82 protein-coding genes, 2 tRNA genes and 4 pseudogenes are annotated in these 105,213 nt (G+C 61.0%); 43 read left to right on the top strand and 45 right to left on the bottom strand.

Going from position 1 to position 105,213, the window contains the following annotated elements:
* Positions 1–213: pseudogene (locus P3T43_RS30320) on the top strand (hypothetical protein); the annotation flags it as partial.
* Here the strand turns inward: P3T43_RS30320 and iolB are convergent.
* The 7 genes from iolB to P3T43_RS30285 all read right to left on the bottom strand — a co-directional run bounded on the left by iolB (position 200) and on the right by P3T43_RS30285 (position 9,267).
* On the bottom strand, positions 200–997 hold the full coding sequence (iolB, locus tag P3T43_RS30315; RefSeq protein ID WP_429284680.1) for a 5-deoxy-glucuronate isomerase: 798 nt from the start codon (positions 995–997) through the stop codon (positions 200–202). The pseudogene P3T43_RS30320 and the gene iolB overlap by 14 nt on opposite strands.
* Positions 994–1,920, bottom strand: coding sequence for a myo-inosose-2 dehydratase (iolE, locus tag P3T43_RS30310; RefSeq protein ID WP_429284679.1), 927 nt, complete (start codon positions 1,918–1,920; stop codon positions 994–996). Before iolE ends, iolB begins: the two co-directional genes overlap by 4 nt.
* Before the next feature lie 10 nt (positions 1,921–1,930).
* Entirely contained in the window at positions 1,931–3,892 is a 1,962-nt protein-coding gene (gene iolD, locus P3T43_RS30305) for a 3D-(3,5/4)-trihydroxycyclohexane-1,2-dione acylhydrolase (decyclizing) (protein ID WP_429284678.1), read from the bottom strand.
* Positions 3,889–5,922, bottom strand: coding sequence for a bifunctional 5-dehydro-2-deoxygluconokinase/5-dehydro-2-deoxyphosphogluconate aldolase (locus tag P3T43_RS30300; protein WP_429284677.1), 2,034 nt, complete (start codon positions 5,920–5,922; stop codon positions 3,889–3,891). Before P3T43_RS30300 ends, iolD begins: the two co-directional genes overlap by 4 nt.
* Positions 5,923–6,017: 95 nt before the next feature.
* A complete protein-coding gene (locus tag P3T43_RS30295) occupies positions 6,018–6,836 on the bottom strand; it encodes an ATP-binding cassette domain-containing protein (RefSeq protein ID WP_429284676.1) in 819 nt (272 codons plus the stop codon).
* A gap of 14 nt (positions 6,837–6,850) precedes the next feature.
* Positions 6,851–8,023 carry an ABC transporter permease gene (locus P3T43_RS30290; RefSeq protein ID WP_429284675.1) on the bottom strand — a complete coding sequence of 391 codons (1,173 nt, stop codon included), beginning with the start codon at positions 8,021–8,023 and terminating at the stop codon, positions 6,851–6,853.
* A 197-nt stretch (positions 8,024–8,220) separates the two neighbouring features.
* Complete coding sequence (locus P3T43_RS30285; protein WP_429284674.1) at positions 8,221–9,267, bottom strand: sugar ABC transporter substrate-binding protein; 1,047 nt, start codon at positions 9,265–9,267, stop codon at positions 8,221–8,223.
* Positions 9,268–9,544: 277 nt separating this feature from the next.
* On the opposite strand from P3T43_RS30285, the gene P3T43_RS30280 reads away from it, so the two are divergent.
* From P3T43_RS30280 to P3T43_RS30265, 4 genes are all read left to right on the top strand, one after another.
* A complete protein-coding gene (locus tag P3T43_RS30280) occupies positions 9,545–10,426 on the top strand; it encodes a MurR/RpiR family transcriptional regulator (RefSeq protein ID WP_429284673.1) in 882 nt (293 codons plus the stop codon).
* Positions 10,419–11,441: an inositol 2-dehydrogenase gene (gene iolG, locus P3T43_RS30275; RefSeq protein ID WP_429284672.1), complete on the top strand. Its 1,023-nt coding sequence runs from the start codon at positions 10,419–10,421 to the stop codon at positions 11,439–11,441. The genes P3T43_RS30280 and iolG overlap by 8 nt, the downstream gene beginning before the upstream one ends.
* Positions 11,441–12,475, top strand: coding sequence for a Gfo/Idh/MocA family oxidoreductase (locus tag P3T43_RS30270; RefSeq protein WP_429284671.1), 1,035 nt, complete (start codon positions 11,441–11,443; stop codon positions 12,473–12,475). Before iolG ends, P3T43_RS30270 begins: the two co-directional genes overlap by 1 nt.
* A gap of 135 nt (positions 12,476–12,610) precedes the next feature.
* Entirely contained in the window at positions 12,611–12,838 is a 228-nt protein-coding gene (locus P3T43_RS30265) for a sulfurtransferase TusA family protein (protein WP_074265982.1), read from the top strand.
* Between the two features lie 19 nt (positions 12,839–12,857).
* Here the strand turns inward: P3T43_RS30265 and P3T43_RS30260 are convergent, their stop codons facing one another.
* From P3T43_RS30260 to P3T43_RS30250, 3 genes are all read right to left on the bottom strand, one after another.
* Entirely contained in the window at positions 12,858–15,206 is a 2,349-nt protein-coding gene (locus P3T43_RS30260; protein WP_429284670.1) for a PAS domain S-box protein, read from the bottom strand.
* 209 nt (positions 15,207–15,415) lie between these two features.
* Positions 15,416–16,297 (bottom strand): UTP--glucose-1-phosphate uridylyltransferase GalU, encoded by an 882-nt coding sequence (gene galU, locus P3T43_RS30255; protein WP_429284669.1) that lies wholly within the window; start codon positions 16,295–16,297, stop codon positions 15,416–15,418.
* A gap of 63 nt (positions 16,298–16,360) precedes the next feature.
* Positions 16,361–19,252 carry a valine--tRNA ligase gene (locus tag P3T43_RS30250; RefSeq protein ID WP_429284668.1) on the bottom strand — a complete coding sequence of 964 codons (2,892 nt, stop codon included), beginning with the start codon at positions 19,250–19,252 and terminating at the stop codon, positions 16,361–16,363.
* 620 nt (positions 19,253–19,872) lie between these two features.
* Here P3T43_RS30250 and P3T43_RS30245 point away from each other — a divergent pair.
* Positions 19,873–22,224, top strand: a complete 2,352-nt coding sequence (locus P3T43_RS30245) for a UvrD-helicase domain-containing protein (RefSeq protein ID WP_429284667.1) — start codon at positions 19,873–19,875, stop codon at positions 22,222–22,224.
* Complete coding sequence (locus P3T43_RS30240) at positions 22,221–23,006, top strand: 5'-methylthioadenosine/adenosylhomocysteine nucleosidase (protein ID WP_429284666.1); 786 nt, start codon at positions 22,221–22,223, stop codon at positions 23,004–23,006. The genes P3T43_RS30245 and P3T43_RS30240 overlap by 4 nt, the downstream gene beginning before the upstream one ends.
* A gap of 37 nt (positions 23,007–23,043) precedes the next feature.
* Here P3T43_RS30240 and P3T43_RS30235 read toward each other — a convergent pair whose 3' ends face one another.
* Positions 23,044–24,972: a propionate--CoA ligase gene (locus P3T43_RS30235; RefSeq protein ID WP_429284665.1), complete on the bottom strand. Its 1,929-nt coding sequence runs from the start codon at positions 24,970–24,972 to the stop codon at positions 23,044–23,046.
* Positions 24,973–25,173: 201 nt separating this feature from the next.
* On the bottom strand, positions 25,174–26,424 hold the full coding sequence (locus tag P3T43_RS30230) for an MFS transporter (protein WP_429284664.1): 1,251 nt from the start codon (positions 26,422–26,424) through the stop codon (positions 25,174–25,176).
* Positions 26,425–26,855: 431 nt separating this feature from the next.
* On the opposite strand from P3T43_RS30230, the gene P3T43_RS30225 reads away from it, so the two are divergent.
* A complete protein-coding gene (locus P3T43_RS30225) occupies positions 26,856–28,520 on the top strand; it encodes a methyl-accepting chemotaxis protein (protein WP_429284663.1) in 1,665 nt (554 codons plus the stop codon).
* An 831-nt stretch (positions 28,521–29,351) separates the two neighbouring features.
* Here P3T43_RS30225 and P3T43_RS30220 read toward each other — a convergent pair.
* Genes P3T43_RS30220 through P3T43_RS30205 form a run of 4 tightly spaced genes read right to left on the bottom strand, consistent with a single transcriptional unit; the run spans position 29,352 to position 34,188 of the window.
* Positions 29,352–30,212, bottom strand: a complete 861-nt coding sequence (locus tag P3T43_RS30220; RefSeq protein WP_429284662.1) for an efflux RND transporter periplasmic adaptor subunit — start codon at positions 30,210–30,212, stop codon at positions 29,352–29,354.
* 13 nt (positions 30,213–30,225) lie between these two features.
* Complete coding sequence (locus P3T43_RS30215) at positions 30,226–30,426, bottom strand: DUF1656 domain-containing protein (RefSeq protein ID WP_429284661.1); 201 nt, start codon at positions 30,424–30,426, stop codon at positions 30,226–30,228.
* The gene (locus P3T43_RS30210; RefSeq protein ID WP_429284660.1) at positions 30,416–32,638 is read right to left on the bottom strand and encodes an FUSC family protein; all 2,223 of its coding nucleotides are present in this window, start codon (positions 32,636–32,638) and stop codon (positions 30,416–30,418) included. Before P3T43_RS30210 ends, P3T43_RS30215 begins: the two co-directional genes overlap by 11 nt.
* A 14-nt stretch (positions 32,639–32,652) precedes the next feature.
* Positions 32,653–34,188: an efflux transporter outer membrane subunit gene (locus P3T43_RS30205; RefSeq protein WP_429284659.1), complete on the bottom strand. Its 1,536-nt coding sequence runs from the start codon at positions 34,186–34,188 to the stop codon at positions 32,653–32,655.
* A gap of 155 nt (positions 34,189–34,343) precedes the next feature.
* Between P3T43_RS30205 and P3T43_RS30200 the strand changes: the two genes are divergently transcribed.
* Together P3T43_RS30200 and P3T43_RS30195 are read left to right on the top strand one after the other, a co-directional pair.
* The gene (locus P3T43_RS30200) at positions 34,344–35,282 is read left to right on the top strand and encodes a LysR family transcriptional regulator (RefSeq protein WP_429284658.1); all 939 of its coding nucleotides are present in this window, start codon (positions 34,344–34,346) and stop codon (positions 35,280–35,282) included.
* A 162-nt stretch (positions 35,283–35,444) separates the two neighbouring features.
* Positions 35,445–35,600 (top strand): hypothetical protein, encoded by a 156-nt coding sequence (locus tag P3T43_RS30195; RefSeq protein WP_429284657.1) that lies wholly within the window; start codon positions 35,445–35,447, stop codon positions 35,598–35,600.
* Between the two features lie 67 nt (positions 35,601–35,667).
* On the opposite strand, the gene P3T43_RS30190 is transcribed toward P3T43_RS30195, so the two are convergent.
* From P3T43_RS30190 to wrbA, 4 genes are all read right to left on the bottom strand, one after another.
* Positions 35,668–36,507, bottom strand: coding sequence for a metallophosphoesterase (locus P3T43_RS30190; RefSeq protein WP_429284656.1), 840 nt, complete (start codon positions 36,505–36,507; stop codon positions 35,668–35,670).
* Between the two features lie 72 nt (positions 36,508–36,579).
* Positions 36,580–38,037 carry an FAD-binding oxidoreductase gene (locus P3T43_RS30185; protein WP_429284655.1) on the bottom strand — a complete coding sequence of 486 codons (1,458 nt, stop codon included), beginning with the start codon at positions 38,035–38,037 and terminating at the stop codon, positions 36,580–36,582.
* Between the two features lie 42 nt (positions 38,038–38,079).
* Positions 38,080–38,499 carry a DUF2069 domain-containing protein gene (locus P3T43_RS30180; protein WP_429284654.1) on the bottom strand — a complete coding sequence of 140 codons (420 nt, stop codon included), beginning with the start codon at positions 38,497–38,499 and terminating at the stop codon, positions 38,080–38,082.
* On the bottom strand, positions 38,496–39,098 hold the full coding sequence (wrbA, locus tag P3T43_RS30175; protein WP_429284653.1) for an NAD(P)H:quinone oxidoreductase: 603 nt from the start codon (positions 39,096–39,098) through the stop codon (positions 38,496–38,498). Before wrbA ends, P3T43_RS30180 begins: the two co-directional genes overlap by 4 nt.
* 108 nt (positions 39,099–39,206) lie before the next feature.
* On the opposite strand from wrbA, the gene P3T43_RS30170 reads away from it, so the two are divergent.
* Positions 39,207–40,520 carry a YihY family inner membrane protein gene (locus tag P3T43_RS30170; protein WP_429284652.1) on the top strand — a complete coding sequence of 438 codons (1,314 nt, stop codon included), beginning with the start codon at positions 39,207–39,209 and terminating at the stop codon, positions 40,518–40,520.
* 90 nt (positions 40,521–40,610) lie between these two features.
* Here the strand turns inward: P3T43_RS30170 and P3T43_RS30165 are convergent, their stop codons facing one another.
* The 3 genes from P3T43_RS30165 to P3T43_RS30155 form a co-directional block, all read right to left on the bottom strand.
* Positions 40,611–40,931, bottom strand: coding sequence for an Mpo1-like protein (locus P3T43_RS30165; protein ID WP_429284651.1), 321 nt, complete (start codon positions 40,929–40,931; stop codon positions 40,611–40,613).
* A gap of 206 nt (positions 40,932–41,137) precedes the next feature.
* Positions 41,138–41,959, bottom strand: a complete 822-nt coding sequence (locus P3T43_RS30160) for an alpha/beta fold hydrolase (RefSeq protein ID WP_429284650.1) — start codon at positions 41,957–41,959, stop codon at positions 41,138–41,140.
* The gene (locus tag P3T43_RS30155) at positions 41,956–43,329 is read right to left on the bottom strand and encodes an O-acetylhomoserine aminocarboxypropyltransferase (RefSeq protein ID WP_429284685.1); all 1,374 of its coding nucleotides are present in this window, start codon (positions 43,327–43,329) and stop codon (positions 41,956–41,958) included. The genes P3T43_RS30160 and P3T43_RS30155 overlap by 4 nt, the downstream gene beginning before the upstream one ends.
* Positions 43,330–43,572: 243 nt before the next feature.
* Between P3T43_RS30155 and P3T43_RS30150 the strand changes: the two genes are divergently transcribed.
* The 4 genes from P3T43_RS30150 to P3T43_RS30135 all read left to right on the top strand — a co-directional run bounded on the left by P3T43_RS30150 (position 43,573) and on the right by P3T43_RS30135 (position 48,979).
* Complete coding sequence (locus P3T43_RS30150) at positions 43,573–44,031, top strand: CBS domain-containing protein (RefSeq protein WP_074300161.1); 459 nt, start codon at positions 43,573–43,575, stop codon at positions 44,029–44,031.
* Positions 44,032–44,332: 301 nt separating this feature from the next.
* Positions 44,333–46,270: an MFS transporter gene (locus tag P3T43_RS30145; protein ID WP_429284684.1), complete on the top strand. Its 1,938-nt coding sequence runs from the start codon at positions 44,333–44,335 to the stop codon at positions 46,268–46,270.
* A gap of 86 nt (positions 46,271–46,356) precedes the next feature.
* Entirely contained in the window at positions 46,357–47,457 is a 1,101-nt protein-coding gene (gene aroC, locus P3T43_RS30140; protein ID WP_429284649.1) for a chorismate synthase, read from the top strand.
* A 52-nt stretch (positions 47,458–47,509) separates the two neighbouring features.
* Positions 47,510–48,979 carry a tetratricopeptide repeat protein gene (locus P3T43_RS30135; RefSeq protein ID WP_429284648.1) on the top strand — a complete coding sequence of 490 codons (1,470 nt, stop codon included), beginning with the start codon at positions 47,510–47,512 and terminating at the stop codon, positions 48,977–48,979.
* Between the two features lie 137 nt (positions 48,980–49,116).
* Here the strand turns inward: P3T43_RS30135 and P3T43_RS30130 are convergent, their stop codons facing one another.
* The gene (locus P3T43_RS30130) at positions 49,117–50,790 is read right to left on the bottom strand and encodes an electron transfer flavoprotein-ubiquinone oxidoreductase (protein ID WP_429284647.1); all 1,674 of its coding nucleotides are present in this window, start codon (positions 50,788–50,790) and stop codon (positions 49,117–49,119) included.
* A gap of 196 nt (positions 50,791–50,986) precedes the next feature.
* Here P3T43_RS30130 and P3T43_RS30125 point away from each other — a divergent pair, with 196 nt between their 5' ends.
* The gene (locus P3T43_RS30125; RefSeq protein WP_429284646.1) at positions 50,987–51,763 is read left to right on the top strand and encodes an SDR family oxidoreductase; all 777 of its coding nucleotides are present in this window, start codon (positions 50,987–50,989) and stop codon (positions 51,761–51,763) included.
* 65 nt (positions 51,764–51,828) lie between these two features.
* The gene (locus P3T43_RS30120) at positions 51,829–52,260 is read left to right on the top strand and encodes an acyl-CoA thioesterase (RefSeq protein ID WP_429284645.1); all 432 of its coding nucleotides are present in this window, start codon (positions 51,829–51,831) and stop codon (positions 52,258–52,260) included.
* A gap of 96 nt (positions 52,261–52,356) precedes the next feature.
* Here the strand turns inward: P3T43_RS30120 and P3T43_RS30115 are convergent, their stop codons facing one another.
* A complete protein-coding gene (locus tag P3T43_RS30115; protein ID WP_429284644.1) occupies positions 52,357–52,902 on the bottom strand; it encodes a LuxR C-terminal-related transcriptional regulator in 546 nt (181 codons plus the stop codon).
* A gap of 292 nt (positions 52,903–53,194) precedes the next feature.
* On the opposite strand from P3T43_RS30115, the gene P3T43_RS30110 reads away from it, so the two are divergent.
* Entirely contained in the window at positions 53,195–53,899 is a 705-nt protein-coding gene (locus P3T43_RS30110; protein WP_429284643.1) for a CoA transferase subunit A, read from the top strand.
* Between the two features lie 2 nt (positions 53,900–53,901).
* Positions 53,902–54,543: a CoA transferase subunit B gene (locus tag P3T43_RS30105; protein ID WP_429284642.1), complete on the top strand. Its 642-nt coding sequence runs from the start codon at positions 53,902–53,904 to the stop codon at positions 54,541–54,543.
* A 199-nt stretch (positions 54,544–54,742) separates the two neighbouring features.
* On the opposite strand, the gene P3T43_RS30100 is transcribed toward P3T43_RS30105, so the two are convergent.
* Positions 54,743–54,901 carry a hypothetical protein gene (locus tag P3T43_RS30100; protein WP_429284641.1) on the bottom strand — a complete coding sequence of 53 codons (159 nt, stop codon included), beginning with the start codon at positions 54,899–54,901 and terminating at the stop codon, positions 54,743–54,745.
* Between the two features lie 168 nt (positions 54,902–55,069).
* Here P3T43_RS30100 and P3T43_RS30095 point away from each other — a divergent pair, with 168 nt between their 5' ends.
* The 13 genes from P3T43_RS30095 to P3T43_RS30035 all read left to right on the top strand — a co-directional run bounded on the left by P3T43_RS30095 (position 55,070) and on the right by P3T43_RS30035 (position 67,354).
* Positions 55,070–56,005: an alpha/beta fold hydrolase gene (locus P3T43_RS30095; protein ID WP_429284640.1), complete on the top strand. Its 936-nt coding sequence runs from the start codon at positions 55,070–55,072 to the stop codon at positions 56,003–56,005.
* Positions 56,006–56,082: 77 nt separating this feature from the next.
* Positions 56,083–56,436 (top strand): RidA family protein, encoded by a 354-nt coding sequence (locus P3T43_RS30090; protein WP_429284639.1) that lies wholly within the window; start codon positions 56,083–56,085, stop codon positions 56,434–56,436.
* Between the two features lie 61 nt (positions 56,437–56,497).
* Positions 56,498–58,741, top strand: a complete 2,244-nt coding sequence (locus tag P3T43_RS30085; protein WP_429284638.1) for a RelA/SpoT family protein — start codon at positions 56,498–56,500, stop codon at positions 58,739–58,741.
* Between the two features lie 107 nt (positions 58,742–58,848).
* Positions 58,849–58,925: transfer RNA gene (locus P3T43_RS30080), tRNA-Val, on the top strand.
* A 249-nt stretch (positions 58,926–59,174) separates the two neighbouring features.
* Positions 59,175–61,082 carry a threonine--tRNA ligase gene (gene thrS, locus P3T43_RS30075; RefSeq protein ID WP_429284637.1) on the top strand — a complete coding sequence of 636 codons (1,908 nt, stop codon included), beginning with the start codon at positions 59,175–59,177 and terminating at the stop codon, positions 61,080–61,082.
* Between the two features lie 49 nt (positions 61,083–61,131).
* The gene (infC, locus tag P3T43_RS30070; protein WP_074263967.1) at positions 61,132–61,656 is read left to right on the top strand and encodes a translation initiation factor IF-3; all 525 of its coding nucleotides are present in this window, start codon (positions 61,132–61,134) and stop codon (positions 61,654–61,656) included.
* Between the two features lie 271 nt (positions 61,657–61,927).
* The gene (gene rpmI, locus P3T43_RS30065) at positions 61,928–62,125 is read left to right on the top strand and encodes a 50S ribosomal protein L35 (RefSeq protein ID WP_424067044.1); all 198 of its coding nucleotides are present in this window, start codon (positions 61,928–61,930) and stop codon (positions 62,123–62,125) included.
* A gap of 29 nt (positions 62,126–62,154) precedes the next feature.
* On the top strand, positions 62,155–62,514 hold the full coding sequence (gene rplT, locus P3T43_RS30060; RefSeq protein ID WP_006052502.1) for a 50S ribosomal protein L20: 360 nt from the start codon (positions 62,155–62,157) through the stop codon (positions 62,512–62,514).
* Between the two features lie 157 nt (positions 62,515–62,671).
* On the top strand, positions 62,672–63,685 hold the full coding sequence (gene pheS, locus P3T43_RS30055; protein WP_429284636.1) for a phenylalanine--tRNA ligase subunit alpha: 1,014 nt from the start codon (positions 62,672–62,674) through the stop codon (positions 63,683–63,685).
* A gap of 155 nt (positions 63,686–63,840) precedes the next feature.
* Positions 63,841–66,276 (top strand): phenylalanine--tRNA ligase subunit beta, encoded by a 2,436-nt coding sequence (gene pheT, locus P3T43_RS30050; RefSeq protein WP_429284635.1) that lies wholly within the window; start codon positions 63,841–63,843, stop codon positions 66,274–66,276.
* Positions 66,277–66,344: 68 nt separating this feature from the next.
* Positions 66,345–66,755: an integration host factor subunit alpha gene (locus tag P3T43_RS30045; RefSeq protein WP_074300147.1), complete on the top strand. Its 411-nt coding sequence runs from the start codon at positions 66,345–66,347 to the stop codon at positions 66,753–66,755.
* 46 nt (positions 66,756–66,801) lie between these two features.
* Entirely contained in the window at positions 66,802–67,206 is a 405-nt protein-coding gene (locus tag P3T43_RS30040) for a MerR family transcriptional regulator (RefSeq protein ID WP_429284634.1), read from the top strand.
* A gap of 71 nt (positions 67,207–67,277) precedes the next feature.
* Positions 67,278–67,354, top strand: a tRNA-Pro gene (locus tag P3T43_RS30035).
* 589 nt (positions 67,355–67,943) lie between these two features.
* Here P3T43_RS30035 and P3T43_RS30030 read toward each other — a convergent pair.
* From P3T43_RS30030 to P3T43_RS30020, 3 genes are all read right to left on the bottom strand, one after another.
* Positions 67,944–68,918 carry a PmeII family type II restriction endonuclease gene (locus P3T43_RS30030; protein ID WP_429284633.1) on the bottom strand — a complete coding sequence of 325 codons (975 nt, stop codon included), beginning with the start codon at positions 68,916–68,918 and terminating at the stop codon, positions 67,944–67,946.
* An 18-nt stretch (positions 68,919–68,936) separates the two neighbouring features.
* Entirely contained in the window at positions 68,937–70,289 is a 1,353-nt protein-coding gene (locus P3T43_RS30025) for a DNA cytosine methyltransferase (protein WP_429284632.1), read from the bottom strand.
* Positions 70,290–71,202: 913 nt separating this feature from the next.
* The gene (locus P3T43_RS30020; RefSeq protein WP_429284631.1) at positions 71,203–71,961 is read right to left on the bottom strand and encodes a hypothetical protein; all 759 of its coding nucleotides are present in this window, start codon (positions 71,959–71,961) and stop codon (positions 71,203–71,205) included.
* Positions 71,962–72,361: 400 nt separating this feature from the next.
* Here P3T43_RS30020 and P3T43_RS30015 point away from each other — a divergent pair, with 400 nt between their 5' ends.
* A complete protein-coding gene (locus P3T43_RS30015; RefSeq protein WP_429284630.1) occupies positions 72,362–74,185 on the top strand; it encodes an AAA family ATPase in 1,824 nt (607 codons plus the stop codon).
* 768 nt (positions 74,186–74,953) lie between these two features.
* On the opposite strand, the gene P3T43_RS30010 is transcribed toward P3T43_RS30015, so the two are convergent.
* From P3T43_RS30010 to P3T43_RS29985, 6 genes are all read right to left on the bottom strand, one after another.
* Entirely contained in the window at positions 74,954–75,823 is an 870-nt protein-coding gene (locus tag P3T43_RS30010; protein WP_429284629.1) for a S49 family peptidase, read from the bottom strand.
* Positions 75,824–75,915: 92 nt separating this feature from the next.
* On the bottom strand, positions 75,916–76,581 hold the full coding sequence (locus P3T43_RS30005; protein ID WP_429284628.1) for a hypothetical protein: 666 nt from the start codon (positions 76,579–76,581) through the stop codon (positions 75,916–75,918).
* 154 nt (positions 76,582–76,735) lie between these two features.
* Positions 76,736–77,827, bottom strand: a complete 1,092-nt coding sequence (locus tag P3T43_RS30000) for an AAA family ATPase (RefSeq protein WP_429284627.1) — start codon at positions 77,825–77,827, stop codon at positions 76,736–76,738.
* Positions 77,824–78,447, bottom strand: a complete 624-nt coding sequence (locus P3T43_RS29995) for a DUF7146 domain-containing protein (protein WP_429284626.1) — start codon at positions 78,445–78,447, stop codon at positions 77,824–77,826. The genes P3T43_RS30000 and P3T43_RS29995 overlap by 4 nt, the downstream gene beginning before the upstream one ends.
* A gap of 206 nt (positions 78,448–78,653) precedes the next feature.
* Entirely contained in the window at positions 78,654–78,983 is a 330-nt protein-coding gene (locus tag P3T43_RS29990; protein ID WP_429284625.1) for a hypothetical protein, read from the bottom strand.
* 2 nt (positions 78,984–78,985) lie between these two features.
* Entirely contained in the window at positions 78,986–79,207 is a 222-nt protein-coding gene (locus tag P3T43_RS29985) for a DNA-binding protein (protein ID WP_429284624.1), read from the bottom strand.
* A gap of 1,878 nt (positions 79,208–81,085) precedes the next feature.
* Here P3T43_RS29985 and P3T43_RS29980 point away from each other — a divergent pair.
* Positions 81,086–81,295: a helix-turn-helix transcriptional regulator gene (locus P3T43_RS29980; protein WP_429284623.1), complete on the top strand. Its 210-nt coding sequence runs from the start codon at positions 81,086–81,088 to the stop codon at positions 81,293–81,295.
* Between the two features lie 48 nt (positions 81,296–81,343).
* Here P3T43_RS29980 and P3T43_RS29975 read toward each other — a convergent pair whose 3' ends face one another.
* From P3T43_RS29975 to P3T43_RS29965, 3 genes and pseudogenes are all read right to left on the bottom strand, one after another.
* Positions 81,344–82,756 carry a tyrosine-type recombinase/integrase gene (locus P3T43_RS29975; protein WP_429284622.1) on the bottom strand — a complete coding sequence of 471 codons (1,413 nt, stop codon included), beginning with the start codon at positions 82,754–82,756 and terminating at the stop codon, positions 81,344–81,346.
* A 332-nt stretch (positions 82,757–83,088) separates the two neighbouring features.
* A complete protein-coding gene (locus P3T43_RS29970) occupies positions 83,089–83,424 on the bottom strand; it encodes a tyrosine-type recombinase/integrase (protein WP_429284683.1) in 336 nt (111 codons plus the stop codon).
* 12 nt (positions 83,425–83,436) lie between these two features.
* A pseudogene (locus tag P3T43_RS29965) lies at positions 83,437–83,778 on the bottom strand (aldehyde dehydrogenase family protein); the annotation flags it as partial.
* Between the two features lie 1,516 nt (positions 83,779–85,294).
* Between P3T43_RS29965 and P3T43_RS29960 the strand changes: the two are divergent.
* From P3T43_RS29960 to panB, 3 genes and pseudogenes are all read left to right on the top strand, one after another.
* Positions 85,295–85,738, top strand: coding sequence for a hypothetical protein (locus tag P3T43_RS29960; RefSeq protein ID WP_429284621.1), 444 nt, complete (start codon positions 85,295–85,297; stop codon positions 85,736–85,738).
* A gap of 154 nt (positions 85,739–85,892) precedes the next feature.
* Positions 85,893–89,660: pseudogene (putA, locus tag P3T43_RS29955) on the top strand (trifunctional transcriptional regulator/proline dehydrogenase/L-glutamate gamma-semialdehyde dehydrogenase); the annotation flags it as partial.
* An 84-nt stretch (positions 89,661–89,744) separates the two neighbouring features.
* On the top strand, positions 89,745–90,560 hold the full coding sequence (gene panB / locus P3T43_RS29950) for a 3-methyl-2-oxobutanoate hydroxymethyltransferase (protein ID WP_429284620.1): 816 nt from the start codon (positions 89,745–89,747) through the stop codon (positions 90,558–90,560).
* 27 nt (positions 90,561–90,587) lie between these two features.
* Here panB and P3T43_RS29945 read toward each other — a convergent pair whose 3' ends face one another.
* Positions 90,588–91,499, bottom strand: a complete 912-nt coding sequence (locus P3T43_RS29945) for a LysR family transcriptional regulator (RefSeq protein ID WP_429284682.1) — start codon at positions 91,497–91,499, stop codon at positions 90,588–90,590.
* A 172-nt stretch (positions 91,500–91,671) separates the two neighbouring features.
* On the opposite strand from P3T43_RS29945, the gene P3T43_RS29940 reads away from it, so the two are divergent.
* The 3 genes from P3T43_RS29940 to P3T43_RS29930 are packed head-to-tail and all read left to right on the top strand — an operon-like array spanning position 91,672 to position 97,555.
* Positions 91,672–95,118 carry a molybdopterin-dependent oxidoreductase gene (locus P3T43_RS29940; RefSeq protein ID WP_429284619.1) on the top strand — a complete coding sequence of 1,149 codons (3,447 nt, stop codon included), beginning with the start codon at positions 91,672–91,674 and terminating at the stop codon, positions 95,116–95,118.
* Between the two features lie 24 nt (positions 95,119–95,142).
* Positions 95,143–96,072, top strand: coding sequence for an ornithine cyclodeaminase family protein (locus P3T43_RS29935; RefSeq protein ID WP_429284618.1), 930 nt, complete (start codon positions 95,143–95,145; stop codon positions 96,070–96,072).
* Positions 96,073–96,112: 40 nt separating this feature from the next.
* Positions 96,113–97,555, top strand: a complete 1,443-nt coding sequence (locus P3T43_RS29930; protein ID WP_429284681.1) for a short-chain fatty acid transporter — start codon at positions 96,113–96,115, stop codon at positions 97,553–97,555.
* A gap of 60 nt (positions 97,556–97,615) precedes the next feature.
* On the opposite strand, the pseudogene P3T43_RS29925 reads toward P3T43_RS29930, so the two are convergent.
* Positions 97,616–97,840, bottom strand: a pseudogene (locus tag P3T43_RS29925) (DDE-type integrase/transposase/recombinase); the annotation flags it as partial.
* A 1,109-nt stretch (positions 97,841–98,949) separates the two neighbouring features.
* On the opposite strand from P3T43_RS29925, the gene P3T43_RS29920 reads away from it, so the two are divergent.
* Positions 98,950–99,306 carry a hypothetical protein gene (locus P3T43_RS29920; protein WP_429284617.1) on the top strand — a complete coding sequence of 119 codons (357 nt, stop codon included), beginning with the start codon at positions 98,950–98,952 and terminating at the stop codon, positions 99,304–99,306.
* 50 nt (positions 99,307–99,356) lie between these two features.
* Positions 99,357–100,241: a cytosine permease gene (locus P3T43_RS29915; protein ID WP_429284616.1), complete on the top strand. Its 885-nt coding sequence runs from the start codon at positions 99,357–99,359 to the stop codon at positions 100,239–100,241.
* Positions 100,242–100,600: 359 nt separating this feature from the next.
* Here the strand turns inward: P3T43_RS29915 and P3T43_RS29910 are convergent, their stop codons facing one another.
* The 5 genes from P3T43_RS29910 to P3T43_RS29890 form a co-directional block, all read right to left on the bottom strand.
* Positions 100,601–101,152, bottom strand: coding sequence for a hypothetical protein (locus P3T43_RS29910; RefSeq protein ID WP_429284615.1), 552 nt, complete (start codon positions 101,150–101,152; stop codon positions 100,601–100,603).
* 23 nt (positions 101,153–101,175) lie between these two features.
* A complete protein-coding gene (locus P3T43_RS29905) occupies positions 101,176–102,114 on the bottom strand; it encodes a DUF7379 domain-containing protein (protein WP_429284614.1) in 939 nt (312 codons plus the stop codon).
* A complete protein-coding gene (locus P3T43_RS29900) occupies positions 102,078–102,422 on the bottom strand; it encodes a hypothetical protein (RefSeq protein WP_429284613.1) in 345 nt (114 codons plus the stop codon). Before P3T43_RS29900 ends, P3T43_RS29905 begins: the two co-directional genes overlap by 37 nt.
* 203 nt (positions 102,423–102,625) lie before the next feature.
* Positions 102,626–103,477: an oxidoreductase gene (locus P3T43_RS29895; RefSeq protein WP_429284612.1), complete on the bottom strand. Its 852-nt coding sequence runs from the start codon at positions 103,475–103,477 to the stop codon at positions 102,626–102,628.
* Positions 103,478–103,720: 243 nt separating this feature from the next.
* Positions 103,721–103,975: a hypothetical protein gene (locus P3T43_RS29890; RefSeq protein ID WP_429284611.1), complete on the bottom strand. Its 255-nt coding sequence runs from the start codon at positions 103,973–103,975 to the stop codon at positions 103,721–103,723.
* 1,014 nt (positions 103,976–104,989) lie between these two features.
* On the opposite strand from P3T43_RS29890, the gene P3T43_RS29885 reads away from it, so the two are divergent.
* A partial coding sequence (locus P3T43_RS29885) for a transposase (RefSeq protein WP_429284610.1) occupies positions 104,990–105,213 on the top strand: 224 nt, incomplete at its 3' end.

Here is a 105,213-nt window from a genome sequence, read left to right as displayed (position 1 = left end):
ACTCTACACCCTGGACTCCGCCGAAATCATGATCCACTGAGCCTCTGGCACTTGACCTTCAATACAGTTGCTTTCTTTGCGGCGGCAAAGAAAGTGAGTGCTGCCCCGCACAGGGGCGAAGTAAATAGACCACTAAGAATACAAGGAAAGGCCAACGCCATAAAAACCCAACCAAAGCGCCCGCAAGGCAAAAAAAACCTCACTCCTTATTAATAATCCACTCATGCGCCGGATCATTCTTGAAATGCCAGGTCCGTTGCTTCCCAGCCATGACATTCAGATAATACGAATCATACCCATAGGGAACGACAACCGGATGATACCCACGCGGCACCATCACCACATCATGATCCTCGACAGCCATCGACTCGTCGATATCCCTCGAATCGGTATACACGCGCTGAAAAGCAAACCCCTGCGGCGGATTGAGCCGGTGATAATAAGTCTCCTCCAGCGAACTCTCGTGAGGCACATTGTCCGTGTCATGCTTATGCGGCGGATAACTCGAAGCATTCCCGCCCGGCGTGCGCACCTCGACAACCAGTAAGGACTCCGCAACCTCGGTCTGCGGCAAGATATCGCATACGTATCGCGTATTCTGCCCCTTGCCCCGCGTCGAGCGGGTCATCTGCGAAGGCTCAATCAGCCTCGCCGGCAGCCCGCCTTTACCCGGCGCGCTAGCCACACCCACCTCCGCATCACGCAGCGCCCGCACCGTCGATCGCACCCCCGGCGGCAAATACACCGCATACGGCGCGGCATCTTCGAACACGCTGTCGCGCGAGCCGAGGCTGCTCCACTTCTGATCCGGCGTCTCCACGTCCACCGCGCCCGACAGCACCACGATGCAAACCTCGCGCGCCGGTTCGAACACATGCACCACCTCGTCCGTGCCGAGGCGATAAGCCGCGAAACCCACATAACGCCACGCGGCTGTCTCCGGCGTGACTCGCGCGATCGTCTGGCCCTCGCGCTGCGCCTTCACCAGCAAACTCATGCTGCCTCCTTCGTCGCAGAGGTGCCGGCATCGAGCGGTGCATCCACCAGCGCCCGCAACGTCTGATACCCCTTCTCCGCATAAACATACGATTGCGCGATCACCGGATCCTGCTCGGCTTCGACCACGAGCCAGCCGCGATAGCCGTGCCGTTTCAGGCGGTCGATAATCGATGGGAAATCCACCGTGCCATCGCCGGGAACCGTGAACGCGCCGGCAATCACCGAGTCCAGAAAACTCCAGTTGCGGTTGCGCGCGAGTTTCATCACCGCAGGCCGCACGTCCTTGCAATGGACGTGGCAGACGCGGCCGATATGTTTGTCCAGCACCGCGAGCGGATCGCCGCCGGCAAACGTGATGTGTCCGGCGTCGAACAGCAGCCCCACGGCGTCGCTCGTGCGCGCCATCAGGTTGTCGACGTCCGCCGGTGTTTCCACGTAGGCACCCATGTGATGGTGGTACGCGAGTCGCACGCCACGGCTCAGCGTATAACGGGCGAACTCATCCACGCGTGCCGCATAGGCGTCCCACTGCGCTTCGCTAAAGAAGCGCGGGCGCTGGTAGAGCGGCTGCGGCGCACCCTGGATCGAATCGGCGACCTCGCCGTACACCATTACCGTCGAGCCGTTGCGCGACAGCAGCTCCAGATGCGCGTCCACCGAAGCCATCTCTTCCTCCACCGTGCCGCGCGCGAGCCGCCCCGAATACCAGCCGGACACGAGCGCGAGGTCGTATTGCGCGAGCAGCGTTTTCAAGGCCTGCGGTTCGCGCGGAAACTTGTTGCCGAGTTCGAACCCGTCATAGCCGATCTGGCGTCCTTCGGTCAGCGCGACTTCGAGCGGTGTTTCGCCACCCAGCGATGGCAGGTCGTCGTTCATCCACGACAGCGGGTTGATGCCGATTCGTACTTCGAACTGAGTCATGCGAGCGTCCTCAATCGTGTTGGGTGTCGCCGGCGGCTTTGGCGCGCTCGGCAATCTGGGTTTCGTATTGCGCGCGTGCAGTACGCACGCCTTCGCGTTCGGAGACCTCCGGCACGGCGACTTCCCACCACCAGCCGCCGTCGTCGGTGGTACGCGCCGCGTCGGTGTCGATACTGATCAGATAGGTACGGTCGGCCGCGCGCGCGCGTTGCAGCGCGCCTTCGAGTTCGGCCACGTTCGCGACGTGCTCGGCTTGCGCACCGAGCGCGCGCGCATGCGCCGCGAAATCGATCGGCGGGGCGCCCAGCGGGCCTTGCTCACAATCGTCGAACATGTTGTTGAACGGCGCGCCGCCGCAAGCCTGTTGCAGACGATTGATACACCCGTAGCCGCGATTGTCGAGCACGACGATGATGAGCTTTGCGCCGAGCATCACCGAGGTGGCAATCTCGCTGTTCATCATCAGGTAGCTGCCGTCGCCGACCATCACGATCACTTCGCGTTCAGGGCGTGCCAGCTTCGCACCGAGCCCCCCGGCAATCTCGTAGCCCATGCACGAATAGCCGTATTCGACGTGGTACGCACCGGGTCGGCCCGCGCGCCACAACTTGTGCAATTCAGCGGGCAGGGTGCCCGCCGCACACACGACGATATCGTCGGCAGCGGACGTCGCGCTCGAGCGTTGCACCGTGCCGATCACATCCGCGTCGTACGGCAGCACCGTTTCGTGTTGCGGCGCGTGCGTGAGCATGCCCACGGCGTCGCGCCATCCCGCGGCAAGCTGGTGTGCCCGTGCGGTCCACGCGCGGTCGGCATGCCAGCTGCCTAGTTCCGCGGTGAGCGCTTCGAGCGCGAGGTGGGCATCCGCCTCGACCAGGCGGCCGCGATGTTTGAGGCCGTCGAAAGCATTCGCATTGATGCCGATGACATCGGCCTGCGTGAAGAGCGTGTTCGAGCCGGTCGTGAAATCCTGCAGACGGGTGCCGATTGCCAGCACGCAATCGGCATCGTGCGCGAGTGCGTTCGCTGCGGGCGAACCGGTCACACCCAGCGCACCCGTATTGAGCGGGTCGTTCCAGGCGAGCGCACCTTTGCCGGCCTGGGTTTCGGCCACGGGGATGCCGTGGGCACTGGCGAACGCATGCAGTGCGTCGGTTGCGTGGCCATACAGCACGCCGCCGCCGGCGACGATCATCGGGCGTTTGGCCTGTCGCAAGCGTTCGACGGCGGCGCTGATCTCTTCGGCCACGGGGGCGGGCGCATGAAAGCCGACCACGCGCGGTTCGAAGAAGTCGGCCGGGAAGTCCCACGCCATGGCCTGCACGTCCTGCGGCAAGGCGAGCGTCACCGGTCCGCACAACGCCGCGTCGGTCAGCACACGCAGCGCACGCGGCAGCGCGTTCAGCAATTGCGCGGGATGCACGATGCGGTCGAAGTAACGCGATACGGGCTTGAATGCGTCGTTGGCGGAAATGCCGCCGTCGTGAAAGTCCTCGACCTGTTGCAAAACCGGGTCCGGTGCGCGCGAGATGAAGATGTCGCCGGGCAGCAGGAGGACCGGTAAGCGGTTCACATGCGCGAGCGCCGCAGCGGTCAGCAGATTGGTTGCGCCGGGTCCGATGGAGGTCGTGACCGCCATCATCCGGCGCCGGAAATGGGCCTTCGCATAGGCTATCGCACTATGTGCCATGGCCTGTTCGTTATGCGCGCGCAGCGTCGGCAGTTCATGACGATGCTGATACAACGCTTCGCCGATGCCCGCGACGTTGCCGTGTCCGAAGATCGCGAACACGCCGCCGAACAGCGGCTCGGTGCCGGTGCCGTCCTCGGTCCTGACGCGCTGCGCCGCGAGGTAGCGGACCAGCGCCTGCGCCGTGGTAAGCCGCAGCGTGCCGGTGGCCGGTGCGTTCGCTGGCGCCGCGGCAGCAGCGGGAGCGGAAGAGGTATCGTGATGCAAGTTGCGCTGGTTCATGCAGCCTGCTCCTGGTGAACGTGCTGCGACGGGGCGCTTTGCGGCGTGATGTTGCCGCGCGCAGTGCGCCACGAATCGATCAGCGTTTCGAAGGTCTGTCGCACGCGGGCGATCAGTTCGTCGTCGCCAATCGTGCCGGCCAGCCACGCATGGCTCGGCTCGTGGAAAATCGTCCGGCCCACGGTGAAGCCACGGCAGGTTGCCGATTGAGCTGCGGCGCGAAAGCCATCGTTCAACTGCTCGACGGCGGCGGACAGGCCGAGCAGCACCACCCCGCGGCAATACGGATCGCGTTCGGCGATCAGCGCGTCGACAGCCTGCCATTGGGCCGCTTCCATCGGCTCCAGTTTCCACCACTCCGGATAGATGCCAATGTTGTACAGACGCTTCAACGCGCGATACACGATATCGGAGCCGCCCGGCAGATGAGCATGCTTCGGCGGAATCACTTCGAGCAGCAGTTCGTGGCCGCTCGCCTGGGTGGCGTCGTAGAGCGCGCGAATTTGCGCTTCCTGTTCGAGGCGTTGTTCGATGGGCTCGTCAGGATGGAATTGCACGAGGCACTTCACGACGTGCTCTTGCGGCCAGGGGATCAGCGTGGTGCCGATCGAACGGCCGTGATCGAACACGAGCGGCACGGAGCCCGGCAGTTCCACCGGGCGGCCGATCCACCAGCCACGGCCGGTGGCGGCGTTCAGTGCATCCTGGCCGTAACGGTCATCGATCAGTACCCCGATACGTCCCTGCAAGCCAAGCTTGCTTTCGGTCTGGGCGACGGCATCGACAAACAGGCTCTTGAGCCGCGCGATACGCGCTTCGTCCGCGCCGGTCTGCTGAGCCAGATCGAAGAACTGATTGCGGTGATCGAAGGCGAAGCCAAGCACCTCATCCCATTGCTTGCGGGCAGGGGAAACACGGTGCAGGCGCGCGAGCTTCGCATCGCGGTCGGGCCGGCGCATCCGTTGCGGGTCGGCTTTTGCTTCGCTCAGGAAATAGTCGAGTTCGGCGGGGGTCGGCATGGCCGGGGCGCAGCCATGGCGCGACACCACCAGCGCGCCGCTCGCATTCGCCGCGCGCGCACACGCTTCGAGCGGTGCATCGCGCAACCAGCCGGACAGGAACCCCGAGGCGAATGCATCGCCTGCGCCGAGCACGTTCAAGACCTCCACTTCGACGCCGCCATGGATCGGCGCGTCGTCAAGCGTCGCCGGCACATCGTCGTCGATGATCTGGCAGCCGAGCGGGCCGCGTTTGACCACCAGCGTCGCGGGCGTGACGGCGCGCACCATCGCGAGGGCGCCGATCAGATCGTCCTTGCCGCCGGCAATGCGGAATTCCTCTTCGGTGCCGATCACCAGATCCATCAGCGGCAGGATGCGCTGCAAATGCGCGGTGACGTCTTCATTGGCGACGAAGCGGGTCTCGCCGTCGGCCTTGCCGGTAAGGCCCCACAGCACGGGACGGTAGTCGATATCGAGCACGGTGCGCACGCCGTTGCGACGCGCGTAGTCGAGCGCGCGGCGGCTCGCACGGTTGACCTGCCCGGTGGAGAAGTGCGTGCCCGTAATCAGCAGCGCTTTCGATGAGGCGATGTACGCTTCATCGAAGTCGGCCTCGTCCACCGCCATATCGGCGCAGTTTTCGCGGTAGAAAACCAGCGGGAACGTATCGCGATCTTTCAGGCCGAGCAGCACGAGTGCGGTGAGGCGCTCCTGATCGACGCGCACATGGCTGACGTCGCACCCTTCCCGGGTGAGCGTTTCGGTGAGAAAACGGCCCATATGGTCATTGCCGACGCGCGCCAGCATCGACGCGGCGAGCCCGAGGCGCGCGCAGCCGAAGGCGATATTGGCGGACGATCCGCCCAGATACTTGGCAAAGCTCGACACGTCTTCGAGACGCGCGCCGACCTGCTGCGCGTAGAGATCCACCGCGAGCCGGCCGAGGCAGATGATGTCGCGGCTGCGGCCCGGCTCGAAGCGGCTGGCGGTGCTGGCAACGGACGGCGTGGATGTACTGGTAAGAGCCATGGAATGTCCTGTATGTCTTGGCGCTTGACCTGACGGCCAAGCGTGGCACGCGGCGCACGCACGGCGAAGCCGTGCGATCCGCCGCATGGCGCAATTCAGATCGTCGCGCCTTCGAGCTCGCCGATCATCTTCTGCATTTCGGCGCCGCCGGCCATCATGTCTAGCACTTCGTCCTTGCTGATGGTGTCCTTCGTGAAGGTGCCGAGCGACTTGCCGCGATTGAGCAGCGTGAACGAATCGCCGATCGGATACGCGTGATGCACGTTGTGCGTGATGAAGATCACCGAAATGCCTTTGGCGCGCGCGGTGTGGATCAGCTTCAGCACGTTGAAGCTCTGCTTCACGCCAAGCGCCGCGGTCGGCTCGTCGAGAATCAGCACGCGCGCACCGAAGTGAATGGCGCGTGCAATGGCGAGGCACTGCTTTTCGCCGCCCGACATCGTGCCGATCGGCTGATGTGCGTCACGCACGTTGATGCCCATTTCCGCGAGCTTGTCGCGCGAGGCGGTCGCGCAATGGTCGAGATCCATCACGTTGATGAAGCCAAACAGCTTTTTCTGCGGCTCGCGGCCCATGAAGAAGTTGCGCGCGACTGAAAGCAGCGGCACCAGCGCGAGATCCTGATAAACGGTGGCGATACCTAGATCGAGCGCGTCTTTGGGTGAGGTGAAATGCACCGGCTTGCCGTCGACGAGGTAGGTGCCTTCGCTCGGCCGGTGTACGCCGGCGAGCGTCTTGATTAACGTGGATTTACCCGCGCCGTTGTCGCCCAGCAGGCAATGCACTTCACCGCGTTTCAGGCGCAGCGTGATGTCCTTCAGCGCGATCACGTTGCCGAAATAACGGCTGACGTTCTCGAGCGCGAGGATATAGTCCGCGTCCGCCGGTTGGGTGGTGTTCGTGGGAGTGTTCATGGTGGTCTCCTCGTTTAGCGGGCTGCCGCAACACGGCTGCGCACGTAGTGGTTAAACAGCACCGCGAACAGCAACATCGCGCCGAGGAACACCCGGAACCAGTCCGAGTCGATATTCGTATAGGTAATGCCGATCTGCACGACACCGAAGATCAGGGCACCGAACGATGCGCCTACCACCGAACCGTAACCGCCGGTCAGCAAGGTACCGCCGATCACTGCCGCAATGATGGATTCGAATTCCGCCTGCAGGCCGCGGTCGGCCGCTGCCGAACCGATGTCGCACACCTGCAGCACCGAATAGAGGCACGAGCAGAAGGCGGTCAGCACGAACAGCGAGATCTTGATGCGGCGCACCGGCACACCGACGTTCTTCGCCGCATTGGCGTCGCCGCCCACTGCGAAGATCCAGTTGCCTGAACGCGTTTTGGCGAGGACGAACGCGCAGACCGCGGCAAGTGCGAACCACCACAGGATAACTTTCGGAATCCCAGGCACGAGCGGCAAGCCGCTGTCCAGCAGCTTGACCACGCCGATGTGCCCGAGCCAGGTGAACAGGCCCTTGAACGCGACGCCCTGGAACAGGGTATGGGCGAGCCAGTCATGCGCCGCAACGTCGCCGACACCGGAGATGATGGTGCGGTCGGCAAACATCACGGAGAGCGCAAGGGTCAGGCCGCGCAGGATGAACAGGAAGGCCAGCGTGACGATGAAAGAGGGCAGGCGGGTGCGCATCACGAGATAGCCGTTCAGCGCGCCGAGCAGCATGGAGCCGGCGAATGCGAACAGGATCGATAGTGCGATCGGCCAGTGGAAGTACATCGTGGGCAGCGCGACCATCATGCCGGAAAAGCCGATCATCGAGCCGATCGAAAGATCGAACTCACCGGCGATCATCAGGAGACACGCGCCGACCGAAATGATGCCGAGATAGGCCGCGACCTGTGACCAGTTCATCACGCCATCGAGGGCGAACATGCCGGAGTTGCCGGCGGAGAGTCCGAACACCAGGAACACCATCACCGTGCCGGCGAGCGCGGCGAATTCCGGTCGGCTCAATAGATGTTTGAACCAGGATTCGCGACGCACGCGCTCGTCTGCTGCCGCAGCGGTGCCGGAGGCCGCGGCTGCGGCGGCGTCCTGTTCGGATGGGGGATGCTTGGCGTGAAAGGGGTTGGCGACGCCCATTGAAACTCTCCTTGATGCGCCAGCGGATGGCGTCGGCGTGACGCTTCGCTTAACGGCGCTTGATGCAAGTGAAGTGCAGATGAAACTCTGCGAAGGGAAGCGGGTGCGGCCGGGGCCAGGGGTGGCTGGCGGCACGCGCTCCCTTCATGCCTGCTGGGACGGTGGTTATTCCGTACCCGAACTCAACGCAAGATTGCTTAGCGGTACTGACCTGCGTACTTGATTACCTTGTCGATATTCTCCTTCGTAATGAAGCCTGGGCCCGAACCGATATTGCGCGGCCCGTAGGAGGGAGCGAGACCGTAGGTGGACAGACGTGCCTGGAACTTCGGGTTGGCCTGAAGGATCTGGCGGATCTTTACGGGGTCGGTGGTGTGGTCATGCTTGACGATGGCCAGCACCGCCACTGCGATGTAGCCCTGCAGGTACGGCTGCTGGTCGATGGCGAACTTGATCGTGCCGTCCTTGATGGCCTTGGCGATGTCGTCGTCGAAGTCGAAGGTGGCGAACCAGATCTTGCCGGCCAGACCCATCTGCTGCAGGGCCTTGATGGTCGGCGCGGCCGAGAGCGGGCCGAGGGCGAGCACGGCGCCGGTGTCCGGATGATTGCGCAGATATGCGCTCACTTTGGACTGGATGCCGGTGGGGTCCGTGCCGGCGTCGAGCGTCGACGACTTGAAGTCGACGCCGAGCGCTTCCGCAAAACCGCGGCAACGTTCGAACGAAGCCGGATTGGTGGCGTAGTGGTTCACGCACAGGAACGATTTGACGCCGGCGGCTTTGGCCTTTTCCCCCGCGGCCTTGCCCGCGGTGTATTCAGGCTGGCCGATATGCATGATCGCGCCGAGATCCGCACTCTGCTGCTCGGTGCCCGAGTTGATCGTGACGAGAGGAATGTGCTTCTCGGTGACCTTGCCGATCGAACCCTTCAGCACGTCGTAGTCGGCGATGGTGACGATCACGCCGTCGTAGTTGCGCGCCGCGGCCTGTTCGATCAGGCGGGCCATGTCGGCGATGTCGCCGTTAGGCGGGTTGCGGTAGTCGGTCTCGACGTTGAAGTCCTCGTCGGCCTGTTTGATGGCGTTCTTGATGGTGTTCCACCAGGAATCGGAATCCGGTGCGTGGCTGATCAACACGAAGTGCGCATCCGCCGCGCGCGCTGCGGTCGTGGCGGCCAATCCCGCCGTCATTGCCAATGCCGCTACCAGAATCCTCAGCGTTGCCTTGCCATTGCAAAGTCTCATTGTCTCCACCTTTCTCGGTCTTCGTTATTGAAGGGAACGTCTGGTGTTTTTACCTACTCGCAAGCCCTCTTGGCGTTTACACGCATGCTCGCTCACCATCGCTCAGAACCAAGATTAGGCCAACTTTCGCGCTCTTGCAATGAAAATTTCATGACAAAGAAAAATGGAAAATATGTTCCATTTCAATGGGCTGCTGCCTATAATCCCAGCGTCAGTGCGGTGCATGGATAGTCTTGGAGGCCGTTTTGCAACGCAATAAAGCAGCAAAGGAAGAGCCATGGCGGAAGACAGCACAGAAGAACTACCGAGCGTCGAAGATTTGATGCAGCGCATTGCTGAGAACTACGAATCGTTGCCGCGCCAGTTGAAGAGCGTCGCGACGTATCTCGAGCAGCATCGTGCAAGCGTGATGATGGATCGCACCAGCGACATCGCGGCGAGTTGCGGCGTGCATCCGTCGGCGGTGGTGCGTTTTGCGCAGCGCTTCGGCTTCTCGGGATTCTCGGATCTGCAGGCGGTGTTTCGCCAGGCCTATACGGGCCAGGGCGCTTCGTCACCGAGCTATCAGCAGCGCATCCGCAAGCTGATCGACGAGAAACCGGGTGCGCTTTCGGGTGGGTCGGTCGCGCGTGAATTCATCGCCGCTTCGCGCGGCGGGCTCGAAGAACTCGAAGCGGGCCTCGACGACAAGGAGTTCGACGCGGCCGTGAAGATGCTGCAGCACGCCGACAACATTTACGTGGTCGGCGTGCGCCGTTCGTTTCCGGTCGCAAGCTATATCGTCTACGCGCTGCAGCACACGCCCAAACGTGTGCATCTGATTTCGGGTTTCGGCGGCATGTATCGCGAGCAGATTCGCAGCGTCAGAAAGGGCGACGTGGTGATTGCGATCAGCTTCGCCCCGTATGGGAAGGAAACTCAGTACTGCCTGCGAGTGGCGCATCACCATCAGGCGAAGACGCTCGTGATCAGCGACAGTCAGTTGTCGCCGCTCGCGCGCTACGCCACGACGCAACTTTATGTGAAGGAGGGGAGCGCGTTCGCGTTCCGCTCGCTGACCAGCACGATCTGTTTGTGCCAGGCGCTGTTCATCGCGCTTGCATACAAGCTGGAATTAAACGTGGAAGAATCGAAAGACACTGGAGGATACGATGACTGACGTGGCAGGCGGCAAGACAATCGACGTAGCGGTGTTCGGCGCGGGGCGCATCGGGCGCATTCATGCGGCCAATCTGGCGCGGCAACCGGGCGTGCGGCTCAAGTACGTGGTGGATGTGAACCGGGAAGCGGCGGCGTCGCTGGCCGCCTTGCACGGCGCGCAGGTCGCGGATATCGACGGCGCGATGGGCGACGCGTCGGTCGGTGCAACCGTGATCTGTTCGAGCACTGATACCCACTCCGATCTGATTTTGAAATCCGCGGCGCAGCAGAAGCACGTCTTCTGCGAAAAGCCGGTCGACCTGACGCTCGAACGCGCGCGCGCCTGTGCGGATGCCGTGGCGAAAGCGGGCGTGGTGTGCATGATCGGTTTCCAGCGCCGCTTCGATCCGACCTTTGCGGCCCTGAAAGCGCGCATCGACGCGGGCGAAATCGGCACGCCGGAAATGCTGATCGTCACGAGCCGCGATCCGGGCGCGCCGCCGGTCGAATACATCAAGCATTCGGGCGGCATCTTCAAGGACATGCTGATTCACGACTTCGATATCTTCCGCTGGATTCTCGACGACGAAGCCGAGACCTTGCACGCCACCGGCAGTTGTCTGAGCGATCCGGCCATCGCCGAGGCAGGCGATATCGACGCGACGGCCGTGACGATCCGCACGAAGCGCGGACGCCTGTGCCAGATCAACACGGCGCGGCGCGCGGCGTATGGCTACGATCAACGTTTCGAAGTCCTTGGCAGTACAGGGATGCTGCAAGCCGGCAACGTGCGGCCAACGGAAGTGGTGGCGTATTCGAAAACGAACGTCTCCAGCGACGTGCCGGAAGCGTTTTTCCTTGAGCGTTACCGCGCTGCTTATGCCGCGGAAATCGCCCATTTCTTCGACGCGGTCACGCAAGGCAAAGCGGTTCGCACCACCGTGGCGGACGGCCTGAAGGCGCTCGAACTGGCCGACGCCGCGACCCGTTCATGGCGCGAAGGCCGGCCGGTGAACCTCGCCGGGGAGGCATGATGACGACGACTTCTAACCGCCAGCCGGTACGCGTAGGGGTGGTCGGGCTCGGGCGGCTCGGCAAGCGGCACGCGGAGAATCTGGCTTACCATGTGCCCGGCGCGGCGCTCGTCGCCGCCTGCAGTCCCGTGGAAGAAGAGCTGGCGTGGGCGGCCGGGGCATTGCCGGCGCCTCGTTTGTACCGGGACTACGCCGCGTTGCTGGACGACCGCGAGGTTGACGCAGTGTGGCTCGTCACGCCTTCGGCATTGCACGCGCAACAGATCGTCGACGCGTTGCGTGCCGGCAAGCATGTGTTCTGCGAGAAGCCGCTATCGCTCGATCTGGCGGAGTGCGAGCGCGTGTTGGCGGAAGCGGAGCGGCAGCCGCATCTGCAAGCCACCATCGGCTTCATGCGCCGCTTCGATCCGAGCTATCGCGACGCCTTCGACAAAATCGCTGCGGGCGTGATCGGGCGGCCGTTCATGGTGCGCTCGCAGACCACCGACAAGAACGATCCCGACGGTTTCTTCGTGCGCTTCGCGCCCACTTCGGGCGGGATTTTTCTCGACTGCACCGTGCACGACATCGACGTCGCCCGCTGGCTGCTCGGCAAGCCGCGCGCCAAGCGGGTGTTTGCCAGCGGCACGATTGCGCTGCATGAAGGACTGCGCGAGTTCGGCGACGTCGACAACGGCGTGGCAATCTGCGAGTTCGAAGACGGGCGCCTCGCGATGTTCTACGCGTCGCGCACCATGGCGCACGGCAACGACACCGGCAGCGAGGTGATCGGCACGGCGGGTTCGCTGGCGATCGGTCACAATCCGCGCTCGAACCGCGTGGAGATTACCGACGCGAGCGGGATTCGCAACGAATGCACGCCGACCTTCTTCGACCGTTTCGAAGACGCGTTTCTGTACGAGGCGCGGGCATTCGTCGCGGCGGTGCAGGGCGGCGAGTCCGCGGGGGCGACGCTCGCCGATGCACTGGAAGCGACGCGGATTGGCAGCGCACTGCGGCAGTCGCTGCAGACTGGCCAGGCCGTCACGCTGTAAAGGGCCGCAGCGCGCGTCCATGATGGCCGCCCTGTCTGCGCCGCGTCAGGCGGGGAGAGGGCGGCTGCGGTAGAATTTGACCCTCTGTCCGGCGTCGCATGCGGCGCCTCATCCCGAAGGTCATCGTCGATGCAAATTCAGGTTCACAAGGAAGTCGATGCGCGCGGGCTGAACTGTCCGCTCCCTATTTTGCGCGCCAAAAAGGCGCTCGCCGACATGGAAAGCGGCCAGATTCTCAAGGTGCTCGCCACCGATCCCGGGTCGCAACGCGATTTCGCCGCGTTCGCCAAACAGACCGGAAACGAAATCGTCGAGGTTTCGACTCAGGACAAGGTGTTCGTGTTTCTGATGCGGCGCCGCTGAGCACGTGAGTGTCGCTGTATCACGGGCGGGCGCTGTCCAGCACCACGCTCAGTTCGTCCAGCGTATAAGGCTTGCGTAACGCCTTCCAGCGGAACGTCAGCGGCGGCGCGTCAGGCATCTCGCTGCCCGAGGCGAAAATCACCCGCAACGCCGGCTGCAACGCCACCGCTTTTTCCGCCAGCTCGATGCCCGACTTGCCGGGAATCGCGAGATCGGCCACCAGCACGTCGAATGGCCGCTCGCCAAACCAGCGCAGCGCTTCGTCCGGCGAGCCGGTCATCACCGGAACGTGACCGAGCATCTTGATCAATTCGCTCGCGGCTTCCAGCAACGCAAGATCGTCGTCGACCAAAAGCACGCGCAGACCGTTCGGTTCCGCGGTGGTTGCGCGGGGCGTGAGGTCCGCGTCGACATCGGTCGTGCCGGCCGTTTGCAGGATGTGGCGGATCTTGGAAGCGAGTTGCTCCCGGCTGTACGGCTTGCTCAACAACTCGACACCTGGGTCCAGCCGTCCGCCGTGCACGATCGCGTTCTGCGTGTAGCCAGAGGTGAACAGCACCTTCAGGCCCGGCAGAAGCTGCACTGCCTGGGCCGCCATCTCGGTACTGCGCGGCAATCCCGGCATGACCACATCGGTAAACAGCAGGTCGAGGTGAACGCCGCTGCGGATGACCGTCAGCGCCTGCTGGGTGCTGTCGGCTTTCAGCACGCGGTAGCCGAGGCCGGATAACGTGTCGACCACCGTGGATTGCACCTTCGGGTCGTCCTCCACCACGAGGATCGTTTCGGTGCCGCCCTGCAGCTTGACGGCGGGTCGCGCCGGCGGCTCGACCGCGATTCCGGTCGAACGCGGCAGGTAGATCCTGATCGTCGTGCCGTGTCCGGGCTCGCTGTAGATACGGGCATGTCCGCCGCTTTGCCGCACGAAGCCATAGGCCGTGCTCAAGCCGAGCCCGGTGCCCTGGCCTTCCGGTTTCGTGGTGAAAAACGGATCGAACGCGCGCTCGACCACGTCAGGTGGCATGCCCGTGCCGGTGTCGGTCACGGCCAGCATGACGTACTGACCGGCAGTCACGTCCGGCACGCCGGCAACGTAGCCGTCGTCGAGCATGGCATTGGCCAGTTCCATGGTCAGCCTGCCGCCTTCGGGCATGGCATCGCGCGCGTTGATCGCAAGGTTCAGGATAACGTTCTCGAGCTGATGGATGTCCACCAGCGTATTCCACAGGCCGCCGGCCACCACCGTTTCCACGTCGATCGTCTCACCCAGGGCACGCCGCAGCAGGTCGTCCATGCCGCGGATGGCGGCTGCGAGGTTGATGACCACCGGTTGCAAGGGCTGCTGGCGACCGAAGGCGAGCAGTTGCGAGGCGAGCTTCGCGCCGCGCTCGACGGCATCGATGGCCTTGTCCAGCCGCTCGCGTGTCCAGACGTCGCCGGAATGACGCCGGTCCAGCAATTCGAGGTTGCCGCGCAAGACCTGCAGGACGTTATTGAAGTCGTGCGCCACGCCGCCCGTCAGCTTGCCGATGGCCTCCATCTTTTGCGACTGGAACAACGCCTTTTTGGCATCTTCGAGAAGGCGGTTCGATTCCATCCGCTCGGTAATGTCGCGGGTGATCTTGGCAAAGCCGGCCAGTGTGCCGTCGTCTTCGCGGATGGCGTCGATCACGACGTGGGCCCAGAAGCGCGTGCCGTCTTTGCGCACGCGCCATCCTTCCGCTTCGAAGCGTCCGTCTCGCGCGGCAATCGAGAGGCCCCGCTGCGGCAATCCGCTTGCCGCGTCCTCGGGCAGGTAAAAGCGCGAAAAATGCGAACCGATGATTTCTTCCGCGGTGTAGCCCTTGATGCGGCGCGCGCCGGCGTTCCAGTTGGTGACGAGACCTTCCGGCGAGAGCATGAAGATGGCGTAATCGGTGACGCCGTGAACCAGCATGCGGAAGCGCCGCTCGCTTTCCAGCACGGCGTCGTGCGCGGCCTTTTTATCGGTCATGTCGCGCACGATTTTCACGAAACCGGCCATGTGTCCATCTTCAGCGTGCAACGCGTTGATCACGACGCTGGCCCAGAACGCCCCGCCGTCCTTGCGCAGGCGCCAGCCTTCGGTGTCGTGACGGCCTGTGCGGCGAGCGATCTCCAGGCCGTGAGCGGTCACGCCTTTTTGGCGATCTTCGTGGGTATAGAGGATATCGAGGCGCTGGCCGATTATCTCTGCCGGCTCATAGCCGTGGATGACCGTGCCGCCAGCATTCCACGTCAGAATCTGGCCGTCCAGCGAAACCGCAAAGATTGAATAGTCGGAGACAGAGGACACCCACTTGTCGGTCCAATGCTGGATCGTGTTGCTTGAGCGCCGTTCATTCGGCATATCCGACTCCCGTTTCGACCGTCTTTTGAGCTTCTTCGCTTTGCAGGAATGCGCTGCAGCCGGCACGCTGGACTTGCACGATGGTGTGCCATCCGCTCACAAAACAAAAGGCGCTGCCGCCCGGCATAGAGGGCAGCAGCGCCTTTCTCAGTTCTATTGCGCGCTTTCCCTTACGTTCGCCGCGCTTCTACTTTAAACCTTCCGACTGCCTAGCCTTCCAGCACCGGCGAGCGTGTGCGCAGGTACTCTTCGAAGTCCGCGGCCACTTCCGGGTGACGCAGCGCGAACTCGACCGTCGCCTTCAGGTAACCGAGCTTGCTGCCGCAGTCGAAACGCGTGCCGTGATACTTGTAGGCGAGGACCTGTTCATCGGCCAGCAGCGACTGGATGGCGTCCGTCAACTGCAGCTCGCCGCCGGCACCCGGCTTGAGCGCGCGCAGATGTTCGAAAATGCGCGGCTTGAGCACGTAGCGGCCCACCACGCCGAGATTGGACGGCGCGACGTCCGGCGCCGGCTTTTCGACGATGCCCGACATCTTGATGATCGAATCTTCCCATTCCTTGCCGTCGACGATGCCGTACGACTTCGTCTCGGAGTGCGGGATCTCTTCGACACCGATCACCGAGCTGTGATAGTGGTCAAATACCTCGATCATTTGCGCCATCACGGGCGGTTTGCCGTACAGCAAGTCGTCCGCGAGGATCACGGCGAACGGGTTGTCGCCCACCAGCTTTTCAGCGCACATCACCGCGTGGCCGAGGCCGAGCGCTTCGGGCTGACGCACGTAGAAGCAGTCCACGTGGCTCGGCTTGATGCTGCGTACCAGTTCCAGCAGCTTGTCCTTGCCGCGCGCTTCGAGTTCGGCTTCGATCTCGTAGGATTTGTCGAAGTGATCTTCAATGGCACGCTTGCTGCGGCCCGTGACGAAGATCATTTCGGTGATGCCCGCGGCCATGGCCTCTTCTACCGCATACTGGATCAGCGGCTTGTCGACGATGGGCAGCATCTCCTTGGGGCTTGCCTTGGTGGCGGGGAGGAACCGGGTGCCAAGACCTGCTACCGGGAATACGGCTTTTGTAACTTTTAGCATGTTATTTACCCCTGAATCCTCTAGTGACTACGCCTGTGCGTCGGCACAGGCGTGGAGCATCAATCAGGCCGGCAGTCGCGCAAGTTGCGCATTCAGCTTGCCGATAGTCATCTCGTATTCTGCCAGCCTTTTCTGCTCCTGCTCAACGACTGCGGGAGGCGCCTTCGCAACAAAGCTTTCGTTCTGCAGCTTGGCGTTGCATTTCGTCACTTCGGCGCCCAGTCTCGCAATCTCTTTCGACAGGCGTTCGCGTTCGGCTGCGACGTCGATCTCCACCTTCAGCACCAGCTTGTCATTGCCTACGATAGCAATTGGCGCGCCATGCGCCTGGGCGTCGAGGGTCGCCTCGTCGGCGATGATCTGCACTTCCGAGAGGCGCGCCAACGCCTGGGCATACGGCGCGAAGGTGCGCAGACGCTCGGCGTTGCCGGTAGCGAGCAGCGGTACCTTGACGGCCGGCGACAGGTTCATTTCCCCGCGCAGATTGCGGCAGGCGTCGATGACGGCTTTCAGGTCGGCCACCCACTGCTCGGCGGCGTCGTCCACCTTGCTGGCATCCGCCACCGGATAAGCCTGCACCATGATCGAGGCCTGACCCTCCGCTTCGCCTTGCGGGTAACGGTCGGCAAGCGGGGCAACCTTCTGCCACAGCGCTTCGGTGATGAACGGAATCACCGGATGCGCGAGACGCAGGACGGTTTCGAGCACGCGCAACAGGGTGCGGCGAGTGGCGCGCTGCTGTTCCGGTGCGCCATTCTGGATCTGCACTTTGGCGAGTTCGAGATACCAGTCACAGTATTCGTCCCATACGAACTTGTATAGGGCGTTGGCCACATTGTCGAAACGGTAGTCGGCAAAGCCCTTGGCGACTTCGGCTTCGACGCGCTGCAGATGCGAGACGATCCAGCGGTCGGCCTGCGAGAAGTCGAGATAAGCACCCGGGCCGCAGTTGCCCTCGCCATTCGGGCCGCATGCATCGGCGGGTTTGCCGAAGCCGCAGTCATGGCCTTCGCAGTTCATCAACACGAAGCGGGTGGCGTTCCACAGCTTGTTGCAGAAGTTGCGATAGCCCTCGCAGCGGGCGAGGTCGAAGTTGACGTTACGGCCCAGTGTGGCCATCGAGGCCATGGTGAAACGTAACGCGTCCGTGCCGAAGGCGGGAATGCCGTCGGGGAATTCCTTGCGGGTCTTCTTCTCGATCGACGCCGCCTGCTTCGGGTTCATCAAACCGGTGGTGCGCTTGGCGACCAGCGAGTCGAGGTCGATACCGTCGACGATGTCGATCGGGTCGAGCGTGTTGCCCTTGCTCTTCGACATCTTCTGGCCTTCGGCATCGCGTACGAGACCGTGTACGTAGACGGTGTCGAAGGGCACTTTGCCGGTGAAATGGGTGGTCATCATGACCATCCGCGCGACCCAGAAGAAGATGATGTCGAAGCCGGTGACGAGCACCGACGACGGCAGGAAGGCTTCCAGTTCCTTCGTTTCGTTCGGCCAGCCGAGCGACGAAAACGGTACCAGCGCGGACGAGAACCACGTGTCGAGCACGTCTTCGTCGCGCTTCAGGGCGCCGGTGTAGCCTTGGGCGGCAGCCTGCGCGCGGGCCTCGTCTTCGGTCTTGGCGACGAAGATTTCGCCGCTTTCGCCGTACCACGCGGGAATCTGATGACCCCACCAGAGCTGGCGGGAAATACACCAGTCCTGGATGTTTTCGAGCCATTGGTAGTACGTGGTGGTCCAGTTTTCCGGCACGAACCTGATCTGGCCGTTGCGGACCACGTCGAGCGCGGCTTCGGCGATCGACTTGCCGGGATTGTAGGTGCCTTGCGGCGCCGGCTTGCTCATGGCGACGAACCATTGATCCGTCAGCATCGGTTCGAGCACGACGCCGGTGCGGTCGCCGCGCGGCACCATCAGCTTGTGCGGCTTGACGGACTCGAGCAGACCGATGGCTTCCAGATCCGCGACGACCTGCTTGCGTGCCTCGAAGCGATCGAGACCGCGGTATTTTTCCGGTGCGTTGTCGTTGATCTTCGCTTCGAGCGTGAGGATTTCGATCTGCGGCAGCTTGTGGCGCTGGCCGACCTGATAGTCGTTGAAATCGTGCGCGGGGGTGACCTTGACGACACCGGTACCGAACTCGCGGTCGACGTAGTCGTCGGCGATGATGGGGATCTCGCGGTCGGCGAGCGGCAGCCTGACCGTTTTGCCGATCAGCGCGGCGTAGCGTTCGTCTTCGGGATGAACCATGACGGCGACGTCGCCGAGCATGGTTTCCGGGCGGGTGGTGGCGACCGTCAGATGCCCCGAGCCATCAGTGAGGGGATACTGGATGTGCCACAGATGGCCGTTTTCTTCTTCGCTGGCGACTTCGAGGTCGGAGACGGCGGTCATGAGGACCGGATCCCAGTTGACGAGGCGCTTGCCGCGATAGATCAGGCCCTGTTCATACAGACGGACGAAGACGTCGCGCACGGCGGCGGACATCTTGTCGTCCATGGTGAAGTATTCGCGCGACCAGTCGATGGACGCGCCAAGCCGCCGGACCTGACCGGTGATGGTGGAGCCGGACTGCTGTTTCCAGTCCCAGACGCGTTCGACGAACTTTTCGCGGCCGAGGTCATGGCGCGAGACGCCCTGGGCGTCGAGTTGGCGTTCGACGACGATTTGCGTGGCGATACCGGCGTGATCGGTGCCGGGGACCCACAGGGTGTTTTCGCCGAGCATGCGATGGTAGCGGGTGAGGCCATCCATGATCGTCTGGTTGAAGGCGTGCCCCATGTGAAGGGTGCCTGTGACGTTCGGCGGCGGAAGCTGGATGGAGAAGTTCGTGCCGTTCCCGGTGAACGCTGGCGCGGCGTAGGCGCGTTTTTCCCACTCCGGGCCCCACTGGGCTTCGATGTTGTGGGGCTCGAAACTCTTGGCTAGCGTGGTGTCGGGCGTGGTGTCGCTCATTGTTCGTGATCTGCTGGGGTGCAATGGAATCTTTGATTATAAGGGGTGGCTGGGGTTTGCCTGCGGCGGCTTGTTGTTGGTGGGTTTTGGGTGGTTTGTTTGCCTGCGGCGCTGTGGTTGTTCTCTTACGGTGTTGGCCTTTCCTTGCTTTCTTATTGGTTTGCTAGCTCGCCCCTGTGCGGGGCAGCACCTACTTTTCTTCGCCGCAAAGAAAAGTAGGCAAAAGAAAGCGGGCTCACACCGCCAGCCGGTAGTGAGCCGTCTAGGCTTGCCACCGGAAACGGCCCAACACGAGACGCGCCCTCGCGCCACCCACGCTAGTGACACAGCACTCATCCGTTCCAGCGTCGCGCTGCGCGCCCCGCCGATGGGCAGAGCGTTCCTCCTGCAGGCGCCCGGGGGCGGGGACCGGCGGTGGAATCTCCGGCTCACTGAGACGCCAGGCGCTTTCCGGTGCAAACCCAACCGCGACGCACGCAGTGCGGAGTGGGATGGATGAGCGCCTTGTCACGAGCGGGAAAAGCACAACACCCCACCAACAACCCCAAGCCGCCGCAGGCAAAAACCAAACCCACCCTGAACCTTATAATGACGAACGAACCACCGCCGACCACTGGAAAATGCCCGAACTCCTCCTCAACCTGAATCCCGAACAACACGCCGCGGTAACGCTCCCCAACGAACCGGCACTGATTCTGGCCGGCGCAGGCAGCGGCAAAACCCGTGTCCTGATCACCCGCATCGCCTGGCTCATCCAGCAGGGCCTGGCCTCGCCCGCCACCATCCTCGCGGTGACGTTCACCAACAAAGCCGCCCGCGAAATGATGGCGCGCCTGCAAGCCCTCCTGCCCATCGACACCCGAGGCATGTGGATCGGCACCTTCCACGGCCTGTGCAACCGCATGCTGCGCGCCCACCATCGCGACGCCGGCCTGCCCGCTACCTTCCAGATCCTCGATACCGCCGACCAGCTCTCCGCGATCAAGCGTCTGATGAAGGGCCTGAACATCGACGACGAGAAGTACCCGGCGAAAAATCTCCAGTACTTCATCAACAACGCCAAAGAGCAGGGCCTGCGCCCCAAAGACGTCGACGCCACCGACAACTTCAATCGCAAGTTCGTCGAACTCTACGAAGCCTACGACCAGCAATGTCAGCGTGAAGGCGTGGTCGATTTTCCCGAGCTGCTGTTGCGCTGCTTCGAACTGCTCGCCCACAATCCGCCGCTGCGCGCCCACTACCAGGCGCGTTTCCGCCACATCCTCGTCGACGAGTTCCAGGACACCAACAAGCTGCAGTACGCGTGGCTCAAGCTGCTGGCCGGACAAACCAACTCGATCTTCGCCGTGGGTGACGACGACCAGTCGATCTACGCGTTCCGCGGCGCGAACGTCGGCAACATGCGCGACTTTGAACAGGAGTTCAACGTCCGGCACATGATCAAGCTCGAGCAGAACTATCGCTCGCACGGCCACATCCTCGATGCGGCCAATCGGCTGATCGCCAACAACTCGCGGCGTCTGGGCAAGAACCTGCGTACCGATGCGGGTCACGGCGAACCGGTGCGGGTCTATGAAGCCGCTACGGATACCCAGGAAGCCGGCTGGATCGTCGAGGAAATCAAGGCGCTCATCAGCACCGGCACCTCGCGCAGCGAAGTCGCCATCCTGTACCGCAGCAACGCGCAGTCGCGCACCATCGAACACTCGCTCGTCAATGCGGGCATCGCCTACCGCGTGTATGGCGGTCTGCGCTTTTTCGAACGCCAGGAAATCAAGCACGCGCTCGCCTATCTGCGCCTGATCGACAATCCGAATGACGACACCGCGTTTTCGCGGGTCGTCAATTTCCCGACGCGTGGCATCGGTGCGCGTTCGATCGAGCAGGTCGCGGACGCCGCGCGTCTCTACAATTGTTCGATGGCCGCGGCGATTCCGTACGTCGCCGGCAAGGCCGGATCGAGTCTCGCCAGCTTCGCGAACCTGATCGGCAAGATGCGCGCGGAAACGCAGCAGATGAGCTTGCCCGAGACGGTCGAATACGTCGTGCGCGCAAGCGGTCTCGCCGAGTTTTATCAAACCGAGCGCGAAGGTCAGGACCGCCTCGAAAACTTGCAGGAACTGGTCAACGCCGCGGCGGCTTTCGTCAGCGAAGAGGGCTATGGACTCGACACGCCCGCGCGTTCGATTCCGCTGCGCCCGGGTGCGACCGCCGCGCCGGAACTCGTCACGGCGACCGACGACCCCAACCTCGTCGTGCTCGACGCGCCGAACCTCACCGACCCGGCGCAGAACCCCGACACCATGACGCCGCTCGCCGGCTTCCTCTCGCACGCTTCGCTCGAAGCGGGCGACAACCAGGCGCAGGCCGGTCAGGAAGCCGTGCAATTGATGACCGTCCACGCGGCGAAGGGGCTCGAGTTCACCGCCGTATTCATCACCGGTCTCGAAGAGGGACTGTTCCCGCACGAAAACAGCGCGATGGAAACCGACGGTCTCGAAGAAGAGCGTCGTCTGATGTACGTCGCGATCACGCGCGCCAAGGAGCGGCTGTATCTGTCGTTTGCGCAGAGCCGGATGTTGCACGGCCAGACGCGCTACAACATCCGCTCGCGCTTCTTCGACGAGCTGCCGCAAGAGACGCTCAAGTGGCTCACGCCCAAGGTCGAAGCGGGCGCCCGCAGTGGCGGCCGTTCCGACAACGCAGGCTATGGCCGTGACTGGTTCGCACGGCCGGGTTACACGGGGCCGTCGTCATCGACGCCTGCGCCGCTGCCGGCTTTCGCCAACGAACAGCGCGCCGCTGAAAGCGGCTTCCGGGTCGGCCAGCAGGTGTTCCACACCAAGTTCGGCGAAGGCACCATTACCGCGCTCGAAGGCGGCGGCGCGGACGCCAAGGCGCAGGTCAAGTTCAAGCGGCACGGCGAAAAATGGCTCGCGCTTGCTGTCGCCAAACTGCAGGCGGTCGAATGAGCAACGTGCAGAGCGGGGCTACGGGCACGCGTCGTCCGCTGGGGATCATGGCGGCGTTGCCGCAGGAACTCGGTGATCTGATTGACGCGATGCGCGCCGAAGCGAGTGTGCGCACCGTCACGCATGGGCGCCGCGACTATCACCTCGGCACGGTGCAGGGCGCGCCGTGCGTCGTGACGCTCGCGCGCATCGGCAAGGTGGCCGCGGCGGCGACGGTCAGTGCGCTGATTCATGCGTTCGACGTCGAGGCGGTGGTATTCACCGGAGTTGCGGGCGGAGTCGGACGTGAGGTGCGGATCGGCGACATCGTCGTGGCCGACACGCTGACGCAACACGATCTCGACGCCTCGCCGCTGTTTCCGTGCTTCGAAGTGCCGCTGCTCGGCATCGCCCGCTTTGCGGCCGATCAGGCGCTCGCCGATGAACTGGCCACCGCAACCGAGCGCTTCGTCGCGGAAGAAGGGCACGCGCTCGCGGCGCGCTTCGGCACGCAATTGCCGCAGGTGCATCGGGGGCTCATCATCAGCGGCGATCAGTTCGTTGCCAGCGCAACGGCTGTCGCGGCATTGCGCGAGGCGTTGCCCGACGCGCTTGCGGTCGAAATGGAAGGCGCGGCGATTGCCCAGGTGTGTCACGAATATGGCGTGCCGTGCGCAATCGTCCGCACGATCTCGGACACCGCCGATGCGCATGCGCCCGCGTCGTTCACGTCGTTTTTGGCCGAGATCGCCGGGGCGTATTCGAACGGGATCCTCAAGCGGTTTTTGCAGGCGCGCGTTTAGGCGGCCTGCGAAGGGTTCAGCCGCTCAGCCTCGTCCGCTAACTTTTTACAGCCGCTGCCAGCGCATCGCGCACCTGCTGCAACGCGCTCGCATCTTCGATAGTCGGCAGGTCGCCCGGATCGCGGCCTTCCGCCAGCGCTGCAATCGCGCGGCGCAGCAGCTTGCCGGAGCGCGTCTTCGGCAGCATCGACACCACATGGACCCGCGCCGGCCGCGCAATCGAGCCGAGCTGACGGTCCACCGTCGCGATGAGATCCGCCTCCAGTTCGACGCGCGCCGCGTCCGGCGCGTAACGGTCCGCGTCGCGCAGCACGACGAAGGCCAACGCCACCTGGCCTTTCAGTGGATCGGCCACGCCCACCACGGCGACTTCAGCCACCGCCTTATGGCTCGACAACGCTTCCTCGATCTCTCGCGTGCCGAGACGGTGGCCCGCAATGTTGATGACATCGTCGGTACGACCGAGGATCGTCACGTAGCCGTCGGCATCCTGAACGCCCCAGTCGAAGGTCGAATAGAGCTGCTGGTCCGGCACGCTCGACCAGTAGGTACTGAGAAAACGCCGGTCGTCGCCCCACACAGTCGACATGCAACCCGGCGGCAGCGGATAGCCGAGCGTGAGCACACCTTTCTCGCCGGGCGCACATGGTTCGCCGGTCTGCTCGTTGCGCAGCGTGAGGTTGTAGCCGTAGACGGGCACGCCCGGCGAGCCGAGCTTCGGCACCAAAGCTTCGACGCCGCGCTGGATCGCCAGCATCGGCCAGCCGGTTTCGGTCTGCCAGTAGTTGTCGACCACGGGTTTGCCGAGCGCATCGGTGATCCACGAGGCCGTGGGTTCGTCGAGCGGCTCGCCGGCAAGAAACAGGGTGCGCAAGCTCGACAGATCCGATTTCTTCAACAGCGCCGGGTCCTGTTTCTTGAGGACGCGCAAGGCGGTCGGCGCGGTGAACATCAGGTTGATGCGATGTTGCTCGACGAGGCGCCACCAGACGCCGCCATCCGGACGGATCGGCGTGCCTTCGTACATGATGGTCGTCAGGCCGGCTAGCAGCGGCGCGTAGATGATGTAGCTATGGCCGACCACCCAGCCGATATCCGAGGCGGTGAACATCGTGTCGCCCGCGCGGCCCTCGAAGATGTATTCCATGGACGCCGCCAGCGCCACCGCGTAGCCGCCCACGTCGCGCACCACGCCCTTGGGCCGCCCGGTCGTGCCGGAGGTGTAGAGCACATACGAGGGCTCGTTGGATTCGAGCCATTCGCACGGTACGTGGGCGTTGAAAAACTGTTCGCGCAGCGGCTCGTAGTCGACGAGGTAACTGGCGTTCAGGCGTTCGGGCGCAAGCTGCCGGTCGATCCGCAGCACATGCGGCGGCTGGTGCTGCGCGCGGGCGAGCGCTTCGTCGACGAGCGGCGTGTAGTCGATCACCTTGCCGCCGCGCGCACCGGCGTCGGCGGTGACGATCAGCGCCGGCTTCGCATCGTCGATGCGCGCAGCGAGGCTCGGCGCCGCAAAGCCGCCGAACACCACCGAGTGAATCGCGCCGAGCCGCGCGCAGGCGAGCATGGCGAACACCGCTTCGGGGATCATCGGCAGGTAGATCAGCACGCGGTCGCCGCGCTTGACGCCAAGCGAGCGCATCACCGCGGCCATCCGGTTGATCTCCGCGTACAGCTCGGCATAGGTGTAGCGCCGCTCGATGCCGGTTTCCGTCGACACATACACCAGCGCGTTCTGCTGGGCCCGCTCCGCCAGATGCCGGTCGACGGCGTTATGGCACAGATTGGTCCGTCCACCGACGAACCAGCGCGCGAACGGCGGATTCGAACGGTCGAGCACGGTCTCGAACGGCGTCTCCCAATGAATGCGGCGCGCTTCGTCGCGCCAGAAATCTTCGGGCGCTTCGACGGAACGGCGGTGGAACTCGCGGTAACGGGTCATCGACGGCGATCCTTTCGGCTGCATGGGGTGAGCGGGCGTTCGAAGCACGCCGCGCGTGCTGGGCCCAGCACGGCGTGCGGCTTCGTGCCGCCCCGTGTGGGTGTGCATCTGCGCACAGCATAGAGCAGGCCCCGTAGCGCGGACAACGCGGGTTCACCATAGGCCGGTCACCTAATGAAAAAAGGCGCCGCAGCGCCTTTTTTCTTCATACCGCAACCAGGCCGTTCAGGCCTTCGCGCGCTTGCCTTCGATGTTCGGCAGGAGCACCGTCAGTATGCCGATCAGCGGCAGGAACGAGCAGACCTTGTAGACGTAGGTGATGCTGGTTGCATCCGCCAGTTGACCGAGCACGGCCGCGCCGATCCCGCCCAGCCCGAAGGCGAAGCCGAAGAACAGTCCGGCGACCATCCCGACCTTGCCCGGAATCAGTTCCTGCGCATACACGAGGATGGCCGAGAAGGCCGACGCCAGCACCACGCCGATGATCACCGTCAGCACGCCGGTCCAGAACAGGTTGGCGTACGGCAGCAGCAGCGTGAACGGCGCGACGCCGAGAATCGACACCCAGATCACGTACTTGCGGCCAATCCGGTCACCAATCGGACCGCCGATGATCGTGCCCGCCGCCACCGCGGCGAGGAACACGAACAGATGGACCTGCGCGGCTTGAACCGGCAGATGAAACTTGTCGATCAGATAGAACGTGAAGTAGCTATTGATGCTGGCGAGGTAGAAGTACTTCGAGAACACCAGCAGCACCAGCACGCCCATGGCGAACAGCACCTGACTGCGCGACAACGTCGCATGCCCAGCCTGCGCGCCGCGCGCCTTTTTGGTGGCCGGATGACGCTTGTACCAGCGGCCGATTTGCGTCAGCACGAAGATCGCCACCAGCGCCGCCACCGAGACCCACGCAATGCTGCGCTGGCCGTGCGGGATGATGAGCAGCGCAGCGAGCAGCGGCCCGAGCGACGAACCGGCGTTGCCGCCCACCTGGAACAGCGACTGGGCGAGGCCGTGCTGGCCGCCCGAGGCCATCCGCGCAACCCGCGACGACTCCGGATGGAACACCGACGAACCGCAGCCGACCAGCGCCGCCGCGACCAGCAGAACGCCAAAGCTCGGCGCCACCGACATCAGCAGCAGACCGGCGAGCGTAAAGCCCATACCGACGGGCAGCGAATACGGCTTCGGATGCTTGTCGGTATAGATGCCGATCAACGGCTGCAACAGCGAGGCGGTGATCTGGTACGTCAGCGTGATCAGGCCGATCTGCCCGAACGAGAGCGCAAAATTGTCCTTCAGCATCGGATAGATCGCGAGGATCAGCGACTGGATCATGTCGTTGATCAGATGCGAGAAGCTGATCGCGCCGAGCACCGAGTAGACCGTGCGCTGGGCCTTGGTGGCGAGAGGGGACGCACCTGGTCCGGTGGAGGCGCCGGTCAGGCTGTTTTTGTCGAGGCTCGTTTCCATACGCGTGAGAAAAGGAGAAAAGGAGAGAAGGTGAGCGAGGGCCGGACCGCATTTTCGCGACGTTTCGACGCTGCAATCGGCGCTTGGGGAACTTTTAGAAAGTGTAATGTGGCTCGCGTGAAATGTTCAGACAACTTTTGTCGCGAATGAGACATTGATTGTGCCAGAGACGGCAGTGAGAGGTGCCCGGCGCAGTCGCGGCTAGCGTGAGCGCATGACATACGGAAGTTGCCGGGGAGGCTGCCGGGATGAATTTTGGCCATGTATAAACCGGTCGCAGGGGCGCATTTCTCACATAGTGGATGCGTCCACGGGGGAGTGCTACGGACCGGCGGCATTAAAGATTGCTGCCGCGGATGCCGTAGACCTGATGAGATAAAGAGCATTGCCGGAATGGACTTTTCCGGCAGGTCATACGTGGGGACCAAAATATGAAAGCAGTTGCGCTGGGTAGCCAGCCGGAGATTGGGTTCGTGGCGAGTGGCGAGCCGGCTGGCGGATCGTCGCCTTCACGTCAACCGGTGGGACGGCTCAAGGGCCTGTCCGTCAAGGCGATGCTGCGACTTGCTTTTGCCGTGCTGCTGATCGGCACGCTGGCGATCGGGGTGTTTTCGCTCACGCAGATCAGCCGGCTCAACGGCTCGGCGCAATCCATTTATGACCAGGGCCACGTGGCCAGCCGGGCGGCTGAGGAAGCGCGCGGCTACGTGCTGCGGGCGAGCCGGGCGCAAAAGATGTTGCTGACCGCGACGACGGGCAAGGAGCGCGACGAACTGGGCGCGGAGATCGAGAAAGGTCTCTCGGGCATCGCCACGCAGATGACCACGCTGCAGCAGTACGTGGACACGTCGGACGCGGCGCAGGTCGCGCAGCAGAAGACATTCGCCGCCGCGGTGACGGCGTGGAGCGGCCACCTGCGCGACTTCGTGACTCTCGTGAAGGCACAGCCGCTGGATCTGTCGCAGATGAACTGGCAAGTCGGCATGCAGGACGTGTCGCTGCTGGTCGAGACGGACAAACTCGAGAAGCGTGTCGACGCGCTGGTCGAACAGCGCAGCGTGGCCGCGAAGGCGACCATCGAGGCGTCGGCCTTCATCTACCACTCGTCGTTTGTGATGATGGCGACGATGACGATTGGCCTCATCGTACTGGCGTTTGGCATCAGCGAATGGGTGGTGCGGCGGCTCGCGCGGCAACTGGGTGGCGAACCGGTGTATGCCAAGGAGATTGCGAGCCGGATCGCGGCGGGCGATCTGTCGAACCGGATTGCTCTCGCGCGCAACGATCACTCGAGCATGTTGTCGGCGCTGCATGACATGCAGAGCGGACTGTCGACGACGGTCTCGGACATTGCCGCGAGTGCGGACGCGATTGCGACGGCCTCGGGTGAAATTTCGATGGGCAACCTCGACCTGTCGCAGCGGACCGAGCAGCAGGCGATGGCGCTGGAGCGTACGGCGAGCAGCATGGAGCAGTTGACGTCGACGGTGCGGCAGAACGCCGAAAACGCGAAGCAGGCGAGCACGCTGGCCAACAACGCCTCGGAGATCGCGGAGAAGGGTGGCGAGGTGGTGGGGCGTGTGGTGGCGACGATGAACGAGATCCATGTCAGCGCGAGGAGCATTGGCGACATCATCGGCGTGATCGAGGGGATTGCGTTTCAGACCAACATTCTGGCGCTGAATGCGGCGGTCGAGGCGGCGCGGGCGGGCGAGGAGGGACGCGGCTTTTCGGTGGTGGCCGGGGAAGTGCGGAATCTGGCGCAGCGCAGTGCCGGGGCGGCGAAGGAGATCAAGGGGTTGATCAGCGCGTCGGTCGAGCGGGTGGGAAATGGCTCGGCGCTGGCGCAGGATGCCGGGAACACGATGGACGAGGTCGTCAAGGCGGTGAAGCGCGTGACGGACATCATGGGGGAGATTTCGGCGGCGTCCGCCGAGCAGAGTGCCGGGATCGAGGAGATCAACCTGGCGGTGACGCAGATGGATGCTGGGACCCAGCAGAACGCGGCTTTGGTGGAGGAGGCGACGGCGGCGGCTCGGTCACTGGATGATCAGGCTCGGGCCTTGAAGGTTATGGTGGGGATGTTTCGGTTGTAGGGGGTTTTTTGCCTGCGGCGGTTTGGGTTTTGGGGTGTTGGGTTTGTATTGGGTTTGGGTTGGTTTGCCTGCGGCGCTTTTTTGGTGATTTTCTTACGGTGTTGGCCTTTCCTTGTTTTGTTATTGGTCTATTAGCTTCGCCCCTGTGCGGGGCAGCACCTACTTTCTTTGCCGCCGCAAAGAAAGTAGGCAAAGAAAGCGGGCTGCAACCGCTAGCCAGTAGTGAGCCGTCTAGGTCTGCCAGCGGAAACGGCCCAAGACGAGACGTGCCCTCGCACCACCCACATTCGTGACAAAGGGCTCATCCATCCCACTCCGCACTGCGTGCGTCGCGGTCGGGTTTGCCTGGGAAGGCGCGCGCTGAGGTACGTGGAGTTCCACACAAATACTGCGCACCAGAACGGGGGGCGTCATGCCTTGCCGGGGCAGCCCTCAATATAGTTTGGATGCCTACATATCCCGCAGGCGGGTTATGCCTGACGGCGGGGCGCGCAGTGCAACGCTGGAACGAATGAGTGCTGTGTCACTGAGGATTGTGGTGCGAGAGACGGTCTCGTGTTGGGCCGTTTCCCGTTCAACACAGAGATGGCTCGCTAAGAGTTAGCGGTGTGAGCCCGCTTTCTTTGCCTACTTTCTTTGCGGCGGCAAAGAAAGTAGGTGCCGCCCCGCACAGGGGCGAAGCTAATAGACCGATAACAATACAAGGATAGGCCAACGCCGTAAGTAAACCACCAAAGCGCCGCAGGCAAAACCAGCAAGAGCCAGAACCCAAAAGCCGCCAGCAAGGCAAAAAACCCAAACCCAACCACCAACCTGCCGGAGGCAAAAAAATCAGCTTGGCTTAACAACAACAGTACAAGTAGTCCCAGCCGACAAAACAACCCCATCAGGCACCTGATCAATATGAATCCGCACAGGCACCCGCTGTGCCAATCTCACCCAGTTGAAGGTCGGATTCACATCAGCCAGCAACTCCCGGCTCTGCGGATTATCGCGATCGTAAATCCCCCGCGAAATACCCTCCACGTGCCCCTGTAGCACTCCGCCGCTCATCAACCGCATCTCCGCCTTGTCGCCAACCCTGACGTGCGGCAACTTCGTCTCTTCAAAATAGCCATACACCCAGAACGAATCGCTATCGACGATAGCCAGTTTCGCGTTAGCCACCACCGCATAGTCGCCGCGAAACGTCTGCAGGTTCGTCACATAGCCATCCACCGGCGACAACACCCGCGTGCGTTCCAGATTGAGTTTGGCTGCGTCCAGCGCGGCAAGCGCCTGCTGATAGGCGGCATCGGCCGCCGACGCCGTATGAGCCGCGTCTTCACGACCCTCCTTCGAAACCACCAGGCTGTCCATATCCGCACGCCGCTGCGCATCGTCGCGCCGCATCTGCAATTCGGCCTTGCGCGCGGCAACCGCCGCCTCCGCCTGTTCGACCGCAATCTGGTAATGCGACGGGTCGATCTGCATCAGCAGGTCGCCCTTCTTCACGAACTGGTTGTCATGCACGGGCAGGCCGACGATCTCGCCTGATACGTCGGGCGCGATGTTGACAATATCGGCGTTCAGCCGTCCGTCGCGGGTCCACGGTTCATCCATGTAGTGAACCCACAAGGCACGTCCAACCAGGATCGCGACAATGAACACGACGGCCGTCGCGACAAAACCCAGAATATTTCGGATGGTCATGATTCGACTCTGATCAACGATAAACGGCGAGACCCAGCACGCCGCACACACATACGAGCAGGCTGGCCCGGAACAGGTTGGGGTGCCAGACAACGTGATACAGGCCCGTATAGGCAATCACACGGTCCAGCACCCAGGTCAGCGCAGCACCGGCCATGAACAGCAGCACAATGGCCGGCACGTACGCATCGAGCACAGCAACTTCACGTGGCATGGCTAACTCCTTCTTGCTCTGCGGCCCGCTCGCCCACCAGCGTTTGCAGCGGCGATTGCGGATCCAGTAAAGCAGTACGAATGAAATGCAGATGACTCAGGATACGTTGCAGCTGATGACGCTCCTCACGCAGTGGGGCGAAGGTCGTCAGGCACTGCTGGAGGGCCGCGCTCGCGGCGGCGGTGGCGCCGAGTGCCGCTTCCATCCGCTGTGCGTCCGGCCGGTTGAATAGCGCAGCCAGCGCGTCGCGCGTCTTGCGTTCGGCGACCCGCCACGGCGCTCTGGCGCCGTAGTGCGCGTCGGACGGCAGCGTCGCAATTTCGCCTCGCAGATCGAGCACGGCGTTGCCGACCTCCAGCACCGCAAACAGCCAGCGGAAGGTGTCGCGCCTGAATTCGGGTTCGTCTTCGGCCAGCGCGTTGATCTGCAACACCAGATCGCGCGCGCCGCTCTCGAAGCGTGACCGCAACCGCGTCAGGCGAGCATGGCAGGTCGTCACCACCGCGCGGCGCAGGTCGATCAGCAGGCGGTTACGCATCCAGGGCGTAGTCGGCGGCAAAAAGGTTGCGCATACAACGGATGTCAGCAGCATCGACAGCACGATCGCCATGGCGTCGTTCATGAAGGCGGTCGGATCGTAGTGGAGCAGGTTGTCGGGGGCCGCGAGCGTGCAGAAAAACACGCAGTAGCCGAAGCCATAGCCAAGCAGCTTCGGACGTGTCGTCATGAACACGCCGAGTGCAAGGCACGGCGTCAGCACGGCACACAGCAGCGGGAAACCGTCGATGTGCGAATACACGCCGAAAGTCAGCACCAGCCCGACGACCGAGGCGAGCGCCGTGCCCATCGCCATCTGGAACGCCATGCGTGCCGGATACGGTGACGACGACGCCAGCGCGCACACGGCCGCGCCCGTCAGTACGAGGGTCGCGCCGCTGGGCCAGGCGGTCGCGATCCACACGGTACCCAGCAAGGCCACCACGAACGCCGCGCGCAAGCCGCCGATACCGGCTGCGAGCGCGTTGGTCTTGGGCGTGTAGCGTTCCACCCAGCGTTCGCGTTCGTGCATGTCCACGCCGAGCGACGCGTACGTGGCTGCGTAGGCGTGCAGATCGTCGACGAAGCGGTAGAGCAGCTCCGCGGCGGTGTCGAAGTCGAGCATCGGCAAATCGGCGTCGGCGTTGGCGTCGGCTCGCTCTTCCAGTTCAGCGCGGGTTGCACGCACGCGCTGCGGCAAGGCGGCCTTGTAGGTGTCGAGTTGCGCGGCGGCGTGTACGGCGTCCGCGGCGCTCAGGACCGGTTGGCCCGACTTGTCGAGCAGCGGCGCAATTTCCTTGAAATACGGCTCGAACGCGTCGATGACCGTCGTGGCCTGCGCGTCGCGCAAACGGTTCATCAACTGATGCAGCGCGTGCAGGCGCGTCGACGCACTCATGAACTCGCTATTGAGCCGCGAGAGCCGGCCGCTGCGCATCCGCGAGCCGGGGCTTTCGAACACCGCGACACTGCGGGTGGTCTCGAAGCCGACGATGTCCGCGACGAAACGCGCATTGGTGGTTTCGATCTGCGCGCGGTCGATGCGTCCCGCGAGCGTCGCCGACACGTATTCCACGAATGCGCTAAAGCGTGCCCGCACGGTGGTGCGCAACTGCTCGCCGACATGCTGCGGGAACAGCAGCGCACTGACTGCCCCCGAACAGACGATACCCAATGTGATCTCCGCCACCCGCGTGAGCGCGGACATATAGGCGCCGTCCGGATTCTGCGAAGCCGGAATGCCGATCAGCGCCGCGGTGTAGCCTGCCAGCACGAAACCGTATGAACGGAAGTTGCGGTTGCGCGCGGCGCCCGCAGTGCAGATGCCGACCCAGATCGCCGTGGCGGCGATAAACAGTTCGGGCTGCTGGGAAAACAGGCTGATGAACACCAGCATCACCACGAGGCCCACCACCGTGCCGCAGAGCCGGTAGAAGCTCTTGGCGAGCACCCGGCCGCTTTGCTGCGTCATCAGGATGAACACCGTGGTCATCGCGGTGCGCGGTTGCGGCAACTCGAGCTTCATGGCGATGCCGAGCGCGAGAAACGCTGCGGTTAGCGCCTTGAAGACATAGATCCACGCGAGTCCGTCGGTGCGGGCCCAGTCGGCGGCGCTCGTGTAGAGCGCCGCGAACGGCAGCGGCTGGCGTGCGGCGGAGGAAGAGGAGGTGGACATGGTCGGCGCGGCCCTTACTGCACGACTGCGGGGTGAGGCGCTGCGGCGGCCACCGCGGCCTTGCCCTTGCCATGTGCGGGCAGCGTCTCATTTTGTTTCGGACTGTCGGCCGGATCGGCGAGGCCGCCGCCCAGCGCGGTCATCAGCGAGGCATGGGCGGAGAGGCGCTGCGCCTGTACGCGTGCCACCCCGTCCTGAGCGCGCAGCAACTGGTTCTGCGCGACCAGCACGTTCAGATAGTCGGTCAGACCGCGCCGGTAGCCTTCCTGCGCCAGATCGTAGTTCTTGCGGGCGGCTGCGACCGAGCGGTCCGCGTCGTTGGCCTGCGTCTCCAGCGAACGGATGCGCACCACCTGGTCGGCCACGTCCTTCAACGCGCTGATGATCGCCTGGTTGTACTGCTCGACGGCCGTGTCGTAGCCCGCATCCGCGGCGCCCAGTTCCGCGCGCAAACGGCCGCCCTCGAAGATCGGCAATGACAGCGCCGGGCCGCCCGTCCAGCTGCCGTTCGCCGAGCGTAGGAACTGGAACAGCGGCCCCGCCGCCGCATAACCGCCAATCGATGCGAGCAGATTGACGTCCGGATAGAAGTTGGCCTTGGCGACGTCGATGCCGCGCGCCTGCGCCGCGACGGTCCAGCGTGCCGCGACGATGTCGGGCCGGTGGCCGAGCAACTCGGCGGGCAGGGCTGACGGCAAGCCGGCCGGCGCGTTCAGCGCAAGCGTCGGCCGGGTGATCGAATCGCCCGCGCCCGGACCCTTGCCGGCCAGCGCCGCGAGCTGGTTGCGGCCGAGGGCGATCTGCTCTTCCAGTTCGTCGATCTGGCGTTCGTACTCGGGTATGGGCGTTTCGGCCTGGCTCACTTCGAGCTGGGTGCCCAGACCGCCTTTCAGGCGGCGCGTGGCGAGATCGACGATGTGCTGTTGCTGTTGCAGCGTGGCCTGGGCGATGTCGAGCAGGGCGTAATTCATCGACATGCCGATATACGCCCGCACCACATTGGCTTCGAGTTCGAGCTGCGCGGCGCGCGCGTCGGCGGCGCTCGCATGGGCGGTGTCGAGCGCGCGCTCGGCGGCGTTCTTGTCCTTGCCCCACAGGTCGAGGTGATACGACAGGCCGATCGTGCCCGTGTTGTCCCAGGTGTTCGCATTGGCGAGCGGACCCGGCCCGTAGTAGAGATTGTCCGGCCAGTGCTGACGCTCGATCGACAGATTGCCGTTCACCTGCGGCAAGAGCGCCGCGTGCGCCACGCCCACCAGCGACTGCGCCTCGCGCACCCGCGCCTGTGCCACGGCGAGGGTAGGATTGCTGGCCTGGGCGGTCTCGATCCATGCGTTGAGTTGCGGATCGTTATAGGCGCGCCACCAGTCGGCGGCGGGCCACTGCGCCTCGGCATTGGCCGCACGGATGGCGGCTCCGGCATCAAGGGAGGACGGTGCAATTCCGCTCGCTTGCGGGGTCACACCTCCGGTACTGGCGCAGCCGGCAATTATTAGTGAGATCGTAAGAACGGCGCATGCCGCGACCCCTTTCTGTACCGGAAACTGCACGATTTCCCCCTTATTTGACTATAGAACCCTGTGCGTTATTATATTTTTGGACCTATTCCTGAATAACCCGTAAAGATGCAAGGCATTTTTACGGTATTTGAGACAATCGCTCTTACGATGCATGTAACAATCGCCCCGTCTCAGTAAGGATATGTATGGATACGCTTCAAAACATGCGCGTGTTTGTCCGTGTCGTCGAAGCGGGCAGCTTCACGGGTGCCGCGCAGCACCTGAATACGACCACTGCGTATGCCTCGCGCGCGGTGTCGGACCTTGAAGCGCATCTGCGTACGCGCTTGCTCAATCGCACCACGCGCCGTATCGCGCTGACTGAGGCCGGTGAGCGGTATTTGCAGCGCTGCGAGCAGATTCTGGCGTATGTCGATCAGGCGGAAGCCGAGGCGAGCGACGCCCACGCGAGGCCCTCCGGCAAGCTCAAGGTTCACGCCATGACGAGTTTCGGCCAGCACTATGTCGTGCCGGCCGTCGGGCGCTATCAGAAGCGCTATCCGGACGTGCATATTGAATTGACGCTGGCCGCACGCATGCCCGATCTGCTCGACGAGGGTTACGACGTTTCACTCGTGCTGGCGCAGGATCTGCCGGATTCGGGGCTGGTGTCGCAGCGGCTGGGTAGCGCGTTCAGCATTACCTGCGCGTCGCCCGCCTACCTGGAACGCAATGGCGTGCCGAAGTCGCCTGCGGACCTGAGCCGCCATAGCTGCCTCCAGTTGGTCACGCCGGTTTTCCCGACCGACGAATGGACCTTCGACGGTCCCAACGGTCAGGAGACCTTTGCCCATGGCACGTCGACCTTTCAGGTGAACGTGGCCGAAGCGCTCGCCGTGGGCGTGCGCGAAGGGATGGGGCTCGGTCTGCTGCCGATCTATTCGGCCATCAGCGGCCTGCGCAGCGGCCAACTGGTGTGGGTGATGCCGGAATACACATCGCAGGAAATGAATGTGTACGCGTTGTATCCGTCGCGCCAGTATCTCGACGCGAAGATCCGGACGTGGGTCGAACTCCTGCGCGATGAATTGCCTGCCACGCTGGCTGCGGATCACGCCGAACTGCGGCAATTCGCGCGCACATGAGCATCGACGCCGCGCTGTTACACATGCGTCGCGGCGCAACATTTCCTTACTTCCACTGCCGGTCCGATTTGGTAACGTGAGGTCAATGCCTTGGCAGAACGGTGTTGACCCCGCTGTCAGGCGCTGTCAGGAACTGGACTTTACTGGATCGAAGAGGGACTCATGGATACGCATCTGTTGATCGGCGTGGCCGTCATGCTGGGACTGATTGGAATGGCCGCGTCGCGCGACCTGCTGCGCAATCTGCGCGCACAGCCGCAACTGATTCCGATCCGGGCGGAGCGCCGCGACGCCGCCGGCCGTGCCCGCCGCTCCTGAAATCGAGCTGGCACGAACGCCGTGGCGCCGGCGTCGCGCGTCAGGTTCTCGTGACCACGCGCTTGCGCTAGATTTCGACGACCTTGTCCCACGCGAAGCGCGGATTTTCCGCCAGGCCCGTGCGACGGTCGAGATAGCCGCGCGGGTTGCACACCACGCGTGTGCCGTCGACCGTATAGTCGAACGCCGTGTGCGTGTGACCGTGAATCCACAGTGCTACGGGTGAGCGCACCAGCGTGGGCAGGTGGTTGACGAAACCCGCCGAAACCCGGTCTTCCGCGTAGCGCTCGGCGAGACTCAGCCGGTGCGGCGCGTGATGCGTGACGACAATCGTCTTGCCCCCAAACGGTTTGGCCAGTTCGCTCTCGAGCCAGGCTCGCGCCTGTGCATGCAGGGCTAGCGTGTCGGCAGGGGTGAAGTCGCGGGTCGCTGTGGGGTCCAGATCGGGCAGGGCGCGGTGCGGGCCTGTGCCGCCACGCGGCCACGTCACCTGGATCAGGCCGCGAAAATCGAGCATGACCTTCTGGGCCGCGGCAATCGATGCCGCGCGCGCGTCATGGTCCTCGCCATACAGCGTGAAATCGGTCCACAAGGTGGTGCCGAGTACGCGCCACTCGCCGGCCGGATCGGTCAGCACCGCGTTGTTCAGCAGGTGCACGTGATCGACCGAGGCCGCCGCGTCGTGCATGGCCGCTTCCAGCGCGCCGAACTCGCCGTCGTAGTATTCGTGATTGCCCGGCACGTAGACGATGGGCGCGGTGTCGTCGAAGATCTCCGCGGCCCAGCGCGGACCGGCCGCGTGATTGTGGATATCGCCGGCAAGGACGATCAGATCGGCCTGAGCATGCGGAATCAGCTCCGGCTCGTCGTACTCGAGATGCAGATCGGACAGCACACGGATCTTCACTTGCGCTACTCCTGCGGCTGGTTTCCGGCTGGTTTGCGGCATATGCTGCGGGCTCTCGCCCGGCTGATACCTTTAGCGTAGCACCTTGCCTGGGTTCATCAGGTTCAACGGATCGAGCGCGCGTTTGACGGCGCGCATCAATTGCACTTCGACATCGCTCTTGTAGTGCATCGCTTCGTCGATTTTCAGCTGCCCAAGTCCATGTTCCGCGCTGATGCTGCCACGATGCCGATGCACGCTGTCGTAGACGATCTGGTTGATCGGGCTCTGGTATTCGGCAAGAAACGCCTTCGCGTCGACGCCCTCAGGCGCCTGCACGTTGTAGTGCAGATTGCCGTCGCCGAGATGTCCGAACGTGACCATTCGCGCGCCCGGAACGGCCTGCGCAATGGCAGCGTCCGTCGCTTCGATGAAGTGACCAATGCGCGAGATCGGCACCGCGATGTCGTGTTTGATGTTGAGACCCTCTTCGGCCTGCGCGAGCGGAATGTGCTCGCGCAGATTCCAGAACGCCTGCGATTGTGCGAGATTTTCCGCGACCACCGCGTCTTCCACCAGACCGTCTTCCAGCGCGGTTTCCATCAGCCGCTCGAACAGGGCGCGCCCATGGGCTTCGCTTTCGCTATCTGACAGTTCCAGCAACACGACTTGCCCATGCGCTTCGGCGAACGGATAGCGCATCTGGGGAAAATGCCGGCCGACCAGCCGCAGGCAGAAATCCGACATCAATTCGAAACCGGTCAGCAACGGCCCGGCGAAGCGTTGCGCGAGCGCCAGAAAATCGAGCGCCGCATGCGGCGAGGCGAGTGCGGCGAGTGCCGTGACGCGCGCAGCGGGCTGCGGATGGAGCTTCAGCACGGCCGCGGTGATGATGCCGAGCGTGCCCTCCGCGCCAATGAAAAGATCGCGCAGATCGTAGCCGGTGTTGTCCTTGCGCAGTCCACGCAGACCGTCCCACAACTCGCCTTGCGCGGTGACCACTTCGAGCCCGAGGCACAACTCACGCGCATTGCCGTAGCGCAGCACGCCGGTGCCGCCCGCGTTGGTGGCGAGATTGCCGCCGATCGTGCAACTGCCTTGCGCGGCCAGGCTCAGCGGGAACAGGCGGCCGGCTTGTTCCGCGCGGCCTTGCACCTCGGCGAGGACGACGCCGGCTTCGACGGTGATCGTATTGTTGTGCGGATCGATGTCGCGCACCCGGTTCAGGCGCCGCAGACTCAGCAGGGCTTGCGTGCCGCTGGCGTCGGGCGTGGCGCCACCGGCGAGACCCGTATTGCCGCCCTGCGGCACCAGCGCCACGCGGTATTCGACCGCCAGCTTCACGAGCGCGGCGACCTCGGCGGGCGTCGACGGACACAACACCGCGCATGCCGCGCCGGCGTAGCGGCGGCGCCAGTCGATGAGGTACGAGGCGGTGTCGTGCGAGTCGGTGAGGACGTGCGCTGGGCCGATCGCATCACGGCAGGCGGCGATGAAGGCGGCGCTCGAAGCTGCGGCGGGTGTTGCAGCGGATTCTGCACTCGGGGCCACGGACGATGCCGGGTGTGAAACGGGTTGAGTCATGAGGGTCGGTCAGTGAAGTGAAGCGCTCGCGGCCCGTTTGGCCTGGCGGGAGGCCCGCTTGAACGGGGCGACGTAAGCGAGCGCGCAGACGAAGAACACCAGCGCGAGCAGCGTCTCGAGCCAGCCAAGGCGGGCGGACAAGCCGTGATCGCTCATGCCGCGTACGATGCCTTCGGCAAAATACAGCAGGATCAGCATCGACGCCCATTGCAGCGTATAGAGCCGTTGCCGCAGCACGCCGGGCAGGGCGAGCAGCAGCGGCACCGCTTTGATGACGAGCGCGGTGCCGCCTGGCCGCAGCGGCGCAAGCCACCATTCCCAGGCGACCGAGAGCGCAATCAGCGCAATGAGGGCTGCTGTCGCACCCAGCGCTGCGCCGCGCCGGCGGATGGCGGGTGAGGAAGGCGTAGCCTGTTCCGGCTCGCTCACGGGCGCTCGCTCATGACGGCGGCCGTGCGTGCAACGCGCACACCGAGCGCGGTGGCGAGCGTCCGCTCGTCGGCGGAAATGCCGTGGTCCGCGGAGTCGGCTCTCGCAAAGTGCGATGCGCCATAAGGCGTGCCGCCGGTCTGGGTGGTGGTCAGCGTGGTTTCGGTGTACGGAATGCCGACGATCAGCATGCCATGGTGCAGAAGCGGCAGCATCATCGACAGCAGGGTCGATTCCTGGCCGCCGTGCAGGCTGCCGGTGGCCGTGAACACGCACGCCGGTTTGCCCGCGAGCGCGCCGGACAGCCATTGCGGCGTGGTGCCGTCGAGAAAGTACTTGAGCGCCGCTGCCATGTTGCCGAAACGGGTTGGCGAGCCGAGCGCGAGGCCGGCGCATTCTTCCAGATCGCGTAACTCGACGTACGGCGGTCCTTCAGTGGGGATGTCGGGCTGGGTTGCCTCGCAGACGGTCGAAACGGCTGGCACCGTACGCACACGCGCCTGCATGCCGGGGACGCTGTCGACGCCGTGTGCGATCGCCAGCGCAAGTTCGCGCGTGGCGCCGTAACGGCTGTAGTAAAGCACGAGGATGTCTTTCATAGGCCTGTTCGAGTGAACGGGTATTATAGGGGCTGGGTCCACGGCACAGGCGGCTCGCCGGCATTCCGGGCCTGCCGCGGGCGGTACACGAAGGCGAAGGAGGTAGGTTTGTTGTCCAGGGTGCGTTTCGACCTCGATACGCTCAAACGACTCGCGCAATTCGCCGCGAAGCGCAGCAGCGAAGATCGCATTCCGCAGGTGGCCGGCAGTCTGACGTTCACCAGCATGCTGGCGCTCGTGCCGTTGGCAACGGTGGCATTCGCGTTGTTTACCGCATTTCCGATCTTCGGTTCGTTCCAGATGTCGCTGCAGGGTTTTCTTGCCGACCATCTGATGCCCGCGCAGATCAACGACCAGATCTTCAAGTATCTGAACCAGTTCGCCTCGAAGGCCAAAGGCCTGACCACGATGGGGATGATCGTGCTGTTCGTCACCTCGGTGATGACCATGATGACCGTCGAATCCGCCTTCAACGTGATCTGGCGGGTGCGCAAGCCGCGTCCGTTCGCGCAGCGGGTGCTGGTGTACTGGGCCATCATCACGCTGGGGCCGATTCTGATTGGCTTTAGCCTCTCAATTTCTTCCTATCTGTTCACGCGTTCCATGGCGTTCAGCGCCGCGCAGCACATCACGCCGGTGATCGACTGGGCGCTGACGGGCGCGGCATTGCCGCTCACGGCACTCGCCTTCACGATGCTTTATGTGTACCTGCCCAATTGCCGGGTGGAGTGGCGTGACGCGGTGGTGGGCGGGGTGGGCGCCGCGATTGCCTTCGAACTGGCCAAGCGCGGGTTCGGCTATTACATCCGGCGGGTTCCGACCTACACCGCGGTGTACGGCGCATTCGCCACGGTGCCGATGTTCCTGCTGTGGATGTATCTCAGCTGGTTCATTGCGCTGGCAGGGGCGATGGTGGCCTCCGCGCTGCCGGCCATCCGCATCGGCCAGTTTCACCGGCCCCGTTTCGCGGGCAGCGACCTGTTCGACGCGCTCGAACTGCTTGCGAGGCTTTGCGAGGCGCGCGAAGCGGGCAAGCGCGGCTACACGCTGCAGGATCTGGCGCGCATGCTTCGCCGCGATATGGATACGACCACGTACCTGCTGGATAAGCTCGAAGAGATCGAATGGATTGCGCGTCTGAACGAAGATGGCTCGCGGCCGCAGTTTCTGCTGCTGGCGAATCCGGCTCAGGTGACGGTGGAGCGGCTCTTCGAGATGTTCGTGATCGATCGCGCGGAACTCGAGTACCAGCTCAATCTGGAATCGACCCGGGTAGACGGCTCGACGTTGCTGGCGGCGCTGCAGAACGACAAGCTGAGCGTCTCTCTCGCGGCACTGCTGGCGGTGCGGGCTTCGGCGCGTGCCGCGCGGGCTGAGCAGGCAGATGCCCGTGGTGCGGCGATGCCACATCAGACGGCGTAGGCCGATGCCGCTTGCCTTGGCTTCGCGATGCCGCGTGCCTTGGCGCGTCGGTCGGCCCACACCGTAAGAGAGTAGGCCAACGCGCTTGGGCTAAAGCGAAATCTTCCCGGTGCAGATGTCCTTGAACATCACCCAGTCGCCCATCAAGCTATAGATCGGATGCCGGAAGGTGGCGGGGCGGTTCTTCTCGAAGAAGAAATGCCCGATCCATGCACACCCGTAACCGCTGATGAGCGCGGCGGGCAGCCACAGCCAGTCGCCGGTGGCGAGCGCCATGGCCAGACAGCCGACCACCCCCAGCGAGCCGACGAAGTGCAGCCGTCGCGACACCAGGTTGCGATGCTCTTCGAGGTAAAACGAATAAAACTCCGCGAAATTTGCGAAGTGATCGGTATGAGCGGTTTGAGCCATCACGGCCTCCGTTTCGCGACTCTTTAGCCCCTTCCCCCGCCATGCCCGATGCAAGCGGCACAGCGAGCCCGGCGATGCAATATGCATGTTGTATGTGAATCCGGGCAGGCTTGAACCATTGTGCGGCTATCGCTTGCTGCACGCAACCTGGCCATTCGGCCGATGGTGCGCGCGGCCATATATCGTTATCGTCGCGTCTGCTGGAATCACGTAGCGCTCGAAGCGAAGCTGAACAGCGCATCGAGCGTCGCGTCAGGTTGTTCGGCCATGAGTGCGTGGCCGGCGTCGAGGGTGAGCGTATCGACACGTGGGCTGGCTTGCGCGAGTGCCTGGGCGAGCGCCCGCGCGGCGCGCGGCGGCGTCATGGCGTCGCGCCGTCCTACGATCAGCCGTACCGGACAGCGTACCTGGGCCGCGCGTGCGAGACCGTCCGCATAGGCATTGCAGGCGGTGAAATCCGTGTGAAACAGGCCCGCTTCACCGGTCGCCGACACGCGTTCCATCAATCGCTGGTTCATGCCGTGCAGCCAGAAGCCCGGGCCCGGGAAGGACGGCTTGGCGGCGAACGTCGAATGCGACCACTGGTTGACCATCGCAATCGCTTCCGGCTCGCGCTTGAGCGCGGCATCCAGCAAGGCGTCGGAGACGGTCATCGGGACGGCGGTGGCGAGCATTGCCAGCGCGCTTGCGCGCTCGGGGTAACGCGCGGCGAAATCGAGGGCGATCAGCGAGCCCATGCTGTGGCCGACGAGGCAGGCGCGCGTGACGCCGGCGGCGTCCAGTAGCGCGGCCAGCCAATCGGCCATGGCGGGGATACCGGCGAGCGCCGGACCGGCGCTGCGATGGTGGCCGGGCAGGTCGAGCGCCAGCACGCCGAAGCCGTGATGCGCGAAGTAACGGGTTTGCAGCACCCAGACGCTATGGTCATGCTCGGCACCGTGGATGAACACGGCAGTCGGCAGACTGGAGTCGAACGGCTTGCCGCCGGTATAGACATAGGCCTGCTTGTTCTGGACGTTCAGGATCATGCCGGCTCCCTGGGCGCGCTGCCCGGGTTCGGATTGCCGGTGCCGTCCTTTGCTTTGGCGGCAGTCGTGCCGGCGCTGCCGCCAACCGGTTTTTGCGCTGCCTTCAGCGCGCGTTTGAGGTCGTCGATCAGATCGTCCGGGTCTTCAAGACCGATGGACAGGCGGATCGTCCCTTCCGCGATGCCGGCTGCGGCGAGCGCGGCGGCGTCCATGCGGAAATGCGTGGTGGAAGCAGGGTGAATCACCAGCGAACGGGCGTCGCCCACGTTGGCCAGATGCGAGAACAGCGCTAGCGCTTCGATGAAGCGCCGTCCGGCGTCGCGGTCGCCGCGCAGGTTGAAGCTGAACACAGCCCCTGCGCCGCGTGGCAGCAGCCGCTTCGCAAGCGCGTGATCCGGATGCGAGGCCAGTTCAGGATAGGCGACAGATTCGACCGCGGCGTGGGCGGCGAGAAACTCGACGACCTTGCGCGTGTTCGAGACGTGGCGCTCCATACGCAACGGCAGGGTTTCGATGCCCTGTAGCAGTTGCCACGCGGCTTGCGGATGAAGACACGCGCCGAAATCGCGCAGGCCTTCGCGACGGGCGCGCAGCAGGAACGGCGCGACGGTGCTTTCCTCGGCAAACACCATTCCGTGGAAACCCTCGTACGGCTCGGTGAATTCCGGAAAGCGGCCGGAAGCTTCGAAATCGAAAGTGCCGCCGTCGACGAGCACACCGCCGATCGTCGTGCCATGCCCGCCAAGAAACTTGGTCGCCGAGTGGTAGACGAAGTCGGCGCCATGCTCGAAGGGTTTGAGCAGATATGGCGTCGTGAAGGTGGAATCGAGCAGCAGCGGCACGCGGTGGCTGTGGGCGATCTGGGCGACTGCGGCGATATCCAGCACGTCGAGGCCCGGATTGCCGAGCGTTTCACCGAACAGCAGGCAGGTATTGGGCCGCAGCGCCGCGCGCCAGCCGTCCAGATCGCCGGGTTTGACGAAGGTGGTCTCGATACCGAAGCGGCGCAGCGTGTAGTTCAGCAGATTATGCGAGCCGCCGTAGAGCGCGCCTGAAGCGACGATATGCGAGCCGGCGCCCATCAGCGTGGCAATCGCCAGATGCAGCGCGGCCTGGCCGCTCGCGGTGCCGATCGCGCCCACGCCGTTCTCCAGCGCGGCGACGCGTTCTTCGAAGACGGCGACCGTCGGGTTCGAGATGCGCGAATACACGTGGCCGGCGCGTTCCATATTGAACAGCGCGGCGGCGTGATCGGTGTCGCGAAACGAGAACGAGGTGGTCTGGTAGATCGGCGTGGCGCGCGCGCCGGTCGTGGGATCGGGAGCGGCGCCTGCATGCAGCGCAAGCGTATCGAAACGGTTGGCGGACATCCTGGGCGGCGGAGTCACGGGCGACTCCGCGAAGGGTGAAAGTGCGGGCATCGTATCACCGGGGTTACCGGCTTCAAGTGCCATTTTCCCCATGCGACAGGCTGCGGCGCCCGTCTTGGCCTGGTGGGCGGCCCGCTTTCCTTTTATGGGCCTTTCCGCTAGGATCGAAAATCAGTCAGGCATTTAGGCATGGGACCGGAGCAGGCGCTAAAGCGCGAACACCGGTCTACACCGGAGACAATCATGCGAGTCAGCGACATTCTCAAGGTCAAGGGCAATACTCTTTTTACCGTTACGCCGGATACGCCACTACTTGACGCGGTCAATGCCATGGCGGAGCACGATATCGGCTCGCTAGTGGTGATGGAATATGGCGATCTCGTCGGTATGCTGACCTTCCGCGAAATCATCCTCACGCTCAGCAAGCACCACGGCAGTGTCGGTACGGCCACCATCCGCAAGGTCATGGACGACCATCCGCTCACCTGTACGCCGGAAACGGACGTGAACGAAGTGCGCCGCATGATGCTTGAGCATCACGTGCGCTACCTGCCTGTCATGGAAAGCCGCACGCTGATGGGCGTCATTTCGTTTTACGACGTGGCGAAGGCGGTGGTCGAAGAGCAGGGCTTCGAAAACCGCATGCTCAAGGCCTATATCCGCGACTGGCCGGAAGAGCAGGAGCCGCAACAGGCGCGCTAGATGGCGCGTCGGGCTGGCCGGGGCGCTGTCCGATCATGGTGTCGCGCCTAGCCATGGCGCTGGATGGTACGGTGCAGCGATGCTTCATGTTGGATGCGCCGGCCATCAAGTTGCCACAAGCCTGAGGTATTGATTCAAGGGGCGTGCGCGAGAGCGTGCGCCTTTTTTGTGTGCGCGCCGGCGTGCGATGCCGTGATGCTGCGATGTCACGATGCGGCTTGCACCCGGCGAGGCGCTGCTGAAGACGGCGCCGCATCGCTTCTTTTTATCCTCTGGTGTTCTCTCCCATTCTCCGGTCTTCATGAGCGATCGTCCGTTATCCGCCGCCCGCCGCACCGCCCGCCATGGCGACGCACACGATTCCCAGTTTTGCTTGCTGGGAGAGCGGCGGTTTGCGCCGTTTTTCTGGACCCAGTTTCTGGGTGCGATGAACGACAACGTGTTCAAGATCGGCTTCACCTCGCTCGTCACGTATCAGACGGCGCGCTTTTCCGGTGTCGATGCGAAGACCGCGGCGTTTCTGATTTCCGCCATTTTCATCCTGCCGTTCGTGCTGTTTTCCGCTACCTCGGGCCAAATCGCGGACAAATACGACAAGGCGATGCTGACGCGCTTTGTAAAGACCTTTGAAATCGGCGTGATGCTGATCGGCGGGGCAGGTTTCTGGTTGCATAGCGCGCCGCTGCTGTATCTGTGTACGTTTCTGATGGGCGTCCATTCCACACTGTTCGGTCCGGTGAAGTACTCATATTTGCCGCAGCATCTGGAAAAAACCGAACTGGTGGGCGGCAACGGCATGGTCGAAATGGGCACCTTCGTTGCCATTCTGATCGGGACCATCATCGGCGGGGAAGCCGCGGGTTTTGTCGAGCACGGCGCCGTGGTGCTGGCCTGTGCGTGCGTTGCCATTGCGCTGGTGGGACGTGCCGTGTCCGGTTGGGTGCCGTCGACGCCCGCGCCGCAGCCCGGCCTGCAGATCAACTGGAACCCGGTCAGCGAAACCTGGCGCAATCTGAAGATTGCGCGTGAAAACCGAACGGTGTTTTTGAGCCTGCTGGGTATTTCATGGCTGTGGTTTGTCGGCGCGACGTTTCTGTCGTCGTTTTTCAGCTTCGCGAAGAATGTGCTGTCGGCCAGTCCCGATGTCGTGACCGTCCTGCTCGGCACGTTTTCAATCGGGATTGGCCTCGGCTCGCTGCTGTGCGAGCGCCTGTCGAAGTGGCGCATTGAAATTGGCCTCGTGCCGCTGGGTTCGATCGGCATGAGCGTGTTCGGCATCGACCTGTTCTTTGCGAGTCATGCGTTGCCGCCGGCGGGCCATCTGCTGCGCGTTGGCGAATTTATCCTGATGCCCGCGAACTGGCGGGTGCTCGCCGATCTGTTCCTGCTCGCCATGTTCGGCGGCTTCTACAGCGTGCCGCTATACGCGCTGATCCAGAGCCGCAGCCAGCCGAGTCATCGGGCGCGGATCATCGCGGCGAACAATATCCTCAATTCGCTGTTCATGATCGTGTCGGCTCTGATGGCGATGGCCCTGACGGCGGCAGGGGTGAGTATTCCGGGTCTGTTTCTGGTCACCGCGCTGCTCAATATCGTGGTGGCCACCTACATCTATTCGCTGGTGCCGGAGTTCCTGCTGCGCTTCGTTGCGTGGATGCTGGTGCACACGTTCTACCGGATCCGCCTCGTGCATGCTGAGCGCATCCCCGAAGAAGGCGCGGCGGTGCTGGTGTGCAATCACGTGAGCTATGTGGATGCGATCGTCATCATGGCCGAGAGTCCGCGTCCGATCCGTTTCGTCATGGACCACCATATCTTCAGGACACCGTTCGCCGGCTGGGTGTTCCGGCATGCGAAGGCGATTCCAATTGCGCCGTCCCACGAAAACCCGCAAATGCTCACGCGAGCCTATGAAACCTGCGCGCGGGCGCTCGCCGAGGGCGAACTGGTGTGCATTTTCCCGGAAGGCAAGCTGACGAAGACGGGCGAGTTGAACCCGTTCCGTCATGGCGTGACCGAAATCATCCGCCGCACGCCTGCGCCGGTGGTGCCGATGGCGCTGCGCGGCCTGTGGGGCAGCGTATTTTCGCGCGCCGCCGAGGCACACTGGCCGCGGCCGGTGCAAAAAGGCGTGATGAGCCGGTTGACGCTGGCCGTCGGCGAGCCGCTCGATCCCGCTCAGGTGACGCCGGAAGGGTTGCAGCAGATCGTGACCGAGTTACGCGGGGCGCGGAGATAGGCGAGCCTTCGGCCGTCCGTGTGGCCCGGCCCTGCCTGCCGGGCTGGCATAATAGCGTTCTCCCCGCATCTCTTTGGACGACGCTCATGTCCGGCAATACGCTTGGTACGCTTTTCACTGTCACGACCTTCGGCGAATCGCACGGGCCCGCTATTGGCTGCGTGATCGACGGTTGCCCGCCGGGCATGGCGCTGGTCGAAGACGACATCCAGCTCGAACTGGACCGCCGCAAGCCGGGCACCTCGCGCCATGTCACGCAGCGTCAGGAAGAGGACAAGGTCGAGATACTCTCGGGTGTATTCGAAGGCGTCACCACTGGCGCGCCCATTGCGCTGCTGATCCGCAATACGGATCACCGTAGCAAGGATTACGGCAATATCGCGGAAACATTCCGCCCGGGCCATGCCGATTACACCTACTGGCAGAAATACGGTATCCGCGACTATCGCGGCGGCGGCCGTTCGTCGGCGCGTCTGACGGCGCCTACCGTCGCGGCGGGCGCGGTCGCCAAGAAATGGCTGCGCGAGCGCTTCGGTACGGAGATCTGCGGTTATATGGCGGCGCTTGGCGAAATCGACGTGCCGTTCGTGGACTGGTCGCACGTGCGGGAAAATCCGTTCTTCGTGCCGAATGCCGACATCGTGCCGCAACTCGAAACGTATATGGACGCGTTGCGCAAGGATGGCGACTCGATTGGCGCACGGATCAACGTAGTGGCCTCGGGCGTGCCGGTTGGACTGGGCGAACCGCTGTTCGACCGGCTCGACGCCGATATCGCGTACGCCATGATGGGCATCAATGCGGTGAAGGGCGTTGAAATCGGCGCAGGCTTCGCCAGCATTGCCCAACGCGGTTCCGTGCATGGCGACGAGCTCACGCCGGAAGGGTTTGTCGGCAATCATGCGGGCGGTGTGCTCGGTGGAATTTCGACGGGGCAGGACATCACTGTCTCGATCGCCATCAAGCCGACTTCGAGCATTCGCACGCCGCGCCGTTCAATCGACAAGGCCGGCCAGCCGGTCGTCGTCGAAACGTTTGGGCGTCACGATCCATGCGTCGGCATTCGTGCGACGCCGATCGCCGAATCGATGCTGGCGCTGGTGCTGATCGACCATGCGCTGCGTCATCGTGCGCAGTGCGGCGATGTGGCGGTCAGCACGCCGAAGATCGCGGCTAGCGCACCCTGAGGCGTGCTCTGCGCGTCCTTCGTTTTCAGCCGCACTGCCTGGCAACGTCGCCATGATCGATCCGAGCACCCAGACAGCGGGCGATGCGCTGACACGCTTGCGCGCACGAGTCGCCACGCAAGAGGCGAGCGCCGCCGACTGGCTCGCGTTGGGCCGGGCCTTGCTGCAGGCGGCCGGGCGTAACCGCGACCAGCAGCGTGAAGCGCTTGCCGCGCTGGTGCAGGCCTGGCAGCTCGATCCCGCGTGCGATCCCACGCTGCTACATACCATTGCTCAAACCGGATTTGTGGCGCGCGACTGGCCTTTGGTGGACTCCGCCACAGCGCTGCTGCTGGAGCGCGATGCCGCAGATGCCAACGCGCTGGTCTGGCGCGCGGCCGCCGTACAGCAAGGCAACGATTTCGATACAGCCGAACGCCTGTTGCGCGAGGCGGTGCGGGTGGTGCCGGGCAATCCGGTCGCGCTACACAAGCTCGCGCTATGCATCAAGGAACAGGCGCGCCTCGCTGAAGCGGAAACGCTGTTGCGACGCGTGCTCGAACTGTCGCCGAACAACGCACATGCGATGTTCGATCTGTCGGAGCTGGAAATTCGCGCCGGGCGCTATGCCGACGGCTGGGCCCATTACGAGTCGCGCATCGCATTTGGCGACGATCTGAACGACGCGCACCGGGCGCTCGCCGAAATCAGCTCGTACTGGCAAGGTGAGTCGCTCGCCGGCAAGACGCTGATCGTGTATGGCGAGCAAGGCAATGGCGACTGCCTGTGGGCGGTGCGCTTTCTGCCGCTGCTCGCCGAGCGGGCGCGGCGCGAGGGCGGCCGGGTGATCTTCGGGCACGAAGGCCCGTTGCGGCACCTGTTCGAACGGATGTTGCCAGCCGGCGTGACGCTCGAAACCAGCCTCGACACGCGGCCGGATTTTCATTGCGGCCTGATGAGCTTGCCGCTGCGGCTCGGTGTTTTCGATTCGGCGGGCTGGGGTCGCGCTTATCTGAGCGCCGATCCGGCGCGTGCCGAGGCGTGGCGCACGCGAATTGCTCAAACTGCCGAGGCGAGTGGGCCTAAAGTCGGTCTGGTGTGGAACGGCAACCCGCAACACATTCGCGACGTACGCCGTTCGGTACCGGTCGATCAGCTCGAACCGCTCCTGAGCGTGCCCGGAATCACGTACTTCGCGTTGTCGCCGGGGCGTTCTGCAACGGTGGAACAATGGCGCGCACACGGCATCCGGATTGTCGATCCCACCCAGCATTTCGCGGCCGGCTTCGACGACGTGGCCGCGTTGCTGGTGAACCTCGATCTGGTCGTCACGATCGACAGCGGCCCGGCCCATCTGGCGGGTGCGCTGGGCGTGCCGACCTGTCTGATGATCGATCATGTGTCGGCGTGGTTCTGGGGTAATCAAACGCAGCGCACGCCGTGGTACGAGTCGGTCGAGCTGTATCGCCAGCCCGCAATCGGCGCGTGGGCACCGGTGCTGGCGAACGTGCGCGAGAGACTTGTGGCGCTCGCGGGACGTTGAGCGGGCGACGGCGCAGGCAATCGACGCAGCCAATCTCAACCATCCGCGCGCAACCTCACACAAAGGCCGCAGACGAAAAAAATCGCCGCACGAAGCGGCGATTTTTGCATCCTGCGACTTCGCGTTGATGCGTCCCGTCACATGTTCGGATAGTTCGGGCCGCCGCCGCCCTCAGGCGTGACCCAAACGATGTTCTGCGTCGGATCCTTGATATCGCAGGTCTTGCAGTGCACGCAGTTCTGCGCGTTGATCACGAGCCGCTCGCTGCCGTCGTCGTTCTTCACGAACTCATAAACCGCCGCCGGGCAATACCGCGATTCCGGTCCCGCATAGGTGTGCAGATTGACGTTCACCGGCACTGAAGGATCTTTAAGCGTCAGGTGCGGCGGCTGGTTCTCCTCGTGATTCGTGTTCGAGATGAACACCGAGGACAGGCGGTCGAACGTCAGCTTGCCGTCCGGCTTCGGATACACGATCGGCTTGCACTGCGACGCCGGTTTCAGCATCTCGTGATCCGAATGCTGGTGATGCAGCGTCCATGGCACATTGCCGCCCAGCAGCTTCTGCTCGATGCCCACCATCAGCGTGCCCAGGTACAGGCCCTTGCTCATCCACTGCTTGAAATTGCGGGCACGGTACAGCTCGGTGTGCAGCCAGGAGGTCTTGAATGCCTCCGGGTAGGCCGCCAGCACATCGGACTGACGTCCGGCCTGTACGGCGTCGAAGGCAGCGTCGGCGGCCAGCATGCCGGTCTTGATCGCGGCGTGCGAACCCTTGATGCGCGAGGCGTTCAGGAAGCCCGCATCGTCGCCCACCAGCGCGCCGCCTGGAAACACCAGCTTGGGCAACGACATCAGGCCGCCCGCGGTGATGGCCCGCGCGCCATACGACACGCGCTTGCCGCCTTCGAGGAAGGCGCGGATCGACGGATGCGTCTTGTAGCGCTGGAATTCCTCGAACGGCGAGAGATACGGGTTCGAATAGCCGAGGCCCACCACGAAGCCGACCATTACCTGGTTGTTGTCCTGGTGATACAGGAACGAGCCGCCGTAGGTGTCGGACTCCAGCGGCCAGCCGGCCGTGTGGATCACCAGACCCGGCTTGTGTTTCGCCGGATCGATTTCCCACAGTTCCTTGATGCCGATGCCGTAGACCTGCGGATCGACGCCGTCGCGCAGCTTGAACTTGTCGTTGAGCTGTCGCCCGAGGTGTCCACGCGCGCCTTCGCAGAATAGCGTGTATTTGGCGTGCAGCTCCATGCCGAGCTGGAAGTTCCCGGTGGGCTGGCCGTCCTTGCCGATCCCGAGATTGCCGGTGGCGACGCCCTTCACCGAGCCATCGTCGTTGTAGAGGATTTCAGCCGCCGGAAAGCCCGGGAAGATCTCCACGCCGAGCGCTTCGGCCTGCTGGCCGAGCCAGCGCGTGACGTTGGCCAGACTGATGACGTAATTGCCGTGATTCTTGAAGTTATCCGGCAGCGCCCAGTTGGGGACGTTCTTCGCGCCCGATTCCGACAGGAACAGGAAGCGGTCTTCAGTCACCTCCACGTCGAGCGGGGCGCCTTTTTCCTTCCAGTCGGGGATCAGTTCGTTCAGCGCGCGGGGGTCCATGACCGCGCCGGAGAGGATATGCGCCCCGATTTCCGAGCCCTTTTCCAGTACGCAGACGCCGATTTCGACGCCTTTCTCCGCTGCCAGCTGCTTCAGGCGGATCGCCGCGGACAGGCCGGCCGGGCCGCCGCCGACCACCACCACGTCGTATTCCATCGACTCGCGCGGGCCGTACTGCTCAATGAGACTTGCGGGGGTCATTGATGCTCCTCTTACCGTTAGAATGCTTTTTTCGGGATCGTATTGTGGGCGAACGACTCCAGCGCCGCAACCCAATGAACAGAGATTAGCACGATCGTTCTATTTTTGTGATACGGTGTTAACCGGATAATCACCGGGTAAACATGAGCCTTCGCGGCCGCGCCGCGCCTCTAACCCAACGAACAAGGTAACGATAATGGGCCGTTCGATCAATCTGGAAGGCAAGGTTGCGCTGATTACCGGCGCCTCGAGCGGGCTGGGCAAGCGTTTCGCTCAGGTCCTGTCGCAGGCGGGCGCGAAGGTCGTGCTGGCAAGCCGCCGTACCGAGCGCCTGAAGGAATTGCGGGCTGAAATCGAGGCGTCCGGCGGCGCGGCGCACGTCGTTTCGCTCGATGTGACCGATTACCAGAGCATCAAGTCCGCCGTGGCGCATGCCGAGACGGAAGCGGGCACGATCGACATCCTCGTGAACAATTCGGGCGTTTCGACCACGCAGAAGCTCTCGGAAGTCACGCCGGCCGATTTCGAATATGTGTTCGACACGAACACGCGCGGCGCCTTCTTCGTGGCGCAGGAAGTCGCCAAACGCATGATGATGCGCGGCAATGGCAGCAAGAAGCCGTGCTATCGGATCATCAACATCGCTTCGGTGGCGGGTTTGCGCGTGCTGCCGCAGATCGGACTGTACTCGATGAGCAAGGCCGCCGTGGTGCATATGACGAAGGCGATGGCGCAGGAATGGGGACGTCATGGCATCAACGTGAATGCGATCTGCCCGGGCTATATCGATACGGAAATCAACCACCATCACTGGTCGACAGATCAGGGGCAGAAGCTGGTGTCGATGCTGCCGCGCCACCGCGTCGGTCAGCCGGAAGACCTGGACGGCCTGCTGCTGCTGCTCGCTGCCGACGAATCGCAATTCATCAACGGCGCGATCATTGCCGCTGACGACGGCTTCGGGTTGTCCTGAGAGCCTACTCGCGCGCCGCGTGCAGACCCGGCGCGCCGCCTGTTTCAACCTGTAGAAGAAGTACGATGAGCGAATACCACGCAGTCTTTGAGATGTCCATGCCGATCCGTTGGGGCGACATGGATGCATTCGGCCATGTGAACAACACGGTCTATTTCCGTTACATGGAGCAGGTGCGGATTTCCTGGTTCGAGCAACTCGGCATTGCCGGTGGCAATGGCGAAGGGCAGGGGCCCGTGATCGTCAATGCGTCAATGGATTTCCTCAAGCAGCTTCATTATCCCGGCGACATCGTCGGCCGGATGTCGGTCGGCACGCCCGGGCGCAGCAGTTTCGACACGGCTTTCGAACTGACTCGCGCCGACGACCCGGCGACCGTCTACGCGCGCGGCGCGGCGCGTTGCGTGTGGATCGACTATGCGGCCGGCAAGTCGGTGCCTATTCCGGACTTGCTGCGCTCGACGATCGAAAACGCGGTGCTGGTCAGGGCGGGTTGAGGCGGCGTTAGGTCGCTTTCCGCGGCGACTTACATTGGTTGCAGGACGGTGGCTGCAACCAGCGCTGAAGCGGCCCAATTAGGGCAGTCGCTGCACTCAATGCCCCAGCAGTCGCTGCAGCAACTCCGTCGCATTGCCCGTATCGTACTTGCGCATCAGCCGCGCCCGGTAGACGTCGACCGTGCGCGAGCTGATGTCCAGCACCCGGCCAATCTGCTTGCTCGTCTTGCCCGTCACGAGTTGCGCGGCGATTTCCCGCTCGCGTGGCGTCAACTCGACCGCGACCCGGCGCGTCGCGCTCAGGTCTTCAAAAGTCCACACGCCCGCGGCATGCGGGTCGGCGCGCTCGAGCGAGCGGCCAGTCACGTGACACCAGAACAGTTCGGCATTGGCCCGCTTCATGATGCGGTCGTCGGCGTAGCTGCCTTGCGCGGTCATGATGGGCGGGATGCGCTCGCCGATCCGCTCGAACTCGTCCGCTGACGGATACAGCACCTGGAACGACTGGCCCAGCAGCGCCTCGCGCGGGCAGCCGAAGATCGACGCCAACTGTTCATTGCAGTCTTCAATGAAGCGCTCGCGCGACAGGACGAGCCCTATCGGCGCAAGGTGGAAGGCAGTTTGGTAATCCAGTGCGGGCATGAGAGCGGTGCGGAAGCGGAAAATTACTTATGTAGTTTTGCGTATTGTGCCGTATGGCCCGGACATCGTACCCTTTCGGACAAATCATAAGGCCGCGAAGCCGCAGGCGATGGGCTGAGGCGCCCTCGGCATACTGATACTGTGCGATGTCGAGGCGCGGGCCGCCGTGGATGACTAGAATGACACTCTGGGCATAAGCCGCGCACGATCGCCATGCGCGTTATCCCGCATCGCATCGGTCCGGCGGCCGGCATACCGGATTTCGGGTTTCCATAAAGGAAGGGACACACAGATGAACAAGGTCTATCCGGGCGCGGCTGACGCGCTCAAGGACATCGTCAAGGACGGGCAGACATTCGCCGTCGGCGGCTTTGGCCTGTGCGGCATTCCAGAGGCGCTGATCGCGGCGCTGCGCGACACGGGTGTCAAAGGCATCACCTGCATCAGCAACAACGCGGGTGTCGACGGCTTCGGCCTGGGCCTGTTGCTCGAAACACGCCAGGTCAAGAAGATGATCTCGTCGTACGTGGGCGAAAACAAGGAGTTCGAGCGCCAGTATCTGGCCGGCGAACTCGAGCTCGAATTCACGCCGCAAGGCACGCTTGCCGAGAAGCTGCGGGCGGGCGGTTCGGGCATTCCCGCGTTCTTCACCAACACCGGCTACGGCACGCTGATCGCCGAGGGCAAGGAAACCCGTCAATTCGGCGAGAATCATTACGTGCTGGAGCATTCGCTGACGGCGGACGTGGGGCTCGTCAAGGCATGGAAGGCCGACAAGTCGGGCAATCTGATCTACCGTCGCACCGCGCGCAACTTCAACCCGATGTGCGCGATGGCGGGCAAGATCACGGTGGCGGAAGTCGAGGAAATCGTGGAAGTAGGCGAGCTCGATCCGGACGCGATCCACACGCCGGGCATCTTCGTGCAGCGCATTGTGCTCAATGCGAATCCCGAGAAGCGCATCGAACAACGCATTGTCCGCGCGAAAGGAGCGTAATCATGGCATGGACTCGTGATGAAATGGCCGCGCGGGCGGCGAAGGAACTGCAGGACGGCTTCTACGTGAACCTCGGGATCGGCTTGCCGACGCTGGTGGCGAATCACGTGCCGGCGGGCGTCGAAGTGTGGTTGCAGTCGGAAAACGGCTTGCTCGGCATCGGCCCGTCGCCGACTGAAGAGGAAGTGGACGCGGACCTGATCAATGCCGGCAAGCAGACGGTGACTACGCTGCCGGGCTCGTCGATTTTTTCGTCGGCGGACTCGTTCGCGATGATTCGCGGCGGCCACATCAACCTCGCCATTCTGGGCGCGATGCAGATCAGCCAGACGGGCGATCTGGCGAACTGGATGATCCCCGGCAAGATGATCAAGGGGATGGGCGGCGCGATGGATCTGGTGGCGGGCGTCAAGCGCGTCGTGGTGCTGATGGAGCACGTCGCGAAGGGCGACCAGCACAAGATTCTGGAGCAGTGCACGCTGCCGCTGACGGGCGTGGGCGTGGTCGATCAGATCATCACGGACCTCGGCGTGATTGAAGTGACGCCGGAAGGTCTGAAGCTGACCGAACTGGCGCCAGGTGTTACGGTCGAGGAGATCAAGGCGAAGACCGGCGCGCCGCTCGATGTGAGCGCGGTGGGCTGATCTGGCGGTTGGTGGCGGAGGATCCGGGGGCGGTTGACCTGGGTGCCTCGCGCTTGATGCCGATGCAAGCGTGATGTGAAGCGGGCGGGACGCGAGTCTTCGCCCGTTTTGTTTTGGGCGGGCGTTGAGCTGGCAGTGGGCAGGGTACTGGGCGCGGGATCTTTGCGTGGCGCGGCGCCTGTCCCGGTTCGGACCCGGGCTATGCTTTCGGCCACAGCCACAGCCACAGCCACAGCCACAGCCACAGCCACAGCCACAGCCACAGCCACAGCCACAGCCACAGCCACAGCCACAGCCACAGCCACCACGCCTCGTGCGTTTTCCTTATGCCCTCCGGCTGACTCTTTGCGAGCGGCAAAGCAGTTTACAATCGTTTAAACGTTGCATGTCCTTTCATCCGCGTCTCGTCTGGCCTGTGTTTGCGATGCTCAATGGCGCGTTGTCGCGCCCTGACATCGAGGCCTCGTGAGAGCTGCGTCTGATTTACCGCACTGATTGAGGTCCGTGCTTTCGCCAGGAAATTCCGATGACCGCTACGTCTTCCGCACCGCTTGCCTCCATCGCCCCGCATGCCGCCGTGACGGCCACACCGCGTCAACGATTCGTGCAATGTGCGAGCCCTGGCGGCCTGCATCGTCTCGCATACACCGAGTGGGGCGACCCGGAGAATCCGCGAGTGCTGCTCTGCGTGCATGGACTGACGCGTTCAGGGCGCGACTTCGACCGGCTGGCGGCGGCTTTTGCGGATACGTACCGTGTCGTGTGCCCGGACGTGGTGGGTCGAGGGCTTTCATCGTGGCTGAACGTCCCCACTTACTATGCCGTGCCGCAGTATGTCTCGGACATGGTCACGCTGATCGCGCGACTGGATGTAGACAAAGTGGACTGGTTCGGTACATCAATGGGCGGGCTGATCGGGCTCGGGTTGGCCGGCTTGCCGGACTCGCCGATCCAGAAGATGCTGCTCAACGATGTCGGCCCGCACCTCGAACCCGGCGCAGTGAGCCGGATCGGCGAATACCTCGGCAAGCCGGTGCAGTTCGAAACGCTGCAGCAGGGCATCGACTACGCCGCCTTGCTGGCGCAATCGTTCGGTCCTTTGACGCCGGAGGAATGGCGCGAGATCAACACGCCGCTGCTGCATGAACGCGACGGCGCGTGGCGTTTCCGCTATGACCCGCGTATCGCCCTGCCGTTTGGCGCCATCACGGACGAGCAGGCAGCCGCCGGCGAGGCCGCGCTGTGGGGCGCACTGGCGGCGATTCAGGCGCCGGTTCTGGTCGTGCGCGGCGCGCAATCCGATTTGCTGTCGCGCGAGACGGTTGAAAAGATGGTTGCGCAGGGCCGGGCCGTGTCGAGCGTGGAAATTCCCGGCGTGGGTCATGCCCCAGCGTTTGTCAGCGCCGAGCAGATCGCCATTGCGCGGCGCTTCTTCATCGGGCCGGCTGGCGAGGCGTCATAATGAGGGTCTTGGCAGCGCGTCTCCCGGTTGAGGCGCGGCGGATCTTCGATCAACTTTAATCATCACCAGGAATCGTCATGGCAGTCATTCGTCACCACGTCGGCAAGCGCCTTTCGGAAATCGCCGTGCACAACGGCACCGTGTACCTCGCCGGTCAGATCGCCGAGGACGCAGAGCAGGACATCACGGGCCAGATGCGTGAAGTCCTCGGCCACATTGACCGTCTGCTCGCTGAAGTGAACAGCGACAAGTCGCTTCTGTTGTCGGTACAGATCTACATCTCGGACATGGTTCATTTCGCCGGCATGAACGCCGTGTGGGACGAGTGGGTTGCGCAAGGCGACACGCCGCCGCGCGCAACCGTCGAAGCGAAGCTCGCTAACCCGAAGTGCCTGGTCGAAGTGGTAGTCGTGGCCGCGCAGCGCGACTAGGTCCGCACCTGAATCGTTGTGAATCCCTGTTGATCCGTCTGGCCCGTTGGGCCGTCGCACCATGAATACCGATACCGTTACGACCGCGCCCATTCCCCTGCCTTCGTTCGAAGAGGCGTTGGCGTTCGTGCGGGAGCATGCGGGCGAAGTGCGGCTGTCGTCGGGCGAGTCGCTCGCTGAGCACGCAGCCGGGACGGCGGCGATCATGCGCACGCTCAACGTCGATCCGCCGGCGGTGCTGGCGGCGGCGTTGTTCGCATTGACGCCGCACTTGCAGGATCCCGAGCAGGTGATTGCCGACAACTTCGGCGAAGAGGTTGCGCAACTGGTCAGCGACGTGCGCAAGCTGTTGCGGCTTGGCACCGTCAGTTTGCGGGCTGCCCAGAACGCGATGCCCGAAGCTGGGCGCGATGCGCAGGCCGCGCGCCGCGCGCAGGTCGAAGCGCTGCGCAAGATGCTGCTCGCGTTTGCGCAAGACATCCGTGTCGTGCTGATCCGACTCGCTTCGCGGCTGCAATCGTTGCGTTACTACGCGGCGGCCAAAATTACGCCTTCGCCCGATGTGGCGCGCGAGACGCTCGATATTTACGCGCCGCTCGCGAACCGTCTCGGCATCTGGCAACTGAAGTGGGAACTCGAAGACCTCGCGCTGCGTTTCGAAGAGCCGGCAACGTACAAGCGCATTGCCAAACTGCTGGACGAGAAACGCGTCGAGCGCGAGACGTATGTGGCCGAGGCGATCGCGCGACTGCAGCAGGAGCTGGCTGCCGCACATATTCGCGCCGAGGTCAGCGGACGGCCGAAGCACATTTACAGCATCTGGCGCAAGATGCGTGGCAAGGAACTCGACTTCGCCGAGCTGTACGACGTACGCGCATTTCGCGTGATCGTGCCAGATATCAAGGATTGCTACACAGTGCTCGGCATCGTGCACAACCTGTGGCAACCGGTGCCGAAGGAATTCGACGACTACATCTCGCGGCCCAAGCCGAACGGCTACAAGTCGCTGCATACGGTCGTGATTGGCGACGACGGCCGCGCATTCGAAGTGCAGATCCGTACCCAGGAAATGCACCAGTTTGCCGAGTATGGCGTGGCGGCTCACTGGCGCTACAAGGAAGCCGGCGCGCGCGGCTATGGCGGCCAGGTCACGGCCAGCGAGAAGTACGACGAAAAGATTGCGTGGCTGCGTCAGTTGCTCGCGTGGAAGGACGAGGTCTCCGAAGGCGAGCATGGTGAAAAGCGCGCCGCGCAGCCGTGGGAACAATTGCGTCAGGCCACTTTCGACGACGACCACATTTACGTGCTCACCCCGCAGGCGCGTGTGATTCCGTTGCCACAGGGCTCGACGCCCGTGGACTTCGCGTATCACCTGCATAGCGAACTGGGGCACCGTTGCCGTGGCGCGCGCGTGGATGGCGCGATGGTGCCGCTCAATACGCAACTGCAAAACGGCCAGACGGTCGAGATCGTTTCCGTAAAAGAGGGCGGTCCGTCGCGCGACTGGCTCAATCCACAGTTGGGCTATCTGCATAGCCCGCGCGCGCGGCAAAAGGTGCGCGCGTGGTTCAACGCAGTCGAGTTGCAGGAGAACATCGCCACGGGCCGGGCGATGGTCGAGAAGACACTGCAGCGCGAAGGCAGAACCTCGGTCAATCTGGACCAGCTGGCGGCGAAGCTCGGTTTCAAGACCACTGACGATCTGTTTTCGGTGGTCGGCAAGGAAGAGTTCAGCTTGCGCCTGGTCGAGCAGGCCTTGCAGGATGCGCCGCCACCCGAGCCGGTGATCGAAGTGCCGGAGCAGTTCGAGAAGCGTAGCAGCGGCTCGAGCGTCGCGCATGGTGCGTCGACAGGCGTGCTGGTGGTCGGTGTGGATGCGTTGCTGACGCAGCTTGCCCGTTGCTGCCGCCCGGCGCCGCCCGACGGTATCAGCGGCTTCGTTACGCGCGGTAAGGGCATGTCGATTCACCGCAGCGATTGCCCGACGTTCCTGCGCATGGCCGAGCGCGCGCCCGAGCGCGTGCTGGAAACCGCCTGGTCCGCCGACGTGATGAGCGGGCAGGGGCGGTCGGTCTACCCGGTCGACCTGACGATCGACGCAACTGATCGTCAGGGATTGCTGCGCGATATCTCCGAAGTGTTCGCGCGCGAGAAGATGAATGTGATCGGTGTGAAGACGCAGACGCGTCGCAACGCCGCTTTCATGCAGTTCACGGTCGAGGTGTCGAGCGCCGCGCAGATTCAGCGCGCCTGCGCATTGCTTGGCGAGGTCACGGGCGTGTTGCGGGCGGGGCGCAAGACGTGACGCTTGCGCTGCGGCCGCGTGCCGCTAAAGCGCCGCGGGCATTTTCAGTGTCGGTGTACAAAAGTACTTGCCAAGCGATGTGGGGCTCCATATAATCTCGTTTCTTCAGGCTCGTAGCTCAGCTGGTTAGAGCACCACCTTGACATGGTGGGGGTCGTTGGTTCGAGTCCAATCGAGCCTACCAACGAAAGAGAAATTCCGGTTTTCCGGGGTTTCGCAAGCTGCAGTAAGCGCCTTGGCGCAAAAGGCGAATACGGTTATGACACCGCGAACGTTGACCGGAAGTACTTCGGAGCGACGCTAGTCGAGGACCACTTTCGCCAATGTAGTTTGCAGGAAATGTGAATGCGGCCCCTCGAAAGCGGGGCCGCATTTTTTTTGGCTTATTTGATGGTTGTCAGTGCCGCCGCCGGTCGGCACCACGGAGAACGCAATGGTTTCGATACGTCTGCCTGACGGTTCTGTTCGACAGTACGAGCATCCGGTGACGGTCGCGGAAGTGGCCGCGTCGATCGGCCCCGGCCTCGCGAAGGCTGCGCTCGGTGGCAAGATCGACGGTGAACTGGTCGATACGTCCACCTTGATCGATCACGATGTATCGCTCGCGATCGTGACGGAAAAAGACGCCGACGGTCTCGATATCATTCGCCACTCCACGGCGCACTTGCTTGCGTATGCGGTGAAAGACCTGTATCCGGAAGCGCAGGTTACGATTGGACCGGTGATCGACAACGGGTTTTACTACGATTTCGCGTACAACCGGCCTTTCACGCCGGAAGATCTCGAGAAGATCGAAAAACGCATGCAGGAACTCGCGAAGAAAGACGAGCCGGTTGCGCGTCGCGTGGTGTCGCGCGACGAAGCGGTGGACTACTTCAAGAGCATCGGCGAAAAGTACAAGGCCGAGATCATCGAATCGATTCCGTCGACTGACGAGATCAAGCTGTACTCGCATGGCGGTTTCACGGATCTGTGCCGCGGCCCGCACGTGCCGTCTACCGGCAAGCTGAAGGTCTTCAAGCTGATGAAGGTTGCCGGTGCCTACTGGCGCGGCGATTCGAAGAACGAACAGTTGCAGCGCATCTACGGCACGGCCTGGACGAAGAAGGAAGACCAGGAAGCCTACTTGCATATGCTCGAAGAGGCCGAGAAGCGCGATCACCGCAAGCTCGGCAAGCAACTCGACCTGTTTCACATGCAGGACGAGTCACCGGGCATGGTGTTCTGGCATCCGCGTGGCTGGACGTTGTGGCAGCAGGTCGAGCAGTACATGCGCCGTCGCGTGAATGATGCCGGCTACCTCGAGATCAAGACGCCCATGATCATGGACCGTTCGCTGTGGGAAGCGTCGGGCCATTGGCAGAACTATCGTGAAAACATGTTCACGACGGAATCGGAAAAGCGCGACTACGCAATCAAACCGATGAACTGCCCGGGCCACGTACAGGTGTTCAATCACGGCCTGCGCTCGTACCGTGATCTGCCGCTGCGTTACGCGGAATTCGGTTCGTGCCACCGCAATGAATCGTCGGGCGCGTTGCACGGTCTGATGCGCGTGCGCGGCTTCGTGCAGGACGACGCGCACATTTTCTGTACCGAAGACCAGTTCATCAGCGAGTCGATCGCCTTTAACACGCTGGCGATGAGCGTGTACAAGGACTTCGGTTTCGAGAATGTCGATATCAAACTGTCGCTGCGCCCGGACGCCCGTGCCGGCACGGATGAAACGTGGGATCGTGCCGAGCAGGGGCTGCGCGATGCACTGACGGCCTGCGGCGTGACGTGGGAAGAGTTGCCCGGTGAAGGTGCGTTCTATGGCCCGAAGGTCGAGTATCACATCAAGGACGCGCTGGGCCGCTCATGGCAATGCGGTACGCTCCAGTTGGATATGGTGCTGCCGGAGCGCCTTGGCGCCGAGTACGTCGCCGAAGACAACAGCCGTCGCCGTCCTATCATGTTGCACCGGGCAATCGTCGGATCAATGGAGCGGTTTCTCGGTATTCTGATCGAGCACCATGCTGGTGCAATGCCCTCGTGGCTCGCGCCCATGCAGGTGGTTGTGATGAATATCGCGGAAAGTCAGATGGAATATGCCGCGTCTCTGGCCCAATCGTTGCAAAAACAAGGGGTTAGAGTAGAGGCCGATTTGCGCAACGAGAAGATTAGCTATAAAATACGTGAGCACACGCTGGAAAAGGTGCCGTATCTGCTTGTGGTCGGCGATAAAGAGCGTGATGCCCAAACAGTAGCCGTGCGTGCCCGTGGCGGTGTTGATATGGGGGTAATGCCCCTCAGCGCCTTCATTGATCGTCTGCGCGAGGACGTGCAGTCGTTCAGGTGAACCACCTGGCAGCGCGGCTCGTTTTTTTAATTTTTAGAGGAAACGTAACATCGCTACTGATAAGTCTGCGCACCGCATCAACGGTGAAATCACTGCACCCGAGGTGCGTCTGGTCGGAGTCGAGAACGAGCCCCTCGGCATTGTGAAACTCGCCGATGCTTTCCGCATGTCGGAACAGCAAGATGTGGATCTGGTCGAAATCGCTCCGCAAGCGGTGCCGCCGGTTTGCCGCTTGATGGACTACGGCAAGTTCAAGTACTCGGAAGCGAAGAAGCAACACGAGGCGAAGCTCAAGCAGAAGATCGTCCAGGTCAAGGAAGTCAAATTCCGCCCGGGCACTGATGACGGTGATTACAACGTCAAGCTGCGCAACCTCATCCGCTTCCTCGACGATGGTGACAAGACGAAAATCACGTTGCGTTTCCGTGGCCGCGAAATGGCTCACCAGGAAATCGGTATGCGCATGCTGGAACGTCTGCGCACAGACCTCGACGAAGTCGGTCAGGTCGAGCAAATGCCGAAGATGGAAGGGCGCCAGATGATCATGGTGCTCGCTCCGAAGAAAAAGAAGTAAGCAGCCAGCGTTGCAAGGGCTGGTTGTGTGGCAGCGAGCCGTGCGTTTCGGCTCGTGCCGGAAAGATTGAATCGTACTTCGCTATCTGCATGTGCAGGCTTGGCGAGGTCGAGCAGGGTTCGAAACAGCGCTCATGCAAATGGGTGTCGTTTCTGAAAAGCGGCGGCTAGCAACAACGGCCGACTGCATACCAAGTGGAGTGGGTTTCGAAGGGCGGGTAATGGCCATCAGGTCGACCGCACACCCATGTCCATCTAATAATGGAGTTGTCATGCCGAAGATGAAGACCAAGAAGAGTGCTGCGAAGCGCTTCGTGGTGCGTCCGGGCGGTACCGTCAAGCGCGGTCAAGCCTTCAAGCGCCACATTCTTACCAAGAAGACCACCAAGAACAAACGCCATCTGCGCGGTTCCACGTCAGTTCATGATTCAGATATGAACTCCGTGCGCGCAATGCTGCCGTTCGCTTAACCCTTAACTAAAACTCACAGGAGCTAATTATGCCTAGAGTCAAACGTGGGGTTACCGCACGGGCCCGTCACAAGAAGATCATCAAGCTGGCCAAGGGTTACCGCGGCCGTCGCAATAACGTCTATCGCATCGCCAAGCAGGCGGTCATGCGCGCAGGCCAATACGCCTACCGCGATCGCCGCAACAAGAAGCGTGTGTTCCGTGCATTGTGGATCACGCGTATCAACGCGGCGGTGCGTCAGCACGACATGACGTACAGCGTGTTCATCAACGGCCTGAAGAAGGCTTCGATCGAACTCGACCGCAAGGTGCTGGCCGACATGGCTGTGTTCGACAAGGCTGCTTTTGCTGCGATCGTTCAGCAGGTGAAAGCCGCCGTTGCAGCCTGATTGCGCTTTGGGCAATTAAACTGCGTGGTTCGTTGCAGCGAAGATCCGGTAGTCTCGGTGACGCTGCAACAAAAACGGGGCTCCTCACCGAGCCCCTTTTTTGTTGGTCGAACCAGTTTTGCATCGATTGAACACTGACGTTGAAATGATGGGATCAATGGATCTGGACCAGATTGTCGCTGACGCGCAAAAAGCCTTCGCAGAAGCCTCCGACGTCACCACCCTCGAGAACGAGAAAGCCCGCTTTCTCGGCAAATCGGGTGCGCTGACCGAACTGTTGAAGGGCCTCGGCAAACTCGACGCCGAAACGCGCAAGACCGAAGGCGCGCGTATCAACGTCGTCAAGCAGCAGGTGGAAGCCGCGTTGACGGCCCGCCGTCAGGCACTTGCTGACGCGCTCTTGAATCAGCGCCTTGCCGCTGAAGCCATTGACGTCACTTTGCCCGGTCGCGGCCTGGGTGCAGGCAGCCTGCATCCGGTCATGCGCACGTGGGAACGCGTCGAACAGATTTTTCGTACGATCGGATTCGACGTGGCCGACGGCCCCGAGATCGAAACCGACTGGTACAACTTCACCGCCTTGAACAGCCCGGAAAACCATCCGGCGCGTTCGATGCAGGACACCTTCTACGTTGACGGCAAGGATGCCGACGGCCGCCAGTTGCTGCTGCGCACGCACACGAGCCCGATGCAGGTCCGTTACGCGCGCACCAACACGCCGCCGATCAAGGTGATCGTGCCCGGCCGCACGTACCGTGTGGACAGCGACGCGACGCACTCGCCGATGTTCAATCAGGTCGAAGGCCTGTGGATCGACGAAAACATCAGCTTCGCCGACCTGAAGGGCGTCTACACCGACTTCCTCAAAAAATTCTTCGAGCGCGACGACATTCTCGTGCGCTTCCGTCCGTCGTACTTTCCGTTCACTGAACCGTCGGCTGAAATCGACATGCTGTTCGAAACCGGCAAGAACGCGGGCAAATGGCTCGAAATCTCGGGTTCCGGGCAGGTTCACCCCACGGTGATCCGCAACATGGGCCTCGACCCGGAACGTTACATCGGTTTCGCCTTCGGCAGCGGTCTCGAGCGGCTGACGATGCTGCGCTACGGTGTGCAGGACCTGCGCCTGTTCTTCGACAACGACTTGCGCTTCCTGCGGCAATTTGCTTAACGCTTCGAGCCGCGCACGCTGCCAGCCGCCAAGGCGCAGGCAAGTGCGCGCCGCAAGCCGTGCCACCGGCAGGGCGCCTCGTGACCCCATCCAAGGGGAACCGGTCAAGGCCCCCGCCGGACGTGGACTAACCTGATCAGAACGTACACAGAACCATGCAATTCCCGGAATCCTGGCTAAGAAGCTTTGTCGACCCGCAGATGACGACGGACGAGCTGTCGCACGCGCTGACGATGGCGGGACTCGAAGTCGAGGGCCTGCGGCCCGCTGCGCCGCCGACCAAGAAGATCGTCGTCGGCCGGGTTCTCGAGGTCGTCAAGCACCCGGACGCGGACAAGCTCAACGTGTGTCAGGTCGACGCCGGCACGGGCGCGACGCTCAATATCGTCTGCGGTGCGCCGAACGTGGCGCCGGGCATCAAGGTGCCGGTCGCGCTGGTGGGCGCGGAACTGCCGCCGGCGGAAGAGGGCGGCGCGTCGTTCGCCATCAAGCTCTCGAAGCTGCGTGGCGTCGAAAGTCAGGGCATGTTGTGCTCGGCACGCGAACTGAAGCTCTCGGAAGATCACAGCGGCCTGATGATCCTGCCGGAAGATACGCCGATTGGCCAGGACATCCGCGAGACGCTCAACCTCGACGACACGGTCTTTGAAATCAAGCTGACGCCGAACAAGGCGGACTGCCTGTCGGTGTTCGGCGTGGCACGCGAAACCTCGGCCATCACGGGCGCAGCGCTGCGCGGGCTCGACATCAAGCCGGCTGCTGTGACGTTGGACGAAACGCTGCCTGTCAAGATATCGGCGCCGGATCTGTGCGGCCGGTTCTCCGGTCGTGTCATTCGCGGCGTGAATGCACGCGCGAAATCGCCGCAGTGGATGGTCGAGCGTCTGGAGCGTTCGGGCCAACGCAGTATCTCGGCACTGGTCGACATCTCGAACTATGTGATGCTCGAACTAGGCCGTCCGTCGCACGTGTTCGATCTGGACAAGATCCACGGCAGCATGGACGTGCGCTGGGGCCGCAAGGGCGAAACGCTCAAGCTGCTGAACGGCAACACGGTCGAGCTCGATGAAACGGTTGGCGTGATCGCGGATGACCAGCACATCGAAAGTCTGGCGGGCATTATGGGCGGTGACAGCACCGCCGTGACGCTCGATACGACCAACATCTATCTGGAAGCCGCCTTCTGGTGGCCGGATAGCATTCGTGGCCGCTCGCGCAAGTACAACTTTTCGACGGACGCAGGCCACCGCTTCGAACGTGGGGTCGACTATGCGACTACGGTCGAACACATTGAACGCATCACGCAACTGATCCTCGATATCTGTGGCGGCAACGCCGGCCCGGTCGACGACCAGGTCGTCAACGTGCCGCAGCGCGCGCCGGTGAACATGCGCGTGGCGCGAGCCAACCGCATCATTGGCATCAAGATCGGCGCAGACGAAATCGCGCAGATTTTCACGCGCCTCGGTCTGACGTTTACGCAGGACGGCGATGTGTTCTCCGTGACACCACCGTCGTATCGCTTCGACATCGAGATCGAAGAAGATTTGATCGAGGAAGTCGCGCGGATTTACGGCTTCGAGAAGATTCCCGCGCGTCCGCCGGTGGCGACGAGCGAAATGCGTGCGACCAACGAAACGCAGCGCACCCTCCACGATATCCGTCACGCGCTCGCCGCGCGCGACTACGCGGAGACGGTGAATTTCAGCTTCGTCGACGCGCAATGGGAGCAGGATTTCGCGGGCAACGACAAGCCGGTTCGCCTGCTGAACCCGATTGCCAGCCAGCTTTCGGTGATGCGCACGACGCTGTTTGGCAGCCTGATCGAAGTGCTGCGCACGAACCTGAACCGGCGCGTCGCGGATCGCGTGCGCGTCTTCGAAGTGGGCCGTGTGTTCTTGCACGATCCCGCGATCAAGGCCGGCGAACTGCAGGTCGAAGGTTTCGCGCAGCCGAAGATGTTCGGCGCGCTCGCGTACGGTCCGGCGCAGGAAGAACAATGGGGCGCGGCGACGCGCGCGGTCGATTACTTCGACGTCAAGGGCGATCTGGAAGCATTGCTCGCGCCGGCGGTGGCGCGCTTTGTGAAAGCGGAGCATCCGGCATTGCATCCGGGACGCAGCGCGCGTATTGAAGTGAATGGACGGGCAGTGGGTTGGATTGGCGAATTGCATCCGCGCTGGATGCAGAAATATGATTTGCCGCATGCGCCGATTCTGTTTGAAATCGAAGCAGATGCATTAATCCAGCGTTCATTGCCGGTACCCTCGGAAGTTTCGAAGTTTCCGCCGGTGCGTCGTGATATCGCGGTCGTCGTGGATCAGAAAATCGAGGTTCAGGCGCTGTTGGACGAGTTGCAAAAGGCGCTTGCCGAGGACGCCTGCAAGACCGTCCGAAGGGTTGCGCTTTTCGATGAATTCCGTCCAAAATCAAACACTTCCGGCGGGTTGGCAGCTCACGAGAAAAGCCTTGCGTTCCGTGTGACCTTGCAAGATACTGGCGGGACCCTGCAGGATGAGACGGTCGATCTGGCCATTCAAACCCTGGTGGATCGTCTGGCTCGAGTATATGGCGCACGGTTGCGCGGATAACCCGCGAATACTCTTTAAACGGTAGTTTTCGCATTCTCCGGTTCTGGTTGGCGCGCCATTTGATAGATATGAATGAAATGAACTCGAGTGATTTCGAAGCCCTTCTTACGGCGCAACGTAGCGCCATGATTCGCGATATTCCGACATCACCCGCAAACGCTTCGGCGGAAACGCCCACGCTTACCAAGGCTGAACTCGCTGAGTTGCTGTTCGACAATGTCGGACTCAACAAGCGGGAAGCGAAGGACATGGTGGAGGCGTTTTTCGAGGTGATTCGCGATGCGCTGGAGAGCGGAGATAGCGTGAAGCTGTCGGGCTTCGGCAACTTTCAGTTGCGCGATAAGCCTCAGCGTCCGGGCCGGAATCCGAAAACTGGCGAAGCCATTCCGATCGCGGCTCGCCGCGTTGTGACGTTCCATGCAAGTCAAAAGCTGAAAGCGCTGGTTGAAACTGGCGCTGAGGCAAGCTTCGCGCGCTGATCGACTGACGCGTTCCTGCGCAACCCACCACGACGGCTAACTGACGATGACAGCGACGATCGAAAAAGTCGTCTTGCCTCCGATTCCGGCGAAGCGCTACTTCACCATTGGTGAAGTGAGCGAACTCTGCGGTGTGAAGCCGCATGTGCTGCGGTATTGGGAGCAGGAGTTCACGCAGTTGCGGCCGGTGAAGCGGCGTGGCAATCGCCGTTATTACCAGCATCATGAAGTATTGTTGATCCGGCGGATTCGCGAGCTGCTGTATGAGCAGGGCTTCACCATCAACGGTGCGCGCAACCGGCTTGATTCGCATGGTGCAGTGCATGGTGGTCCGGCGGATGACATCGCGGAAGAGGGGGAGGCGGCGGCGCCGTCCGTTACCACCGCCACGGTCGATGTCGATCAACTGCGCAAGGAACTGCTGCATGTGATCGATTTGCTGGGGCATTAAGACATCGTGCGGTTTTGTTGGTGACTGGCGGTTCTAATCGATTGAAGTGTCTGTTATAATTTTTAGCTGTTCGGGGCGTAGCGCAGCCTGGTAGCGTACCTGCATGGGGTGCAGGTGGTCGGAGGTTCAAATCCTCTCGCCCCGACCAAAGAAATCAAGGGTTTCCGGCTTGGCGGCGGAAACCTTTTTTCTTTTCCGGCTTCTGGGTACTTACAGGGTACTAGTCGGAAAATCCTCCAAGGGGCCGAGGTACTAACTGGTACTAGTTGTCCGCTTTGCCGTCTGGCTGATTTGGCGTTCACCGTTGCCGAACCCACGCGTAAATGCATTCGCGTTCGCCTCGCTCCTTTTGCAGCGGCCGAAGAAGAAAGACACGACCTGTTGAGTATTCGCGGACATTTGAGCGCGAATGCCATCGGCCGTGCCTGACACGCAGAGCGTCTGAAAGCGAGCGCTCGAACTCTTGCATTTAAGTGGCGGGAAAACACGACGCGTCCGTCGTAGCGGGCCCAGTTCGGCCATGAAGCGTCGTTCGCCCGCACCTTTGCTCGGATGTTTGGGCACCAAATCCATACAGCAAGCGACCATTCAATTCACGAGCAACGAATGTTGCTTCATCGGCCGAGGGCGTCTTTGTTGCCGCCTGATTGCGGTTATTGGTACCTTGCAATCGTTGCCGACGCGCCGAATTTCGACCCATTAAAGCATGGCCGCAACATAATGTGATAAGCGATTTCCTAGGGCGTCAACTGATCACAAAAATGGCGAGCCAAGAAAAATAGCCACGGGACTTGCTCTCGTTGAAGCAAAGCCACGTTAAATCCCGGATCAAGATCGGCGGTGGAAACGATTTGCGCGAGATCGGAAATGTCATATTGTTGATTTTGCGGATCTGCATCGCCAGGCGTAACGCAAGCCCGGATCAGAGCGATGCAAAGCTCAACAAGAAACTGTTCACCGCCAAAAAAGTCCCACCATTCTTTCCCGATACGAATCGTCGCAGTTACTGTAATTCCGTTGTGCTCGAACTTGCAGTCCCACCGACCGTTCGAGTGAACAGAGAAAACTTCAGTTCCAAGTTTATCGGCCAAATTGCGAATAATATGCCAATCTTTTTTATTGGACTGTTTCTTTGTTCCATACAGAACGCCGTATGTAAAATCCACCTCCGAAACATCAGCATCATTTGCCCACGCTTGGACGTGCGAGATTATTGCATCCGCAAAATTCTCACTCATCTCATCGTTGAGACAGGCTGGGCCGCTCTTTAACGTCGCGACCTTCAGACCGGACTCATCGATTTTCTTCCCGTCCAGTGCCGAATTGGCCGTGTGCATTTCGCTTGCAACACATGCCCAGCCCAGTTCTGGCAAAACGATTTCCTCGATCATCCTTCCAGCAGACGTCTCCATTGAAGAAAAGAGTTTTGCTGGGAGGATGTCTGATTCGATCTGACTGATCCGAGAATACCCTTGTCGTCGAGAATACATCATCAGCACGAACGGGCTCGTTTTGAATTTCTTGAATAATGCCTGCGCCTGCGGAAGACTCTCCACATGCGCGTCGATTCGTGCCCGAAATTCTGATTCCAATCGAAGCACCCGCGCTCTCATAGAATCGTCATTGTCGATGCGACTTAACATAGCAAGCAACCAAGCTTTACTAATTACGACGTTTTCGGCCGTCGGCATTCCTGCATGTCCCCGCGCCATCTACACTGCTCCTTTTTTTTAGGCTATTGCTCTTTCTTTTCGGCCCGTTCGACTCGGAGCATAGGTAGCATCACTTGCTTCGGCCCCATCGTCCCAAATAAAAGTCTTCCCGTCTTTAAACCATTGTCGGGTTCGAACGTGAGATTGGATATAGACGATACGAAAAGCCTCAGGTGCGGTCGTGAATTTTCTCCATTTCCGGGCCTTCATAACGTCTAAAGCCGACGCTACCACTTCTCCCGCCACCTTCCCCAATCGAGTCGGAACTGCGTTTCCGACTTGCTTATATTGTTCAGATACCGTACCCGCAAACTCCCATCGGTCAGGGAACTCTTGAATGCGTGCGTATTCCCGCAAACTCAGTGTGCGTGTCTCGGTCGGATGACACAGCGCGGTGCTAGCGTGGTTTGGCATGGTCATCAAAGTCGGGCACGGCAGATCGAAGGTCAATCGACGCCACCAACCGGAACGCCCTCCCTTCGCATGCCATGCTTTGCCCATGGACTCCTGTTGGAGGTGCACGGGCAGGCTACGCCAGTTCGATCCAGGGGGAACCAAGTCCAAGTAGTGCTTTTTTCTCGGGCTAAAGTCCAAGACGGTCGGTGTTTCTTCGTTTAAGTCACCAATCGCATCGCGCAACGTGGCCCAAGGTGTTCGCGAATTTTCGCCATCAAATAGTCCTGCCTGCGCCTCTGCCGCACCGGCCGGCCCGTGCGTGGGATCAGGAAAGTCGACCTCCATGTTGTAGCGGTTTCCGATGAAGAGAACCCGCTCTCGAATCTGCGGAGCCCCATAGTTGACCGCGTTCACCTCAAAGATGTCCATGTGGTAGGGGGCTTCAGGCAATGCTTGTAAGTCGCGAGAGAACTGACGAATCACCGACCCGGGTTCCTCCTCCGGCAGAAGGGGCGCGCCGCCTTTTTCCGGGCGCTCTGCAATCGGTCGATGCTTCAAAGCCGCAGACACTAATCCTCGCACGTTCTCCATCACGAAGAAGCGAGGCCGGATATGCTCAACAAACCGAAGGAATTGCCAGAGCAGGGTGCCTCTGGGATCTTGCACGGTTCCTCTTTTTCCTGCCGTGCTAAACGCTTGGCAAGGTGGGCCGCCGATCAGCAAATCGACCTCGCCTGGCTTAAGACCCACCTCCCGCAAGAGATCTGCGGGATCCAAGGATGAGATGTCCCCCTCAAACACCTTCAATTCTTTGGGAAGTCGGCCTGCGGCCTGATTCTTTCGAATTGTGTCGCAGGCGATGCGCTCTTTCTCCACACACGCAACGATCTCATACCGATCGGTAGCGTCTATGCCAAGATCGAGGCCCATCGCGCCGGAAAAAAGGGAAATTACCCGATACTTCTTTTCAGTCATATTCTGTTCACGTGTGCGACGCCACTTCGCGGCGATCCTTGAGATACGCGATTATGCACCCGCGAGACCGTAAAAGCGCCGCAAGTCCAGGCGTGGGTACGGCCAGTAAGAGGGTATGGACTTTTCGGCCTCACTGGTACCGTCCGTCGCCGATCCGGCCGCGTAGGCTAGATACGCCGCCCGTGCAAACTCGCCGAAAAACCTTGGCGTCGGCCCAGTAGCGGCCCCTAATTTCCTGGCTTGCCGGTGTCATGCAACGCCCGTCGACGCACTGACCGGCAACCAATCGGGATGACCCGCGCGCCAACCTTGATCGCATCCAGACAGTCAGCCCACGCCTTTATCGTTCGATGCGGTCATGAAGCGTGTCTGGTTGTAGGCCGCGCCGAAGCTGTCTGCGACTTTGTCCGAAAAAGGAACGACCATTATGCCTTGGAAGCTATTGTTGAGGTGGCACCGGGTAGGAAGGCTGTTGACGGGCGCTATCGGAACCTCGTCGCGCAAACAATGAACTCACTTTAGACGCGCCGTGCCGAATTTCGTTGTCGCAAGCAGATGCGCACGCCCGCGGTCTGCGGGGTGGACGCCGTGAGGAATTTTCGGCTAACCGTTGGTGATGGCGTCCATTCGCTCCTCCAATCGTGGCCCAAATTTACTCGGAAGATCACAGTCGTCAGGCAAGTTGTCCAACTGGTCCATCAATATATGTTGGCCAAATTAGACAAGTTCGTTTTTTCGGCAGCGTTCGAAAAAACCAAGCGACCGATAACGTTCGCTAACGTCCTTTGTGCGGTGCTGCTGTTGGCCCCAAGGGGCGTTCGCACCGTGCGCCTAGCTTGGCCAAACATCGGCGTTTCGTATGCGATGCTGTCTTCGCTCGACACCCGCGATAGCCATGGCTGGATAGACCGTGCTATTCGGCGGCTGCTTCGGCCAGGGCGCGAAGGCGTTTCTCGAGGCCGTCTTTTAAGTCTTTCATGTTTCGGAAAAAAATCGTCGGATAGTCCTTGAGATCAAATTGGAGCGCGGTTCCTGCCCGCGCGACGTAAATCGGGAGTTTGCCGACTCCTTGCGCGAACCCTGCCTCGTAAAACACGTTCGGTTTAGGATGGGTTACGTCGACAATAACGTATTGCGCTCGCCTGATGGAATCCAGGATGCGATCAGTGATTCGCTCGTTGGCTTCCACCTCATCAATGCGCTCGGCAGTAATCCCACAGCGCATCGCGCCTTCCTTTATCGAATCCAGCACGTCTTCCAGGCCTGGATCGTTCGGATCGATGGCCATCACGACGAAGGCGTACCCTTGTTGGACCATTGCTCCTATCTGGACCTGAGTCGCTGGTTTCGCCGGTGGAACGATGCCGGCTTTTAGCCTGCCGATTGCGTCGTCGATCATATCGACAACCAAGGGGATGACCGGCTGCATATATGGACGCTCAAAAAGATGATCGAACAGATCGATATTGCGCATCACCAGACCGCCGATTGCCGGCGGCGGAGCAAGTGTGAATACTTTCAGGCAGCCGAGCTCCGCGATCTCTCTGTGCGCCCAAGCCTTTTCTTGATTCACCTCTTCCCGCACCGTTTGGTCGTGCGTGCGGTCCCATTCGCGCAACTTCACCTTGAAGGCGTTCAACTTTTTAATGCGATCATCGATCTCCTGCGGCATCGTCGGTTCCGGGTAGTTTTGGCGTAGGTGAATTCGCTGTGCCCTTACTGGTGTTTAGCTATCCCCGCGTCACTGGAGCGAGGCTTACAGGCGCTCCGTTCGTTGAGGCAGGCACAGTATCCAGATTTCTGATGGCTAGCTACTTTGATCGCCTGAGTGTACCAGCCTAGGGGCAAACAGCCGGAGCCGGCCACCTCCGGTTTTCGTATCGGCACCCAGGAAGACTTTCAAAGGTCTCTTTCGCTCCGGGGAGCGGTCGTTCGACGATCCGAGCCGTTAGCGCAATTGGGCTTGCGATTCTAGCGATGGGCTGCGCCGCTTACCCGTCGTGCGTAAGCTAGAGAAAGCAATCGCGCGAGGTACACTTCTGCAGAAAATCAAAAAAAGGAGTCTGGCAACGATGTTGATGCAGAAGGTACGCGTAAGGAACTATAAGTGCTTCGTGGATACGGGGGAAATTTCCCTCGCACCGCGTTTTAACATTTTTACGGGGCGCAATGATGCGGGCAAGAGTGCGCTGATTGAAGCGATTGGCCTTCGACAAGGTCACCTCCCGCATCGTAGCCTAACCACGGTGCCTATCCCCACGACGGTCCCGTCGCCGGAATCGGAAGTGACATCGACCTATGAACTAAGTGAGGCCGAAGTTAATACACTATTCGCCAAATTGCCACAATTCAATATAGGGTGCCCTGCCGGTGGGGGCAAACAAGGTATCCAGGTCGTGCAGGCAGCATTGACTCAGACTAATACGCTCGTTGTAACTTGGAAGAACGGTAAAACTGAAGGGCAACTGTCGGGCCTCCAACCTTTGCCACCGATAGCTGCGGGCAGATTTGCCACTATTGCCAACGTCGCATGTCCGCACGGCGTGGCACTGCAATTGTCCGGTGAATTCGGTGGAACGGCCCAAGGACCAGAGGTGGCCTTGGCAATTGCGCTTCGCGACCAATCGTATGCCTTTCGGGCAGAGCGGCTTAACGTCGGGGCTTGCAAGGTCGGCCATACGCCAGTGCTTCAGCCGAATGCCAGTAACCTCGCTGCCGTACTGAACGTCTTCAGTTCGTCCAATCGGCATCGATATGAGCGCTTTATGTCACATGTGAGGACGATTTTTCCACACATCACTGACATCACAGCGGTTCCGGTCGCAGGCGATCGAATCGAGGTGAACGTATGGACCATTCCTCCCGACTCCGAGCGCTCCGACCTTGCCGTTCCGTTACAGGAGAGCGGGACGGGCATTGGTCAGGTGCTCGCCATTCTGTATGTGGTCATCAACTCAGATCCTTCTCTGATACTTATCGATGAGCCGCAGAGCTTCCTTCATCCCGGTGCCATCCGCAAACTACTTGAAATACTTGGGGGTTACACTCAGCATCAGTATGTCATCACCACTCATTCGTCTTCGCTCATAAGCATGACCGAGATGGATCGGTTGTTCTTGGTGCGCAGGGAGCCTGAGAATAGTGCCAGTAGTGTCGTCGCGATTGACTACAACTCGCAGAACGATCTTCGCATGGCACTCGCCGATGTTGGGGTGCGTCTCAACGACGTGTACGGCGCTGACTCGATCCTTTGGGTTGAGGGAAAAACCGAGGAAGTCTGCTTCCCTGAGCTACTGCAGCGTGTAGCAAAAATACCTTTACAGGGCGTCCAGATACTAGGCCTCGTAAGTACCGACGAACTCAGCAGCAAACATACGACCCGTGTCTTCGATATATACGAACGGCTGTCGGGCACCGAGTCGCTGCTTCCTCCTTCTGTTGCTTTCATCCTGGACCGCGAGCAGCGCAGCCAGAAGGCGGTTGACGACATTGATAGGAGAAGCAATGGACGGGTTATATGGTTGCCGCTTCGCATGTACGAAAACTACCTGCTTGACGCGAATAACATTGCAACAGTGATCAACCAAGAAGACCCGACACGCGCGGCTCCGCTTTCAGGTGAAGCAGTTGTCGCGTGGCTCCAACGGCACGCTGCAGATAAGAGATACTTCAGCCCGTCTGATCCTGTGCCGTATCCTGGCGACGACTGGTTGAAACTCGTTCACGGCGCACAAGTTCTGCATGACCTGTTTTCAGACATCACGGAAGCCCGAGTCGAGTACGACAAGGTCAAGCACGGCGTCATGCTCACCCAACTGCTTGCCGGCTCTCCAACGCAACCTATCAGGGGGCTAAGTACGATGCTCGGCGAACTCGTTGCAAATGCAAATTCCTAATAGGTCGTCATCCTGGGCCGTTTCTCAGGGGACCACCGTTTCCTAACAGTCAACGGAATGAGGATCGGGGAGCGGTGCGCAACCGGTTGTGTTTCTGTCCGCAGGAAAATATCGACGTCTGCTTCATCGAGAGCCGCCGCTGTCGAATTGGCGCGACGAATGCGGTGAAGGGTTGCTTTCGGAAGTTCGTCACGCAAACGATGAACTCACTTTAAACGCGCCCCTGCGGAATTTCGCTGCAGTAGTAACCGTACGAATGCACACGGTCTGCGGGGCGAACGCCGTGGCGAATTTCCAGCGAATCATCGATGAGACGATCCGTTGGCTCCGCCTATCATCGCTCAAGTTTACTCAGAAAATCACCGTCGTCAGGCAAGTTGTCCAACTTGTCCATCGATAGATGTTCGCCAAATTGGACAACGTCGTTATTTCGACGAGGTTGCCGCACACGACCGTTAACGTCGGCGACATTGGTTATGTCCGCACATTTTGATTTCTTCGCTTTTCGGGTGCGTAATTTCGCGGCGGTAAAAATTGTGTTTCGCCCACGGTCGCGCGCACCGCGAGGCCAGCGATTACACACCCCCTAGGGGGTAGCTACAGCATCGCACGCGGTCGCTGGCGGGCTTGGCGTCGTCTTGCCGATGCGTTGGCATGTCTGCGAACGTCAACCGCTCAAACCGCCTCCGAGCCCGTCATTCACGAATTCTGTATTGGCGTCGTGCCGATTTCGAGGCGGCATACTCATTGCCTTCACGTATCGCGCGATCAACAGCGCGGCTTCCCGAGCGATGCGTTGCGGGGTTTGATACGCCGCGACAACTTGTCCTTGACCTCATCGAAAGTGGCCACTCCGTCGACCATGTTTTCACCCTGTGCCCGCTCGGCATCCAGCAACCGCCCTTGTCCCATGCCATGGAGCACGCAACTGATATCGACCCCTCGGTGCTTCGCTACATCGCGCGTGAATGCGCGGTGGTGCGCATCAACGCGTGATTGAATGTGCATCTTCGCCGCGTTTCCGAGTGGTGCCGACGCACTCTGCTCGGTTTTGTATCGTCCTGCGGAAATCAACGTTGTACGCACGCCAGCCTTGTCGAGCGCCTTCGAACAATCCTCATGAATACACTGCACACCGATAGAGCCAACCTCACCGCTCGGCGTAATGTAAAACTGACTCGCAGCACTCCCTATCCAATACGCGGCGCTTGCCGCGAGACTGTTCGCAATAGCTAAGATGGGCTTGCAACGGCGTGCCTGATATACCTGGTCGGCAAATTCGGCAACGCCGTTCACGGAACCGCCTGGGGAGTCGATATCAATCAAAATGCCACCGACTGAATCATCGACAAGTGCCGCATGAAACGCCCGCACGAACTGCTGAAGGCCCAATACGCCGAACACGGCGTCGTAAGCACCCGCGCGTTGCATCACAATGCCGCAGAACGACAACACAGCTATTGCACCGTTTCGCGTCATATCCCGACGGCTAAGTTGTGCGTCGGCGGTGTGGCGTGGTATCTGCGAGTATGCGGTACCGTCAAATTCCATTTGATGCGCAAGCTCGGGAAGGCCACGCAGCCGGGGAGGAAAGATGGCCCACGGGCCAGACAGTCCATCCGGGAATAAACGTTGCATGATTTCACCTTTGCAAATGCAGAAACTTCAAGGTACGGCCATCCAAGAGCAACTTCGAACGGCCGCAGCGGCGAACGCAATGCGCGTCGTACTTATTTCTTCTTGGCGCGCTCCTTACATTGCTGGTGCAGCACCCAGTGCTTGTCATCTTTCAGGTGTGGACGCGTTAACGATATGCAGTCCTCAACGATAGCGACGCACTGAATACGTTGTTCATCGAATGAAGCATCGGATTGATACATCATGGCCTTGATCTTCGCCTGCCCGTCCTTGCACTTTTGGCGCAGTGCCGCAACCTCTTCGACATTGCTTACGTCGATATTGTGAAAATTCCAACCGACACGCTTGCGTTGCGTCCCGAACCAAACGGTGCCACCAAGAAAATCGATTGGTTCTTGCAACGCATCGAAAGCCTCCTGCATAAACTTCGGCGCGATCCGTTCGATCTGAGCGTCGATATGCGCGGTGCCGTAGTTGCTCCGCGTACCATATGCGCGTTGCAGGGCGTAATTCTCCGCGCGACGAGCGATTGCACATTTCTGCTCGGCCAATTCGCGAGCTTGGCGCGTTAAAGCTACGTCGCGATCAAGTGGCGGCATAACTTCATCACCCTCCTTGATCAAGCGCGCCCGCTCGACAATAAGCTCCTGGCGTTTTTCAGCTTGTTGCATCTCGACGCGCGCCTCTAGCTCCGCGCGCATGCCGGACTTTTCGACCAAATCAATCAGTTTGGCGCTATGTTCTTGCATGTTGTTCATGGTGTTCTCCAAAAAAAGGTGCCTCGTTTCAAAGGTGCTGCTCTTGAGCGCATCACTGGCCGTTCATCAATCAAAGAACGGGCCACATGTACTGCGTGGGTAAGTTGCCCAACTAGTCCAACTATAAGACGTTGGGCAAGTTGGACAAGTTCGCTTACTTCGGCATGGTCCAATACCACTTACCGCCTTCGCCACGTTTCTTCTTCACACCCAACTTGTCTGCTGCACGGCGCGCTGTACGCCAGGAAATCCCCGCGTCTTTCGCCTCGACTTCGATCGATTTGACCGGCACCACATCACCACCCAGTACCTGCTTCAGGAAGTCAGTGGCGCCATCAAGCGCGCTCGATGGCTCATCGTCCGACTCGTTTGGATCGCTCAACAGTTCGCGCGCCGCACCTTCAACCGGAGGGCCCCACGCGACGGATGATGCCAGGATGCCAGGCAACGGCTCGGATTGCTCAAGGTGATATTCGAAGCCGCCATTATCGGGGCCAATGTTGGATTTCGCGCGCGCCAAGATACGGCGATCTTCGCCTTCATCACCCTTCACCTTCGCAGCAACCATTACCACGCGGGCCACGGCGGTGAACGCAATGGAGCCAACCACACGTTGCGATGGGTCGCCACCTTGACCACCCTTGCTGAAATGAGTAATGCCGAGCAACGCGGCTTCACTCGAATCGGCCAAATCAACCAGTGGTTGCAATGAGCGACGAGTCTCAGTGTTTTTGTGACTGTCGCCCGCAACTGCAGCGACGATTGGGTCAACGATTATCAGGCGAACATTACCGATACGCGCCACATGCTCCTGAAGCGCCAGCATCTCGCGGCTTGGGTCAAACGATAGAACCTCGCCGTTCACACGCGAACCGGTCACGAAAAACACTCGGCTCGCATCAGCACCTGCGGCCAGCAAGCGAGGCAACAAGGTATCGCCGGGGTCATCCTCGCCCGACCATATGAGCACATTACCCGGCGCGCAGCGAGAACCATCGGCCCAGCGACCGCCACTCGTAACTGTCGCCGCGAAATTGATGGCTATTGTGGTCTTGCCCTGCCCCGGCGCACCGGCCAAAAGATGCAGCTTGCCCAACGCGAGCCAGTTGGGCCACAGCCAACGCACCGGTTCCGGCGTCAACTCTGAACCGCTTACGATCACGACGCCGTCGCGCAACGGTTCAAGCTTGCGCATAGGCTCCGCTGCGGCAACGATGCCCTGCATAAGAGTTGCGTGATAGTTCATGCGGCCTCCGCGATTGAATCGTTGAGGTCGTTTTCCGCCTGACGCGTCACAAACACCTTTGTGCCTGCATCGACCCAGCGGATTGCACAAGCCTTTGCGGCTGCGCCCCCTGAGGGATCGTTGTCCGCGCCAATCATCAGGGTCTCGATGCCCTGCAAATGCGGGAACTCCGCGAGATTACCCGCATCAATGAGCGCCCATACCGGCGCGAAGCCGTGCGCGAGCGACAGTGCCGTTTCGATGCCTTCGGCGATACCAAGACCGCTCGTAACCGCGTCATCCGGCCACAAACGGATTACGCCACCTTGCTTACGATGACCTCCCAAGAGCAGACGCGGATTGTCAAGATCGGCCTTGCGGCCATCAGCGCGAACCCACGTACGATGGAGACTAATGGGTTGGCCGGTCAGGGCGTCGGTGACTAAGGCTACGAGGGCCGGACCGTTATAGCCGCTGCAATGACGAAGAAAATCGTGGCAACGAAGGTCCGCATCGCGCGGCGGTACGCGACAGTGACGAGCCTCAAGATACGCGAGCGGGATACCACCGAGCGGCTTGGCGGCATCCCATATGGCGCGCGCATAGGGTGCCAACGTCGTGTGCTTCGAGGTCACCGGCACGCCCTTGATCCGCGGTTGCGTCAACGTCACGAGGCGCGTGCTTTGCTCAGGGCGATAACTTTCCACAAAACCGCAGCGGAAGCAATGAGCGATGCCCTTACCGTCGGCGTCAATGGTAAGGCTAAGCGGCTTTTTGCGGCGGCCGTGACCACAATGCGGGCAGAAAAGACGATGCTGGCCCGGTTCATAGTGATTCCACGAAATCATTACGCGCTCTCCTTGCTCACACGGCGAGCGATCTTGCGGCGGTCGGCGGCCGTAAGGAAATAGACGCCGCGATAAACACACAAGCCGTCGAAGTCGAGCGAGCAAAGGCGCGCGCACGGAATTTCAAAGCCTTTGCGGCGTAGCGAGGCAACCTGTGAGGGCGAGTTAGGGCAACCAGCGATGCGGTCCATCTCTTCGCGCGGGCGAGGGCGTGTCATCAACGCATGAAGGATGCGCAACTGACGAGGACTTTTTATTTCGGTAAACTTGCTATGTGTCTTCGCGCTCAATTCGGCGGCTTTGCTGGGTTGGGCGTTTTTCTTTTTCATGGCTAGCCCTTGTTCGTCAGTGCTTTCAGGTCAGTCACGCGCCACGCCAGACGGCCATTAATGCGGAGCGGGCGCAGAGGACCACTCTCCAACGCCGCCCAACGTCTCAAAGTCTGGGGCTTGCGGTTGATGGCGGCGGCAGCATCCGCGGTCGACAGAGTTGCTTCGATGCCGTGCATAGCGAGCGTCGCGCCGATATTCACGTTAGATTCATTTAGTTTCATTTTTTAGATTTACTCCCTTGTATTTCACTATTGACGACGCCTAGCCCGGCGCCAAAGTTGATCGAGCGCCGGGCATCATCGCTTACCTTCCTGCGTCTTCTGATCCGTTGAAGACAGCGCCTATCTTCACGCTTGTTCCGCTTTTTTCCAAGTACTCGTTATTTCATATTAATACGTATGCCTAATTATATTGGGCGATGTCAAAACTCCAAGAACAACAGCTTTATCAATGGCTTACGCGTGAGACCGTTATGTCGAAGCAACGTTTTCGCCCTTTCATTTTCGATATTGCTCTCAGCACATACTCGCGTGCGTTCATATACGTGTGACACGCAGAAACTGGCTGTAACACGTCATTCACTACCAGTAACTGGTGGTTTCTAAACGGGCAAAAGCGGCGAATATGGAGAAGATCGAAAGCGGCGCGAAGTGCCCTTAAACTATTTTCCTTGACACACAGCCCATACCGTGAATAGACGGGAAAGCCCGGTCGAACGGCTCGCCACCCACTCGATGACGTCTCGCCCGCTCATTTTGATAAGTGGTGATTCCTGCGTGCCTCGTATCCATGCCTTCATCTTGTCGCCCTACCGTGACGATTGAGCGAACGGTAGCGCCTTCGTTGGCGCTAGGCGGGCGCATGAGGACACCCTGTTTTGTAGCTTCGGGAGCGATGAGTCTTCGGGTCGCGGTTGCATCCGGCGCGTAGGATGCCGACTCCGCCTCGCGCAAGGAACAAGGTGGCCGATTTGTCCAATCGAAAATGATGGACAACTTGGCCAACATAAACCCGTTGCTAACGCTGTTACATCACATACGATCCGGCAAGGAACGCATCGAGGCTCGGCAAGCGTCGCAATGCGCTTGCCGAAGCTTCCCGCTTCGATTGGACAATGCTCGGCAATGCGCATGAATGTTCCGTCGTGAAAATCGGCGTGAGCGTATCAAGTGCGCGGTTTCGATCAATACAAGCTGTATCCTGCAACGCGTTCGCGATACGACGATAGAACGTATGCGAACGCCCGAACGTATCCGCGAACTGGCGCAACGTGATAGACGTCGTCTTGCGGCTTGCGAAGTGACGCACAACGATGAAATCGAGGGGGGCCGCGCCGTCCTCAGTTTCGGCATGAGGTCCGGGTAAAACGTGTGCGGCCAATTCCCTGGCCGGATATGATGTAAGGGTATGTGAGAGCGTGTAAACATAAGTGAAATCTCGAAGCCTAAACGGCTGTGAGCTTTTTCACAGGAGGCCGCCCGCCCATCGCTTCGATAGTTTCCACGACCTGAATTTAGTTTTCCTCGCCGATATCGAAGTAATAAATTTCGCGCGCCCTCTGTTTTTTTCGGCGCGCTCTGGTTATATTTCCCTTACCCCGATCTTACGTGCGCATCCTTAGAACTCAAACAAGCGCCCATCCCGCACTTTGTAACCATGCGTTTCCTGTTGCGTTAGCATTCGTAGCTGTGCTGTTTTTCTAACGCGAAATGTCGATCATCGTTTGAGCCACACCGGCGTCTTAGTCCGCGCGTTCCCGTCGGTACGACGGTTATTTCCGCGTGCCGTCGGTCGTCGGTTCGCATACGCTCGGATTTCCTAGCGAGCGCTTGGGCACGTTTTATTGATTTGTCGCTATCCGCCTTGTCGCGGTGGGGGTAACGCACGTCTATATACACTTAGGGTAACTTTGTGAGAATACGCCTGGGCTTAAAGTGGTCGAAAACGCAGCTATGGGATTCGGCAACGCTCAGGCAATGGATAGCGGCGGGTGATTCGGGCCTACGCGACGCGACTGGCGCGGAGGCGTGGGACGTAAGCGCCGCCGCCAGTTGCCACAAGCGGATGGCGCATAAAGCGGCAAAAGGGAGAGTGTAAAAATGAAAGACATTGAAAACCGTACACCGAATGCACTCCTACGGCGTGCGCAGGTCGAGAAAGATACCGGCTTATCTATCCGCACGATTTATCGCCGAATCGCGGATAGGACGTTTCCCGCGCCCGTCCAAATCGGCCCTAAATCGGTTGGTTGGCGGGTCTGCGATATTGACGCTTGGTTAGTTGACCCCGCCGCATACAAAGCGGCATAGGGACAAAGAAGGCGGCCCACGGGCCACTTTCTTTGTGGGTCTGCCTTCTTACGCCTTTCGCAATGCGTGAACGTTCGATCGCGTGAGGTTCGTTAGCTTTTTGCCAAGCGCATCCCATGCTGCCGCCATTTCGATCTGATAGTCGTAACGCTGATAGACGCGGCGCAACTTCGCTTGCGAGCCGGAAAGGCGCTTACCTTCGGTATCGCGTTTCTCACGGTGGTTAAGGCAGCGATCAATGACGGCGGGGTTAACGCCCAATTCTTCGAGCATGGTCGAGCCGGTGCGGCGCAAATCATGCGGGGTCCAACCGCCGCCCGATAGCATGAGCGAGTCCCGCGCCTTCGCGCGCTTCACCAGTGGTTCGCGGCCCGACTTCGAGCATTGACGGTCACCTATTTGCTTCGTAATGCTTTTAACGTCCGCATGTTGCGTCGGGTTTTTCGGAGACGGAAAGAGCCAGGGCGATTCGTAAGCGGGGAGGGCGAGCAATGCGCGGAACGCGTCGCAAGCGAAGTGCGAAAGGTAAATAGTGATAGCGTCGCCGTTTTTCGAATGTTCGGCGGGAATTTCCCATGTGCGCGCTTCGAGGTCGATATCGGCGCGGCGGGCGCGCGAAATCTCACCCACGCGACACATGGTCGCGAGCATTACCCAAATAGCGTAAGAGGTCCGTTTCTGCAACGGCTGTTCGGCGCGGCGCTTGTCGCTGGCCACGTCATAGGCCGCTTGAATCCCCGCGATTTTGTCGTGTAGCTCGATCACTTCGCCATCAGTAAGCGCTCGCGTACCTTCGCCTTCCTGATAATTCGCGCCGACAATGGTCTCATCTTTGATCGTCGCGGCGGGGTTGACTTCGATAACCCGCCGCCACGGCAACCGCTTTTCGCCCCATGCGAATAGCTGCCCGATTAGGTCGCGCATAGAAAGGGCCATGCGCGGCGCGGCGCGCGATTCGATTTCGCGCAGGATGCGCAAAATGTCGCGCTCTACGACTGTGCGCACGGCCTTGGAGCCGATAGCGGGCAACACGTCCTTTTCGAAGCGGCGGCGAACTTCCGCCGCGCCCGATTCGCTGCGGTTTACCCCATTTGTCATCCATTCTTCAAACATCGCGCGAACGTCAACCGCCGCTGCGTCGGCGTGCTCTGCCTTCTCTTTCGCCTCGCGCTGGTCTGCCTCGCGTTCGGCTCGAAAGTCGATTCCTTTCTTTGCCTTCTCGCGGATAGTGCGGGCCACCCCGCGCGCCTTTTCGAGAGACAACCCGCCGTTGTTATCAGGGTCATAGATCGCGAGCGGCGCGCCTTCTTGCTTACCGCCGCCCTTGAGCGTGAAGCGGACAAACCAACGTTTAGAACCGTCCGCACTAACCCGAAGGCAAAGGCCGTCGCCGTCGCTGAATTCCTGCCGCGCCCCCGTTGCCTTGATCGCCTTGATTTGCGAAACTGCGAGTTTCCCCATGCCTGCTGCCCCAGCCTTGTGTTTAAGTTACAAAGGTTCGCCGCGTACCTTTACCGAAAGGGTACTAGTAGGGTACTAAAACGTCCGCGCTTTGTTGTTTTTTTGTGTCATCGCGTGGCACTTCAAAATGCCAATAAACCCCTATGAAACATGGGTTTTTTGCATCTTATGGCATGATGCGGCACTAGTAAAGACATTTATGGGGTGCAGGTGGTCGGAGGTTCAAATCCTCTCGCCCCGACCAATTGAAACCCGCTTGGCATAAGGCTTGGCGGGTTTTTTGGTGCCTATTTTTTATGCAAAGCAGAGCGAATATTAGAAATTTCTAATATTCAGGCCGCGTCAACGTGCGGAAGATGCAGTACAACGGTCGACAGCGGCACCTCTCTCGACTTGATATATCCTTGCGTCGTCGATCGGTCAGTGTGGGCGCCGGCTACCTGCAGCGCGTCCAGATCGTAGCCCGCGCGCTTCGCATCTGTCATCGCTTTTGCCCGGATGTCCTTGATCGTGTAGGGCTTGTCTGAGAGGCCGGCGCGGGCCATCGCCCCTTCCCACGCATCGCGGCATGCCTGATCCGTTTTGGGATTTCCTCGCCTGTCCCTGATCACATACTTCTGGCCAAACGTCGGCGAAAGAAGCTTCGCACGACTAAGTACTGCATTGATCTCGGGTGTCAGTGGCCAGTCGGCTTCCGTGAAGAGCTTCGCAAACTCGATAGTGGACGCAGAAGTGAACTCGGATGGCTTGATCACGACCGTGCAACCCGCGGCCAACGCGGGTGCAATCTTCCATGTAGCGAGCAACAGGGGCGAATTCCACGGCGTAATGGCGGCGACGACACCCAGCGGCTCGTTGCGGGTGTAGTTGAAGTAGCCTTTCTTGTCGAGCGGAATCACGGCGCCCTGAATCTTGTCCGCGAGGCCGCCAAAATAGTAATACCACTGCGGCAAATACTGGCACTGACCAAGCATTTCGGCCATCAGCTTGCCGTTGTCACGAACTTCCAGCTCGGCAATCTGCGCATTAATTTCATTCGTTATCCCGTTGATGAGTTACTGACATTGATGCCACGCGCGTAACAGACAGTCGGGGCATGGCGAAGTCAGTGTCGACCTCGATCATTCAAACGCAAGTCGTGCGAATGCGAAGTTCAGCAAGCTCTCGATCGGACTGTGCCCGGAAGGTGCGCGCCCTGTGCAATCTTCTGGACGCGTTGCTTACCGATCTGCAATAGCAGAGCTGCGGATACTCGTACTCGAGGTCAGCGTCATCGCGATGCGGCTATAAGGGATCGTCGCCGTAGCGGATCTGAGGTTGGAAGTCGGCGACGACGAAGAAAAGTGTGCATGAGTTGCTTCTCAGACGGAGGCGAACCCCAGACTGAAAATTTCGGCGCGACACGTGTCGATGCCCCTTCGTTTTCGAACAAGCAGACGTTGTCAGTGCAAGTCAGAGAAGAGCGTTGGGCTTACCGCAGTTGGCGGCGTCTAGGGACGCCGTTAACTGTACATGCTTGCACTTCGGGATTGGCACCGGTCCGGAGACGATAGCCGCATTATTTATCGCCTGAGGAGAAGATTCGTCGTGATACTAGCCCATGGCATCGCATCGGCACGTCCTAAATCAAGGCGGTGATTTCGAACCGGTCGGGAGAAAGAAGCCGCGAGTGCATCTTGGGGGGCCGTCTTTGGATGTCCAACGGTCATGCGCTATGGACATTTTCTTGCGCCGCAGGTGGATTCGCTTCTTAGCAAAAAGCGCGGTAAAGGTCCGACAATCTCTGTCTGGGGTGGCAAGTAGTTGGACTTGTCGAGATAATAATACTTATCCTAATAGCTTGGTTATATGGCATTTCCCCTGAAAATTTGACTGCCGCCGCTCACACAACTAAAGTAGGTTCTAAATTTCAACTAAAGTTGGTTCTACACGCTCTCAGGCCCGCGAAACAGCGGGCGAGCGTCAGGTAGTCTCGTTTCTCGACGTTGAAAGGCCACTCGCCGCAGCGTTTATAGCCCCGTTCGCGCCGTTCGGAAGGAAACCAGCGAATATGGCAAGACGCCTCCGACGCGTCGTGTCATCGCAAGCCTCCGAGCTAGTTGACCATTAAGGAACGACATTAGTTGAAATCGTCCAGAGAGCAACTACTTTAGTTGACGGTGTCGGGACCATAGGGCACAACTTTAGTTGTGCAAGCGTTCGCCGCTCACGCAACCATAATTGGCTCGCCGCGGCGCTGCTCGGATCAAGAATCGCGCCTCGCGCCGACTATCTGGCCGCGGATTTCGACCCAACCACCAGCTAGGAGCTACCACCGGGGTTTTGCATCGCGCAGCAGCTTCGCTGCGGTTCGCGCATTCCTGCTGCGGCATATCGCGCGGGTTACCGTCGATATGGGTAGTACGGCGGCCGTCGCGAAGCGCATGACGCCGCTTGGTGCCCCTCCGCAAATCGCATGAAGGAGAGTTTCATGGCACGGGAAAACAACGCACGGAATGCTGCGGCTGATTTCAAGATCCGCGCTTCCTGTCGGGCGGGATGCCTCTGGACGTGCAGCGACCGGCGCGTGACGTCGCCGAACTGTTTGCATCTGACGTCAAAGGCACTCTGCCCGGGCTAGCGCCCGAACTGGCGACTCGCAGGAATCGCGAACTCGGGCGCGACGTTCTTGAGCGACGTCTGGCAACGATGCTGGCGCTGGACAAAGCCCAAGATCCGGCAAACCGTTCGTCCACATTGCCCGTGGCCAATCTGAAACCCTCGGATGTGATTGAACAGCGCAAGGTCACTGTACGCGGCCATTTTCTGGCATGGTGCGTCGCCCGCTTTCGAAACGCGCATATGAAAAATCAATATGCCGGAATCGGAAACTTATATTTGAACCAGGGTTTCTTTGTCTCTACGATCTCATCATCCAGTCGTGACGCAGGCGTGACGCTGTGCCGGATTCCAGGCACGGCCTCTTGCCGTCCATCCGCCTGAGACTCGGGATGGGAGCACACGCACCGCGCGTCCTCCCAGTTTGGTTTGATGAGGCCTTGCTTTGGCAATGCCGTTCTTGGTGAGTATAAGAATGCAAACGGATGAGACAATCGTCGGCGCTGCTCCGATGGGTTCTGAAAAGGTAGTGAAGTCCCTCCCTGGAGAAATGCCAGAGGTCACACCGTCCGGATGGGAACGCTTTTCTGACGCTTCGATTGACTCGCTCGAAGACGCTCCATTCGTTGCATTTGCAACCAGTATTGGTAGGCAGGCGGTTCTACGCGACAGGATAACGGCTGCGTATCGACAGCCCGAAACGGCCTGTGTTCCGCCTCTTGTCGAACAGGCAAAGCTGCCCGATCGCATCGCCGTGGACGTGCAAATGATGGCCGCACGTCTCGTTGAGGCTTTGCGTGGCAAGCAGACTGGCGGCGGCGTCGAAGGACTTATCCGGGAATTTTCGCTTTCCAGCCAGGAGGGCGTTGCGCTGATGTGCCTCGCCGAGGCGCTCCTGCGTATCCCCGATCGTGATACCCGCGATCTTCTCATCCGCGATAAGGTCAGTCGCGGTGACTGGCGTTCCCATCTGGGCAGCGGCCCGTCGCTTTTCGTCAATGCGGCGACATGGGGTTTGGTGATTACCGGTAAGCTGGTTGCGACCAGCAGCGAAAAGGGACTGTCGTCGGCTATTACACGCATGATCGCGAGGGGCGGCGAGCCCCTCATCCGCAAGGGCGCGGACATGGCGATGCGCCTGATGGGTGAGCAGTTCGTCACCGGTCAAACGATTGACGAAGCGCTGCGCAACGGCAGGAGCCGCGAAGCACGCGGGTTCCGCTACTCGTACGACATGCTGGGTGAAGCGGCGACCACCGAAGCCGACGCGCAGCGCTACTACGCGTCGTACGAACAGGCAATTCACGCGATCGGCAAAGCCGCCGGCGGTCGTGGCATTTACGAAGGCCCGGGCATCTCGATCAAGCTGTCCGCGCTGCACGCACGCTACTCGCGTGCGCAGCAGGAACGCACGATGGATGAACTGCTGCCGCGCGTGCGGTCGCTGGCGATCCTTGCGCGCCGGTATGACATTGGCCTGAATATCGACGCGGAAGAAGCGGACCGTCTGGAGATCTCGCTGGATCTGCTCGAAGCGCTGTGCTTCGATCCCGAGCTGGCCGGCTGGAACGGCATCGGCTTTGTGGTGCAGGCGTATCAGAAGCGTTGCCCGTTCGTGATCGACTACATCGTCGACCTGGCGCGCCGCAGCCGTCATCGCATCATGGTTCGCCTGGTGAAGGGCGCCTACTGGGATACGGAAATCAAACGTGCACAGGTGGATGGCCTCGAAGGTTATCCGGTCTACACGCGCAAGATCTATACGGACGTGTCGTACCTCGCGTGCGCGAAGAAGCTGCTGGGCGCGCCGGATGCCGTGTATCCGCAGTTCGCCACGCACAACGCACACACGCTCTCTGCGATCTACCATCTCGCGGGCCAGAACTACTACCCGGGTCAGTATGAGTTCCAGTGCCTGCATGGCATGGGCGAACCACTGTACGAAGAGGTCACCGGTCGCGACAAGCTGAACCGTCCGTGCCGTGTGTATGCGCCGGTCGGCACGCACGAAACGCTGCTGGCGTATCTGGTGCGTCGTCTGCTGGAGAACGGCGCGAACAGCTCGTTCGTGAATTGCATCGCGGATGAAAGCGTGGCGATCAAGGATCTGGTCGCCGACCCGGTTGAAGAAGCGTCGAAGGTCTCGCCGCTTGGCGCGCCGCACGCGAAGATTCCGTTGCCGCGCAATCTGTATGGCGCAGAGCGGCTCAATTCGATCGGGCTGGATCTGTCGAACGAGCATCAGTTGGCGTCGCTGTCGTTCGCATTGCTTGAGAGCGCGCATCATGCGTGGCACGCTGCGCCGATGCTTGGTAAGACCGAAGTCGTTGAAACAGAAGGCGCAAAGGCGCGTGACGTGCGCAACCCGGCGGATCACCGTGACCTCGTCGGCACGGTTGTCGAAGCGACTTCGGAACACGTGAGCGCCGCGCTCGCGCATGCCGTTGCCGCCGCGCCGATCTGGCAGGCGACGCCGGTCGAAGCCCGCGCCGATTGCCTCGCCCGCGCTGCCGATCTGATCGAAGCGCAGATGCATACGCTGATGGGTCTCGTCGTGCGCGAAGCCGGCAAGTCGCTGCCGAACGCGGTGGCGGAAATCCGTGAAGCGATCGATTTCCTGCGCTATTACTCGGCTCAGATTCGCACTGAATTCTCGAACGACACGCACCGTCCCCTGGGTCCGGTCGTATGTATCAGCCCATGGAATTTCCCGTTGGCGATTTTCATGGGCCAGGTCGCTGCCGCGCTCGCTGCGGGTAACACCGTGCTCGCGAAGCCTGCCGAGCAAACGCCGCTGATCGCCGCACAGGCTGTGCGCATTCTGCGCGAAGCCGGCGTGCCGGCAGGCGCAGTGCAACTCCTCCCGGGCGATGGCGAAACCGTGGGCGCGGCGATGGTGGCCGATACCCGCACGCGTGCCGTGATGTTCACCGGCTCGACCGAAGTGGCTCGTCTGATCAACAAGACGCTGTCTGGCCGTCTGGATGCGGACGGCAAACCGATTCCGCTGATCGCCGAGACGGGCGGCCAGAACGCGATGATCGTCGATTCATCGGCGCTCGCCGAACAGGTCGTAACGGACGTGCTGAACTCGGCATTTGACTCTGCCGGTCAACGATGCTCCGCGTTGCGCGTTCTTTGTTTACAGGACGACGTGGCGGATCGCACGCTCGAGATGCTGACGGGCGCGATGCGCGAGCTCGCGGTGGGCAATCCGGATCGTCTGTCGATCGACGTTGGTCCGGTGATCGACGTGGATGCGAAGCGCGGTATCGATGCGCACGTCGCAGGAATGCGTGACAAGGGCCGCAAGGTCGAGCAGTTGCCGATGCCCGAAGGCTGCGCACAGGGTACCTTCGTGCCGCCGACGCTGATCGAACTCGACAGCATCGAGGAGCTGAAGCGCGAAGTGTTTGGTCCGGTGCTGCATGTGGTGCGTTACCGCCGCAACGCGCTGGACAAGCTGCTCGAACAGATCCGCGCGACCGGCTACGGTCTGACGCTCGGCATCCACACGCGGATCGACGAAACGATCGCGCATGTGATTGGCCGCGCGCACGTAGGCAACATCTACGTGAACCGGAACGTGGTGGGCGCCGTGGTTGGCGTGCAGCCGTTCGGTGGCGAAGGGTTGTCGGGTACAGGGCCGAAGGCAGGTGGCGCATTGTATTTGCAGCGTCTCCTGGCTAAACGCCCAGCCGGGCTGCCGAAATCGCTGCTTAAGCACGCCGAGGCAACCGCAAACGCGTCCGCAGAGCCGAATTCGTTGCTGAAGCAGTTCTCCAACTCTCTGCTGGCTAGCGGGGTCACGGATATTGCACAACGTATCCGCGCCTACCCGGAAATCGGAAACGGGAATGTTTGCGTGGCACTCCGGGGACCAACCGGTGAGCACAACGCCTATAGCCTGATGCCACGCGGTACGGTCCTTTGCATGCCGGAAACCTTGAACGGTGCGCGCGTGCAGTTCGCAGCGGCTTTGGCAACCGGCAACCGCGCGCGCTTCGTGGGATCGGTCGGCGAACGGTTCGTATTGGAACTGCCGCCCGAATTGCGCAGTGAGGCGACAGTCGCATCCGACCTCGATGGTGACGCCGTATTGTTCGAAGGAGCGCGGGACGTATTGTTGAGCCTGCTTGGCAGCCTTGCGGGCCGCAAAGGACCGATCGTCTCAGTGCAAACGTTGACAGCCTCTGCTCTCGCTGCGGGAGAAGACTATGTGCTGGAGCGGCTCGTCACAGAGCGCAGCGTGAGTACCAATACGACGGCGGCAGGCGGTAACGCACAGCTCATGACGACGGTTTAGGCACGGCCAATCCCGTCTCACCTTTCTTCATTCTCCGACCTTGCCACGATCCTTTAGCGAGGTCGAAGAGCCTGATTCAAGCCAATGAACGAGTCTTCGGCAACACCTCGAAAAAAGACGACAGTTTCAACGTTGAAACTGATGCACGAAAACGGTGAAAAAATCGCAGCGCTGACCTGCTACGACGCCTCATTCGCCGCTCTGATGGATGCGGCGGGCGTTGACGTCCTGTTGATAGGGGATTCACTCGGAAACGTTGTGCAGGGCCACCGCACGACGCTACCAGTGACTTTGGCCGATATCGAATATCACACCGCCTGCGTGGTTCGAGGTGCCACCCACGCTTTGCTCGTTGCCGATCTTCCGTTTGGTCATCTTGGCAGCGTGCAGCAGGCATTCGACGCAGCAGCCAGGCTGATGCGCGCAGGCGCGGAGATGATAAAGATCGAAGGGGGTGTGTGGACTTCGGAAGTCGTGGCCGCACTAACCGAAAGGTCCATTCCGGTGTGCGGACACATTGGTTTGACGCCGCAATCGGTTCATGCGTTGGGTGGTTTCAAGGTGCAGGGGAAATCCGCCGAGGCCGCGCAACAGCTGGAACGCGATGCGTTGGCATTCGAAAACGCCGGAGCGGCGGCGGTCGTCATCGAGGCGGTGCCTGCCGAGCTTGGCGCCGCCATTACCGCGCAACTGAACATTCCGACTATCGGCATTGGTGCGGGGCCAGCCTGTTCCGGACAGGTGCTCGTCATGCACGACATGCTCGGCATTTCTCAGGGACGCCGTCCCCGATTTGTGCAGGATTTCACCGGTGCAGGCTTGACGGTAAAGGCCGCGATAGAGGACTACGTGAAGGCAGTGAAGCAGCAAACGTTTCCACAGGAGCAGCACACGTTCTGATCATGCCGTGAGGAAAGACCCGCCGCCTTAACGGGTGTTCTTCTTCCACGACCTGAAAAGATCCAGCAGCGCTTTGGACGGAGAGGACATCGCGCCTTTGCGTTGCCAGACCGCTCCCACATCCATGGTTGGGATCGCAATGCTCAGGTCCCGGCGGTTGATCCGGCTGCCTTCAAGCGACCACGGTCGATAGACGAGGTCGGAGAGGATTGTGACGCCTTGGCCGAGTGCGACGAGGCTTCTGACCGCTTCAATGGATTTACTTTGCAAGCGGATATTCGGTTTGACGCCGTGCTTGCTCCAGTATTTGTTGACCGTGGTGACATGCTCGTCCATGTCGAGTAACAGGTAATTTTCGAGCGCGACGTCTTCAAGCGTGACGCGCTGCGCTTCCTGGAGAGGATGGTCAGGATGGGTCCACAGTCTTCTTGGCGAGCGAAGGATCGTTTCGTACTTGAGATCGCTCACCTCTGCGCTGTTCGATACAAGCAGAAGCGCAATGTCGAGCGTGCCGGCGACGAGGCGCAGCTCGATGACCTCGCGCGTGTCTTCGACGACGTCAATGGTCAGGTTTCCAAATCGTTGCGCAACCGTAGCCAGCAGCGATGGCATCAGATAGGCCGATATCGTTTCGGTCATGCCAAGCCGGACGTGGCCAGAGATATGTTCAGGTTCTTCCTGTGCCGACACGATGGCGCGATCGACCGAAAGCGATGCGCTCTGCACATGACGGAGAAATCGCTCTCCGGCGGCTGTGAGGCGAACACCGCGCGCATGACGCTCGAGCAACGGAACGCCGACGGCGTCTTCCAGATTTTTCAGCGAGATCGTCATTGACGATTGCGAAACGGCGCACAGGTTGGCTGACCGTGAAATCTGACCGGTGTCGGCGACCGAAATGAAGTACTCAATTTGCCGCAAGGTGATGTGGCTGCTCACAACGCGAGTCCTATGTTCAGAAGATTTCCGGGGGCCGCGGTGGAAGGCAATGTGCATCTGCGAGCGGGTCGCGGTATTGAAGAATTATATATCGCAGGATCTGAAATATGTATTTGGCAACGCATTTTCAGCTACTTAGCATCGAAGCATGACAGTAAAAGGTAGTGATGTGATGGAGACGATCGAAAAGAAGGGCTATTGCACATTGTGTCGTTCACGCTGCGGCACGGTGAATACCGTGCGCGGCGATATGATGCTGAAGGTTCGTCCAGACGAGAGCCATCCGACCGGCGCTGCCATGTGCATGAAAGGCAAGGCTGCACCGGAACTCGTACACAGTCCTAACCGAATTCTCTACCCCATGCGGCGCACGGCGCCCAAAGGGGCAGCCAATCCCGCATGGGAGCGCATTACGTGGGACGAAGCGCTCACCCAGATCGCAACGACGCTTGCGCATGTCAAAAGAGAAAACGGGGCAGAGGCAGTGGCCTTTGGGGTGACCACGCCAAGTGGCACACCCATGAGCGATAGCATTGATTGGGTGGAGCGCTTTATCTGGTCATTCGGAAGTCCCAACATCTGTTACGCAACGGAGATCTGCAACTGGCATAAGGACGTTGCGCACGCTTTTACATTCGGGACCGGATTGCCGACGGCGGATTATCAGCACGCCGACGTGATCATGCTCTGGGGAAACAATCCGGCCAACACATGGCTGGCCCAGGCAGATGCGATAGCCAAAGGCAGGCGTCAGGGCGCGAAGCTCATTGTTATAGACCCTCGGCCGACGGCTCTTGCCCGCGAGGCCGATGTCTGGCTCCGTGTACGTCCCGGAACCGATGGCGCGCTCGCGATGGCCATCGCAAGACAAATGATCGCCACGGGAAATGTGGATGACAAGTTTGTTCGCACGTGGACGAATGGGCCTTACCTCGTTCGTCGTGACACGGGACACTTCCTGCGTGAACGAGATTTCGAAGTTGAATCACCGCATAACCGTTACGCGATATGGAATCAGACGCTCAATCGTCTGGAACTGGTGGGCGAGGAAAATAACACGTCGCCGCTTGATTACCAGCTTGAGGGAACGCACACGGTCAATGTGTACGGGGTAACGGGGCGGACATTCGCTGTCGAATGCGTCCCGGCGTTTGAACTTTACAAGCGCGCGCTCGACCCATTTACTCCTGCGTATGCAAGCACGATTACAGGCGTGAGCGAAAGCCAGATTGTCGAGGTCGCGAAGCTCCTTGCTCCACACCAGCGAATCGCGTATCACGCGTGGTCCGGTGTCGCAATGCATACGAATGCAACGCAGACCGAGCGGTCAATCGCGACGCTCTATGCGTTGACAGGTGCCTACGACACATGCGGCTCAAACCGGGAGTTTGCAAAGCAACCGGTCAATCCGCTGAGCAATTATTCGATGTTGAGCGCGCAGCAACGCGCCAAAGCGCTCGGCCTCCATGAACGGCCGCTGGGGCCTCCCGCTCAAGGATGGGTGACCGCGCGCGACGTCTATACCGCGGTCCTTGAGGGAAAGCCGTACAGAGTGCGGGCACTGGTCGCGTTCGGCACGAACATGATCATGTCGCAGGCCGACGGCAAGACCGCGCACGAGGCGCTTTGCACGCTGGACTTCCACGTCCACTGTGATCTCTTCGAAACGCCTTCATCGAGCTATGCCGACATTCTTCTGCCTATCAACACACCGTGGGAGCGCGAAGGCATAAGGACAGGATTTGAAATCAACGAGCGCGCGGTAGAACTGGTGCAGTTGCGGCAGCGCATGGTGGCACCACGCGGCGAGAGCAGGGCTGACTACGAAGTGGTGCTCGACCTGGCGGTGCGACTGGGGATGGGCGACCAGTTCTTCGGCGGAAGTGTTGAGGCCGGATGGAACTACATGCTGGAACCGATCGGGCTCGACGTCGACACGCTGAGAGCCCATCCGGAAGGAATCTATAAACCGCTTGAGCAGAACGAACGAAACTACGCGCGACGCGTTGAGGATGGTGTTCGCGGCTTCAAGACGGAAACGCTGAAAGCCGAGCTTTACTCGGAAAAGCTGCTTCGCCATGGCTATCCCGCGGTTCCGGAATACGTGCCGCCTGAGCATTCCAGTGACAACCAGACCGGTAAGCGCAAGCGCTTCCCTCATGTCCTCACCTCGATCAAGAACGGCTACTACTGCCATAGTCAACAGCGCAGCCTGGCGAGCCTGCGGCGTCGCGCGCCGTATCCTGTCGCGGAGATCAGCAATGAACTCGCTGCCGAGAACGGGATCGTCGACGATGACTGGATGCTGATTACCACCAGCAACGGCGAAGCAAGGTTTAAGGCGAGAATCGTTGCGGATCTGGCGTACGGTGTCGTCATTGCTGAATATGGCTGGTGGCAGGCGTGTGACGAAGTCGGAATGCGTGCATTTCCGAGCGTCGGAACGGAAAACAGCAATTTCAACAATCTGGCTTCGCCAGCGCAGCTTGATCCGCTTAGCGGCTCTTCGCCGCTTCGTTCCCTGCCATGCCGGATACAACTGGATCCTTCCGTGAATCCATCCCGTCGCCGGTGGAAGGGTTTCAGGGACTTTGTGGTCAAGGCGGTGCACGAAGAAGCCGCTGGTGTTCGCAGCGTGACGTTTGCGCCTGTCGACGGAGGATTGCTCCCGGACTATCTGCCAGGACAACATATAACAGTTCATATCCCGACGCTTGGCGAAGGTGGGACGACACGCGCCTACTCGCTGACCGGTGGTGCCGTGGAAGAGGATCGACGCGGCTACTCGATTTCCGTGCGGCATCAGAAAGGCCGGAGCGCAGAGGGAGAGGATTACGAAGGGGTGATGTCGTCACATATCCATCGGGCGCTGGACGTGGGGCAAAGCGTTTCGATCGGTGCACCGGGTGGCACGTTCGTCATTCCGCCGGTGTCGAAGCAGCCGGTCGTGATGTTCGCGGGTGGGATTGGTATAACGCCGTTCCTCTGCTACCTCGAGTCGATCAAAGATCTCGGTGGTCACGCGCCCGAGGCGTGGCTCTTTTACGCCAATCTGAACAGTAAAACGCATGCGTTCCGGCAGCGCTTGCAAGAACTCGCTGACGCATTGCCCAAGCTGAAAGTCGTCAACTGCTACAACCGCCCCGAGGATGAAGTGCTGGGGCAAGACTATCAACTATCAGGATACCTGAGCGCTGATGTCGTGGAAGACGATCTTATCCGGCGCAGAGCCCGGTTCTATTTCTGCGGTCCGGAGCCGATGATGGACGCGATTACCACAGGTCTGGTGGAGCGAGGTGTACCGCCATTTGACATCTTCAGGGAAGCGTTCAAATCACCCGTCAAGCCGGTTAATGATCCTTCGCAACGGTTCGTCGTTGAGTTCACGCGATCAAAACGCAGCGAGGCGTGGACGCCCGACAAGGGCAGCCTGCTGACGTTCGCAGAGAGTCTTGGCATAGCCATGCCAAGCGGCTGCCGGGTGGGTCAATGCGAAAGCTGCGCAGTCAAGGTTAGCGGCGGCAGGGTTACGCATTTGAGCGGACATGAGCCGGAAGAAGCCGGTGTTTGTCTGGCTTGCCAGGCAGTCCCCACTGAAAACATCTGTATCGATGCCTGAAGAATTTTTTGAAGAGGACCTGCAATGAATATTTTCGACACCGTCACGACACGTAATGCACTCGACTTCGAATCGTTGACTCTCCGTCTCAAGACAGCGTTTATCAAAGGCTGTCATGTTCCGCTTCGCCACTCCCACAAGATCGACGGTGACAGCGAGGGTACGGTGCTGATCATGCCTGCCTGGGAAGACAACGGTTATCTCGGCATCAAGACGGTGAACATATTCGCGGGGAACGCGACGCGCGGACTTCCCGGTTTGCACTCCACGTACGTGCTCTATGACGCGAAAACGGGCCGGCCACTGGCGCAGATGGACGGCAATGAAATTACGTCACGTAGAACCGCCGCCGCATCGGCGCTGGCGGCCAGCTATCTGGCACGACCGAACGCTTCCAGACTGGTGCTGCTAGGCGCGGGCCGGGTAGGCAGTCTGGTTCCCGAGGCTTACCGGACACAACTGCCGATCACCCAGGTTGACGTGTGGGATGCAAACCCGGCAGCAGTGAACGCGCTGGTAGATCGCCTGAACGGTCTCGGCTTCAATGCCACGGCGGTGCAAGACCTCGAGCAGAGCGTCCGGCAAGCCGATGTTGTGACCTGCGCGACGCTCGCAACCGAGCCGATTGTTCAAGGGCAATGGCTATCACCGGGTTCCCACCTCGATCTGATCGGCAGTTTCACTCCGTTGATGCGCGAGGCCGACGACGACTGCTTCCGTAACGCGGCGCTGTTTGTCGATACGGAAGAAGCGCCGCAGAAATCAGGCGACCTGCTCGGGCCTCTGTCGAGGAAGGTCATCTCAAGCGATGACATCAAGGGAACACTGTCGGCCCTCTGCCGAGGCAACGTGAACGGACGGCAAGGCAATCTTGAGCGAACGGTGTTCAAGGCCGTCGGTACAGCGCTAGAGGACCTGGCATCCGCCGGACAGGTGTTCGAGAGAAACGCCTGATCAATCCGACTCACACGGAGGAGACACTGCAATGAAAGGAATGACGACCACCAAAACGGCTTACCCGTCGCCCGTGAATGAGGCGGGAAAACTTGAACGAATGGCGACCAGCGTCACGCGATGGTCGGAACGCTGGTTTCCTGATGCGTATATTTTTGCTGCCGTTGCGGTCCTCTTGGTCGCGCTAGGCGCGATTGCGATCGGTGCACCGGTACAGCGCGTGGGCGTCGCCTTCGGCGACGGTTTCTGGAGCCTCATTCCGTTCACCATGCAGATGGCAGTCGTCGCCATCTCCGGGTATGTGGTGGCCGTGTCGCCACCGGCGTCGCGCGTGATTACGCTGCTCGGGCGCATCCCGTCAAACGGTAAAGCGGCCGTCGCATTTGTTGCGCTGATCAGCATCGCGGCGTCGCTTTTCAACTGGGCGATCAGCCTGATCTTTTGCGGCTTGCTGGTACGTGCGTTGGGACGCAGGAGCGATCTTCGCATGGACTATCGCGCTGCCGGTGCGGCCGCTTATCTGGGCATGGGCGCCACGTGGGCACTCGGGCTCAGTTCTTCTGCCGCACAGTTGCAAGCGAACCCTGACAGTCTTCCGAAGACACTGCTTGCCATCACCGGCGTGATTCCGTTTTCAGAAACCATCTTCCTCCCTCAATCCATGCTGATGGCGGGGATGTTGACGATCGTGTCGCTTGTCATCGCCTATACGTCGGCGCCAGGCGATGCACGGGCGAAGACCGCGGCCGATCTGGGCGTTTCGCTTGAAGAAGACGGGCTGCAGGTCAAAGCGCCAACGCGACCTGGTGACTGGCTAGAGCACAGTCCCGTCGTCACCGTGCTCATCGTGGCGCTCGGTGCAATCGGGGCCTCGCATGAGTTCACCACAAAGAACCCGCTGATTGCGCTGTCCAATCTGAACACTTACAACCTCGTATTCCTGTTGCTCGGAATGCTGTTGAACTGGCGTCCGCGGCGCTTCCTGAATGCGGTAGCCAAAGCGGTCCCGTCGATCGCTGGCGTCCTGATCCAGTTTCCTTTATACGGTGGCATCGCTTTCATCCTGACCAAGGCGAATGGTGCGACGGGGCTTCCGCTTTCGGACCATCTGTCCAGCTTCTTCGTGACGGTTTCATCGCATTCGTCATTCCCCGCCTTGATGGGAATCTATTCAGCAGTACTGGGCTTTTTCGTTCCTTCAGGCGGAGGAAAGTGGGTCATCGAAGCACCTTATGTGATCGAAGCGGCGAAGGCCCTGCATGTGCATCTGGGCTGGGCCGTAACGGTCTATAACGCGGCCGAGGCATTGCCCAATCTGATCAACCCGTTCTGGATGCTGCCGTTGCTCGGCGTGTTGGGGCTGCGGGCGCGTGATGTCGTTGGATTTACATTCATCCAGCTGATCGTTCACTTTCCGCTCGTCATTTTTATGCTTTGGATCCTGGCGGGCACTCTGAACTACCATCCGCCTGTTATGCCTTGAATATACGGTTCCGGTGCAAATAGGAAAGGAGGTTGAGAAGTTTCCTATAGAAAGGATAACTTATCGAGTGGACAGGACCGCATTCCATACGGCAGGCGCAGTGGCCTCCTTGAGGCCTGGCTCCGTGAGATCGAACTGGCCCTTGCGAATGCGATGCGTCAATTCGATACCTGAAATCGTAGTTGCGGCGCTCCTGAACCGCTTCAATCCAGGCATCGCGTTCGTTCTGGACTTGATGTGGCGATGGTCCTGTTCGATCAAGTTGTTCAGATATTTTGAGGACCGGACCTTCGTGTCTTCAGGCAGCATGCTGATTTCGACCGAATTCTGACCCACCGAGGGCTCAGGTGAGGGTGCGGACGAAAACTTGGACTACCTGGAGGTAGTTCATGTACTCGTACGAAGACCGCATGCGAGCTGTTCGGCTTTACGTGAAGTTGGGAAAGCGCATCAAGGCGACCATCAGGCAGTTGATTTCGCGGTCCAGGTGGCCGCTTCGCGAGGCCACTCACGGCCGAAGGTCAGTGACTTTTGGCTTCCAGACATTCTTCGTCTTAGCCGGATGATCTAATCGCATCGCTATTGGCTTACCTCGGGCAAATTGTCGTTCGCGATGGATCCTTCAATCCTCTTAGATCGCTCAAATTGATGAATAGCGTTTCTGAGGTCGTAGGCGTCTTCAGAATTTGGATGATGTCCGAGGCGCGGAGTACCTTCAGGTCAAGAGTAAGCTGCAATCTTTCACATGCGCGTTGGGGCTTCGCGTGGCCGAACCCGCTGCTGGCCGATTCGATTGCGGTCGTCGTCGACGAACAGACAGTTGTCGTTGCCGAATTGAAGATCGAAACATCAGGAGTCTTGAGAGGCCGACCCATGAGGATAGTGTCAGTTTCGCAAACCGGAACACTCCGGCGACCCCTTGAACTGTCCTCTCCGAAAAAGCTGCCCAAGGGCCGTGGCGCGATACGATCACCTCTAATCCCAAAATCGAGTCGCAGAGCTCCATTAAATTTGACATAAAATCCGGTCTCGCCCCGACATCTCCCCACCTTAGCTAAGCAGGCGAGGGCAACCACGCAGCCGCTTTCGTTGCCCGGGATTCTGGCCGGTAGCAGTCACGGCTGGTCGTCTCCTCGGACTGCTCCCGCTCTCATTTTTGCTGGCCCCTGAACCGCTGAGTGTGCATTGCCGTGGCGCGCCTTCAGGAATTAGTACCTCACAAAGATCGGCGCAATCTTCCAGCCAGGAAAATATCATCTGGACTATTACCCTGTGCTCAATGAATGCTAGGGCCCGTCCCTTGCCCTCCGCGATACGACACACAGTTGCTTGAACGTAGCCCCCGACTATAGTGGTATAAAGCAATCCCAATTATCAAAGGGTCAGCAGCAATCATGGGACTCCTGCGCGAAGCAATCGACGGCACCAGCACGCAGCCGGTACCGCTACCGAGGCGGCGCGGGCTCATTTTCCCGGCATTCGCGTGGTCGGGCTTCTCCTCTGCGTTCGCTTCCATTGTTGTCGGCAGTTACCTGCAGACGTCGCTCGGCACGCTCGACGCCTTGTTTGCCGCCATTCTCGGCAACTGGATCCTGTTCATCTATTCGGCAGCGATTGGCTTCGCAGCTGGCCGCTGGGGCTTGAGTTCGCAACTCGTGCTCGAGGCAGTTTTCGGTCGCTGGGGCGCCGTGGTCCCCGGCGCGTTGCTCGGCTCACTGGTAACGGGCTGGTCGCTTTCCATGTCGCACTGACTGCCTCGATTTTGGCCGGGATACTGCATCAGTCAGGCGATTCAACACTGGTGATCTGCGTGATCGGCGTTCTTTTCTCGCTGCCGGCCATTGTCCGCATCAGCCGCGGCTTCAACATGACAGCGATCGCAATCCCGGCGATGATACTTTTCGCCGTCATCGTTATCGCACATCACCTTGCACCCAGATGGGCTGTGCTACTGGACGGCCCGATCGGCGGGGCGTTGCCGTTTGGCTCGGGCGTATGCATCGCGTTCGGCACCTTCGTCGTCAGCGGCACGATGACCGGTGACATTGTGCGTTACTGTCGCACCGGAAACGAAGCGGTGCAGGCGACCGCATTCGGTTTCCTCCTGTCGAATCTCCCGTTCCTGATCCTGGGAGTGCTGCTCGCTGCGGCCGGTACCAGCGTGAACGACCTGTTCACCCCGGGCAACGCGCTGTCATGGCTGCTGCTGGTGCCCGTTATCGTCTCCAACTGGACCACCTGCGATGCGTGCCTGACCAACGCCGGAGCAACGTTCAAAAGTGCATTTCCTACACTGCCGTGGATGGCGATCACGGCTGCCGCGACATTGCTGGGTCTTTTACTGGCCTTCACTAACATCGTCGCAGACGTGTCCAGCTGGACGTTGCTGCTCACCGCCGTTGTGTCGCCGATTGGCGGTGTGATCATCGCGGACTATTACGTTCTGCGCGTGCGCGTGGGGTTCTCGCGTACGAGAATGGCGCCCGTCAATCTTGCCGCGCTGTTTGCAACGGCGGCGGGCCTCACGGCGGCGCTCGCCTGTCAACAGATGTTCCCTGAAGTGATAACCCCTCTGATCAGCGCACCTGCAGCCGGTTGCCTGTATCTCGTTCTGGCCGGGGTGGCTGCGCATCGTCTCGGCACAGATCTCGGCGCATCTACCGCTGGCGCGGAAGCACTTGACTGATGTCCATGTTCGGCACCCGGAGCCTTTTGGCAACAGCTTGCCCAGTTCTTTCTCGGCCCCGGCAACGATCCCGTCCAGCGTTGGTCTCTCCCCAGCTTGCCGATGCGCGGTAGCCGCCTGCGCGTCCGCAGCGGTTCCTCGGCCTCGCCGCTGAGCGCCGACGATCCGCACCCCGTGCCGTGGATCCGCGTGAAGCTGAGCTGCGCGATAGGTTCTGAACTTGATCCGCATCCACAGTGGGGAAGATTTGCGGCGTTATGGGAGTCGCTTTATCCGCTTGCGATGGTCGACATCGAACGCCGCCAGTTGCTGGCCCGGCTGCAGGCGAGCATCCCCTCGTTCGTGGGGCTTCTGGTCAATCATCTGCCACCCGCGTTGCGCGGACAGTCGTTGCGGGAAGCACTGTTGCCCGCAAGTTGCGCCAGCTTCGCGCGCGGCTTGTCGAGTTCCTCACGCAGTTTCGTGGCCTGCCGGAGCACGTCATCTTCCGGTAGCCCCCACGCCGCCGCCCGTTTTTGCAGGCTCAGCGCGTGCCATACACTCGCCGCGACCACGGCCTTGTGATCCTCGGCTGCGAGTGCCTTCCAGCCCTGCGCCTTGCTGAGGTCATATTGCGGGTCGGGTTGCGGGCTCAGCAAACCCGCCTGCAACTGCAGGAAACCCGGCATACGGGCCATGTTACGTGGGCCGCCGTTTGAGGGCGACTGATAGGCGAGACGCTCCAGTCCATTGATGATGCGGTAGCTCCGCCAGACGCGCTCGTCGCCCACCTTAAGGTTGCTGCCGAGAATCCCTGGCAGAACGATCAGTGCGGGCCTGGCCGCGTCGTTCGAGGGATGGGCGCCGCGGACACCGCCAGAGTCCTTGCCTGCCCAGGAGAGCGGCCCGATCGTGCAAAAGGCACTCGGCATGCAAGGCTCGATTAGCGCGTTCGTCACGGCGCGAGCGGTGTCCGGATTGCTGAAGTAGCGGAAGTGGGATAGCTCGCCGCTGCGATCGAAGAGGAACGATGCACCGCGTTCGCGCGGCATGCGCCGTACATCGAGCGGGTTGGCACGACCATGTCGTTGTCGGTCCAGAAGAACGCATCGGAGACCCGTGTTTTTAGCCACGTAGTGAGGGAATCTCCGTTCACGTCGCCGGATATCACGCGCAGGTCGCCGGGCAAGGGCGCGGCTGGGGAGTGCAACCATTGGACGAGCGGACTTTCGGGCGTTTGCGCGGCGAGACCTGGCGCGCATTGCGAATCCTTACCGGCGCTGGCGACGGCGATCAGCAATTCCACAAGAACCGGCGCTACAGGTATGTCCGCCAGCTCCAGTGCCCACTTCATCACAGACAGATACGCGTCCAGCCGGTTCGAGGCGAGCAGCGTTCCGCGCACTGGACAGGTGACGCGTACGATGCGATCGACGGAAATTCCCCTTGTGCTGATTTCTTTGGCGAGCTCGTGCAACTGGGCGAGCGCAGCGGGATCGCTCTCGAAGAATGACTCGTCGGCGGCACTGATTTTCCCGGAGGCACAGACCCTCGCGGCCACCCCGGCTACCAGTCCGCCACGCGAATGGGTGACGAGGTGCAGACGCGTTTTTGGCGGGAGCACCTGCACAAGCATGAGTGCGTTCTCGATCGGGCTGGCTCCGAGCGTTGGATGATCGAGAGCAAAGACCTCGTTGTGATAGTGCTCGAAAATCCTGTCTATATGTTCTGGATGCTCGCGCCACAACTTGCCGAAACTGCCATTCGTGTCCGAGAACGTGCCGTGGATGAAGACCCACGTCAGGGTGTCGTCGTGATGCGGGAGAAAGTCTTTTTCCGCAGCGACGTTTTCGTGGTTCAGCTTTTTCGGCGGATTTTTCGTAAGGCGGAACACGCCGTTGCCGACTGAAGCGTCGAACCTGTCAATGATGGCCTGACGGCGTCATGCGCGACCTCGGTCTCGGTCACGGACGGCGCGGTGATGATGCGAATGGCTGACAGAACAACCTTGCCCAGATCGCCTCGATGGACGCCCCGCACGGCTGCGGGGTTACGCAGTCCGCTCCACTCGAGGGTGGTAGGGACGACGACTTCATCATTTCCGTTCGCCGTTCGATCCTTGGGTGGGACCGGCGCCTTAAGCAAAGCGCGCGCGTTGTCGGGAGAGAGAATGAGGGAGGGGCCGTCCTTGACGTCGAGCATGACGTAATCACTGCCGGGGCAGGCGTGGATGCGGACATCTGGCTTTTATTCGACCATAGGAATCCCGCGCAAATTTGCACGATGACCAAAGGCAGATAAGTCGTGCGGAATCGCACGAACCATCCAGCGCGCGAGTCCGCACGCGTGCATTCCACCGAATGCACGCGTGCGCGCGGTCAGCGCATGGCAATTCCGCGCCGATATCAGTCAGGAAAATCCGCGCCGACAGTCGTCGCTTCCCAGCTATTCAAATCGTTCTGAAGCCTGTTCAGTTTCGTTCGGACTGCTTCCAGTCCGGGTTTGCCCAGGACGAGATTCGCCGGCGGTACTTTGGCTTCGACGGCGGCGATGATCGCCTGTGCGGCGCGTGCCGGATCGCCGGGTTGCCGTCCGCTATCCGCCGCTACTTGTGCGCGCCGTTTACCGGCGATGGATGCGTAGGCGTCGATCGACCGGCGTGTCTGCTTGAGCGAGCGGCCCGCCCAGTCCGTCCGGAACGGTCCTGGTTCGACCGTCGTCACCTTGATGCCCAACTCGGCAGTCTCACGTGCGAGGGCTTCTCCAAGGCCCTCCAGCGCGAACTTGGTGGCGGCGTAATAGCCACTGCCCGGATTGCCCACCAGACCCCCAACGGACGTGATGTTGACGATATGTCCTGCACGCTGGTCGCGCATCAAAGGTAAGACGGCTTTGATCGTGCTGACCGCGCCGAAGAAGTTGACCTCGAACATGGAACGTACTTCGTCATCCTCACCTTCTTCGACTGCTGACAGATAGCCGTAACCTGCGTTATTGACCAGCACGTCGATGCGGCCAAACGCAGCCTTTGCCTGCGCTACGGCCGCGCTCACGGCTGCCGGCGAGGTCACGTCGAGTTTGAGCGACAGTGCGCGTTCGGGATGTGCGCTTGCCAGATCCGCGACGGTATCAGGATCTCGCGCAGTGACGACGGCACGCCAGCCGCGCACGAGTACAGCCTGGGCAATCTCCCGGCCAAAGCCGGTCGAACAGCCAGTAATGAACCAGACGGGAGAAGCGGGGGAGTCGATCGCCATGGCAGTCCTCAATAAGGGCTGACGCGATGGGTGACGCCGGGAGTCGGCGCACGCATCGGTCAGCGGAGAATGAGCTTGGAGAATATCGCAACGCAGGAAAATCTGTGGCCGCGACGCAAATGCAGCTGGGCGTGTCTTCAGGGACGATCGCTTCGTGGCTTATGTGATCGGTCGAGTGTGATCTGCAACAGCCGGATATATCGGCTGCGTAAAGCGGCCGTTCAGCGACGCGGGTTGCGTTCCTTACTCGACGATTCCAACCAGGTTATCAATGTCCTTCTGAATGCGGATTCGTGCCTCCTGCACCGCGTCATCACGCGTGGTGGCGACAAGTGGCAACATGAGTCCCGAACCCTTGAATTCCGACTCGAATTGCACCCAAGCGGCATAGGCGCAGACGCCGGAAGCCTTCTGCACGACATTCAGCGTGACGTTATAGGTACGACGCTTACCGTGCTTGCGTGTGTATTGGAAACGGCTCATTGCAGGCTTGTACATCAGCGTTCCTCCGCGTGGGTGGTTTCAGTTTCGACAGTCGTAGCAGGGTGCCAATCTCGCGAGAGGCGATCGTCGGCAACCTGGTTGTATTTCCTGGGCGCAACTGCGCGTTGTCAGCTCGCTACCGGATCATCGAGGCCTGATGAGGCGCCGAACGGGCAGCGGGGAAGGGGTAAGCCATTCACGAAAGCAGTCGCGCAACGGACCGCAAACTCATATGCGCAACTCGGGCTGGCAAACTGACCGAGGTTACCTAGTGAGGTGGACTCCCCGTCTTCCTTCAAAATGCAGGCACGCGCGATGTACGTGTTGCCGGATCGGATGCTTGAGGGCTGAATGGCTGCACCGCGGTGATATAGAACCATGGGATGTTCTCGCGAGCGGGATGAAAGAAAGCTTATTGTAATGTGATTGTTTCGATTGTGGGAGACCGTTACCTTTCCACATCCGGCGCTTAAAAGTGATAAGTGTTACGGCCCTCTAAAAATTGGAAGCATTTATCAGTCGGACCCCAAGTAACTTGCTCTGAAATCGACAGTGCATTACCGTAACAATCGCGACATTCGCAGCCAGCGCCGCGGACGCTTTTGATAGCGAGCGATGTAGCGAGGGGCGGAGCAAGTCCTATACGCTGGGCTGTAGAAGGCGGCCGGCCAGACTCGGAACGCATGCATAACGGCACCGGCCAGTGCGGTATTAGAGGTCAGTTTTGCACCGGCAGAGAGGCCGTGCAGGGCTGCTAACAATCATTAATCGAGCTTTTGTGAAAAAGGCCATGGACTTATGCAAAGCAATTACAACCTTGGCTTAGTCGCCATCTCTTTCATTGTCGCGACGCTTGCTTCTTTCACGGCAATTGATCTTGCAGACAGAATTTCGCTTTTGGCTTACGCTCGCGCCCGACATATATGGCTGGCGGCGGGCGCATTGGCAATGGGCGTCGGCATCTGGTTAAAGTGGACCCCGAGTTTGAGACGGTAGTTTAAGCTGTCGTCCGCGAAAGGATGGCAGAGAATGAGCGAAGGAAAAAAACGCAGGGTGCACACGCCGGAATTCAAGGCGAAGGTCGGCTTGGAGGCGGTACGCGGGGTGAAGACGGTCAGCGAAATTGCACAGACATATGGAGTGCATCCGGTGCTGGTCGGGCAGTGGAAGAAGGAGATTCTGGAGAAGGCAGGCGCCCTGTTTGAGGTCAAACGTGGCCCCAGGCCGGTGGACGAGAACAGCAGCGAGGACCG

It is taken from the genome of Paraburkholderia sp. GAS41 (genome assembly GCF_050436545.1).
Taxonomy (GTDB): Bacteria; Pseudomonadota; Gammaproteobacteria; order Burkholderiales; family Burkholderiaceae; genus Paraburkholderia.
The sequence above is the reverse complement of the archived record's forward strand: the minus strand, read 5'-3'. Positions and strand labels throughout refer to the sequence as shown.

Bases quoted from the DNA above. Each gene is read 5' to 3' on its own strand.
- P3T43_RS30085 (WP_429284638.1), top strand. From the start codon at position 56,498: ATGAATACCGATACCGTTACGACCGCGCCCATTCCCCTGCCTTCGTTC.
- P3T43_RS30215 (WP_429284661.1), bottom strand. From the start codon at position 30,426: ATGCCACGTGAAGTTGCTGTGCTCGATGCGTACGTGCCGGCCATTGTG.
- P3T43_RS30210 (WP_429284660.1), bottom strand. From the start codon at position 32,638: ATGTCCACCTCCTCTTCCTCCGCCGCACGCCAGCCGCTGCCGTTCGCG.
- P3T43_RS30145 (WP_429284684.1), top strand. From the start codon at position 44,333: ATGAGCGATCGTCCGTTATCCGCCGCCCGCCGCACCGCCCGCCATGGC.
- P3T43_RS30300 (WP_429284677.1), bottom strand. From the start codon at position 5,922: ATGGCTCTTACCAGTACATCCACGCCGTCCGTTGCCAGCACCGCCAGC.
- P3T43_RS30030 (WP_429284633.1), bottom strand. From the start codon at position 68,918: ATGGCGCGGGGACATGCAGGAATGCCGACGGCCGAAAACGTCGTAATT.
- P3T43_RS30015 (WP_429284630.1), top strand. From the start codon at position 72,362: ATGTTGATGCAGAAGGTACGCGTAAGGAACTATAAGTGCTTCGTGGAT.
- rplT (WP_006052502.1), top strand. From the start codon at position 62,155: ATGCCTAGAGTCAAACGTGGGGTTACCGCACGGGCCCGTCACAAGAAG.
- P3T43_RS30200 (WP_429284658.1), top strand. From the start codon at position 34,344: ATGGATACGCTTCAAAACATGCGCGTGTTTGTCCGTGTCGTCGAAGCG.
- P3T43_RS30110 (WP_429284643.1), top strand. From the start codon at position 53,195: ATGAACAAGGTCTATCCGGGCGCGGCTGACGCGCTCAAGGACATCGTC.
- P3T43_RS29960 (WP_429284621.1), top strand. From the start codon at position 85,295: ATGCCTCTGGACGTGCAGCGACCGGCGCGTGACGTCGCCGAACTGTTT.
- P3T43_RS30000 (WP_429284627.1), bottom strand. From the start codon at position 77,827: ATGAACTATCACGCAACTCTTATGCAGGGCATCGTTGCCGCAGCGGAG.
- P3T43_RS30245 (WP_429284667.1), top strand. From the start codon at position 19,873: ATGCCCGAACTCCTCCTCAACCTGAATCCCGAACAACACGCCGCGGTA.
- P3T43_RS29895 (WP_429284612.1), bottom strand. From the start codon at position 103,477: ATGGCGATCGACTCCCCCGCTTCTCCCGTCTGGTTCATTACTGGCTGT.
- thrS (WP_429284637.1), top strand. From the start codon at position 59,175: ATGGTTTCGATACGTCTGCCTGACGGTTCTGTTCGACAGTACGAGCAT.
- P3T43_RS30225 (WP_429284663.1), top strand. From the start codon at position 26,856: ATGAAAGCAGTTGCGCTGGGTAGCCAGCCGGAGATTGGGTTCGTGGCG.
- iolD (WP_429284678.1), bottom strand. From the start codon at position 3,892: ATGAACCAGCGCAACTTGCATCACGATACCTCTTCCGCTCCCGCTGCT.
- P3T43_RS30220 (WP_429284662.1), bottom strand. From the start codon at position 30,212: ATGACCATCCGAAATATTCTGGGTTTTGTCGCGACGGCCGTCGTGTTC.
- P3T43_RS30165 (WP_429284651.1), bottom strand. From the start codon at position 40,931: ATGGCTCAAACCGCTCATACCGATCACTTCGCAAATTTCGCGGAGTTT.
- pheS (WP_429284636.1), top strand. From the start codon at position 62,672: ATGGATCTGGACCAGATTGTCGCTGACGCGCAAAAAGCCTTCGCAGAA.
- P3T43_RS30105 (WP_429284642.1), top strand. From the start codon at position 53,902: ATGGCATGGACTCGTGATGAAATGGCCGCGCGGGCGGCGAAGGAACTG.
- P3T43_RS30235 (WP_429284665.1), bottom strand. From the start codon at position 24,972: ATGCAGCCGAAAGGATCGCCGTCGATGACCCGTTACCGCGAGTTCCAC.
- P3T43_RS30250 (WP_429284668.1), bottom strand. From the start codon at position 19,252: ATGAGCGACACCACGCCCGACACCACGCTAGCCAAGAGTTTCGAGCCC.
- P3T43_RS30285 (WP_429284674.1), bottom strand. From the start codon at position 9,267: ATGAGACTTTGCAATGGCAAGGCAACGCTGAGGATTCTGGTAGCGGCA.
- P3T43_RS29975 (WP_429284622.1), bottom strand. From the start codon at position 82,756: ATGGGGAAACTCGCAGTTTCGCAAATCAAGGCGATCAAGGCAACGGGG.
- P3T43_RS29900 (WP_429284613.1), bottom strand. From the start codon at position 102,422: ATGCTCGACGTCAAGGACGGCCCCTCCCTCATTCTCTCTCCCGACAAC.
- P3T43_RS30095 (WP_429284640.1), top strand. From the start codon at position 55,070: ATGACCGCTACGTCTTCCGCACCGCTTGCCTCCATCGCCCCGCATGCC.
- P3T43_RS29935 (WP_429284618.1), top strand. From the start codon at position 95,143: ATGAATATTTTCGACACCGTCACGACACGTAATGCACTCGACTTCGAA.
- P3T43_RS30005 (WP_429284628.1), bottom strand. From the start codon at position 76,581: ATGAACAACATGCAAGAACATAGCGCCAAACTGATTGATTTGGTCGAA.
- P3T43_RS29980 (WP_429284623.1), top strand. From the start codon at position 81,086: ATGAAAGACATTGAAAACCGTACACCGAATGCACTCCTACGGCGTGCG.
- P3T43_RS30195 (WP_429284657.1), top strand. From the start codon at position 35,445: ATGGATACGCATCTGTTGATCGGCGTGGCCGTCATGCTGGGACTGATT.
- panB (WP_429284620.1), top strand. From the start codon at position 89,745: ATGAACGAGTCTTCGGCAACACCTCGAAAAAAGACGACAGTTTCAACG.
- iolG (WP_429284672.1), top strand. From the start codon at position 10,419: ATGACTGACGTGGCAGGCGGCAAGACAATCGACGTAGCGGTGTTCGGC.
- P3T43_RS29990 (WP_429284625.1), bottom strand. From the start codon at position 78,983: ATGAAAAAGAAAAACGCCCAACCCAGCAAAGCCGCCGAATTGAGCGCG.
- wrbA (WP_429284653.1), bottom strand. From the start codon at position 39,098: ATGAAAGACATCCTCGTGCTTTACTACAGCCGTTACGGCGCCACGCGC.
- P3T43_RS29920 (WP_429284617.1), top strand. From the start codon at position 98,950: ATGGGACTCCTGCGCGAAGCAATCGACGGCACCAGCACGCAGCCGGTA.
- P3T43_RS30230 (WP_429284664.1), bottom strand. From the start codon at position 26,424: ATGGAAACGAGCCTCGACAAAAACAGCCTGACCGGCGCCTCCACCGGA.
- rpmI (WP_424067044.1), top strand. From the start codon at position 61,928: ATGCCGAAGATGAAGACCAAGAAGAGTGCTGCGAAGCGCTTCGTGGTG.
- P3T43_RS30025 (WP_429284632.1), bottom strand. From the start codon at position 70,289: ATGACTGAAAAGAAGTATCGGGTAATTTCCCTTTTTTCCGGCGCGATG.
- P3T43_RS30150 (WP_074300161.1), top strand. From the start codon at position 43,573: ATGCGAGTCAGCGACATTCTCAAGGTCAAGGGCAATACTCTTTTTACC.
- P3T43_RS30270 (WP_429284671.1), top strand. From the start codon at position 11,441: ATGACGACGACTTCTAACCGCCAGCCGGTACGCGTAGGGGTGGTCGGG.
- P3T43_RS29985 (WP_429284624.1), bottom strand. From the start codon at position 79,207: ATGAAACTAAATGAATCTAACGTGAATATCGGCGCGACGCTCGCTATG.
- P3T43_RS30010 (WP_429284629.1), bottom strand. From the start codon at position 75,823: ATGCAACGTTTATTCCCGGATGGACTGTCTGGCCCGTGGGCCATCTTT.
- P3T43_RS29910 (WP_429284615.1), bottom strand. From the start codon at position 101,152: ATGCCGAGTGCCTTTTGCACGATCGGGCCGCTCTCCTGGGCAGGCAAG.
- P3T43_RS30280 (WP_429284673.1), top strand. From the start codon at position 9,545: ATGGCGGAAGACAGCACAGAAGAACTACCGAGCGTCGAAGATTTGATG.
- iolE (WP_429284679.1), bottom strand. From the start codon at position 1,920: ATGACTCAGTTCGAAGTACGAATCGGCATCAACCCGCTGTCGTGGATG.
- galU (WP_429284669.1), bottom strand. From the start codon at position 16,297: ATGCTAAAAGTTACAAAAGCCGTATTCCCGGTAGCAGGTCTTGGCACC.
- P3T43_RS30260 (WP_429284670.1), bottom strand. From the start codon at position 15,206: ATGCCGAATGAACGGCGCTCAAGCAACACGATCCAGCATTGGACCGAC.
- P3T43_RS30295 (WP_429284676.1), bottom strand. From the start codon at position 6,836: ATGAACACTCCCACGAACACCACCCAACCGGCGGACGCGGACTATATC.
- P3T43_RS30290 (WP_429284675.1), bottom strand. From the start codon at position 8,023: ATGGGCGTCGCCAACCCCTTTCACGCCAAGCATCCCCCATCCGAACAG.
- P3T43_RS30040 (WP_429284634.1), top strand. From the start codon at position 66,802: ATGACAGCGACGATCGAAAAAGTCGTCTTGCCTCCGATTCCGGCGAAG.
- P3T43_RS30115 (WP_429284644.1), bottom strand. From the start codon at position 52,902: ATGCCCGCACTGGATTACCAAACTGCCTTCCACCTTGCGCCGATAGGG.
- P3T43_RS30125 (WP_429284646.1), top strand. From the start codon at position 50,987: ATGGGCCGTTCGATCAATCTGGAAGGCAAGGTTGCGCTGATTACCGGC.
- P3T43_RS30090 (WP_429284639.1), top strand. From the start codon at position 56,083: ATGGCAGTCATTCGTCACCACGTCGGCAAGCGCCTTTCGGAAATCGCC.
- P3T43_RS30020 (WP_429284631.1), bottom strand. From the start codon at position 71,961: ATGCCGCAGGAGATCGATGATCGCATTAAAAAGTTGAACGCCTTCAAG.
- iolB (WP_429284680.1), bottom strand. From the start codon at position 997: ATGAGTTTGCTGGTGAAGGCGCAGCGCGAGGGCCAGACGATCGCGCGA.
- P3T43_RS30160 (WP_429284650.1), bottom strand. From the start codon at position 41,959: ATGATCCTGAACGTCCAGAACAAGCAGGCCTATGTCTATACCGGCGGC.
- P3T43_RS30045 (WP_074300147.1), top strand. From the start codon at position 66,345: ATGAATGAAATGAACTCGAGTGATTTCGAAGCCCTTCTTACGGCGCAA.
- P3T43_RS30240 (WP_429284666.1), top strand. From the start codon at position 22,221: ATGAGCAACGTGCAGAGCGGGGCTACGGGCACGCGTCGTCCGCTGGGG.
- P3T43_RS30135 (WP_429284648.1), top strand. From the start codon at position 47,510: ATGATCGATCCGAGCACCCAGACAGCGGGCGATGCGCTGACACGCTTG.
- pheT (WP_429284635.1), top strand. From the start codon at position 63,841: ATGCAATTCCCGGAATCCTGGCTAAGAAGCTTTGTCGACCCGCAGATG.
- P3T43_RS29940 (WP_429284619.1), top strand. From the start codon at position 91,672: ATGGAGACGATCGAAAAGAAGGGCTATTGCACATTGTGTCGTTCACGC.
- P3T43_RS29890 (WP_429284611.1), bottom strand. From the start codon at position 103,975: ATGTACAAGCCTGCAATGAGCCGTTTCCAATACACACGCAAGCACGGT.
- aroC (WP_429284649.1), top strand. From the start codon at position 46,357: ATGTCCGGCAATACGCTTGGTACGCTTTTCACTGTCACGACCTTCGGC.
- P3T43_RS30120 (WP_429284645.1), top strand. From the start codon at position 51,829: ATGAGCGAATACCACGCAGTCTTTGAGATGTCCATGCCGATCCGTTGG.
- P3T43_RS30130 (WP_429284647.1), bottom strand. From the start codon at position 50,790: ATGACCCCCGCAAGTCTCATTGAGCAGTACGGCCCGCGCGAGTCGATG.
- P3T43_RS29930 (WP_429284681.1), top strand. From the start codon at position 96,113: ATGACGACCACCAAAACGGCTTACCCGTCGCCCGTGAATGAGGCGGGA.
- P3T43_RS30155 (WP_429284685.1), bottom strand. From the start codon at position 43,329: ATGTCCGCCAACCGTTTCGATACGCTTGCGCTGCATGCAGGCGCCGCT.